73 protein-coding genes, 2 tRNA genes and 1 pseudogene are annotated in these 88,646 nt (G+C 69.4%); 46 read left to right on the forward strand and 30 right to left on the reverse strand.

The window, feature by feature from the left end:
* The coding region (locus tag D7Y11_RS02670) for a ComEC/Rec2 family competence protein (protein WP_148139191.1) at positions 1-1,547 on the reverse strand (1,547 nt) is incomplete at its 3' end.
* 189 nt (positions 1,548-1,736) lie between these two features.
* On the opposite strand from D7Y11_RS02670, the gene D7Y11_RS02675 reads away from it, so the two are divergent.
* Positions 1,737-2,231 carry a CarD family transcriptional regulator gene (locus tag D7Y11_RS02675; protein ID WP_120533482.1) on the forward strand — a complete coding sequence of 165 codons (495 nt, stop codon included), beginning with the start codon at positions 1,737-1,739 and terminating at the stop codon, positions 2,229-2,231.
* Positions 2,232-2,352: 121 nt separating this feature from the next.
* On the opposite strand, the gene D7Y11_RS02680 is transcribed toward D7Y11_RS02675, so the two are convergent.
* Complete coding sequence (locus tag D7Y11_RS02680) at positions 2,353-3,861, reverse strand: FHA domain-containing protein (protein ID WP_126932954.1); 1,509 nt, start codon at positions 3,859-3,861, stop codon at positions 2,353-2,355.
* A gap of 128 nt (positions 3,862-3,989) precedes the next feature.
* Between D7Y11_RS02680 and cysS the strand changes: the two genes are divergently transcribed.
* The 7 genes from cysS (at position 3,990) to D7Y11_RS02715 (ending at position 14,042) form a co-directional block, all read left to right on the forward strand.
* Positions 3,990-5,459 carry a cysteine--tRNA ligase gene (gene cysS, locus D7Y11_RS02685; protein ID WP_120580422.1) on the forward strand — a complete coding sequence of 490 codons (1,470 nt, stop codon included), beginning with the start codon at positions 3,990-3,992 and terminating at the stop codon, positions 5,457-5,459.
* 45 nt (positions 5,460-5,504) lie between these two features.
* A complete protein-coding gene (locus D7Y11_RS02690) occupies positions 5,505-7,190 on the forward strand; it encodes a M28 family metallopeptidase (protein ID WP_121751831.1) in 1,686 nt (561 codons plus the stop codon).
* 79 nt (positions 7,191-7,269) lie between these two features.
* Positions 7,270-9,435: an excinuclease ABC subunit UvrB gene (gene uvrB, locus D7Y11_RS02695; RefSeq protein ID WP_199745880.1), complete on the forward strand. Its 2,166-nt coding sequence runs from the start codon at positions 7,270-7,272 to the stop codon at positions 9,433-9,435.
* Between the two features lie 11 nt (positions 9,436-9,446).
* The gene (gene uvrC, locus D7Y11_RS02700) at positions 9,447-11,387 is read left to right on the forward strand and encodes an excinuclease ABC subunit UvrC (protein WP_121751829.1); all 1,941 of its coding nucleotides are present in this window, start codon (positions 9,447-9,449) and stop codon (positions 11,385-11,387) included.
* A 138-nt stretch (positions 11,388-11,525) separates the two neighbouring features.
* On the forward strand, positions 11,526-12,044 hold the full coding sequence (locus D7Y11_RS02705; protein WP_014398200.1) for a DUF507 family protein: 519 nt from the start codon (positions 11,526-11,528) through the stop codon (positions 12,042-12,044).
* A 61-nt stretch (positions 12,045-12,105) separates the two neighbouring features.
* Positions 12,106-13,527 (forward strand): hypothetical protein, encoded by a 1,422-nt coding sequence (locus D7Y11_RS02710; RefSeq protein WP_126932955.1) that lies wholly within the window; start codon positions 12,106-12,108, stop codon positions 13,525-13,527.
* 164 nt (positions 13,528-13,691) lie between these two features.
* Positions 13,692-14,042 carry a hypothetical protein gene (locus D7Y11_RS02715; protein WP_120574916.1) on the forward strand — a complete coding sequence of 117 codons (351 nt, stop codon included), beginning with the start codon at positions 13,692-13,694 and terminating at the stop codon, positions 14,040-14,042.
* 9 nt (positions 14,043-14,051) lie between these two features.
* Here D7Y11_RS02715 and D7Y11_RS02720 read toward each other — a convergent pair whose 3' ends face one another.
* The 6 genes from D7Y11_RS02720 to D7Y11_RS02745 all read right to left on the reverse strand — a co-directional run bounded on the left by D7Y11_RS02720 (position 14,052) and on the right by D7Y11_RS02745 (position 21,546).
* Positions 14,052-15,383: a di-heme oxidoredictase family protein gene (locus D7Y11_RS02720; protein ID WP_121751827.1), complete on the reverse strand. Its 1,332-nt coding sequence runs from the start codon at positions 15,381-15,383 to the stop codon at positions 14,052-14,054.
* Positions 15,384-15,403: 20 nt separating this feature from the next.
* Entirely contained in the window at positions 15,404-16,483 is a 1,080-nt protein-coding gene (locus D7Y11_RS02725) for an imelysin family protein (protein ID WP_121751826.1), read from the reverse strand.
* Between the two features lie 59 nt (positions 16,484-16,542).
* On the reverse strand, positions 16,543-17,877 hold the full coding sequence (locus D7Y11_RS02730; RefSeq protein WP_233607180.1) for a hypothetical protein: 1,335 nt from the start codon (positions 17,875-17,877) through the stop codon (positions 16,543-16,545).
* A 134-nt stretch (positions 17,878-18,011) separates the two neighbouring features.
* Positions 18,012-18,992 carry a DUF3108 domain-containing protein gene (locus tag D7Y11_RS02735; RefSeq protein WP_121751825.1) on the reverse strand — a complete coding sequence of 327 codons (981 nt, stop codon included), beginning with the start codon at positions 18,990-18,992 and terminating at the stop codon, positions 18,012-18,014.
* Positions 18,993-19,017: 25 nt separating this feature from the next.
* Entirely contained in the window at positions 19,018-20,703 is a 1,686-nt protein-coding gene (locus D7Y11_RS02740) for a DUF4091 domain-containing protein (protein ID WP_126932956.1), read from the reverse strand.
* A gap of 36 nt (positions 20,704-20,739) precedes the next feature.
* The gene (locus D7Y11_RS02745) at positions 20,740-21,546 is read right to left on the reverse strand and encodes a DUF3108 domain-containing protein (protein ID WP_126932957.1); all 807 of its coding nucleotides are present in this window, start codon (positions 21,544-21,546) and stop codon (positions 20,740-20,742) included.
* Positions 21,547-21,839: 293 nt separating this feature from the next.
* Here D7Y11_RS02745 and D7Y11_RS02750 point away from each other — a divergent pair, with 293 nt between their 5' ends.
* Positions 21,840-22,058 carry a hypothetical protein gene (locus tag D7Y11_RS02750; RefSeq protein WP_120574921.1) on the forward strand — a complete coding sequence of 73 codons (219 nt, stop codon included), beginning with the start codon at positions 21,840-21,842 and terminating at the stop codon, positions 22,056-22,058.
* Positions 22,059-22,065: 7 nt separating this feature from the next.
* Here D7Y11_RS02750 and D7Y11_RS02755 read toward each other — a convergent pair whose 3' ends face one another.
* Positions 22,066-22,734 carry a YggS family pyridoxal phosphate-dependent enzyme gene (locus D7Y11_RS02755; protein WP_126932958.1) on the reverse strand — a complete coding sequence of 223 codons (669 nt, stop codon included), beginning with the start codon at positions 22,732-22,734 and terminating at the stop codon, positions 22,066-22,068.
* Complete coding sequence (locus D7Y11_RS02760) at positions 22,731-23,324, reverse strand: nucleoside triphosphate pyrophosphatase (RefSeq protein WP_120574923.1); 594 nt, start codon at positions 23,322-23,324, stop codon at positions 22,731-22,733. Before D7Y11_RS02760 ends, D7Y11_RS02755 begins: the two co-directional genes overlap by 4 nt.
* Positions 23,325-23,388: 64 nt before the next feature.
* Here D7Y11_RS02760 and D7Y11_RS02765 point away from each other — a divergent pair, with 64 nt between their 5' ends.
* On the forward strand, positions 23,389-24,489 hold the full coding sequence (locus tag D7Y11_RS02765) for a sensor domain-containing diguanylate cyclase (RefSeq protein WP_121751821.1): 1,101 nt from the start codon (positions 23,389-23,391) through the stop codon (positions 24,487-24,489).
* Here D7Y11_RS02765 and D7Y11_RS02770 read toward each other — a convergent pair whose 3' ends face one another.
* On the reverse strand, positions 24,490-26,067 hold the full coding sequence (locus tag D7Y11_RS02770; RefSeq protein WP_121751820.1) for a SurA N-terminal domain-containing protein: 1,578 nt from the start codon (positions 26,065-26,067) through the stop codon (positions 24,490-24,492). It lies immediately after the preceding gene.
* 230 nt (positions 26,068-26,297) lie between these two features.
* On the opposite strand from D7Y11_RS02770, the gene mreC reads away from it, so the two are divergent.
* The 5 genes from mreC to D7Y11_RS02795 are packed head-to-tail and all read left to right on the forward strand — an operon-like array spanning position 26,298 to position 31,510.
* Positions 26,298-27,164, forward strand: coding sequence for a rod shape-determining protein MreC (mreC, locus tag D7Y11_RS02775; protein ID WP_120574926.1), 867 nt, complete (start codon positions 26,298-26,300; stop codon positions 27,162-27,164).
* A complete protein-coding gene (locus tag D7Y11_RS02780) occupies positions 27,161-27,661 on the forward strand; it encodes a hypothetical protein (RefSeq protein WP_120574927.1) in 501 nt (166 codons plus the stop codon). The genes mreC and D7Y11_RS02780 overlap by 4 nt, the downstream gene beginning before the upstream one ends.
* Positions 27,658-29,715 (forward strand): penicillin-binding protein 2, encoded by a 2,058-nt coding sequence (gene mrdA, locus D7Y11_RS02785; protein ID WP_126932959.1) that lies wholly within the window; start codon positions 27,658-27,660, stop codon positions 29,713-29,715. The genes D7Y11_RS02780 and mrdA overlap by 4 nt, the downstream gene beginning before the upstream one ends.
* Positions 29,716-29,722: 7 nt before the next feature.
* Positions 29,723-30,850 carry a rod shape-determining protein RodA gene (gene rodA / locus D7Y11_RS02790; protein ID WP_167548497.1) on the forward strand — a complete coding sequence of 376 codons (1,128 nt, stop codon included), beginning with the start codon at positions 29,723-29,725 and terminating at the stop codon, positions 30,848-30,850.
* 18 nt (positions 30,851-30,868) lie between these two features.
* On the forward strand, positions 30,869-31,510 hold the full coding sequence (locus D7Y11_RS02795; RefSeq protein ID WP_126932960.1) for a PilZ domain-containing protein: 642 nt from the start codon (positions 30,869-30,871) through the stop codon (positions 31,508-31,510).
* A 16-nt stretch (positions 31,511-31,526) separates the two neighbouring features.
* Here D7Y11_RS02795 and D7Y11_RS02800 read toward each other — a convergent pair whose 3' ends face one another.
* Positions 31,527-31,868 carry a hypothetical protein gene (locus D7Y11_RS02800; protein ID WP_120574931.1) on the reverse strand — a complete coding sequence of 114 codons (342 nt, stop codon included), beginning with the start codon at positions 31,866-31,868 and terminating at the stop codon, positions 31,527-31,529.
* Between the two features lie 438 nt (positions 31,869-32,306).
* A complete protein-coding gene (trxA, locus tag D7Y11_RS02805; protein WP_120574932.1) occupies positions 32,307-32,633 on the reverse strand; it encodes a thioredoxin in 327 nt (108 codons plus the stop codon).
* Positions 32,634-32,807: 174 nt separating this feature from the next.
* On the opposite strand from trxA, the gene D7Y11_RS02810 reads away from it, so the two are divergent.
* The 7 genes from D7Y11_RS02810 to D7Y11_RS02840 all read left to right on the forward strand — a co-directional run bounded on the left by D7Y11_RS02810 (position 32,808) and on the right by D7Y11_RS02840 (position 40,767).
* Positions 32,808-33,170, forward strand: a complete 363-nt coding sequence (locus D7Y11_RS02810; RefSeq protein WP_120574933.1) for a hypothetical protein — start codon at positions 32,808-32,810, stop codon at positions 33,168-33,170.
* Between the two features lie 55 nt (positions 33,171-33,225).
* Positions 33,226-34,038, forward strand: coding sequence for an inner membrane protein YpjD (locus D7Y11_RS02815; RefSeq protein WP_120574934.1), 813 nt, complete (start codon positions 33,226-33,228; stop codon positions 34,036-34,038).
* A gap of 2 nt (positions 34,039-34,040) precedes the next feature.
* The gene (gene hemA / locus D7Y11_RS02820; protein WP_120574935.1) at positions 34,041-35,381 is read left to right on the forward strand and encodes a glutamyl-tRNA reductase; all 1,341 of its coding nucleotides are present in this window, start codon (positions 34,041-34,043) and stop codon (positions 35,379-35,381) included.
* A 5-nt stretch (positions 35,382-35,386) separates the two neighbouring features.
* Complete coding sequence (gene hemC, locus D7Y11_RS02825; protein WP_126932971.1) at positions 35,387-36,328, forward strand: hydroxymethylbilane synthase; 942 nt, start codon at positions 35,387-35,389, stop codon at positions 36,326-36,328.
* A gap of 11 nt (positions 36,329-36,339) precedes the next feature.
* Positions 36,340-37,101, forward strand: a complete 762-nt coding sequence (locus D7Y11_RS02830) for a uroporphyrinogen-III synthase (protein ID WP_120574936.1) — start codon at positions 36,340-36,342, stop codon at positions 37,099-37,101.
* A 73-nt stretch (positions 37,102-37,174) separates the two neighbouring features.
* Entirely contained in the window at positions 37,175-38,932 is a 1,758-nt protein-coding gene (locus D7Y11_RS02835; protein ID WP_120574937.1) for an MYXO-CTERM sorting domain-containing protein, read from the forward strand.
* Positions 38,929-40,767: a GspE/PulE family protein gene (locus D7Y11_RS02840; RefSeq protein ID WP_121751818.1), complete on the forward strand. Its 1,839-nt coding sequence runs from the start codon at positions 38,929-38,931 to the stop codon at positions 40,765-40,767. Before D7Y11_RS02835 ends, D7Y11_RS02840 begins: the two co-directional genes overlap by 4 nt.
* A gap of 66 nt (positions 40,768-40,833) precedes the next feature.
* On the opposite strand, the gene D7Y11_RS02845 is transcribed toward D7Y11_RS02840, so the two are convergent.
* The 3 genes from D7Y11_RS02845 to D7Y11_RS02855 form a co-directional block, all read right to left on the reverse strand.
* Positions 40,834-42,366 carry a hypothetical protein gene (locus tag D7Y11_RS02845; protein ID WP_169820980.1) on the reverse strand — a complete coding sequence of 511 codons (1,533 nt, stop codon included), beginning with the start codon at positions 42,364-42,366 and terminating at the stop codon, positions 40,834-40,836.
* A gap of 101 nt (positions 42,367-42,467) precedes the next feature.
* On the reverse strand, positions 42,468-44,450 hold the full coding sequence (locus D7Y11_RS02850; RefSeq protein WP_120574940.1) for a hypothetical protein: 1,983 nt from the start codon (positions 44,448-44,450) through the stop codon (positions 42,468-42,470).
* A complete protein-coding gene (locus D7Y11_RS02855) occupies positions 44,450-46,744 on the reverse strand; it encodes a bifunctional UDP-sugar hydrolase/5'-nucleotidase (RefSeq protein WP_233604824.1) in 2,295 nt (764 codons plus the stop codon). The genes D7Y11_RS02850 and D7Y11_RS02855 overlap by 1 nt, the downstream gene beginning before the upstream one ends.
* Positions 46,745-46,976: 232 nt before the next feature.
* Between D7Y11_RS02855 and D7Y11_RS02860 the strand changes: the two genes are divergently transcribed.
* The 7 genes from D7Y11_RS02860 (at position 46,977) to D7Y11_RS02890 (ending at position 55,653) form a co-directional block, all read left to right on the forward strand.
* Positions 46,977-47,657: an NUDIX hydrolase gene (locus tag D7Y11_RS02860; protein ID WP_121751817.1), complete on the forward strand. Its 681-nt coding sequence runs from the start codon at positions 46,977-46,979 to the stop codon at positions 47,655-47,657.
* 83 nt (positions 47,658-47,740) lie between these two features.
* Positions 47,741-49,210 carry an MFS transporter gene (locus D7Y11_RS02865; protein ID WP_126932961.1) on the forward strand — a complete coding sequence of 490 codons (1,470 nt, stop codon included), beginning with the start codon at positions 47,741-47,743 and terminating at the stop codon, positions 49,208-49,210.
* A 101-nt stretch (positions 49,211-49,311) separates the two neighbouring features.
* On the forward strand, positions 49,312-50,895 hold the full coding sequence (locus tag D7Y11_RS02870) for a hypothetical protein (RefSeq protein ID WP_121751815.1): 1,584 nt from the start codon (positions 49,312-49,314) through the stop codon (positions 50,893-50,895).
* A gap of 45 nt (positions 50,896-50,940) precedes the next feature.
* A complete protein-coding gene (locus tag D7Y11_RS02875; protein WP_120574971.1) occupies positions 50,941-51,708 on the forward strand; it encodes a hypothetical protein in 768 nt (255 codons plus the stop codon).
* Between the two features lie 132 nt (positions 51,709-51,840).
* Positions 51,841-52,968, forward strand: a complete 1,128-nt coding sequence (pdhA, locus tag D7Y11_RS02880; protein WP_120574945.1) for a pyruvate dehydrogenase (acetyl-transferring) E1 component subunit alpha — start codon at positions 51,841-51,843, stop codon at positions 52,966-52,968.
* 54 nt (positions 52,969-53,022) lie between these two features.
* Positions 53,023-54,009, forward strand: a complete 987-nt coding sequence (locus D7Y11_RS02885) for a pyruvate dehydrogenase complex E1 component subunit beta (RefSeq protein WP_120574946.1) — start codon at positions 53,023-53,025, stop codon at positions 54,007-54,009.
* 6 nt (positions 54,010-54,015) lie between these two features.
* Entirely contained in the window at positions 54,016-55,653 is a 1,638-nt protein-coding gene (locus D7Y11_RS02890) for a pyruvate dehydrogenase complex dihydrolipoamide acetyltransferase (protein ID WP_120574947.1), read from the forward strand.
* A gap of 63 nt (positions 55,654-55,716) precedes the next feature.
* Here the strand turns inward: D7Y11_RS02890 and D7Y11_RS02895 are convergent, their stop codons facing one another.
* Positions 55,717-55,923, reverse strand: a complete 207-nt coding sequence (locus D7Y11_RS02895; protein WP_120574948.1) for a hypothetical protein — start codon at positions 55,921-55,923, stop codon at positions 55,717-55,719.
* Positions 55,924-56,118: 195 nt separating this feature from the next.
* On the opposite strand from D7Y11_RS02895, the gene D7Y11_RS02900 reads away from it, so the two are divergent.
* Together D7Y11_RS02900 and D7Y11_RS02905 are read left to right on the forward strand one after the other, a co-directional pair.
* On the forward strand, positions 56,119-56,379 hold the full coding sequence (locus tag D7Y11_RS02900) for a DUF2795 domain-containing protein (RefSeq protein ID WP_233596674.1): 261 nt from the start codon (positions 56,119-56,121) through the stop codon (positions 56,377-56,379).
* 136 nt (positions 56,380-56,515) lie between these two features.
* Complete coding sequence (locus D7Y11_RS02905) at positions 56,516-57,673, forward strand: sensor histidine kinase (RefSeq protein ID WP_120574972.1); 1,158 nt, start codon at positions 56,516-56,518, stop codon at positions 57,671-57,673.
* Here the strand turns inward: D7Y11_RS02905 and D7Y11_RS02910 are convergent.
* Positions 57,651-58,223 (reverse strand): hypothetical protein, encoded by a 573-nt coding sequence (locus D7Y11_RS02910; protein ID WP_233596675.1) that lies wholly within the window; start codon positions 58,221-58,223, stop codon positions 57,651-57,653. The two genes, D7Y11_RS02905 and D7Y11_RS02910, sit on opposite strands and share 23 nt — an antisense overlap.
* 72 nt (positions 58,224-58,295) lie before the next feature.
* On the opposite strand from D7Y11_RS02910, the gene D7Y11_RS02915 reads away from it, so the two are divergent.
* A complete protein-coding gene (locus D7Y11_RS02915; protein ID WP_167548480.1) occupies positions 58,296-59,264 on the forward strand; it encodes a response regulator in 969 nt (322 codons plus the stop codon).
* A 130-nt stretch (positions 59,265-59,394) separates the two neighbouring features.
* Here D7Y11_RS02915 and D7Y11_RS02920 read toward each other — a convergent pair.
* From D7Y11_RS02920 to gltX, 4 genes are all read right to left on the reverse strand, one after another.
* Positions 59,395-59,466 (reverse strand) — tRNA-Glu (locus tag D7Y11_RS02920).
* A gap of 80 nt (positions 59,467-59,546) precedes the next feature.
* Positions 59,547-59,617: transfer RNA gene (locus tag D7Y11_RS02925), tRNA-Gln, on the reverse strand.
* Between the two features lie 68 nt (positions 59,618-59,685).
* The gene (locus D7Y11_RS02930; RefSeq protein WP_120574952.1) at positions 59,686-60,096 is read right to left on the reverse strand and encodes a hypothetical protein; all 411 of its coding nucleotides are present in this window, start codon (positions 60,094-60,096) and stop codon (positions 59,686-59,688) included.
* 46 nt (positions 60,097-60,142) lie between these two features.
* A complete protein-coding gene (gene gltX / locus D7Y11_RS02935; RefSeq protein ID WP_126932962.1) occupies positions 60,143-61,594 on the reverse strand; it encodes a glutamate--tRNA ligase in 1,452 nt (483 codons plus the stop codon).
* Between the two features lie 88 nt (positions 61,595-61,682).
* On the opposite strand from gltX, the gene D7Y11_RS02940 reads away from it, so the two are divergent.
* The 4 genes from D7Y11_RS02940 to D7Y11_RS02955 are packed head-to-tail and all read left to right on the forward strand — an operon-like array spanning position 61,683 to position 64,854.
* Complete coding sequence (locus D7Y11_RS02940) at positions 61,683-62,264, forward strand: hypothetical protein (protein ID WP_126932963.1); 582 nt, start codon at positions 61,683-61,685, stop codon at positions 62,262-62,264.
* Positions 62,264-63,163 carry a myxosortase-dependent metalloprotease, MXAN_2677/MXAN_2678 family gene (locus tag D7Y11_RS02945; RefSeq protein WP_120574955.1) on the forward strand — a complete coding sequence of 300 codons (900 nt, stop codon included), beginning with the start codon at positions 62,264-62,266 and terminating at the stop codon, positions 63,161-63,163. The genes D7Y11_RS02940 and D7Y11_RS02945 overlap by 1 nt, the downstream gene beginning before the upstream one ends.
* Positions 63,160-64,125 carry a myxosortase-dependent metalloprotease, MXAN_2677/MXAN_2678 family gene (locus D7Y11_RS02950; protein WP_126932964.1) on the forward strand — a complete coding sequence of 322 codons (966 nt, stop codon included), beginning with the start codon at positions 63,160-63,162 and terminating at the stop codon, positions 64,123-64,125. Before D7Y11_RS02945 ends, D7Y11_RS02950 begins: the two co-directional genes overlap by 4 nt.
* A gap of 9 nt (positions 64,126-64,134) precedes the next feature.
* Positions 64,135-64,854, forward strand: a complete 720-nt coding sequence (locus D7Y11_RS02955; protein ID WP_120574957.1) for an HAD family phosphatase — start codon at positions 64,135-64,137, stop codon at positions 64,852-64,854.
* 28 nt (positions 64,855-64,882) lie between these two features.
* Here D7Y11_RS02955 and D7Y11_RS02960 read toward each other — a convergent pair whose 3' ends face one another.
* Positions 64,883-66,940, reverse strand: coding sequence for a TonB family protein (locus tag D7Y11_RS02960; protein ID WP_120574958.1), 2,058 nt, complete (start codon positions 66,938-66,940; stop codon positions 64,883-64,885).
* Between the two features lie 247 nt (positions 66,941-67,187).
* On the opposite strand from D7Y11_RS02960, the gene D7Y11_RS02965 reads away from it, so the two are divergent.
* From D7Y11_RS02965 to D7Y11_RS02990, 6 genes are read left to right on the forward strand one after another with little or no spacing between them, the layout of a single operon-like run.
* The gene (locus D7Y11_RS02965; RefSeq protein ID WP_121751810.1) at positions 67,188-67,751 is read left to right on the forward strand and encodes a chemotaxis protein CheW; all 564 of its coding nucleotides are present in this window, start codon (positions 67,188-67,190) and stop codon (positions 67,749-67,751) included.
* Positions 67,748-69,214, forward strand: a complete 1,467-nt coding sequence (locus D7Y11_RS02970; protein WP_120574960.1) for a CheR family methyltransferase — start codon at positions 67,748-67,750, stop codon at positions 69,212-69,214. Before D7Y11_RS02965 ends, D7Y11_RS02970 begins: the two co-directional genes overlap by 4 nt.
* Positions 69,215-69,274: 60 nt before the next feature.
* Positions 69,275-70,861, forward strand: coding sequence for a methyl-accepting chemotaxis protein (locus D7Y11_RS02975; RefSeq protein ID WP_120574973.1), 1,587 nt, complete (start codon positions 69,275-69,277; stop codon positions 70,859-70,861).
* Positions 70,858-71,271: a two-component system response regulator gene (locus tag D7Y11_RS02980; RefSeq protein ID WP_120566495.1), complete on the forward strand. Its 414-nt coding sequence runs from the start codon at positions 70,858-70,860 to the stop codon at positions 71,269-71,271. The genes D7Y11_RS02975 and D7Y11_RS02980 overlap by 4 nt, the downstream gene beginning before the upstream one ends.
* Positions 71,272-71,281: 10 nt before the next feature.
* A complete protein-coding gene (locus D7Y11_RS02985) occupies positions 71,282-71,863 on the forward strand; it encodes a chemotaxis protein CheW (RefSeq protein ID WP_120574961.1) in 582 nt (193 codons plus the stop codon).
* 16 nt (positions 71,864-71,879) lie between these two features.
* Positions 71,880-74,417, forward strand: a complete 2,538-nt coding sequence (locus D7Y11_RS02990) for a response regulator (RefSeq protein WP_126932965.1) — start codon at positions 71,880-71,882, stop codon at positions 74,415-74,417.
* Between the two features lie 93 nt (positions 74,418-74,510).
* Here D7Y11_RS02990 and D7Y11_RS02995 read toward each other — a convergent pair whose 3' ends face one another.
* The 3 genes from D7Y11_RS02995 to D7Y11_RS03005 form a co-directional block, all read right to left on the reverse strand.
* Positions 74,511-74,717: a hypothetical protein gene (locus tag D7Y11_RS02995; protein ID WP_120574963.1), complete on the reverse strand. Its 207-nt coding sequence runs from the start codon at positions 74,715-74,717 to the stop codon at positions 74,511-74,513.
* Complete coding sequence (locus D7Y11_RS03000) at positions 74,714-75,355, reverse strand: hypothetical protein (RefSeq protein WP_126932966.1); 642 nt, start codon at positions 75,353-75,355, stop codon at positions 74,714-74,716. The genes D7Y11_RS02995 and D7Y11_RS03000 overlap by 4 nt, the downstream gene beginning before the upstream one ends.
* 124 nt (positions 75,356-75,479) lie before the next feature.
* Positions 75,480-76,424 carry a histidine kinase dimerization/phospho-acceptor domain-containing protein gene (locus D7Y11_RS03005; protein WP_233607181.1) on the reverse strand — a complete coding sequence of 315 codons (945 nt, stop codon included), beginning with the start codon at positions 76,422-76,424 and terminating at the stop codon, positions 75,480-75,482.
* A 280-nt stretch (positions 76,425-76,704) separates the two neighbouring features.
* Here D7Y11_RS03005 and D7Y11_RS03010 point away from each other — a divergent pair, with 280 nt between their 5' ends.
* From D7Y11_RS03010 to D7Y11_RS03020, 3 genes are all read left to right on the forward strand, one after another.
* Complete coding sequence (locus D7Y11_RS03010) at positions 76,705-78,780, forward strand: alginate lyase family protein (RefSeq protein ID WP_172813900.1); 2,076 nt, start codon at positions 76,705-76,707, stop codon at positions 78,778-78,780.
* A 71-nt stretch (positions 78,781-78,851) separates the two neighbouring features.
* Positions 78,852-80,171: a nucleotide sugar dehydrogenase gene (locus tag D7Y11_RS03015; RefSeq protein WP_126932973.1), complete on the forward strand. Its 1,320-nt coding sequence runs from the start codon at positions 78,852-78,854 to the stop codon at positions 80,169-80,171.
* A 93-nt stretch (positions 80,172-80,264) separates the two neighbouring features.
* A complete protein-coding gene (locus D7Y11_RS03020) occupies positions 80,265-82,007 on the forward strand; it encodes a TldD/PmbA family protein (RefSeq protein WP_306770410.1) in 1,743 nt (580 codons plus the stop codon).
* On the opposite strand, the gene D7Y11_RS03025 is transcribed toward D7Y11_RS03020, so the two are convergent.
* Genes D7Y11_RS03025 through D7Y11_RS03035 form a run of 3 tightly spaced genes read right to left on the reverse strand, consistent with a single transcriptional unit; the run spans position 82,004 to position 87,053 of the window.
* The gene (locus D7Y11_RS03025; RefSeq protein ID WP_126932967.1) at positions 82,004-85,096 is read right to left on the reverse strand and encodes an alpha-amylase family glycosyl hydrolase; all 3,093 of its coding nucleotides are present in this window, start codon (positions 85,094-85,096) and stop codon (positions 82,004-82,006) included. The genes D7Y11_RS03020 and D7Y11_RS03025 overlap by 4 nt on opposite strands.
* Before the next feature lie 38 nt (positions 85,097-85,134).
* Entirely contained in the window at positions 85,135-86,106 is a 972-nt protein-coding gene (locus D7Y11_RS03030) for a hypothetical protein (protein ID WP_126932968.1), read from the reverse strand.
* A gap of 11 nt (positions 86,107-86,117) precedes the next feature.
* Complete coding sequence (locus tag D7Y11_RS03035) at positions 86,118-87,053, reverse strand: metalloenzyme (protein WP_126932969.1); 936 nt, start codon at positions 87,051-87,053, stop codon at positions 86,118-86,120.
* Positions 87,054-87,085: 32 nt separating this feature from the next.
* Here D7Y11_RS03035 and D7Y11_RS03040 point away from each other — a divergent pair, with 32 nt between their 5' ends.
* Positions 87,086-88,171 (forward strand): DUF4388 domain-containing protein, encoded by a 1,086-nt coding sequence (locus D7Y11_RS03040; protein WP_120574968.1) that lies wholly within the window; start codon positions 87,086-87,088, stop codon positions 88,169-88,171.
* 39 nt (positions 88,172-88,210) lie between these two features.
* On the opposite strand, the pseudogene D7Y11_RS03045 reads toward D7Y11_RS03040, so the two are convergent.
* A pseudogene (locus D7Y11_RS03045) lies at positions 88,211-88,646 on the reverse strand (GTP-binding protein); the annotation flags it as partial.

Raw genomic sequence — 88,646 nt, forward strand, 5'->3', positions numbered from 1 at the left:
CCCAGGGCCCAGGCGCCCAGCCCCACCGCGTACGCCCCGCCGAGCCACGGCCCCAGGCCCGGCACCTCCACCGCCGCGAAGGGCACGGCCGCGAAGACGCGTGTCAGCACGAGGAGGAGCTCCGACGCCCAGGCGCCTGCCCACAGCACCGGCGTCGCCACGACCGGCGCCACGACGAAGAGCGCCGCGCCGCCCGCCGCGAGCCCGGTGAGCACGCCACACAAGGGCAGGGCGACGATGTTGGACACGAGCCCCGCCAGGCTCACCCTTCCGAACGCCGCCGCCACCACGGGCAGACCCACGAGTGTTGCCGCGCCGCTCGCGCACAACGTCTGCGCCACGGTCTCCCGCGCCTGGGCGGCCCACCGTTTCATTCTCCGGGGCTCGGAAGGAGACGGCCGATCCAGGGGAAGGGCCTCGCGCAGCGCGGGCGACAGCAGCACCAGCCCCAGCACCGCGAGGAACGACAGCCGGAGCGACAGGTCCACGACGCTGGAAGGCGTCCAGGCCACGAGCACCAGCGCCGCCAGCGACAAGCCATTCAGCCCATCCGCGCGCCGCCACAGCGACAGGCCCAGCAGCACCGCCGTGGCCATCACCGCCGAGCGCACCGCGGGCGCCTGGTTCCCCGTGAAGAGCACGTAGGCCCAGACGAAGGGCACCGCGGCCGGAGCCGCCCAGCGCCGTGCCTCCAGCGTCCGCCAGCGTCCACCCAGCCGCACCATCCCCCGCCTGAGCAGCGCGAGCGTCATCAGCGCGAGCGCCGCCACGTGAAGCCCACTGACACTGAGCACATGCGCGAGCCCCGCCCGCGAGAACGCGTCCTCCCAGGAGGCATCCAGGTCCGCGCGCTGCCCGGCGGCCAGCGTGAGGAACAGCGCCGCCGCGTCCGCCGAGGGCGCCACCCCATGCACCACCGTCGTCAGCCGTCCGCGCACGTCCTCCAGCGCGAGCCGCCACGAGGGGGCAGGGGAGAGCGCCAGCACGCGCCCCGGAACGAAGCCGCCCGTGAAGGCCACGCCCTGCCGCCGCCGCGCCGACGAGAAGTCCCGCTCGCCCGGATTCGAAGGCGGCGCATCCGGCACGAGCCGCGCTTCCACCCGCACGCGCTGCCCGGGGTGCAATTCCAGACCCTCACCTCGTCCGGAAAGGCTGACGCGGAAGCGGGCGGCGGCCGGAGGCTCTGGAATCAGCCCCGCGCGGGCCACAGCGAGCCGCAGTCTCACGGCGCCATCGAAGCGCTCCACGCGCTCCAGCTCGCCTTCAAGGACCGCGCTGCCGCCTTCTTTCAGGGAGGGAGGGAGGTCGACCCGGGCCTCCAGGGCGGAAAGCCCCGCGCCTGTCAGGGCCAGCGCGCTGAGCACCGCCAGATGCGCTCCAGGCAAGGGGCCGAGCGCCACGCCCAACCCACCCAGGCAAAGCGCGCAGAGGAGAAATACCCCGGCGAAGCTCTCTGTTCCGGTTGCCCAGAGGGCGCCGAGCAAGAGGCTCAGCGCTGGAAAGAACAACGGACGCGTACCCAGGTCGCGCCACGAATAACGAACCAACACCCACCCCCACCCACCGCCCCGTCCGTCTCGCGGCGCTCACACCGAGCGACACCGCACACAAAACCGGACACCGTAGTGTGGCTGTCATCGGGTGGTCAAGGCGATTTCGTTGCCCGTGGATGTAGTTTGTGGTAGTAGTGGCGGGCGTGAAGGCCGGGGTCGAAGCTTTCTCCAAGGAGGCAGTTAGTGCAGACCAGCTTCAAGACTGGTGACAAGGCGGTTTATCCGGGCCAGGGCGTCGGTGAGGTGATGGGCATCGAGCACACCGAGGTCGCCGGGCAGCGCCAGTCGTTCTACGTGCTGCGCATCCTGGAGAACGGGATGCGGATCATGATCCCGATCAACAAGGTCGGATCGGTCGGCCTCCGGGAAATCATCAGCGAAGAGGACGTCAAGCAGGTCTATTCCATCCTCCGCGAGAAGGACATCTCCGTCGACTCCACCACGTGGAACCGCCGGTACCGCGAGTACATGGAGAAGATCAAGACGGGCTCCGTCTTCGAAATCGCCGAGGTGCTCCGCGACCTCTACCTGCTCAAGGGCGACAAGGACCTGTCGTTCGGCGAGCGCAAGATGCTCGATACGGCGCGCTCCCTGCTGATCAAGGAGCTGTCGCTGGCCAAGGACTGCACCGAGGAAGAGGTCGAGTCCGACCTGAAGAAGATCTTCAACCTCGCCTGAGTCCCCGCGTGACGCGAAGGCCCCAGTATCTGTCGCGTTCGCACCCCGCGCCCCGGGTTCCCTCGATGGAATCCGGGGCGTCGTGTTTCTGGGGCCCGGCACGCGCCAGGCCCCGTGAGCCTCAAGGCGCCTGGGTGGCCAGTGCCGCCAGCTGTGAGTGGGCCTCGGCGTTGTCCGCGTCGTACTCGAGCGCGGCGGTGAAGGCCGCGCGGGCGTCGGCGAAGCGCTGGGCCTGAACGGCTTCCTGGCCCATGCGCACGTACAGCCCAACGAGCTGGCGGCGGAGGGCGACCCCCTGACGGCTCCAGCCCTGGGACAGCTCCTTGTCCGCCCGCACGGCGGCGCTGAGCGCATCGAGCGCCCGGGGACGGTCCTTCTGCGCCAGGGCGGTCCGGGCCGTGGCTTCGGCGGTCTGGAAGCGGGTGAGCTGTTGCACCAGGGGCGTGAGGTTCGCGCGCTTCGCCTGGGCCAACGCCCCGGCGACGTCACCAGATTCATAGCGAGCGAGGATGTCCGCGCGCTGGCGCTCGTCCGGAGGCCCCGCCTGTTCGGTCGAGGGCAGGGATTTCCGTCCGGACGCGGCAGCGACCTGGCCCGCGCTCGAAGAGAGCGTATGGGGTTCGCCCGCCTTCGCGGCCCCCGAGCCCTTCGCGACCTCCTGGGCGCTCGGAGCGGCGTTCCTCGATGTCGCCCCGGTGCTCGGATGCAGGCCGCGCGCGATGTCCGAGGCACTCGGAGACACCTGGCCCGATTGAGCCCTTCGCGAGATGTCCGAAGCGCTGAGGTCCTTCGCCGCTCCCAGGCTCCCGTGATTGGAATCCTTCGCGGGCGCCGCCGCCTCGGTCTCCTGGGCCTCCTTGGCGGGCACTGCTGGAGGTCCAGGCTCCCTGGCGGGCGCGCCTTCCGCGGGATTCCGGTCCGCCGTACGCACGGCCACCACGCTGATCAACGCCGCGACCGCGGAGCCCACGACCGCCGCGGCCACCGCCACAGCGACCCCATTCCGCCGGCGCTTCGCCATGCGAGGCAGCAGCGGATCGAACGCCGTCCGGCTCACCGTCGGCCCGGCCCCTGAGCCGCGCAGCCGCAAGGTCGCGTTGCCCAGGCTCAGCTCGTCGCCAGGCTTGATCTCCACCTCGCCCTTGATGCGCAGGCGGTTGACGAAGGTGCCGTTCTGGCTGCCCAGGTCGCGCACCATGAAGACATTGCCCCGCCGGGTCAGCTGGGCATGGCGCCGGCTGATGGACGCATGCTGGAGCCGCAGGTCCGACGTGGAGGACCGCCCCAGCGTGATGGAGCCCTGGCGCAGGGGCACGAGCTGCCCGGCACCCGGCCCGCGCTCCACGTACACGAACGCGGGCGTCAGGCCCGGATCCGAGTACTCCTTCGCCCAGTCATACCGGGGAGACAGCTCGCGGTCCGACCGGGCGCGCTCGCCCGGGCCTCGCCGCTTCGCCTTCCGGGGGCCTGCCGGATACTGGGGCACGCGCTGCGGGCGAGGATCATCCGCCTGAAGGGGGGCCACCTCGTCGTCGTCGAACGGGAGCTCCTCCGACGGGTCATCCGACGACGCCTGCTGCCCCGGAGGGCGGGGAGGGCGCGGCGGACGCTTCGGATTCGGCGGAGCCATGCGGCGATTCTCCCTATCCGACGCTTCCAACGCCAAGTGCTGGCCTGTGTGGGACCCGGGATCCTAGAGTGTGTATCGCGTTGCGCAAGTGCCGCGCCCGCCCTGTTCCCAAAGGAGGACCCTCCACCGTGGCCCCCTCATCCATCCGGCTCTTCAACACGATGTCCATGCAGAAGGAGCCGCTGGAGCCGCTCGTGCCCGGCGAAGTGAAGGTCTACGTCTGTGGGCCTACGGTCTACAGCTACATCCATATCGGGAATGCACGCACCTTCACGTCGTTCGACGTGGTGGTCCGATACCTGCGCTACCGGGGCTTCAAGGTGACGTACGTGCGCAACTACACGGACGTCGACGACAAGATCATCAAGGCCGCGCACGAGACGGGCGAGGCGCCCGTGGACCTGGCCTCGCGCTTCGTGGAGGCCTTCCGCGAGGACGCCCGCGCGCTGCACCTGCGCGAACCGGACGTGTCCCCGCGCGTGAGCGAGACCATCCCGGAGATCGTCGCCATCATCCAGACGCTCGTGGACAAGGGCTACGCCTACGAGGCGAAGGGCGACGTGTACTTCGCCGTCGACAAGGACGAGGACTACGCGAAGCTGTCCAAGCGCCACCTGGACGACCTGTGCCAGGGCGAGCGCGTGCATCCCGGCGACCTCAAGCGCCAGCCGCTGGATTTCGCGCTGTGGAAGACGGCGAAGCCCGGTGAGCCGTCGTGGGACAGCCCCTGGGGCAAGGGCCGTCCGGGCTGGCACATCGAGTGCTCCGCGATGAGCGAGAAGTTCCTGGGCCGCACGTTCGACATCCACGGCGGGGCGTTGGACCTCATCTTCCCTCACCACGAGAACGAGATCGCCCAGAGCGAGTCCGCCACCGGCCAGACGATGGCGAAGTACTGGATGCACTGCGGCTTCCTGGACCTGGAAGGCGCGAAGATGTCCAAGTCGCTGGGCAACGTGGTGCGCCTGCGCGACGCGCTCGCCAAGGTGGACGCGGAGGCCCTGCGCTTCTTCTTCCTCTCCACGCACTACCGCCACCCGCTCAACTTCGGGGAGAAGGCGCTCCAGGACGCGGAAGGGCGCATGGAGTACTTCTACGAAACGCTGCGCAAGGTGGACGAGCGCGTGGCGGGCAAGGACTTCGGCAAGGGCCCGCTGCACGGCGACCCCGCGCGCTTCCTCACGGAGTTCGAGTCCGCCATGGACGACGACTTCAACACCGCGAGCGCGCTGGGCGCGCTGTCCGGGCTCTTCGGCTTCATGAACGAGCTCACCGACAAGCCGCCCGTGAAGGACAAGCCGCTGGTGGGCCGCACGCTCCAGGCGCTGCGCGAGCAGGTGCGCGAAACGTCCCGCGTCCTGGGCGTCTTCGAGGACGACCCGGGCGAGTGGCTCCTGCGCCGTCGCGACCGCGCGGTGCGTGAGCGCGGCATCGACGTGGCGGAGGTGGAGCGGCTGCTCTCCGAGCGGACCGCCGCGCGCGCCGCGAAGGACTTCGCGAAGGCGGACGAGGTGCGAGGCGCCCTCAAGACCCTGGGCGTGGACATCATGGACACGCCTGCCGGGACCTCCTGGAAGGTGGCGGCGCCCGCCTCCTGAAAACCCGCTGGGGGGCGCCCGTGCGGCCATGCTACGCACGGGCCCATGAGGCTCCTCCCCGCGCTGTTCGTCTCGCTGTGCTCCCTGGGCTCGGTGCCCGTCCTGGCGGCGGGCGCGCCCTCTGTCACGCCGCAGGAGAAGACGGCCGAACAGGCCATCACGGCGGACCTCCTGCGCGCGCACGTGCGCTTCCTCGCGAGCGACCTGCTGGAAGGCCGCGGCCCCGGCACGCGCGGCGACGCGCTGGCGCAGGAGTACATCGCCACGCAGTTCGAGGGCCTGGGCCTCAAGCCGGGCGCGGAGGACGGCAGCTACCTCCAGCGCTTCGACCTGATGGGCATCCACAGCCGCCCGGGCCCCATGACCTTCCAGGCGAAGGAGGGCCGCGTGGAGCTCCAGCCGCGCGAGGACTTCATCGCCGTGTCCGGCGTGCAGGCCCCGGAGGCGAAGCTGGACGCGTCCGAGCTGGTGTTCGTGGGCTACGGCATCGTCGCGCCGGAGTACCAGTGGGACGACTTCAAGGGCGCGGACCTGAAGGGCAAGACGCTGGTCATCCTCAACAATGATCCGGAGGACGACCCGCGCCTCTTCGGCGGCAAGGCGCGCCTCTGGTACGGCCGCTGGGACTACAAATACGAGCAGGCGGCGAAGACGGGCGCGGCGGGCGCCATCATCATCCACACCACGCCCAGCGCGGGCTATCCGTGGCAGGTGGTGCGCACGTCGTGGACCGGAGAGCAGTTCGAACTGCCCGCGGGCGACGGGCCCCGCCTCCAGGTGAAGGCCTGGACGACCGAGGACGCCACGAAGCAGGTGATGAAGCTCGCGGGGCAGGACCTGGACGCGCTGCGCGCCTCCGCGCAGAAGCGCGACTTCCGCCCGGTGCCGCTGGGCGTGACGCTGTCCCTGCGCCTGTCCAACGAGGTGCGCCGCCGGCCCACCGCGAACGTGCTGGGCCTGCTCCCTGGCAGCGACCCCACGCTGGCGAAGGAAGTGGTGCTCTACAGCGCGCACCATGATCACCTGGGCAAGAAGGACGACGGCAAGCCCGGTGAGGACGTCATCTACAACGGCGCCCTGGACAACGCGGCCGGCGTCGCCTCGATGCTGTCCGTGGCCCGCGCCTTCACCTCGCTGCCCACGCCGCCGCGCCGCTCCATCCTCTTCGCCGCGGTGGCCGCGGAGGAGTACGGCCTGCTGGGCTCCGCGTACCTCGCGGCGCATCCTCCCGTGCCCTCGGGCCGCATCGCCGCGAACATCAACGTGGACGGCGGCAACGTGCTGGGCCGCACGCGCGACATCACCGTCATCGGCCTGGGCAAGTCCTCCCTGGACACCTTCGTCACCGCGATGGCGAAGACGCAGGGCCGCACGGTGAAGGCGGATCAGCTCTCCGACCGCGGGTTCTTCTACCGCTCGGATCAATTCAACTTCGCGCGGCATGGCATCCCCGCCGCCTACTTCGGCAGCGGCATGGACTTCATTGGCCGGCCGGAGGGCTGGGGCAAGGCGCAGCGCGGCCAGTGGGAGGCGAAGCACTACCACCAGCCCTCCGACGAGGTCCGCCCGGAGTGGGACCTGTCCGGCGCCGTGGAGGACACCCGGCTGTTCTTCCTCGTGGGCGCCCAGGTGGCGAAGGCCCAGCGGATGCCCGTGTGGAACAAGGGGGACGAGTTCGAGGCCGCTCGCCTGAAGTCCCTGGAGGCACTGAAGGCCCCGGCCGTGAAGTAGGCGGGCGCCCCGTCCTTTGTCGGACGGACGTGCACGAAGGTTCAGTACACAAGCAGCGGGGATGTTAGATCTGTCCCCTATGCCGGAGTTCGAACTCGTCAGTGAGCACAAGCCAGAAGGCGACCAGCCCAGGGCCATCGGGGAGCTGACCGAGGGCCTGCTTCGCGGCGACCGCTACCAGACCCTCCTGGGCGTCACCGGCTCGGGAAAGACGTTCACGATGGCGAACCTCATCGCCAACGTGCAGCGGCCCGCGCTGGTCATCGCGCACAACAAGACGCTGGCGGCGCAGCTGTACGGCGAGTTCAAGTCGCTCTTCCCCAGCAACGCCGTCGAGTACTTCGTCTCGTACTACGACTACTACCAGCCCGAGGCCTACGTCCCGTCGACGGACACCTTCATCGAGAAGGACTCGTCCATCAACGACAACATCGAACGGATGCGCCACTCGGCGACGCACAGCCTGCGCACCCGCAGCGACGTCATCATCGTGGCCAGCGTGTCCTGCATCTACGGCCTGGGCGCCGCGCGCAGCTACGTGGACCTGGCCATCCGCGCCAGCGTGGGCGAGGACATGGGCCGCGACGGCTTCATGCGCAAGCTGGTGGAGGCCCAGTACGAGCGCAACGACCTGGACTTCCACCGCGGCACCTTCCGCGCCCGCGGCGACACCGTGGAGGTGTTCCCCGCCTACGAGGAAGAGCGCGCCGTGCGCGTCAGCTTCTTCGGCGACGAGGTGGAGCGCATCACCGAGTTCGACCCGCTGCGCGGCCAGACCCTGGGCCAGCTGGAGAAGATCGTCATCTTCCCCGCCAGCCACTACGTCGCGGGCCCCGAAGCGCGGCAGAACGCCATGCGCACCATCCGCGACGAGCTTGCCGAACAGCTCCAGAAGTTCAAGGCGGAGGGCAAGCTGCTGGAGGCGCAGCGGCTGGAGCAGCGCACCATGTTCGACCTGGAGATGATCGAACAGGTCGGCTACTGCAACGGCATCGAGAACTACTCGCGCCACTTCACCGGGCGCGCGCCGGGTGAGTCGGCCCCGTGCCTCATCGACTACTTCCCTCGCGACCTGCTGGTGCTCATCGACGAGAGCCACCAGACGGTGTCCCAGATTGGCGCCATGTACCGCGGCGACCGCGCCCGCAAGGAGACGCTGGTCAACTTCGGCTTCCGCATGCCCAGCGCGCTGGACAACCGGCCGCTGAAGTTCGTCGAGTTCGAGGAGATGGTCCCCCAGGCCGTCTTCGTCTCCGCGACCCCCGCCGAGTACGAGCTGCAGAAGTCCAAGGGCGTGGTGGTGGAGCAGATCATCCGCCCCACCGGCCTCACCGACCCGGAGGTGGAGACGCGCCCCGCCGGCAACCAGGTGGACGACCTGCTGGAAGAGGTCCGCGTGCGCGTGTCGCGCAAGGAGCGCGTGCTGGTGACGACGCTCACCAAGCGCATGGCGGAGGACCTCACCGAGTACTACAGCGACGTGGGCGTGAAGGTCCGCTACCTGCACTCGGACATCGACGCCATCCAGCGCATGGCCATCATCCGCGACCTGCGCCGGGGCGAGTTCGACGTGCTCGTGGGCATCAACCTGCTGCGTGAGGGCCTGGACATCCCGGAGGTGTCGCTCGTGGCCATCCTGGACGCCGACAAGGAAGGCTTCCTGCGCAGCCACGTGTCGCTCATCCAGACCATTGGCCGTGCGGCGCGCAACGTGAACGGGCGCGTCATCATGTATTCGGACCAGATGACCGACTCCATGAAGCGCGCCATGGAGGAGACCGCGCGCCGCCGCGACATCCAGCGCGCGTACAACCTGGAGCACGGCATCACGCCGCGGTCCGTGAAGAGCAACATCACCGACTTCACGGAGAACATCCCGGACTACGACGCGGGCGCGGGCGCGCTGCCCATGGCGGCCGAAGGCGAGAACGACCTGCTGGAGCCCAAGGAGATCCAGCGCCTCATCAAGGAGTTCAGCGCCGACATGCTCAAGGCCGCGGACGAGATGCAGTTCGAGAAGGCCGCCGAGTTCCGCGACCGCGTCCAGCTGCTCAAGGACATGGACCTGGGGCTCAAGCCCGCTTCTCGCTCGCTCTTGCGCGCGCCGCCCAAGGCGGTGGACCAGCCCGGCACCACGCCCAAGAAGGGGCGGGGACGCGGACGTCCGTCCTCGTCGGGTGGCAGTTCTTCTGGCGCGTCCGGGGCGTCCAAGCCCTCGGCCCGTTCGCGGTCACGCAAGAACTAGCGAGGCCCGCCATGGACATCCGGCTGCAGGAGAAGCTGGACGCGCTGCCCACCGAGCCCGGCGTGTACCTGATGAAGGACAAGCGCGGGACCATCATCTACGTGGGCAAGGCCATCAACCTGCGCAGCCGCGTGCGCAGCTACTTCAACCGCTCCGGCGACACCCGCGTCTTCGTGTCCCTGCTGGACACGATGCTGGGCGACCTGGAGACGGTGCTCGTCCACAACGAGAAGGAGGCACTGCTTCTTGAAAACGAGCTGATCAAGAAGCACAAGCCGCGCTTCAACGTCCTGCTCAAGGACGACAAGCAGTTCATCTCCCTGCGCCTGGACCGCAGCCAGTCGTTCCCCCGGCTGGAGGTGGTGCGCAAGTACGAAAAGGACGGCGCGCGCTACTTCGGGCCGTACTCCAGCGCGGGTGCCATCCGCGAAACGCTGCGCCTCATCAACCGCTTCTTCCGCCTGCGCACCTGCACGGACCACGTGCTCGCCAACCGCAAGCGGCCGTGCCTGCTGCATCAAATCGGACGGTGTCCGGCCCCATGCGTCTACCCGGTGCCCCCGGAGGACTACCGCAAGAGCGTGGACGAGGTGGCCATGTTCCTGGAGGGCAAGGCCGGGCAGCTCATCGAAGGGCTGCGCGCGCGGATGAAGCGCGCGTCCATGGAGCTGAAGTTCGAGGAGGCCGCGCGGGTGCGTGACCAGCTGCTCGCCATCGAGCGCAGCCTGGAGCGCCAGAAGGTGGCCACCACGGACTTCAAGGACCAGGACGTGTTCGCCCTGTTCCGCGAGGGCGACCGCATCCTGTTCTACGTGCTGCACGTGCGGCAGGGCCGGCTCAACGGCGGCCAGGCCTTCCCCTTCGGCAGCCAGGAGTTCCCGGACGACGAGCTGCTCGCCTCGTTCGTGAACCTCTACTACGACCAGGGCGGCTTCGTGCCGGAGGAGATCCTGCTGCCCCTGGAGCCCGGTGACGGCACCGACGGCCTGGAGGCCCTGCTCACGGAGCGCAAGGGCGAGCGCGTGCGCGTCTTCGTCCCCAAGCGCGGGGAGAAGCATGAGCTGGTGAACATGGCGGTGAAGAACGCGGAGCAGGCGTTCGTGGAGCGCAAGCGCACCAAGGACGAAACGGACACAGTCCTGTCCCGGCTCCAGTCCAAGCTGGGCCTGCGCAACTTCCCGCGTCGCATGGAGTGCTTCGACATCTCCCACTTCCAGAGTTCTTCCATCGTGGCCTCACAGGTGGCCGTGACGGACGGGGAGACGGACAAGTCGCGCTACCGCAAATACAAGATCAAATCGGTGGAGAAGCAGGACGACTTCGCCAGCATGTACGAGGTCATCACCCGCCGGCTCAAGCGCGGCCTGGAGGACAACGAACTGCCGGACCTGCTCGTCATCGACGGCGGCAAGGGTCAGCTCGCCAGCGCGCACGCGGCCATGAAGGACCTGGGTGTGGAGGGCGTGGACGTGGTGGGCCTGGCCAAGAGCCGCGATCAAGAAGTTTTTGACCGGGACGCGGAGAGCGCGAAGAGTCCCGAGCGCGTCTTCGTCCTGGGTCGCAAGGATCCCATCGTCCTGCCGCAGAATTCAGCGGAAATGTTCATGCTCACGCGCATGCGGGATGAGGCGCACCGCTTCGCCATCACCTTCCAGGGCAAATCCATGCGCAAGAGTTCCTTGCGTTCCGCGCTGGAGGACATCCCCGGCGTGGGGGAAGGCCGGCGGAAGATGTTGCTGCGCCACTTCGGTTCTCTCAAGCGGGTGGGCGAGGCCAGCATCGAGGAGCTGACCGAGGTCGTGGGCCCGGCGATGGCCGAGCGCGTCCACGCGGGTCTGCATGGCGACCCCGAGGACGACACCGAGGACCCGGTGCGCGAGGCGTCCCTGGATGACGCTTCCGAACCCGTGCACGAAAAAGCGGATGGAGGGTCGCCACCCGGTGCGGCATGATTAAGTTCCGCTTCGGACGCCGGGGGGACTGGCCGCTGGAACCCGCGACGTTCCTAGGGTTTTTCATTGCGACCATGCTCCGCGCTGATTTATAGCGGTTGAAGATCCGAGCACGTTTGAAGAGGACGAGGGACCGACATGAGGCTGTATCCGAAGGTGATCCCGATCATCTCGCGCGAGGCCATTCAGCAGCTCATGCAGGACGGGGACATCGAGGTGGAGCCGATGCGCGTGGCCGACGCCGAGATGGATCTCTCCGCCATCATGCGCGAGTACCTCGCCAACGAAGAGCGTGTGAACCAGGCGACGCGCGAGGCCCTGGAGCGTCGGGGATATGACTACTCCAAGTTCAACCAGGTGAAGCGCGAGATGGCGGACGTGCGCGGCTTCAAGATGGGGGACGAGGGCATCGAGTACGTCATCAACCAGATGATTGAGTTCCTCCTCATCAGCCGGAACGTCGAGGAGGTCTACTCCCCCGACAACGTGCTGCGTCAGAAGATGTTCCAGGGCATGAAGAAGCACCTGGACGTCGACGACGAGATCGACCGGGAGGCCCGCTCGCGGCTGAAGCACCTGCAGGAAGGCACGAGCGCCTTCGACATCGAGTACAACAAGACGGTCGAGCAGATCCGCCGCGCCCGCGGTCTGATTTAGTCCCGGGGCGTGCCACGGCCCGCTCCGCTGCCTACCTTCAAGTTCAAGGGAGGCAGCGTCGATGGCGGGTTCAATCACGAGCATCTTGCTGTCCGGTGTCCTGGCGGCGGCGCCAGGGAGCGACGGGTTCACGTTCGAGGGCCGGGAGGCCAGCGCGAGGACCGAGCGGCCGGACGGTTACTTCTTTGAAGGTCCCCTACCGTTCAACGACTTGACCGAGCGGGGCACGGGGCAGGCGTCGTTCTCCGTGCGGGATCGGGTCGGCATGCCGAACGCGACCTTCGGCGACAAGGCGCAGCTCTCCGCGAGCCTGCGCGTGGGTGGCACCGAGTACCGCGTGGAGCTGACGCAGACGGGCTTCCCGCCAGTGCAGGCGATGTCGCCGGTGCCCGCCGGGCCGCTCCCCCCACCGCCGCCGCACCTCATCGAGGGCGGGGTGCTGATGGGCACGCCCATCTACGGCGAAACAGGCATTGGCTGGCGTGCCACGACGCGCGCGCACGCGGCGATGGCCGTCTGGGGCATTGGCAGCGTGTGGCGCAACGGGACGCTGCTTACGGACTCGGCGCTGGTGCACGCGGCGGCGTTGGACGCGGGCACGTTCTCGGATGACGACACGACGCGGCTGTTGCGCGAAGCGCGGCCCGGGGACACGGAGCTGGTGGTGGTGGTGTGGAACCTGCCGCCGCAGGCGGAGCCGCGCGGGTTCATCCAGTTCCTGTTCGACAACGTGTCCATCGAAGTGGAGGGGACGCGGGTGCCGTCGCTGGCGGTGGTGCCCACGACAGGGGAGATGCCCTCGTCGCTCGCGACGCTGACGCCGGTGGCGCCCACGGCGTTCCCGGCGGCGGTGGCGCCCATGTCCGCGCCACGCTTCGCGCAGGGCACGGGCGGCAGCGGCACGGTGGGGACGACGGGTGTCGCGACCACTGCGGGGCCGGGGACCGGCGCGGTGATTCCGGAGGTGGGCGCGGCGGGGACGACGACGGTCATCCTGCCTTCGGCGCCCGCACTGCCTTCGGAGGCGCCTTCGACGTACAGCGGGTCGTTCGCGCCCTCGGCGCCCACCAATCCGCCCTCGGTGGTGTCGGGAGTCACGCCGGGCTCCGCGGCCCCGGTGGGGCAGGGGACGTTCGCCACGCCGCCGACGGTGGCGGGCGTGTCCGTGGGAGGCTTCACCGCGCCGCAGATGTCCGCGCCGGACTTCAACAACTTCGTGGGCACCAGCCAGGTGAGCCCGGGCATCCTCGCCACGGTTCCACCGCTGTCGCAGTCCTCCACCACGCCGGCGTCGCCCATCCTGGGCACGCCCGCGCCGCTCAACACCGGAACGCCCGGGCCGCTCCTGGGGACGCCCGCGCCGCTCAATTCCTCGCCGAGCATCGCGTTGCCGGCCACCCCGTCCCCGGCCAACGCCGCGCCCGCCACGGCTCCCGCGGCGGCCCCGGCACCGGCGGGTGGTGCCGCGGGGCCCGCGCCCTGAGGGAGTGTCGCGACGCCGCCGTGACCTGCCCGCCCGATGCGATTCAAACCTGTCCGACAGTCGGACAGGTTCGCGAGCCGCGCCTCTGACGGGGCCGCGTTTCGCACCGGCGGGCAGGGGGTGGGAAAATTGACCGGGCGCTACGGACCTGTAGCGTCCTGAGCATGCCCCCTCCCGTGGCAGCCCTCGCCACCCCCGCGATGTTGCGCCGTACCGACCCCGTTCGCGGGGCCGTGGAGCGCCTGGCCCGGACGCTGCCCGTGCGCGAGGACGCCACCGTCCTGCTGGACTTCGTGGAGGACGACCTCCGCGAGGGCCTGGATGCCCTGGGCGACGTGCAGGCGCACTTCTACGATCTGCTCCTGGCCCTCCACCGCGAGACGCTCACGCCGGTCGCCCTGATGAACGCGGGCGAGAACCTGCACGTGCTCCAGCGCCTGGAGGACCTGAACGAGGTGGTGACGCAGCTGCGCCGCCGCTTGTCGCAGGCCGCCGGGATGATCCGCAACGGCTGAAGCCGGGCGCTACATCGACTGGAGGAAGCGCACCAGCGCGTCCCGGTCGCTGGCGGACAGGTTGCGGAACCCCTCCCGCGCCCGCTCCGCCTCACCACCGTGCCACAGCACGGCCTCTTCCAACGTCCGGGCCCGCCCGTCGTGCAGGTAGCCCGAGTACGGAAGAATCGTCTGTGTCAGTCCCAGGCCCCACAGGGGCGCAGTGCGCCACTCGGTGCCGGTGGCGTCCCCATCCGGCCGCCCGTCCGCCAGGTCCGCGCCCATGTCGTGCAGCAGCAGGTCCGTGTACGGGTGGATGCGCTGATGCGACAGCTCCGCTACCGGGTGCTCCCCGGTCTCCAGCGTGTCGCGGTGGCACTTCACGCAGCCCAGGTCCTTGAACTTCGTCTCGCCGCGCTTCACCGCCGCGTTGTCCAGCGCCGTGCGCGCCGGCACCCCGAGCGACTGCGCGTAGAACACCGCTGAGTCCAGCGTCTTCATGGGCAGCTCGAAGCCGCCCCCCGCGTCCGGGAAGAGGGGATTCGTAATCCCCATGTCGTTGAAATAGGCCTCCGCTGACTGCTGCCGCAGGTTGGGGCTGTTCGCCTTCCACCCGAAGCGCCCCGGCACCAGCGCGAGCGCCTGCACGTCCCACACGGTGTTCAGCCGGCCGGAAATCCCGTCGCCGTTCGCATCCGTGGGGTCTTCCAGCGCCCGCAGCGTGGCCAAGTCCACCGCTTCCAGCAGTCCCAGTCCCACCACCGGCGGCGGCAGGCGCAGCGACGTGAGCATTCCCGCGGACGGGGACGAACCGTCCGGCATCACGATGGTGATGCGCGGCGAGCGCAGGCCATAGGCCGTCCCGTCCGCGTACTTCCCCGCGCGCTCCTCCCACGCGAGCGTCACGGTGGCCTCCGGCGACGCGCCGTAGACGGCCTGGTCTTGAATCTGGAGCCCCAGCCCGGGCACCGGCACCGAGCCGTTCGGGTGCTCTGGCGTGCCGTCCGGAAGGCTCACGCGCACCAGCAATTGCGTGCGCGTCGGTCCGCCCCCCATCACCGGCATGCCCCGCCCGTTGCGCAGGTGACAGCCATTGCAGGAGGCGTTGTTGTACGCGGGCCCCAACCCCGGGTTCACCGGGGCGGGGCCGGGCACGAAGACGGCCGCGAAGGCGGCGTCGCCCTCGCGGTGAAGCGCTTCATGCTCCGTGGTGAGGTTGGGGGCGGGCTGCGCGAACGCTCGCGACGTGCGGTCGTCGATGGTCGTGTCGCCCCCCGCGCGTGGCGAAGCCCCAGGGGCTTCGGCTTCCGTGCCGCAGCCCGCGAGCCACAGCAGCAGTCCGAGTCCCAGCGTCTGTCGCATTGCGTTCCCCCGCTCCCACATCAGGGAAGGATGATAGCCTTCACGTCCACCTGGAAGGTGTCGTGCAGCTTGCGGATGGCGGCCTGCGCACCCTCGATTTCATCCGCGGAGGCCGGGTCCTTGATGGACACCGGGAACGGCTCCGGCACCTTGCCCAGCGCCGCGATGGCCGCCGCGATCTCCGCCTTCACGCGCGTGTCCAGCGCCGCGTCGCGCTCCTTCACCACGTCCGACATGGACAGGCCCTTCTGCGCGGTCTCCGGGCGGTGGCCCAGGTAGACGTTCTCCACGCTGCGCATGTTGTTGGTGAAGTCAGACAGCGAGTTGAGCGCGAACTGGCTCTCCACCAGGTTCGCGTCCTTCGCGTCGTACGGGTCGGCGATCTTCCCGTTGGCCACCTCGTCCAGGATGACCAGGATGCCGCCCAGCATCTCCTGCGCGCCCGCCTCCACCGTGGGGTACGCCGTGTTGCCAGACCCACCCGCGGTGGCCAGCGTGTCGCGGTACGGCGCCTGGCCGTTCACGCCGGTCGCCCAGGACGCCGCCAGGTTGCCGGACACCGTCTTCAGCTCCGCCGTCAGCGCGAGCAGGTACTCGAACTGGCGCGCGTTGAACTCCTCCGGCTTCTTCACCTGGCCCTCGCCGAAGAGCAGGTACTCCGTCGTGTGGAAGCCCTTCTGCGTCTCCTGCAGGTTGCTCACGTACTGCTGGGACAGCGTGTCGTTGTTGCCGAGCACCGCGTCCAGGTCCGTGCGGTTCACCGGCCAGCTGTCCATCGCCGGGTCCCACCCGTTGCTGTCCACCGGCCCGAACAGGAAGGACTCGCTCTGCTCCCACGGCACGCGCGCGGCGAACCACGCGTCCTGTGCCCCCTTCAACGTCGTCGTGCTCGGGGCGTTCCTCAGCGCCTGCGCCGCCGCGTCCAGCTCAATCATGCGCGTGGCGAGCAGGTTGTACGTGGGCACCACCACGTTGTCGGCGAAGTTCACGACGAGCTGCTGATCCAACGACTCCAGGTTGGTGTCGTCGTCATCGCCACAGGCGCCCAGCAGGAGCGCTCCGCCCACGAGCAGGGAGAGTTTCAGGGAACGGGAGGACATGGGGTGTACCTTCAATGCCTTTCTTTGCGACAGCGTTTGAGACAGTCGGGGATGGCGGATCAGTAGACGAAGCCCGTCGACATCCGGAGCGCGTTCTCAGGCCGGAAGACGGAGCTGCCCATGCGCCGCTGGCTGAAGTCGAGCTTCAGCACGGCGAGCCCCGCGAGCGTGTAGCTGGTGCCCACCGTGTAGACGGTGCGCTCGAAGCGGGGGGTGTCGAACAGCTCGGCGCGGGGCTTGAACTGCGAATCCATGTAGTCGATGCGGACGTAGGGCTCCAACCGGTGGTTCCCGTCGAGCCCCAGCCAGGGCGCGATGTCGTAGCCCAGCTCGCCCCACGCGGAGAGCGCGTTGTCGGACACCGGCGTGCGCAGCACGTTGAGCAGGTTGGACAGACGCGCGTTGCGCGCGGACACCGCCGCGGCGTTGCCCAGGTGGCCGTACATCACCATCGCGTGCGCGCGCCACCGGTTGCGATTCACCGACAGGTGCACGTCCGCGATGAACAGGGGCGCGCTGATGTATCCGCACGGCGCCACCATGTTGGGGTTCGCGTCGTCGCACTGCTTCACCAGGTCCGGCTTGGGCCGGTTGCGCGTGGTGCCGCCGTAGTACGCGGACACGCCGAAGTTGAAGCCCTCGAAGCGCCGCACGTCCGCGCGCAGCACCCCCGCCAGGTCCGACGCGCGCACCAGCTCGAAGCGCTGCTGCAGGCCCGTGGCCACCCACGTATTCGAATTGAAGCCCGTGGAGTCCAGCCCGTTCACCACCTGCCCGGTGAGCCGCACGCCCCAGGGCGTGTCCCATCGCAGCTGCATCCCCATGTCGTTCCACGTGTTGGGGATGATGCGCGTCTCCGCCTCGGAGCGGATGGTGGCCAGGTAGGACGTGGGCAGGTAGTCCGCGAAGAGCGTGCCCACCGCGACGTAGAAGCGGCCCACGGACAGCTCCACGTCCCGGCCCAGCTTCTTCGTCAGGTACAGCTCCTCCACCAGCGCTTCACCGGCCTTCTCCACGTCGGTGTCGAACTCACCGAACTCCTCGTACTCCAGCTCCATCGCCGCGCCCGCGCCGCCGTGCTCGAACTCCACCTCGAACTCGGCCTCGAGCCCGTACTCCGGCAGCCCCGCTTCCAGCTCCAGCACCAGGCGCGTCGTGTCGAACACGAGCCGCGAGTCCTTCTGCGAGCCGTTCGCCCGGTTCTGGTTCTCGCCGTAGTTGAAGTACGCGAACTGGAGGTCCGCGTACGCGTTCACGGACAGGTCCAGCTTCGGCTTGCTGCCTACCGTCAGGACGCGGTCCTTCTCGTTCTCACCGACGCGGCCTTCGTCGGCGCGGGCCGCGGAAGGCATCAGGAACAGGGGGGCGCACAGCAAACTCAGGAGGGGGTTCAAGTGTTGGGGACGCATCGAGCGGCGAGCACCCTACGCTCGGCTTTTTGACTTTGCAAACCATTCTCAACTTCGAGGCAATGAAAAGCCCGCGCTCCCAGCGGGAGGCGGGCCTGGGGCGGGGTCTCAACCCCGCGTCACCACTTGAGATCTTCCTTGCCCTGCGCCTCCAGGGGTTTTTCACCGGGGCGCTTCACTCCGGTCAGCGTCAGACGCACCGCGCCCAGGTCGATGGCGCCCACGGCGGCCAGGGGGAGGCGGCGGTCGTCGTCGGAAATCCACACGTGGATGTCGCGCGTCTGCGACGGCCGGTCGATGCGCACGGCGGTGCCGGCCAGGTGCCAGGCGTCGAACTCGCCCAGGGGCAGCGACACGTGCTCGCGCTCCACCACGGTGGCCGTCATGCGCCACATGCGGCGGATGCCGTACACGTCGAAGCACACCGGCATGTCCTTCTTCAGGGGCAGCTGGCGGATGAGGTAGATGGCGCCCGCGACGTCCAGGCCGTCCTTGTCGTAGGCGTAGTCGAAGTGGCCCTTGGGGCGATCCCCAATCTGGTAGTCCACCTTGACGCTCTTGTCCTGCGCGCTGAAGTCCACGTTCACCTTGCGGCGCTGCTCGTTCTCCACGGCCTCCTCGGTGTAGCGCGAGGGGCGCAGCGTCTTGGGGTGCAGGTAGCTGGTCGCGCTGCCGCGCACGCGGCGCACCTTGGAGAACAGCGTGTTCGTCTGAGCCTCCACCAACACCGGCAGCGAGCCGTTGGCGGGGCGTTGCACGCGCATGGTGAGCTTGCCCGCCTTCGCGCCCATGGCGTCCATGTCGAACTCGAGCAGCTCCCCCGGCTTGAAGGCGAGCGGGGAGCGCAGCACGGGCAGGCCCTGCTCACACGGCTTCACCGCGACCACGGGCTCGTCCGGGGCCGGGGTGGAGGACGCGTCGCCGGTGTTCTCCGCAGTCGCCGCGGGCTTCGCCGGGTCGGAGGGGTCCGTCACCGTCGGGAGCCTGGAGGGACTCAGGATGTTGATGGGACGGGGCTGGGCCTCCTGGGCCTGTCCCGGGATGGCGCCAAGGGCGCTGAAGGCGAGGCAGGCCGCGACGAGGGTGCGCATGGGCTTCATTCTGCTTCCTCCCAGGGGGGAGTGACTACGGGGTTCCCCCGGAAGTCCGACGTCCGGAGCGCTTCGCTTGTTCAGCCGATTTCCGCTTCACGATGCGCTCGGTCACTTCCTTGCGCACCGCTTCCCATTCCGCCGGGTCCCGCGTGATTTCGTACCCGGACTTCGCCAGCCGCTTCGCCGCCGCCTTGGCGAAGGCTCCGTCGCCCAGGGAGGTGAGCAGGCGCAGGTATTCGTAGTCCTCCAGGCCGTCACGGATGTGTTTCAGCCGCAGGGAGACCACGGGTTGATGCTGCGTACCCCCCAGCTTCGCGGGCGTGCCCGGGTAGAAGAGGGTGCCGTCGCCGTTGCCGCCGAACTCGAAGAGGTCCGCCCAGACATCCTTCTTCGTGTTGTAGGCGAAGACGGTGTCGAAATAGAGCTCGCCGTCCACGCCGCTCTCGAAGGCCAGCGGGCCCATGGCGCGGTTGAGCGGGGCAGGGTGGTCCACCATGTACGAGGCCCAATCGCTGTACGCCTTGTCCAGCGCCCTGTCCGGCGGCGGGCCGCCCGTGCAACCATGGGCCATACAGCTCTGGTACCACCACACCTTCGCGCGCGAGCTCAGCTTCGTGCGAGCGGTCGAGGCGTTGGCCACGTTGTGGCACGTCTGCGGGCCTTCGCGCGGGTAGAAACAGTTGATGATGGGCGTGAGGATGTCCACGGAGCCCATGAGCGCGGGATTCAGCGACGTGGTGACGAGCACCGGGATGTCCCCCCCCGCGTCGCGCACGCGCTTGGACTGCGCCTTCACCAGCGGGAAGTCCGCGGGCTTGGGTTCGTCCTTGGCGTAGAAGAAGAGCTGCGCCTTCCAGCCCTTGTCCTCGAAGTGCTTCTGGAAGGCGCGGTAGTACGCGCTCTTCTCCGCGTCCGTGGAGGCCTTGCGGTTGTCACGCACGTCCGCGGTGGTGAAGCGCGCGCCGGAGGGCAGCACGCTTCCGTCCAGGAAGGGTCCCATCTCCGCGTCGTACGCGGTCCAGTCCAGCACCGCGCGGCCGTCCTGGAACTTCACCGGCGGCGGGTCCATGCCCATGCCGTGCGCGCTCACGCGGTGCTCCAGCAGCGCCTTGCCGTACTCGCGCAGGAGCGCCTTCGCCTCCGGAGACTCCGCCGGGATGCCGTGCCCCTTCGCGATGCTGTACAGCGAGATGCCGAAGCTGTTGGGCAGCGACGACGTCGCGGGCAGTTCGAAGGGCTGCACCTCCACGCGGAAGGGAACGGCCGGCAGCTCCTTTCCATCCACCGCCGCGCTCAGGCTCCCCGCATAGGTGCCAGGGGCCTGCTTCGCCGGAACGCAGACCTCCACGTAGACGACCGTCGGATGTCTGGGATTGGCGGGCGCCGACAGGGGCACCAGCGCGTCGGGCCACGGGCCCGTCTTGCCCTCGCCGTTGGAGGGCGTCTTCACGTCCAGGTAGGCCTCGCGCCACGCGTCCACGGTGAGCGGCGCGCCCGGCCCCTTGAGGGCCAGGGGCTTCATCGTCACGCGCGTCACGCCCTGGGGGAGCACCAGCTGCGTGCCCTCGCATTCACCCCGGGCCGCGCTGAGGCGGGCCTCCTTCGCGCCCTTCGGCGTCGCGTCCGGCCGCACCTTCACCAGCGGCGACACCACCTGCACTCCGCCCGGCGCGGCGGAAAGCGCCGCCGCCACTGCCCATGCCCAACCCACGCCCATGCCCCCTGCCTTCCCCTGGTTGGCGGACGACGCTTTTCAGTCGCCCGAGTTGTCCGCCCGGGCCACCGCCACCACGCGGCCCGGCTTGTAGTCCGTCAGCTCCGCCACGACGGTGCCCAGCGCGAAGTCCGCTTCGATTCGCACCGGCACGTGATGCGCATCCGCGCTGAGGTACGCCACCAGGTCGCGCTTGGATTCCAGCTTGCCGCCGAAGTCGGTGTGCACGCGCACGCGGAAGGTGTCTCGCGCTCCCGCGGGCGTCGTCACCGTCTCGCGGCCCTCCACCGTGGCGCTCATGGTGAACTGCTTGCTGCCGGTGAACACCGGGTAGGAGTAGGAGCGGCCCACCACCAGCTCCTGGCCGCGCAGCGCGAACGTCGCGCCCGCCACGTCCATGGTGCCCTCGGGCAGCGTGTGCTCGGACTCGCGCGGCGGGTCGCTCTCCTTCTGCTTGATGACCTTCGCGCCCGCTCCGTCCGCGGAAAGCTGGATGCGCTGGCGGCGGCGCTTGCGGTTCTCCTCCGAGTGCAGGTCGCTTCCCGTCACCCGCTGGCTGCCCGCGTCCCAGTACGACACGAAGCGGCTCTTGAGCGGGTAGACGCCCACCAGGTCGTCCGACTTCGCCATGGACACGATGGGCCACACGCTCTGGCCCCACTGCGTCATGGGCGCGCCCACCGTCACCGTCGCCGTGCCGGCCGTCAGCCCCAGGTAGCGCACCCGGTACTGGGCCTGCTCACCCGGGCCAAACGCCGCGCCGGTGGGCTCCTGGGCATGCGCCAGCGTGGACCCCAAGAGTCCCACCACCGCCGCCGTGAACCCCCACCTGGACAGACTGCGCATCGGGTGTGCTCCCTTGCTTGCAAGTTAGGTGGCCGGCCCGCCCAAGCCAACCGCGCCCCTCAACCGCCCCCGCCACCGGACATTTCCAGGACGGGCGGCCGTGGGACAGCATTCAAAGCCGTCCGGCCGCCCTCCGGACGCGCCTGGGAAAGACTGACAGGGGACGGAAATGGCGGCCCGCAGGGGTACACGCCCGCAAGGGTCGCTGACAAATGGCGGACAGTCCGGCGCGCCTGCCTGGATGCCTGGCAGGGTACCCCCGGACGCAACGCCCGGTGCTAGCGTCCGGGGCCATGGCCAACGACTTCCACTTCGACGACGACGACTTCGCCAAGGACTCGGGCTCCGGCGGCAGCCGCGTGTTGAAGGAGTTCGACTGTCCCGGCTGCAACGCCAACAACCCCGTGGACGAGACGTTCACCGACGGGGACGAGGTGCGCTGCAACTACTGCGGCTGCGAGTACAAGGCGCTCGTCAACCAGGAGGGGCGGGTGCGGTTCCGCGAGCTGTGAGCGGGCTTCAGGCGCGCTCGCCGAAGATGGCGGTGCCCACGCGCACGGCGGTGGCGCCCTCCAGGATGGCCTGCTCGAAGTCGTGCGTGGTGCCCATGGACAGGGCCGTCAGCGCATGCGTCGCCGCCAGCTCGCGCAGCCGGGCGAAGCCCTCGCGCATCCGCGCCACGTCGTCCGTGGGCGGCGGCAGCGCCATCAGCCCCACCACCTGGAGGTTCGGCAGCTCGCGCACCTGCGACAGGAAGCCGCCCAGCGCGTCCGGGGTGAGCCCGTGCTTGGTGTCCTCGCCGCCCAGGTTGAGCTCCACGTAGCAGGGCAGGGGAGGGGAGCCCGCGCGCCGCTTCGACAGCTCCGTGGCGACGTCCAGCCGCTCCAGCGCATGGAAGGCGTGCGCGACGCGGGCCACGTACTTCACCTTGTTCGTCTGCAGCGACCCGATGGCGTGCCAGCGCAGTCCGTCCAGGTCCTTGAGCTCCTCTGCCTTGTCCCGCAGCTCCTGGGCGTAGTTCTCCCCGAAGTCGCGCTGCCCCGCGGCGTACGCCTCGCGGATGAGCGCCGCGGGCTTGAGCTTGGACACGGCCACCAGCGTCACCGACGACTCCGGACGCCCCGCGCTCGCGCAGGCCTTCGCCACGCGCTCGCGCACCCGCGCCAGGTTGTCCGCCACGCTGCTCATCGCTGACCTTCCGTCCAGGGCAGCGGCATGCCCACGCGCTTCAGCAACGCCAGCGTCTCTCCCAGCGGCAGGCCCACGACGTTGGAGTGGCTGCCGTCAATTCCCTGCACCAGGAAACCGCCCTTGCCCTGGATGGCGTAGGCGCCCGCCTTGTCCAGCGGTTCGCCGGTGTCCGCGTACCAGGCAATCTCATCCGGCGAGAGCGTGCGAAAAGTCACCTGCGTGCGAACCACCTGGGCGTCCCGGGCACGGCCGGCCACCGCGATGCCGGTGAAGACCTCATGGATCCGGCCGGACAGCCGGGCGATCATCCGCCGCGCCTCCGCCGCGTCCCGGGGCTTGCCGAGCAGCTCCGACCCCAGGGCCACGGTGGTGTCCGCGGCCAGCACCCATGCGTCCGGGTGTCGGGTGGCGACCGTGCGAGCCTTCTCCACGGCCAGCCGGAGCACGTAGTCCGACGCAATTTCTCCGGCCATCGGCGTTTCATCGATATCCGCCGCCGCCACGGTGAAGCGAAGGCCCAACTGGGCCAATAAATCCTTGCGCCGGGGCGATGCGGAGGCGAGAACGAAGCGTTCGGTTGGATCCATGGGCGGGTGCGGGATGTTTCGCGCTCGCGGGCCTTAGCAGACTTGCGCTCCAGAGGGCACCTCGATGAACCCCGCGGACCTCCTGTCGGCCATGAAGCGGACAGTGGAGCAACTGGCCGCCTACAACGAGATGGCCAAGGCGCTGACCTCCACGTTGGAGCTGCGCGAAGTGCTCGCGCTGGTGATGCAGAAGGTCAGCGCACTGCTCAAACCGCGCAACTGGTCGCTCATCCTCCAGGACGAGCGCAGCGGAAAGCTCTACTTCGAAATCGCCGTGGGGGAGGGCGCCGAAGCGCTCAAGGGCCTCCAGCTCAATCCGGGGGAAGGCATCGCCGGGGCGGTGTTCTCCTCGGGCGTCGCGCGGCTCGTCCACGACGTGGCCGGCGACTCCAGCTTCGCGCCCCGCTTCGATGAGGCCTCCGCCTTCCACACCCGCTCGCTGCTCGCCGTGCCACTGGTGGCTCGCGAGCGCGTGCTGGGCGTGATTGAGCTGGTCAACGGCCCCACCGAGCCCGGCTTCACGCATGACGACCTCACCGCCCTGTCCGCCATCGCGGACTACGCGGCCATCGCCATCGAGAACGCGCGCAACTTCCGCCGCGTCCAGGAGCTCACCATCACGGACGAGCACACCGGCTGCTTCAACGCGCGGCACCTGCGCGCGCAGCTGGAGCAGGAGGTGAAGCGCTCGGCGCGCTTCCGCCACCCGCTGTCGCTCGTGTTCCTGGACCTGGACCACTTCAAGTCCATCAACGACCGGCACGGGCACCTGGTGGGCAGCGCCACGCTCAAGGAGGTGGGGGACCTGCTCATCAGCCTGGGCCGCCACAACCTGGACGCCGTCTTCCGCTACGGCGGCGACGAGTTCGCGGTGATGTTGATTGAGACGGACAAGGAAGGGGCCCAGGTCATCGCCCAGCGCATCTGCGAGGCGTTCCGCGGCCAGCGCTTCCTGCGCGCGCAGGGGCTGGACGTGGCGCTCACCGCGAGCGTCGGGGTGGCCTCCTTCCCGGAGCACGCCACCACTTCCACGGACCTCATCCGCGCGGCGGACTTCGCCATGTACGCGGCCAAGGGCCGGGGCCGGGACCGCATCGCGGTCTCCGAGGCCCCTTCGGCGGAGGGGACCCCGCTGGAGGTCCCCTACGCCCGCTCCGGCGGGTGACTACCCCGCGGCGCCCAACACCGAGTCGATGGCCTCGTTGTTGGTGACGACGTTGCCGCTCTTCTTCAGCGACTTGAGGAAGGACTCCGTCAGCTCGATCTGCTTGGCCTGACGGGCCTGGGTGCGCAGCTCCTCCTTGCGCTTGTCGAAGCCCGCGGTGTCCGGCTTCTCGCGCTCCACCACCTGCGCGACGATGTTCGCCTCGCCCACGGTGAAGACCTCGCCCAGCACCGCCGGACCGCTGGCCTCGAAGGTGGCCTTCACCAGGCCCGGCGCCGGACCCAGGTGCGGCACGGAGTCACCCTGAGCGGTGAAGCTGTCCGTCTCCACGGCCTCCGGCTTCGTCTCCGCCTCGAAGCGCAGCAGCGCGGGCTGCTGGCCGGCGGGGACCGGGAACTGCTCCTTCAGGGACTTGCCGGCCTTCGCCGCCGCCAGGGCCTTCTCGGCCTCCGCCTTCGCCAGCCCCTTCGCCTGCTCCTGCTTGTAGAGGCTGGTGGCGATCTCGCCCTTCACGTCGTCCAGCTTCTTGGCCTGGGCTTCCTTCTTCTCCTCCACCTTCACCAGGTGCACGCCCAGCGCGGACTCCACCGGCTGCGTCACTTCCCCGGCCTTCAGGGAGAACGCCGCGTCGGCCAGCGCCGGGTCCCACGTGGTGCGCTCCACCCAGCCCAGCTCGCCGCCCTTCAGCTTGGTGGCGTCGTCGTCGCTGCTCGCCTTGGCCAGCGTGGCGAAGTCCTTGCCGCCGTCCAGCTCCTTGCGCAGGCCTTCCGCCTTCGCCTTCGCCTGGGCCTTCTGCTCGGGCGTGGCGTCCGGGGCCACCTTCACCAGAATCTGGCGGGCGCGGATCCGCTCCGGCACGTTGTAGACGAAGCTGTTCGCCGCGTAATAGTCGGCGATCTCCTTCTCGTGCGTCTTCTGGAACTCCGCGAGCTTCGCGGGCGTGGGCGCGGGGACCTTGTCCGCGAACATCGTGGGCAGGAAGCGGGCGAACACCAGCTTCGCCTGGTTGCCTTCCTTCTCGTAGCGGGCGCGGACCTCGTCGTCCGACACCACGGCACCCGTGCGCACCACGTCCAGCATCTTCTGGGCGGCCATCTGCCGGCGCAGCTCCTGCTCGTACTCCTGGGGCGTGCGGCGGTAGAAGTCGCGCAGCACCTGCTGGTAGCGGGCGAAGTCGAACGCGCCTTCCTTGCTATGGAAGTCGGTGTTCTCGTGGATGAGCTTGCGAAGCTCCTCATCCGAGGGGCTGATGCCGTGGCGCTCCGCCGACTGGGCGAGCAGCTCCGCGTTCACCAGCCGGTCGAGCACCTGCTTGTCCAGGCCGAACTGGCGGGCCACCGACTCCGGGATGGGGTTGCCCTGCGAACGCAGGAAGTTCATCTGCCGCGACCAGGCCATGCTGAAGTCGCGTACAGGGATCTCCTTGCCATTCACCGTGGCCACCGCGCTGGCGGTGGGCGCCTGGCTGCCCTTGTCCGCGAACCCGTTGCTGCCAGGGCCGAACTGGAGCGTGAACACCACGGCGATGCCGATGATGAACAGGAGGGAGAAGACCTTCCGGGGATTCAAACCGTCCATTGTGGTCACTTCACGGTCGGAAGCGCCCGCGAATCACCTTGCGGAAGGTCTCGCGGCGCCGTGTTGTTGGTAGCCCGGCCGGTGGGGATGCATGAGTGTCAACACCCCCTCATCCGGGCCTTGACTGCCTAGGACAACAGACCGGAAAATGCAAGCGATTCAGCCAGCTTAGCCCGACCCTCTCCCCCTTCCATCCGCGTCCTTCGCCCACCCCGGGAAAGCCCCCGTCCGTGCTGTCTCTTCTCAAGCGGTACCGCCGCTTCCTCCTCGTAGCCGCCCTCCTCCTGTACCCCCTCGGCGCCTTCCTGCTGGGCGGGCGGCGCGGCCGCGACCCGAACTTCGTCGACCGGGGCGTCATCGCGCTCACGGCCCCCGTGCAGCAGGGGCTCACCGCCGGCATCGACGGCGCCGTGGCCGCGGTGCGCAACTACCTGGACCTGCGCGGCGTCCGTCAGGACAATGACGCGCTGCGGCTGGAGAACCTGCAGTTGCGGGCGACGGTGCAGGCCCTGGGCGAAGCCCGCTCGGAGAACGGGCGGCTGCGAAAGCTGCTGGCGTACGCGGAGGCCGTGCCCGGGCCGGAGATTCCGGCGCGGGTGGTGGGCGTCAATCCGGTGGCCAAGCTCCTGTCGGTGCGGATCAGCAGCGGGGAGAAGGACGGGGTGTTCCGGGGCATGTCGGTGGTGACGCCGGACGGGATTGTCGGGCAGGTCATCCGATCCACGGGCGGCTACGCGGACGTGGCGCTGGTGACGGATCCGCAGAGCCGGGTGGCGGTGCGCGTGCAGCGCTCGCGGGCCCGAGGCACGGCGGCGGGCGCGGGCAGCGGCCCCCTGACGCTGGAGAACATGCTGCGCACGGAGGACGTGGAGGACGGCGACCTCATCATCACCTCCGGCACGGACGGCATCTATCCTCCCGGGCTGGTGGTGGGGCGGGTGACGCAGCTGGAGAAGAAGGAGCACGGCATGTTCCAGGGCGCGGACATCACTCCCGCGGTGGACACCAGCCGGCTGGAGGAGGTGTTGGTGGTGGGCAGTCCGTACAGTGAGATGACCGCCACCGGCGGGGCCTCCACGGAGGGCACGCAGAAATGAAGTTCCTGGTGACCGTCATGCTGGCGCTGGTGCTGCTCACGCTGGAGTCCGTGTTCGTCCAACAGGCAGGGCTGGTGCTGGGCCGCGTGGACGTCACGGTGGTGCTGGTGGCCTTCCTCGCGCTCCGGGCGAGCCTCACCGAGGGGGCGTGCTCCGCCTTCGCGGTGGGCTACCTGCTGGACCTGATGAGCGGCCAGCCCACGGGCCTGTTCACGTTCCTCGCGGTGTTCACCTTCCTGGTGGGCCGCCTGGTGGCGTCGTTCGTGGACGTGCGAGGGCCCGTGGCCTTCGCGCTGTTCGCCATGGGCGCGGACCTGGGGCACGCCCTCTTGTCCACGTTCTTCACGTGGCTCACGCTGAAGGACGGCTCCACGGCGCCGCAGCTCTCCGGCATGCCGGTGCAGCTGGCGCTCACGGGCGTGGCGGCCCTGTTGCTCTTCCCGCTGTTCAAGCGGTTTGAAGTGGCGCAGGAGCGCCCGGCGGGGTTGCTCCGTTGACGCCTCCGACCATTGGCAACACCACTCCAGGCCGGGACCTGAAGCGCCGCTTCCTGTGGCTGGGCCTGGCCATGTCGCTGGGCATGGTGGCGCTGGCCATCCAGCTGTACCGGCTCCAGCTCATCCGCCATGAAGAGTACGCCGCCAAGAGCGTGGCGAACTTCGTGAAGGAGGTGCGCCTGCGCGCCGACCGCGGCGTCATCAAGGACGCGCGCGGCACCATCCTGGTGGACAGCCGTCCGTCGTTCGACGCCTTCGTCACTCCGGCTTTCTGCACGGACTGCTTCGAGCAGGTGATTCCCCGCCTGGGCGAGCTGCTCCAGTGGGACCCCGAGCAGCGCAAGAAGATTGAAGACCTGGTCCGCTCGAGCCGCCGCAACGCGCCCTTCCAGCCGGTGCCGGTGCGCGTGGACCTGACGCGCGACGAGTACGACCGGCTCAACGCCCGGCGCGACATCCTGGACGGCGTGGAGGTGGTGCCCGTGCCGCACCGCAACTACCGCGCGGACACGGTGCTGTCGCACGTGCTGGGCTACATGAACGAAATCACCCAGGAGGAGCTGGAGCGCCTCAACGGGGACGGCGCGAAGTACGCGCTGGGCGACTACATCGGCCGGCGCGGCCTGGAGCGCTACTTCGAGTCCAAGCTGCGCGGGCGGGACGGCGTGCGCAAGGAAGTGGTGAACGCGCGCGGCCAGACGATTGAAGAGCTCAACGACAAGCTGGGGGAGAACGCCGTCATTCCTCCCACGGCCGGCAGCAACGTGGTGCTCTCCATCGACATGCGCCTCCAGGAGGAGGCGGAGCGCGCGTTCCCGGGCGTGACGGGCGCGGTGGTGGCCATCGACGTGAACACCGGCTTCATCAAGGCGCTGGTGTCCCGCCCCGGCTTCGACCCCAATCTCCTGACGGGCCGCGTGACGCCGTCACAGATGGCCACGCTGGCGAGGGATCCGCTCCACCCGATGATCAACCGCGTGGCCGCGGAGCACTACAGCCCGGGCTCCACGTTCAAGGTCGTGACGCAGCTGGCGGCCTTCAAGTCCGGGGCGTTCCGGCCGGAGACGGTGGTGCACTGCTCCGGCGGCTACCGGCTGGGCGCGCGCGTGTGGCGCTGCCACAAGGACAGCGGCCACGGGCCCCTGGACGGCCGGGGCGCCATGAAGGCGTCGTGCGACGCGTGGTTCTACAAGGTGGCGGACACCATCGGCCTGGACCCCATCTCGGAGATGGGCAAGTCGCTGGGCCTGGGCCGCCCCACCGGCATCGGCGTGGTGGCGGAGGTGCCGGGCATCATGCCGTCCAGCGCGTACCACGACAAAGCCTCGCCGGGCGGCTACACCAAGGGCATGGCGCTCAACAGCGCCATCGGGCAGGGCGACGACAACGTGACGCCCCTGCAACTGGCGCTCGTCTACGCGGCCGTGGCCAACGGCGGGAAGCTCTACAAGCCGCAGATGGTGCAGCGGCTGGAGAACCTGGACGGGCAGGTGATGGAGGAGTTCAAGCCGGAGGTGGTGTCTCAGACGGACATCAACCCCGCGCACCTGAAGGCCATCGTGGAGGGCCTGGAGGCGGTGGCGCAGGAGCCCGGCGGCACCGCGTACCGCGCGAAGCTCAAGTCGGGCCTGCCCGCGGACTTCCTGGTGGCGGCCAAGACGGGCACCGCGCAGGTGGCGCGCATCGGCGCCGTGCGTCTGAAGACGCACCAGATGAGCTACTTCGAGCGCGACCACGCGTGGTTCGCCGGCTTCGCCCCCGCGAACAAGCCGGAGCTGGCCGTGGTGGTGCTCAACGAGCACGGCGGCCACGGCGGCGTGGACGCGGCGCCCACGGCGCTGGCCGTGATGAAGAAGTACTTCGAATTGAAGGCGCAGGACGCGACGTCACCGCCGCCCCGCGCCAACCAGCCCTACACGCCGTCGCTGCCGCCGGCGCCCAGCCTGGATGAAGCCTCGCTCACCCGCGCGGTGCCGCCGCCCAAGGTGAACCTGCCGGGAGAGCCCATCCAGCCGCCCTCGGAAACCGGAGACGACAGTGCAACTGCGGATTGAGCGCCGGATGATGCCCCACGTGCCGTGGGGGCTCGTCGTGTGCGTGCTGGGCGTGTGCGCGCTGGGCATCTGGAACCTGGCGTCCGCGTCCCGGCCCCCCATGGCGCCGGTGTGGACCAGCCAGGCGCTCTACCTGGGCGTGGGCCTGGGCGCGGTGCTGATGGTGTGCCTGGTGGACTACCGCTGGATCCAGCGGATGGCCTTCCCCATCTACGTGCTCAACATCCTGGCGCTGCTGGCGTTGCGGCTGGTGGGGCATACGGCCAAGGGCGCGGAGAGCTGGTTCGTCATTGGCCCGTTCCGCCTGCAGCCCGCCGAGTTCATGAAGATTGGCGTCGTGCTGATGCTGGCCAAGGTCTACCACGACGACTTCCAGCCCAATCAGCCGTCCTACGGGCTCGTACGGCTGTGGAAGCCGGTGCTGGTGGTGATGGTGCCCTTCACGCTGGTGCTGGTGCAGCCGGACCTGGGCACCGCGCTGATGATCTTCCTGTCCTCCGGCACCGTCATCCTCTTCGGCAAGGTGCGCTGGTACCTGGGCGCCACCATCGTGGCGGGCGTGCTGGTGGGCGGCCTCATCATCTGGAACGACTACGTCCGGGAGATGCCCGAGCCTCGCAGCACCGTCGTGCGCCACTACCTCAAGAAACACCAGAGCCAGCGCATCTCCGGGTGGTTGGACCCGGAAGCGGACCTGCGCGGCAGCGGCTATCACGCCGCGCAATCCAAGATTGCCGTGGGCTCCGGTGGCCTCACCGGCAAGGGCTGGCGTGAGGGAACCCAGACAGGTCTGCGCTTCCTGCCGGAACAGCACACGGATTTCATCTTCTCCGTGTGGGCCGAGGAGCACGGCTTCTTCTCTTGTCTCCTGTTGCTCGTGCTCTACGGCGGCATCTTCATTCTCGGGCTGGGCGTGGGATTCAGTGCACGAGACCGTTTTGGAGCGTTCGTCGCGGTGGGGGTGGTGGCCACACTTTTCTGGCAGGTGTTCGAAAACATCGGCATGGTCATTGGCCTGTTGCCGGTGACGGGCATCACGCTGCCCCTCATGAGCTACGGCGGCTCCTCGATGCTGTCGGTGATGTTGTGCATCGGGCTGCTGGTGAACATCAGCATGCGCCGTCACATGTTCTGACGGCCGCGGAGGCTTCCGATGGTGGTGCAGAGGAAGGGTGTGACGACGGCGAAGGCCGGCACGGCGGTCCGCGGGCCGGAGGACACGCAGGCACCCCGGCCGTTGGTTCCGCCGGTGGGCACTTCACGCAACGTGCCCCTGCCCGGCGCGGTGCCCCGCATCGAAATGAACCAGGGGGAGCCGGAGCACCGGCACTTCCCGCGCGCGCAGCTGGCCACGCACTTCGACCTCTGGATGGAGGACGACGCGGGCGGCCGGCGCTTCTCCGCCGGGCTCACGTCCGTGAACGTGAGCGTCAGCGGTGCCTTCCTCGCGAGCACCTTCTTCCTGCCCATGGGCTCGGTGGTGCGCGCGCGCTTCGCGCTGGAGGAGGGGGCCGCCCCCGTGGAGGCTCGCGCGGAGATTGTGCGGGAGGAGCGTGGCCCGGAGGAGGAGGGCCGCAGCGGGTTCGCCCTGCGCTTCCTGGACTTCTCAGGTCAGACGGAGGTGGCGCTCGCCCGGCTCTTCCTGGGCATGCGCCTGAGGGCCTTCACGGAGGACTACCTCAAGTCCCAGCGCGCCCGCTCCCTGCCCAATGAGCTGGAGCGGGTCATCGACGTGATGGCGGCCTGGGAGCTGCTCAAGGCCACCACGCCCGGAGACCCCTGGCGCGGCGAGTAGGGCCCCGGTACGGGGGTCAGGCGGGCTTGCCGGTGGCGATCTGCCTGCGGCGCTCGGCCTGGTAGTGCGCGGAACACAGGCCCTTGGAGCGCTGCTCGCGAGTGCAACCACTCACCGTGCAGCGGCGGTCCATGGGCACCGGCCCGCCCGCCACCGTCTTGGGGGGACGGCCGCGGCGGCGACCCGCCATCACCGCGCCATTGCCCGGCGACGCCGTGACGGCGCCCATGCTCGGCATTCCCGTGTTCAGCGCGCGCAGCATGCCGCGGCCGATGGCATCACCCAGGGCCTCCGCCCACGACGTCAGGGCAGGGGTCAGCGGTGCTTGCGAGGTCAATTCTTTGCGAAGGCGTGCCATGAAAACTCCTGTAGAAACTCGCCAATCAAGACAGGCGTGTACTCGCGACTTCTGTCTGTTGTGGCGAACTCTGTCAACAAGACATGTTGGGGTCGTGTTTGACTCGTAATGCAATTTCAATGTCTGTTGAACAAAACACGACGGGAGGATCGCCCAGCCGTCCCTGTCGGGCGTTTGTCTCAAGGGCAGAGAAATGTCTGCGTCAGGGGGCAACCTGCACCCGGTACGTGAAAGCCCTTAGCGTCGCGGTGAGTTGTCTTTCTACAGACATATCGAACCGCCAGGCATGTCACGCCGGGGTGTCTGGTTGGGAGCCCAGACGCAGCGTCCCCTCTCACCGGGCGCGGAGTCTGGCGGTGAGAGCCAGCGGCGCCGTGGGTGGGAGGGGACGAAGGAGACGGCCGCGAAGCGCGGGCCCGTCACCGGGAACACACGGACTTAGAGACTCTTCCGGATCGCGTCCTCGATGCGCGACTTCGGCACCGCGCCGACAATCTGCTCCACGACCTTGCCGCCCTTGAAGAGCAACAGGGTGGGGATGGAGCGGATGCCAAACTGCTGAGGCGTGTCCTGGTTCGCGTCGATGTCCATCTTCGCGAACGTCACCTGGCCCTTGTACTGGGCGGACAGCGCCTCCACGGAGGGCGCGATGGCGCGGCAGGGAGCGCACCAGGTGGCCCAGAAGTCCACGAGCACGGGTTGTTGAGAATCCAGGACCTGCTTCTGGAAGTCCGAATCACTGATGTTGATCACGTCGCCAGCCATGTCGTCACCTCGTGTCTACTGCTTGAGTAGGATACGTCCTGAGCTTCGCGTCCGGCGGGTGCCAGGGGGGCGGGAAGGCCGGGCCGCTTCCGGTGGAACGGATGCCGCATCTGGCCGGAGGTTGCACCCCATTTCCAGGCCCGCCGGACATGAGGGTGGTGTAGTCTGTGGGGCGTGACGAAGCTCTTCCTGTCCCAGGCCCAGCTCGAGGAGTGGGCGCTGGAGGACAAAGCAGACCTGCGCGAGGGCCGCCTGGTGGTCGCCGCCGAAGGCGGGAGCACCTGGCCGCTCACACCCGCTGTCCACGTGGTGCAGCTGGTGTCCGGGGAGGACACGCACCAACTGGTATCCCGGGTGAAGACCGAGGAGCAGCTCGGCCGGCTGGGCGCCGAGCAGATGGCCGACTCCATCCTGGTCGGGGACTCCGCGTACGAAGTCGTTCCGGGTTATGTCGCGGAGGTGGGGGCGCCCGCCCCCGAGCGCAAGCCCAATTCGGAGACCGACCTGCTGGCGGCCTTCATTCTCAATAAAATGTAAAACGGGCTGAGGCAGGACTGAATGCCTCCTCGGCCGGGGTTATGAGCCTGCCGCCATGAGCCATACGCTCGTCTCGCTCGCCTGCCACGCCTACGGCCTGGCCGCGCTCGTCTACCTCGCCTTCCTGGTCCGCCAGTCCCAGGTGCTCGCCGTCACCGGCCGGGTGCTGGTGGGGACCGGGCTGCTGATGCATTGCGTTGCGCTCATGGGCCTTCTGAGCGCGCAGGGGGGCCGGTTGGTGGGCCCCGCGCAGGGCATGTCCACCTTCGCCTTCCTGCTGCTGGCGCTCTTCCTGGCGCTGGATGTGCGCTACCGCAAGCCCGTCATTGGCGCGTTCCTCACGCCGCTGGCGGTGGCGGTGCTGCTCATCGGGATGCTGTTGCACGGCGGGTCCACGCCGCTGCCGGACGCGGTGCGCCAGCCGCTGTTGCCGGTGCATGTCACCATCGCGCTTCTGGGCATGACGGCCTTCGGCGTGGCGGCGGGGGTGGGCGTCATGTACCTGCTGATGGAGCGGGAGGTGAAGGCCAAGCACTTCGGGCTGCTCTTCTCCCGGCTGCCGTCCCTGGAGTTCCTGGACACGCTCAACCGGCGGCTCGTGGTGTGGGGGTTCATCGCGCTGTCGCTCACGCTGGCGACCGGCGCCCTGTTCACCACCACGCTGCGGGGGCTCGCCTGGGCGCTCGAAGCCAAGCACGTGGCGACGTTCGTCGCCTGGGGCGTGTTCGCCGCGCTCGTCAACGCGCGCATCTTCGCCGGCTGGCGTGGCCGGCGGGTGGCGCTGCTCACCATGGCCGGCTTCTGCCTGGTGCTGGTCTCCTTCCTGTCGTCCTACGACCTGTCCGCCGCTGGCCCGGGGATGCCGTAGCCATGGAAATCATCTGTATCGGCGTGTCACACCGCACCGCGCCCCTGGGTGTCCGCGAGCGGCTGGCATTGCCTGAAGCCCGGCAGTCGGAAGTGTTGCAGCGGCTGGCGCAATCGCCCGTGGAGGCGCTCTGGGTGTCCACGTGCAACCGCGTGGAGGTGTACCTGGCGGCCCCCAGCGCGGAGTTGGCGCGGGAGCGCGCGCGGGAGACGCTGCACTCGCTGGGCGGCGCGGAGGCGTTGGAGCACCTGTACGAGCACCAGGGCGAGGCGGCGCTCGTGCACCTGTTCCGCGTGGCGTCCAGCCTGGACTCCATGGTGCTGGGCGAGGCGCAGATTCTTGGGCAGGTGAAGGACGCCTTCGAGCGCGGTCAGGGCGCGGGCGCGGTGCGCGGTGAGTTGACACGTGCGTGCGCGGCGGCGTTCGGTTGCGCCAAGCGCGTGCGCACGGAGACGGCGGTGGGTCGCGCGGCGACGTCCATGGCGTCCGCGGCCGTGCAGCTGGCGAGCAAGGTGTTCGACGGGCTCAAGGACAAGACCGTGCTGGTGGTGGGCGCGGGAGAGATGGGTGAGCTGGCGGCGCGGCACCTGAAGAACGCGGGCGCCGGGAAGCTCATCGTGACCAACCGCACGCTCGCCCGCGCGGAGGCGCTGGTGGCGGAGGTGGGCGGTGTGGCGAAGCCCTACGAGGAGCTCTTCACGCTGCTCGGCGCCGCGGACGTGGTGGTGACGAGCACCGCGTCGCCGGTGCCCATCTTCACGCGCGAAAATGTCGGCGCGCTGGGCAAGGCGCGCAAGGGACGGCCGCTGTTCATGGTGGACCTGGCGGTGCCGCGAGACATCGACCCGGCGGTGGGGACGCTGGACTGGGTGCACGCGTACGACGTGGATGACATCCAGAAGTTCGTCGCGGACAACACCGCCGCGCGCGCGGAAGAGGCGCACAAGGCGGGCGGGCTGGTGGCGCAGGAGGTGGCGCGCTTCGCCCGGGAGCGCGCGCTGCGCGACGGCATGCCCGTGCTGGCGCGCCTGCGTCAGCGCGCGGAGGCCATTGCCCGCGCGGAGGTGGAGCGCACGCTGCTGGGCCTGGGCGACGGCCTCACCGACAAGCAGAAGAAGAGCATCGAGGCCATGGGGCGAGCCATCGTGAACAAGCTGTTGCATGAGCCCACCGCGCGCCTGCGCGCGGTGGGCCCGCAGGGTGAGGGCAACCGGTTGGCTGGCGCCGCCGCGGAGCTGTTCGGCCTCACGGAGGCGGAGGCCGCCGCCATCGCTCCGGAAGAATCCGCCGCACCTCCACAGGAGGCGCGCAACACCGTGGTGGCCACCGGGAGCCGGCGATGAAGGCGATGAAGACGGTGCGCATCGCGACGCGGGAGAGCCCGCTGGCGCTGTGGCAGGCGAATCACGTGGCCTCGCTCCTCACCGAGCGCAACCCCGGCCTGGAGGTCACCCTGGTGAAGATGATCACCGAGGGCGACCGCTTCCTGTCCGCGCCGCTGTCCGCGGTGGGCGGCAAGGGCCTGTTCGTGAAGGAGATTGAGCAGGCCCTGCTCGACGGCCGCGCGGACGTGGCGGTGCACAGCCTCAAGGACATGACGTCGGTGTTCCCGGAGGGGCTCATCCTGGCGGCGGTGCCGGCGCGCGAGGACCCGCGCGACGCATTCTGCAGCCCGGACGGGCACACGCTGGCGATGCTGCCCGCGGGCGCGAAGGTGGGCACGTCGTCGCTGCGGCGCAGCTGCATCCTGCGCGCGCGCCGGCCGGACCTGGAGATCGTCTCCCTGCGCGGCAACGTGCAGACGCGCCTGCAGAAGACGCGCGATTTGCAGCTCGCGGGCGCCATGCTGGCGGCGGCGGGGCTCAAGCGCCTGGGATTGGACCACCACATCACCCAGGTGGTGCCGGTGGCGGAGAGCCTGCCGGCGGTGGGGCAGGGCGTGTTGGCCATCCAGTGCCGCGAGGCGGACGCGGACGTGCGCGCGCTGCTCGCCCCCCTGGAAGACGCCCTCACGCGCAACGCCGTGCGGGCCGAGCGCGCCTTCCTGGCGAAGCTGGAGGGCGGCTGCACCGTGCCGCTCGCCGGCCACGCCACGGTGGAGGACGGCCAGGTGTACCTGCGCGGATTGGTGGGCCGGCCGGACGGTTCGCTGGTGGTGCGGGGCGAGGTGAAGGGGCCCGTACCGGAAGCGGAGCGGCTGGGCGAATCGCTCGCGGACGAGCTCCTTTCGCGCGGGGCGGGAGACATCCTGCGCGATTTCGGCCGCCGCGAAGGCGCGTCCCGCGCCTAGAGTGCCAGCCCGTGGACCGGCGACTGGATGGCATCCGAATCTTGGTGACGCGCCCCCGTGAGCGGGCAGAGGAGCTGTGCTTCCTCCTGGAGGACGAGGGCGCGGAGGTCCTCAGCCTGCCGCTGTTGGAGCTGCATCCGCCGGAGGACCCGCGCCCGCTCGCGTCCGCCGCGGAGCACGTGCAGCGCTACCACTGGGTGGTGTTCGCCAGCCCCTCCGCCGTGGAGTCCTTCCTGGAGGCCCTGCGGCTCGCCGGCACGTTGGACCGGCTGTCCCGCGTGAAGCTGGCCGCCGTGGGGCCGCGCACCGCGAGGGCCGTGGAGGGCTTTGGCCTGAAGGTGGAGGCAGAACCCCACGAGGGCACCGGCGCGGCGCTCTTCACCGCCCTGCGCGACGTGCTGGGGCCGGAGGACGACGTGCTCCTGCCCGCGGCGGAGGAGGGGCGGCGGGAGTTGGAGGACGGCCTGCGCGACCTGGGCGTGCGTGTCACGCGCGTGACGGCCTATCGCAGCGCGCCGGCCGCCGTCGACCCGGAGGCGCTCGCCCAGCTGGCAGCGTCCCCGCCCCAGGTGGTGCTCTTCGCCTCGCCGCGCACCGCGGAGGCCTTCGTGGAGGGGGTGGGCCGTGAGCCGCTGGCCTCCGCGAAGGTGGTGGCCATTGGCCCCACCACGGCGACCGCGCTGACGCAGCTGGGAATCCCCGTGGCCGCCGTGGCCGAGCGTCCCACGCCCGAAGCGCTGGTGGATGCCACCGTTCGCGCCGTTCACGGGTAGACTGCGCGCCCGGTGACGTCCGGGCGCCCAGTCGGAGCGCCCCGTGCGGACGTGACGTGACGAGGTGCGGGTGATGATGCGTGGGACGCAGCGGAGTGTCTTCCTCCTTGGACTGCTGGCGCTGGCCACGACGGCGCAGGCCCAGGGGGGCTACCAGTTCCTGGATCACTGGGTGCTCAACAACAGCCAGGACCCGTTCCCGTACTACGTGGACGCGCGCAACAACCAGCCGGCGGGCAATGACATCTCGCTGGTGGAAGACGCGGTGAAGAAGTCCTTCCAGGCCTGGCAGGACGTGGACTGCGCGTGGCCCGCCTTCACGTACAAGGGCCGCTCCACCATCGTCCCCATCCCGGACGTGAACGATCGGCTGGACGGCTTCAGCGTCGCCGCCATCTGGGTCACCGACCCGCTCAGCACCCAGTACAAGGACGTGCTCAACGAGACGAGCGTGTCCGTCGCGGTGCCTCTGAGCCACGGCGGCAACGTCTACCAGTGCGACATCTTCCTCAACGCCGTGCGCTACAAGTTCACCTCGTTCACCCCCACGCCCGCGGGCTTCATGGACATCCAGACGGCGGTGATGCGCGAGGTGGGCCACTGCCTGGGCCTGGGCAGCACGTATGAGTACCCGGACTCGGTGATGTACTTCGCGCAGGAGACGGGCGTGCAGCGGCGCACCCTGTCGTCCTATGACCGGGGCGCGTTCTGCCAGCGCTACCCGCAGACGGGAGCGGTGGGCTCGCCCTGTGACACCACCGCGTGCTCCGCGGGGCTCACCTGTGTCACGACCCAGTCCACCACCAGCGGCAACTCGATGAAGATCTGCTCCAAGGCGTGCCCGTCCGGTGCGCCCGGAGCCTGCCCGGACCCCTACCAGTGCCGCGCGTCCACGCTCATCGCCGGCTCGCAGTTCGCCTGTCTGCCGGAGGCGATTGGCACGGGCACCAAGGTGGGCAACCCCTGCGCCAGCGCCTCCTCGTGCGGCGCGGCGGATTCGCGCTGCCTCACGGACGCGGACAAGACCCCCGCCTTCCCGGCCTGGAAGGACGGCTACTGCACGGAGTCCTGCGTCGCCAACGCGGACTGCCCCACCGGCTCCACGTGCGCATCCGTGGGCTCCGTGGGCAAGCGCTGTCTGAAGAACTGCCGCCCGGGAAAGGGTGACTGTCGCGACGGCTATACCTGCAACACGCTGCCCAACGGCGGGGGCGACGTGTGCGTCGCCGACTGCTCCACCAACAACGACTGTGGCTCCAACTACGCCTGCCGCTCGTGCGACCACGCCTGCGTGCAGCAGCTGACGGGCACGCGCAGCGTTGGCGACCCGTGCCTCCAGGATTCGGAGTGCGGCTTCAACCAGCAGTGCCTGAAGCTCAACGGCAACCCGCAGGGCGTGTGCGCGGAGCCGTGCTCGGTGGCCGCCTGCACGTGCGGCCCCGGCAGCACCTGCCGCTCGGCGGGCACCGGCGAGGACCGCTTCTGCTTCCGCGACTGCGGCACGGGCACCTGCTCCTCGCCGCTCCAGTGCGTGCCGTTCCAGGAGGGGACCGCCTGCATCGCCCCCTGCCGCACCAACCAGGACTGCCCCAACGGCCTGTACTGCGGCAATGGCGGCCAGTGCTACGACCCGTACGTGAAGACGGACGGCGGCACCTGCACCCTGTGCAGTGACGGTGGCACGCCGCCGCCCCCTCCGTTGGACGGCGGCACGGGCGGAACGAACAACGACCCCGGCGGTTGCGGCTGCCAGAGCGGCCCCTCCTCCGCGGCATTCCTCGTGGGGCTCGGGGTGTTGCTCCTGGCCACCCGCAGAAGGAGGAACGTGTGACCCAGGCGCCTCCCCCCGGAAGCAGCGGCCCCTCGCGCGGCGCCACGGATTTCACTCTCGGCTTCGTCCTGGAGGCCCTGGTCGCCCAGCGCCTGCTGACACCACAGCAGGCGCAGGAGGTGCTGGCGCGAGAGCCCGCCGCGCGCGCCCGCGTCATCAAGGCGCAGGCCGGAACGGGCAAGGACGCGGCACGCTATGACGTGTCACCCGTGGAGCTGGTCGCGGCCTTCCAGATTCCGGCGCCGGGGGGGCGTGGCGTGCTGGACGAGGACCGCGTCACGGAGGCCGCCGCGCGCGCCGCGGGGCTGGCCTACCGGAAGTTGGATCCGCTGAAGATGGACATGGCGCTGGCCACCCGCACGGTGTCCCGGCCCTACGCGCAGAAGCACGTGCTGCTGCCCCTGGAGCGCACCGAACAGGGGCGGCTGCGCGTGGCGGTGGCCAACCCCTTCGACCGCGAGCTCTTCGAGTCCTTCCACCGGCTCACCGGCGAGCCGGTGGAGCCCGTGCTGTCCGCGAAGACGGACATCCTCCGCTCCATCGCGGACATCTACGGCTTCAAGAAGACGCTGGCCCAGGCCGCGGACGACTTCAGTGGCGCGAACGCGCAGATCGCCAACTTCGAGCAGCTGGTGTCGCTCAGCGGCACGCAGGAGCTGGAGGCGTCCGACCGGCCGGTGGTGCAGGCGGTGGACTACCTGCTGCGCTACGCGTTCGACAATCGCGCGTCGGACATCCACATCGAACCGAAGCGGGCCACCGCCGTGGTGCGCCTGCGCATCGACGGTGTGCTGCACCCCGTCTACACGCTGCCCGCGCAGGTGCACCCGCCCATCGTGTCGCGCGTGAAGATGCTGTCGCGCATCGACATCTCAGAGAAGCGCCGCCCCCAGGACGGCCGCATCAAGACGGAGCGCGACGGCCGCGAGGTGGAGCTCCGCGTCTCCACGCTGCCCACCGCGTTCGGCGAGAAGGTGGTCATCCGTATTTTCGACCCGGAGACGCTGGTGCAGGACATCGCCCAGCTGGGTTTCGATCCGGACGAGAAGGGCCACTTCGAGTCGTGGATTGATCAACCCCACGGCCTCATCCTGGTGACGGGCCCCACGGGCAGCGGCAAGACGACGACGCTCTACTCCGCGCTCAAGGCGGTGGCGGGGCCGGACGTCAACGTCACCACGATTGAAGACCCCATCGAAATGGTGTGGGACACCTTCAACCAGGTGCAGGTGCAGCCCAAGGTGGGCCTGGATTTCGCGGGGGCGCTGCGCCACATCCTGCGCCAGGACCCGGACGTCATCATGGTGGGCGAAATCCGCGACGCGGAGACGGCGGAGAACGCGATTCAAGCCGCGCTCACCGGCCACCTGGTGCTCTCCACGCTGCACACCAACGACGCGCTGGGCGCGGTGGCGCGCATGAAGGACCTGGGCGTGCCGGCCTTCCTCCTCGCTCAGAGCCTGCTGGGGGTCATGGCCCAGCGCCTGCTGCGCCGCGTCTGCGTGCACTGCGCGGAGGACGCGGTGCTCACGCCGGACGAACTGCTGGCACTCGATGCGCCGCTGCCGCTGTTGCCCGGCGGCGTGAAGCTGTCCAAGGGCGCGGGGTGCGTGCGCTGCCGCGGCACAGGCTTCTCCGGCCGCACCGGCGTCTTCGAAATCGTCTCCACGAACCGGGAGGTGCGTGAGCTCATCGCCCGCGAGGCGCCCTACGAGCACCTGGTACAGGCGGCGCGCCGCGGTGGCATGCGCACGCTGCGCGAGGCCGCCGTGCGCAAGCTGGCGCAGGGCCTCACCGCCTTCGACGAGGTGGTGCGGATGACGTCCGCCTTCTAGAAACACGAAGGGCCCGCCGTGATGCACGGCGGGCCCTGCGAAGCTGCCCGAAGAGGGCAGGGCGGCCTAGAAGCGCGCCTGCAGCAGCGTGTTGAAGCCCAGCGCGTGCGGCTTCTCGAAGTTCGGCTGCGCGATGCCCGTCACGTCGTCCTCGAACGTGGTCCGGTTGGTGTCGTACGTGTAGTAGACCTCACCCACGGCCGCGACCGTCTCCGACAGGTCCCACCGGAAGGTGGCCTTCGCGGACCAGATGAGCTCCGCCTCGCAGGCGCTGGTGCCACCGCAGGTGCTGGGCAGGATGCTCAGCTGGTTGGCGTCACGCACCACGACCGTGCGCGTCCCGGTGAGGCTGGGGGGCGGGTTGCTGCCGCCCACGAGCGGAACCGGGCTGCGGAAGGACGCCGGCTGCTGCGCGCCGATGATGAAGCCCGGCGTCAGGTGCAGCTTCTCGATGTTGTAGTCCACGCCCAGCGCGCCGAAGACTTCAGGCTTCAGGACCGTGCCCGTGGGGAAGTCCTGGAACGGGGGGAAGCCCGGCACGTCGAACTGGATGAAGGACAGGCTGCGCACCAGCGCCAGCGCGTTGAAGCGGAACCGGTTCAGCTTCGCGCGGCCCTGGAAGGCGAGCGCCACGGCCCCCTGGGGCTTGGTGGCGCCGAACTTGTCCGGGTCCTGCAGGGTCTGCGTGAGGTAGCTGCCCTCCAGCGACAAGGAGTACGACAGGCCACCCGGGTACGTCTCCGGCGCGAAGAAGCGCTGGTAGATTTCCGGGTCGTTCTTGTAGAGCCGGAAGTCCACGCTCGTGCCCACCGGCACGCCCACGTGGTAGACGACCTGCCCGGACACGCCGGCCGAGTTGACGCCCGCCTCGATGGACTGGTTCGCCAGACCCGGGACGATGCCCTTCTGGAAGTAGCCGCCGCCGGCCTCCACGCGCAGCGTCTCCAGGATGTCCCAGCCCGCGCCGGCCATCACGCCGTAGAGCGTTTCCTGCTCCAGGATGAGGTCGTTGAGCACCAGCGCCGTCTTGCCGCCCACGTACGCGTACCAGCGGTCGCGCGTCACCTGGAACTTGGCGCCCGGCACACCCGCCGCGGACGCGCGGTTGGTGAAGATGGAGCTGCCGCCCCAGGAGATGCGGTACGCATAGCCCAGACGGAAGCGGTCCGCGGACACCGGGAAGCCGGTGAGCGAGATGCCTTCCTTCTCACCCCAGCCCGGCGGCTGGTAGTTCAGGCGCACGTAGCTGGAGTTGTCGAGGATGTCGACACCGCCAGACGGGCGCTCCAGCACCAGCAGCGTGAGGGCCGCCTCCGTCGTGAGGCCCTCGAAGAACGCCGGCATGCGCTTGTAGAGCACGACGTTCGACAGCGACTCGAAGCCGGAGAACCGGGTGTTGAAGTTGTCGTAGAACTGCGTGTTCTGGTTGCCCGCGCCAAAGCGCGCGTTCGGGCTGTTGGGAGTGGTCTCTCCCGCGCCCGCCAGCACGTTGTCGTCCGCGAAGACGAACGACAAACGGGTGTCCACGAAGTCCCCGGCCCAAGCGGGCGCGGAAAGGGTTGTCAGGCCCGCCAGGGCCAGCGTCTGCAACGTTTTCAAATTCCCTCCAGGAAGCGGTCCGGGGGAGACCGCTCCTCCCAGCGCCCCGGCTTACCGCCGGGGCGCGCAATGCGACTGCTCAAATCAAAGGTGAATGGCGACTACGGGCACGGCTTGATGGGCTTCGGGCACTCCATCCCGGGCCCGGGGTAGCAGCACAGGTCGTCCTGGTCTCTCGGCAGGACGTTCCAGCGCGGACGCGCCGGACCCACGTGCTTCAGGTGACCCACGACGTCGAAGGTGGCCGCGCGCAGCTGCTTGCACTGGAGCGCCTTCGCCGCGTCGGCATCGTTCTCGTTGCAGTCCGGGTTGAGGTCCGGCACCGCGTCCTTGATCTGCAGGCTGATGCGCGAGCGCGTGTCCGGAGCGACCTTGCACGCGGCGTTGGCCGTGGCGGCGGCGTCGCGCACCAGCGCGACCGTCACCTCGGAGCCCTTCAGGGTGTACTCGAAGCGGGTGTTGGCCGCGATGAGCGTGTCCGTCTGGTCCGCCGTCACGCTCACCGGGCCGAAGCGCGCGTGCACCGGCTGGGTGCAGATGATGTTCATCCGGTAGCCCTGGGGCAGCGACTTGTCCGGCCGCACGGGCGTGGTGCCCACGTTGACGTTCATGATGCGGTTGGGGACGGACTCGTCCATGCCCATGGACGCGGGACCGGTGGCGTTCATCTCCACCACGAACTGACCGAAGCTCGTGTACGTCGTCTTCTCCGCGCAGATGGTGCCGGCGTACTCGCCAATGCCCAGCGTGCAGTCGATGACGCACTGGCGCTCCGGGAGATCCGGATCATCCGGCGGCTCCTCGAAGCAGTTCTGCCAGGTGCGCGACGCGCTGCTGCCCACCGGGCAGAACATGGGCATGTCGTTGTTGCCGTTGGCGTCGCAGTTGCGGAACACCTTGGGGAACTTCACCCGGCGCAGCTTCACCAGCGAAGACTCCAGGCTCTCCATCTTGTAGTTCTTGTAGCTGTAGCCGCACAGGATGTCGTCCAGGTACGGCGAACCGCTGTAGCCGCACAGCCGGCCGTTGATCTCCACGGGCGGCACCTGGGCCAGGTACTTGTTCCACTGGTCCTGCGGCAACAGGCGCACGTTCTCCCGCAGCGTCCAGGCGGGGAAGCTCATCTGCGTGGTGTTGGTGAACTCCGCCACCGTGCCGGACAGCGTCCAGAGCAGGTCGCCGGAGTCCAGCCCTTCCGGGAAGGAGTAGTTGTAGATGTAGATGCTGTTGAAGCGGCCCGGGTTGAAGCCATCCGGCTCCGCGGTCTGGACGTTCGCGCCCGTGACGCTCTTCTCCAGCACGCGGCAGGCCGTCATGTCCGTGACGTAGAAGCCGCTGGAGTCCGTGCCCGTCACCAGCAGCATCATCTGCTTGCCGTTGTTGGGGTCGGACGGGTCGCAGTTCTGCGTCAGCGGCTCGCCGGACTCCGGATTGCGGCCCACGCGCATGAACTGCTTGATGAAGACGCTCGTCTCCGAGCCGCCCTCGGGCAGGTTGATGGTGGCCAGGGAGGGCTCCTCGAACCGGATGCCGTGGGACAGGCCGGTCGCGAGGGTGCGCGTGGCCGGCTCCTGGGGCAGCTGGGAAAGGTCGCCCACGACGCCGCCGTCCGCGTAGACCAGCTCCAGGTCCTGGTCCTGCACCCAGACGTGCGTCTCGCCGTACAGGTGGGCCACGCGCACGGTGCCGGTGCCCTTGCCGTTGGTGAGCTGCGTCCAGCGCTGGCCGTACTCACCGGTGAGGTCGCCCGGGATGACCCGGAAGGACACCGGCCCGTTGAAGGTCGTCATCTCCCCACCGGTGCCGTCCAGCGCGGTGATGGACAGACCGATGTCCACGTCCGACCGGGGCAGGGTGTAGGGGCAGTCCGTGGTGCCACGCACCTCGGGCGGCACCGCGGCCTGGTCGTTGCCGTACTTCCCGGCGCAGGCGTTCACCACCGGCAGCAGCGTCGCGGCGGAACCCCCGGTGGTGATGCTCGTCACCTCCACGCGGAAGGACGTGAGTCCGGTGGGCTCCTCGGACTCCTTCGTGTAGCAGCCGGCCGCCAGGGCCAGCGTGGACAGCAGGAAGAGTCGCTTCATTACTTCACCCTCCGCCCGATGCGGCCATCCTCGATGGCGCTCGCGATGGGCATGGCTGTGGGCTTCTCACAGAATGAACGCAGCTGGCTCGTCACGTTGCCGCACGTGGGGTTGTTCCCCGTCAGCAGGTCCCGGCAGGTGCAGCGGCCGGTGTAGGGGCCTTGCGGCAGCGCGCACTGCTCCAGGGCCGCCTGCTTCGTCGTGTCCGCCAGGCCGCACCGGGCCATGGCCGCCGGCTGCTCCTGGGCGTTGTCGGTCACCTTGAGCAGGTCCCGGCACGAGCAGCTGCCCACGGTCTTGTCGAGCCCTTCCTCGAAGGCCTTGGACACCTTGCAGGAGTTCAGCGTCTTCTCGTCCACCGTCCACTTGCCGCCGACCAGCGAGCCGCAGCGCGTGCCGTTGCTGGACGTCTCCCGGCCGTTGAGCAGGTCGTCGCAGTTGCAGAAGCCCTGCATGTAGCCGATGAGCGAGTCGCGCAGGCTGATGCCCGTCTCGATGCGCGTGGTGTTGCGCTTGAGCACCGTGAAGCCGGAGCCGCCCTTGGCGATGTAGTCGTTCACCGCGACCTTGTACGTGCCGTTGGTGTCCAGCGGCCGGCCGTTGATCTCGATGTTGATGCCCGGGTGCGCCCAGCAGCGCGAACCCGCGGTGTCCTCCAGGCACTGCCAGGGCGCGTGGCCCTCGCGGTTCTCCTGGGGGCAGGCGGTGGCCACCGTGGCCGGGGTGCACGCGACGCGCAGGTCGTTGAGCTGCACCTGGGCACAGTCCATGGTGAAGCGGGCGCCGGAGACCTGCGCCTGGCTCACGCACCCGCGCTCCGCGGAGCGCTCGGTGACGAAGTCGAACATCTCCTGCATCTCCGCGCCGGACAGGTACATGATGTTGATGGTGTTCTCGAAGGGGAACACGTTGAACATCGCCTCCTGCGTCACCACGCCCGCGTAGAGGTTGTCGCGGATGCCCAGGGAGTTGGTGAGCGCCATCTCCGCCTCCACGCGGTTGCGCTTGCGCATGGAGTCCGCGGCGATGTTGCCCAGCGGCGAGTCACCGCCGTTGGAGTTGTTGCGCCGCTGCACGTCCAGGGGGGCGTAGGAGAAGATGGAGGTGAGCTGCAGCTTCACGTCCATGCCCAGCAGGTACGGGATGAGCAGGTCCGTCACCTGCGCGTCCTCCTGACGGCCGCACTCGGCGATGGCCTCGCGCACGCCCGGCGCGTTGATGAACTCGCCCGGGTCCCAGAAGATGTTGTCGTCGAAGCGGTACTTGCGCATCGCCTCGTTGCACCAGAGCGCGTCCACCGGGAACGCGTGGTAGTCCTGGCTGACGACCTCGGCGCCCTCGCCCTCGCCCAGCTGGTTGGGCATCTTCACGACCAGCTCCAGGCGGCCCACGTACTTGGCGAACGCGCCCGAGTGCGACAGCACGACCTTGCGGCCGGCGGGGTCCGTCACCAGCTGCGGCGGGTTGAGCACCACGTGCAGGTGGCCGCCCAGGATGACGTCCATGCCGGTGACGCCCGCGATGTGCACGCGCACCACCGACTTGTCGTTGCCTTCCGGCCCGAACCACTCCAGCACCTTCCACGCGTCGTGCGAGCGGTTGATGAAGGGCTTGGCGCGGCCGTACTCATAGTAGCCCTCGTAGCCCTGGATGAGATCCTGGTCCTCGGTGAGGCCCAGGTGGCTGACGATGACAATCAGGTCCGTCACCGGGCGCAGCAGCTCCACGTAGGCGCGCGCGGCCTCGTTCTGCTCCAGCGGCGTCACCTGGAGGCTGTTGCCGCCCTCCACGATGGAGTTGAGCGAGGAGATGTTCGCCATGCCGATGACGCCCACCCGCAGGCCCTTCACCGTCCGGATGCTGTAGGGGGCGGTCACCATGGAGGCGCCGTTGGTGCCGGTCGTCTTCGGGTCGTCCCAGTAGTAGTTGGCGGCCAGCAGCGGGAAGTTGGCGAAATTGCGCGCCTTCTGGACGAAGTTGAGGGCGCCCGCGTCGAACTCGTGGTTGCCCACCACGGCGGCGTCCAGACGGGTCTCGGAGAGGAAGCGGAACTCCGCCTCGCCCGTGTTCACGTTGAAGATGGGCGCGCCCTGGAAGCAGTCTCCAGAGTCCAGGTGCAGGACGCGGTCGCCCTTCGCGCGCTCGCGCTTGAGGATGGACCCGATGCGCGTGGCACCGCCAAAGGGACCGGCCTCCGGGATGAGCTCCAGGTCCTGGTCCGTCTTCAGCGGCGTGAAGTCGTACGGGACGAGCCGCGAGTGGATGTCAGAGGTATGGAGGAGGGTAAGCCGCACCTCCTGACCTTCGAGGTGGTAATCCTGGCCTTCCAGCACAGGCATGCACGAGGCGAGGGCCAGGGCGCAGGCGCAGAAGAGGCCGAGCAGTGCGCGACACATTCGTGGCGGATCCGTGATTCGTAGAGAGTGACGACTTGAGGACGGCGCAACCTACGGGATCAAGGGTGCACGGGCAAGCAACGCCACCGTGGCACCTCCACCTACCAGGACACCAGGAGAGCAGGCAGACATGCGTCCCAGCAGTTCCAATGTAACTGACATCGAGATCATCGAGGATTTCTCCGCCACGGCGCGTTGTGACGAGGGTTTCCTCCGAGTGCGTCGGCTGCGCTGCCGCAACCGGCGTGCGGATGGCTCGTCGTCTCCGGTGTACCGGGTGGATGTGGTGGACCGGCCCCGGTTGGACGCGGTGTCGGTGCTCATCTACCGCCGTGCGTCGGATGGAAACGTGGAAGTCCTGACGCGGATGAACCTGCGCCCCGCGGCGTACTTCCGCCGCGAGCAGACCGCGTCCATGACCGTGCCTGACACGGTGAGCCATCTGCGCGTGGAGGAAATCGTCGCGGGGCTGCTGGAGCCTGCTGACAAAGGTGAGGAGGGGCTTCGCCGCCGCGCGGCGGAAGAAGTGAAGGAGGAGGCGGGCTACACGGTGCGACCGGAGGACATCCAGCTGTTGGGCGGCGCGTTCTTCCTCGCGCCGGGCATCCTGTCGGAGAAGGTCTTCCCGGCCGCGGTGGACGTCACCGGCGTGGCGCAGGGCGAGGTGGAGGGGGACGGCTCTCCATTGGAGGAGGGCATCCACCTTCAGTGGCGGTCGTTGAACGCGGTGCTGGACGCGTGCCGTCGGGGTGACATCGCGGACGCGAAGACGGAGGTGTCCCTCACGCGACTGCTCGCCCGGCTTTCCTGACGCCGCTTGCTGTTTCCGGGGGGAGGACGGACGGGGTAGGGTGTTGCCCCGTTCCGCTTCCTCCTGCAGGCGAGGTTCGTCGCATGTCGTCGCTGCCCCCGTGGCTGGCCCAGCTGCTCCCCATCGTCATCCTGCTCGGGGCCATTGGCCTGGTGCTCTCACGGCTGCCGAAGGTGGAGCTGGGGCATACCGATGCGTTCCGCCGCCGCCGCTTCTTCAACTGGTTCCCGCTGGGCCTGACGTACGCGTTCCTCTATATGGGGCGCTACAACGTCAACGTGGCGACCAGCGCCATGGGCGCGCAGACGTCCAACGCGGACTTCGCCACCATCTTCTTCTGGGGGACGCTGACCTACGGCGCGGCCTTCCTCCTCAATGGCCCGCTGACGGACAAGCTGGGCGGCCGCTTCACCATCCTGCTGTCCGCGGGCGGCAGCGCGGTGGCGAACATCGCCATGGGCGGGCTGGTGTACGCGGTGCTGAAGAACGGCTGGGCCCCGCCGGGCGGCGTGGTGGCGTGGCTCGCGTTCCTCTACAGCGTGAACATGTACTTCCAGAGCTTCGGCGCGGTCTCCATCGTCAAGGTGAACGCGTCGTGGTTCCACGTGCGCGAGCGCGGCCAGCTGGGCGGCGTGTTCGGCATCCTCATCTCGCTGGGCCTGTACTTCGCGTTCGACTGGTGCCGCTTCATCGCGGACGCGGCGCCGGTGTGGTGGGTGTTCTTCGTGCCCGCGACGCTACTCCTGGGCTTCCTGGTGCTGGACTTCTTCGTCATCCGCGACACGCCGTCGCAGACGGGCCACCCGGACTTCGACACGGCGGACGCTTCCAGCGGGGAGACGGGCCCGGCGCTCACCGTGCCGCAGATGTTCGGCAAGCTGTTGAGCAACCGCGTCATCCTCATCATCCTGGGCGTGGAGTTCTGCAGCGGCTTCCTGCGCAACGCGGTGATGCAGTGGTTCCCCAAGTACGCCAAGGCCATTGGGGAGTCCGGCGGCTTCGTGGCCTCCAACTGGGGCATGCTGTCGTGCGTCGCCGGCATCCTGGGCGGCATGTTCGCGGGCGTCATCAGCGACCGCATCTTCGACTCGCGCCGGGGCCCCGTGTCCGCGGTGCTCTACGCGGGCCTGCTCCTGGGCGCTGTCGGCGCGGTGTTCCTCCTGGGGACGCCGGGCGCCGGCTGGTCCGTGGTGTTCATGTCCCTGTGCGTCATCGGCGTGCACGGCATGCTGTCCGGCACGGCCACCATGGACTTCGGCGGCAAGAAGAACGCGGGCATCGTGGTGGGCATCATCGACGGCGCGGTGTACGCGGGCACGGCCATCCACGCGCTCGTCTACGGGGCCATCCTGCCCACTGGCGACGCCATGAAGGCCCCCGCCAACTGGAAGCCCTGGCCCCTGGCCATGCTGCCGCTGGCCGTCGTGGGCCTGGTGCTGGCGACGCGGGTGTGGAACGCGAAGCCCCAGCCCAAGGCGGCGCCCCTGCCGGTGGGCGACGTCGTCCCGGGCGCCGTGCCGGGTGCGTCTTCTCGTACGGGCACCAACGGTTGAGGCTCCAGCGGAAGGGCGTCCGGTGTGCCCCCCCGGACGCTCTACTGCCCCGAAGTGAGGGTGACTCCCGTGTGACAGCCCTGTGACATAGACTGGAGTCTGTGTCCCAGGTACCTGAAGCGCTCCACAGCCGATTCGACGTCCACGATCGCAAGCAGTTCGAGATCAAGCTCGAGTACCAGCCCACGGGCGCGGATGAGACGCGCTACCTGGTGGAGGCCTACCTCTTCCTGCCGTCGAGTCTGAACATCGACGCGGAGACGTACCCTCGCGCGGACTTCTACGCGGACATCCACAACTACGTGCGCTTCAAGACGCCGGTGATGGGGCTGGGGGAGCTCCTGTCCTCGGAGGGCTCGCCGCTGGTGAAGCTGGAGGCGTGGCAGCGCATTGGCCTGGCTCCGGAGTCGGACGTCGTCTACCAGGCGAAGCTCTTCTCGTGCGTGCTGCGCGGCGCGCTGCGCAGGTTCGCCACCACGGTGGAGACGCGCTGTGACGCCAAGACGGGCGAGGCGGGAAGGGTGGACCTGGAGACGGTGGTGCGGCAGGCGGGGGAGTCCGTGCCCGTGGTGCTGGAGCGCTTCCGTGCGTGGCTGCGCGCCACCGGTGAGGCGAAGCTCCAGGAGAAGACGCGCGCGTCGCTGCGGCTGGTGGACGAGTACGTGAGCCTGCTGGTGGAGCAGTTCTTCCGCCGCGCGGTGGCGGACATGGACGCGCTGCCGCGCACGGGGCCGTGGCTGCCCTTGCGCAAGGGGCTGATGGAGGCGGTGCTGCGCGAGGAGTCCTATCGCAAGGAGCACCGGCTGCGCTCCGTGTTGAGCCCCACCGGGGACAACGAGGAGTACATGCAGCGGCTGGGCTTCCTGAAGAAGTTCTGCATGAACGTGCTCTTCCTGTCCTCGCGCCGTCGCCAGCGGCGGCAGGGCTGGGAGGAGGTGCTGTTCGCCATCGCGGCGGGCGTGGCCATGGCCTTCGCCACGTCGGTGGCGCTCTGGGCGCAGGTCCGCTTCACGCAGGTGAGCCTCAACTTCTTCCTGGTGGCCGTGGTCGGCTACATGATGAAGGACCGCATCAAGGAAGGGCTGCGGCGCATGTTCAGCCGCGTGGCCGCCACGCACCTGTACGACCGCACCACGGACCTGGTGGACCCCGTCACGGCGCGCGCCATTGGCATCTGCGAGGAGCGCGTGGACTACGGCGCGGCGGTGAAGGTGCCGCAGGCGGTGTCGTCGCTGCGGCTGCAGGATGACTTCCTCACCGTGTCCCAGGGCGAGCTGTCGGAAGCCGTGATCCGCTACCAGAAGCGCATCGTGCTGGACGCGCGCCTGCTGCCCCGCTCCGAGCGCGGCCTCACGGGCGTCACGGACATCCTCCGGCTGAACGTGGGGCGCTTCCTGCGCGACATGGACGAGCCGGAGTTCGCGCTGGAGTACGTGGACCTGGAGGACTTCTCCGTGGGCCACATCCGCGGCGCGAAGCGCTACCCGGTGGACCTGGTCTTCCGCTTCACGGTGATGGAGGACGGCGTGCGTCATGAATCCGCGCAGCTGGTCCGCCTGGTGTTGGATCGCAACGGCATCCAGCGCATGCAGAACTTCGCCCGGGCCCCAGAGGCTCGGGTGGAGGCCTCGGAGCCCGCGGGGTCGCTGCCCATCCGGCCGGCCGCGTTGCGCCAGGGCGCGTGATTTGATGGCCAGCCTCGCGCCGGGGGCATGTATCTTCCGGCGTCCATGGCATTTGAAGATCTCAAGCAGCGCGTGCGGCCGGACTGGCGCGACACGCTCCAAAGCATCCTGGAGAAGGCCCGCTCGCTCGGTCCGCAGGCCGTCCTGGCGTTCGACCTGGACTCCACCCTCTTCGACAACCGGCCCCGCCAGGCGCGCATCCTTCGCGAGTACGGTGACGCGCGGTCCCTGAGCCTGCTCTCCGTGTGCGAGCCGCGCCACTGGGACACCGGCTGGGACATGCGCGCCGCCATGCGCGCGTGCGGCATGGAGGACGCGGAGGTGGAGCAGCGCTATGCGGACGCGCGCGCCTTCTGGCAGGAGCGCTTCTTCACCAGCGCCTACTGCGTCTCCGACGAGGCGATTGACGGCGCGGCCGCCTTCACGCAGGCGGTGGCCGCCACGGGCGCGCAGGTCGTCTACCTGACGGGCCGCCATGAAGCGATGCGTGAAGGCACCGTGTCATGCCTCGCGCGCTGCGGAATGGTGACGCCCCCCGGCGCGGACGGGCGCGTGCACCTGGTCATGAAGCCCACGCTCGCGGAGAACGACGACGCCTTCAAGCGCGAGGCGCACGCGCGCCTGGGCCGCATGGGCACCGTGGTGGCGGCGTTCGACAATGAACCCACGCACGCCAATGACTACCGTCACCGCTTCCCGGAGGCGACGGTCATCCACCTGGCCACGGACCACTCGGGACGGGTCGTGGAATTGAAGGATGGCATCGTGTCGGTGCCGCATTTCTCCATGGAGGATGTGACGCACCGCGCCTGAAAGAAAGGCACGGTGGACGACGGTTTCTGAAAGGCTTTGGAAGTCCCTTGGCCGCGCGCTAAGAGGCGCACGGCGTTCGCCGCCCTTCCCCCTCGGGTCTTCAAGGGGCGGCCCAGACGGAGGCATGCCGCGGTGGCCAGCGCGTACTCGAAGAACCTGTTGTTGACGATGTACCGGAAGATGTACCTCCTGCGCCGCTTCGAGGAGCGGGCCGGCCAGCAGTACACACTGGGGAAGATCGCCGGCTTCTGCCACCTCTACATCGGCCAGGAGGCCGTGGCGGTGGGCTGCAACGAGGCCATCCGCCCGGATGACTACATGCTGTCCGCCTACCGCGACCACGGCCAGCCGCTGGCGCGTGGCAGCGACGCCGGGATGGTCATGGCGGAGCTGTTCGGCCGGGGCTCCGGCTACAGCAAGGGCAAGGGCGGCTCGATGCACATCTTCGACATCGAGCACCACTTCTACGGAGGCTACGGCATCGTCGGCGGGCAGATTCCGCTCGCGGCGGGCATGGCCTTCGCCAGCCGTTACCGCAACGAAGACCGCGTCACGGTGTGCTTCTTCGGCGACGCGGCCGCCAACCAGGGCGCGTTCCACGAAACCTTCAACATGGCGCAGAAGTGGAAGCTGCCGGTCATCTACATCTGCGAGAACAACCGCTACGGCATGGGCACGGCCATCGCGCGCACGTCCGCGGTGCCGGAGATCCACAAGCGCGCCTCCGCGTACGGCATGCGCGGTGAAGCGGTGGACGGCATGGACGTCCTCAAGATGTACGAGGCGGTGAAGGACGCCGCCGAGTACTGCCGCGCGGGCAAGGGCCCCGTGCTGATGGAGGCGAACACCTACCGCTTCCGCGGCCACTCGATGGCGGACCCGGCGAACTACCGCACCAAGCAGGAGGTGGAGGAAGAGCGCAAGGGCGACCCCATCCCGAAGCTGCGCGAGTTCGCGATGAAGCAGGGCTTCAACCTCACCGACGCGGACTTCGAGGCCATCGAGGAAGAGGAGAAGCGCGCGGTGGACGCGGCGGTGAAGTTCGCCGACGAGTCGCCCGAGCCCAGCGTGGACGAGCTGTGGCGCGACACCATCGTGGAGGAGGGCGAGCAGGACGTGCGCCCGCGCGAGCGCGTGCTGGGCGTGAAGGTCACCAACTGGCCGAGCTACCCGACGGGCCAGGAGCTGAAGGTGACCTGGGACCTGGAGCCCCGCGCCGAGGCCGAGCAGGCGGACAAGAAGGCGGGCCTGATCCGCTAGCGCTCACGTTCCCTCAAGCCACTACCCTTTCGAGATTCGAGTTCGGAGCCGACGATGCCCGAGTTGATGTATCGCGAAGCGTTGAACCAGGCGCTCGCCGAAGAGATGGAGCGCGACGCCAATGTGTTCCTCATTGGCGAGGAAGTGGGCCGCTACAACGGCGCTTTCAAGGTGTCCCAGGGCCTGCTGGACAAGTTCGGGAGCGCGCGCATCATCGACGCGCCCATCAGTGAGCTGGGCTTCACGGGTCTCTCCGTGGGCGCGGCGGCGGTGGGTCTGCGCCCGGTGGTGGAGATGATGACCTGGAACTTCGCCATCCTGGCGATGGACCAGATCGTCAACAACGCGGCCAAGCTGCGCCACATGAGCGGCGGCCAGCTGCGCTGCCCCATCGTGTTCCGCGGCCCGGGTGGCGCGGGCGGCCGGCTCTCCAGCCAGCACAGCCAGTCGCTGGAGGCCAACTACGCGCACTTCCCCGGCCTGAAGGTGATTGCCCCGGCGACCCCGGCGGACGCCAAGGGCATGCTCAAGAGCGCCATCCGGGACGAGAACCCGGTGGTCATGTTCGAGGGCGAGCGCCTCTACGCCATCAAGGGCGAGGTGCCGGAGGGCGAGCACATCGTCCCCCTGGGCAAGGCGGACGTGAAGCGTGAGGGCACGGACGTCACGCTGATCACCTGGAGCCGGATGTACTACTTCTGCATGGAGGCCGCGGAGGCCCTGGCGAAGGAAGGCATCAGCGTGGAGGTGCTGGATCTGCGCACCCTGCGGCCCCTGGACGAGGAGGCCATCCTCGCGAGCGTGCGCAAGACGAACCGCGTGGTCATCTGCGAGGAGGGCTGGGCGCTGGCCGGTATTGGCGCGTCCGTGGTGGACCTCATCCAGTCCCAGGCGTTCGACGACCTGGACGCGCCCGTCGCGCGCGTCACCGGGTTGGATGTGAACATGTCCTATGCGGCGAACCTGGAGAACGCGACCCAGCCGGACGCGCCCAAGATCATCGCTGCCATCAAGAAGGTCCTGTACCGCGAGGGAGCCTGAACGCGTATGGCGACGCCCATCCAGATGCCCAGCCTTTCCCCGACGATGAAGGAGGGGAAGATCGTCAAATGGCTGAAGAAGGTGGGAGACAAGATCTCCTCCGGAGACGCCATCGCCGAGGTTGAGACGGACAAGTCCAACCTCGAGGTGGAAGCCTTCGACGACGGTTACCTCATCCAAATCGCCGTGCCCGAGGGCGAGGTCGCCGCGGTGGGTTCGCCCATCGGCTTCCTCGGCGCCAAGGGTGAGAAGGCCACCAGTGGTGCGCCTTCGGCTCCGGCGCCCCAGAAGGCGGAGGCCCCCAAGGCCGCCGCTCCCGCCGCTGCGAAGCCTCCCGAGCAGGCCCCGGCTCCCGCCGCCAGCGGCGCGGGCGAGGGGATTGCCATCCTGATGCCCTCCCTCTCCCCGACGATGACGGAGGGGAAGATCGTCAAGTGGCTGAAGAAGGAGGGGGACAAGGTCTCCTCCGGGGACGCCATCGCCGAGGTGGAGACGGATAAGTCCAACCTCGAGGTGGAGGCGTACGACGACGGCACGCTCGCGCGCATCACCGTGCGCGATGGCGACATGGCCAAGGTCGGCGCGCCCATCGCGTTCCTCACGCCCAAGGGCGCCAAGGCCGGGGCCTCCGCTCCGGCGGCCGCGCCCCAGGCTCCGAAGGCCCCCGCCGCCGCGGCTCCGTCCGCGCCCGCCGGAGGACAGGTCGTTCCGCTGCGCCGCGAGCCCCAGGCTCCGGCAGCCGGTGGTGGCGCTGGCGGCCGGCTGCGCGCCAGCCCCCTGGCGAAGCGCATGGCCCAGGATCGCGGGCTGGACATCAGCCAGGTGCGCGGCACGGGCCCGCTGGGCCGCGTGGTGAAGCGCGACGTGGAGCAGGCGCTGGGCCAGGGCCTGGCGAAGGCTCCCGCGCAGGCGCCGGCGGCGAAGAAGGCCGGAGCGCAGCCGGAGGTTCGCGCCTTCGGTACGCGTCCGGAGCCGCAGGCGGTGCCCATGTCCTCCATGCGCAAGGTCATTGGCCAGCGCATGTCGGAAGTGAAGCCCGGCGTGCCGCACTTCTACCTCACGGTGGAAGTGGAGATGGACGCCGCGGTGAAGATCCGCGAGGAGGCCAAGGCACTGGACCTCAAGGTGTCCGTCAACGACATCATCGTGAAGGCGGCGGCCATCGCGCTGCGCCGTTCACCGAAGATGAACGTGTCGCTCCAGGGCGACCAGGTGCTGCACTTCGGCACCGTGGACGTGGGCATCGCCGTCGCCATCGAGGATGGGCTCATCACCCCCATCATCCGCGACGCGGACCTCAAGGGCCTGCAGGCCATCTCCGCCGAGTCCCGCGACATGGCGGAGCGCGCCCGCAAGCGCTCGCTGAAGCCCGCCGAGTACACGGGCGGCTCGCTCACGGTGAGCAACCTGGGCATGTACGGCATCGACCAGTTCATCGCCGTCATCAACCCGCCCCAGTCCGCCATCATCGCGGTGGGCGCCGTGGCGGAGAAGGCCGTGGTGCGCGACGGCCAGCTGGCGGTGCGCAAGATGATGACGGTGACGCTGTCGGGTGACCACCGCGTCATCGACGGGGCCACCGGCGCGGAGTACCTCCGCGAGCTGAAGGGGCTGCTGGAGCACCCGTCGCGGCTGTTGTTCTAGCGGTCGAGCGGTCCGCCGCCTCCGCCCCCGTGTGACACGCACGGGGGCGGGGCTTGGCCTGGACTACTCCCGCGTCGGCTCGTCCGACTCGACGTCCTTCTCCAACTTGCGCTGGGCCTCCGTGACGTCCGCCTGTTCCGCGCGGCGCGTGCCCGTCTCCAGGTCTTCCTCGTGCTCGCGGCTGCGGCCCTGGATGCCAGGCCACGGCTCTGGACGCGTGGCTTCCACGTGCTTCACCGGCTTCACGTCCTCGTTCTTCTTGTTCGCCATGGTGCGTCACTCCTCCCTGAAGTCAGGGGTGTGGGTAGGACTTCCGTGGCGGTACGGTGGGATGCCCACGCTGGCGTGGCCACCCGGTGGGATGGAGGGGCAGAGCGCCTGGCTGCCTGACTCCCTTCGGACGGCGAAAAAAGGTCGGCAGGCGGCGCGGTTCGCTGCTTAACTTCTTACTCAATGAACGACGACATGACTCGCGAGCGCCTGGGACTTGGACTGCGGGAGGTGGAGCCTTCACCGGCCCCCCTGACTCCGGCGGTGTCCCTGGCGCACTCGCTGCAACAGGCGCTGCGCGGCGCGGTGTATCCGCTCAGCGCGGAGCAGTTGGTCTGGGTGGCGCGGGAGAACGAGGCGCCGTCCCACGTGGTGTCGCTGCTGGGCACGCTGCCGCGGGGCCGTTTTCCGTCGGTGGACACGGTGGCCCTCGCGCTCGGGAACGCCTCCGTCTGAGGCGGAGTGCTTTCGCGCGACGTTCTCTTTCGGCCTGGGTACAAGGTACCCCCAGGCGCGCTGACGGACGTGCGCGTTATCTTCGGCGCGACCAGCCTGTCTTCCGGATGAGGAAGCCATGGTCTGGAGGAGCTCCATGAACGCCTCGGACCTGCCCGCCGTGCTGTACGTGGACGACGACGCCCTCAACCTGAGGGTGTTCGACGCCAACTTCGGGCAGCGGTTTCGCATCTTCCGGTGCTCGTCTCCCAACGAGGCCCTGGCGCTGCTGGAGCAGCGACGCCTGGAGATTGGCGTGGTGCTGTCCGACCAGCGCATGCCGGGGATGACGGGCGTGGAGTTGTTGGAGCGCGCTCGCACCATCGCGCCTGACGCCAAGCGCATGCTGGTGACGGCGTACGCGGACATGCAGGCCGTCATCGACGCGGTGAACCGCGGCCAGGTGACGCGCTACTTCGTCAAGCCGTGGGACCGCGCGGAGCTGCTGGCGGCGCTCGAGGACGCGCTCAAGATTGCCCGGTTGGAGCTGCGCATCCGCGAAGTGGAAGGCCGGATGATGAAGTCCGAGCGTCTGGCCACGCTGGGACAGGTGACGGCGGGCATCGCGCACGAGCTGATGGGCCCGGTGGGCTACCTCACGCAGAACGTGTCGTCGCTCCAGCGCGACATGGAGCGGGTGGTGCAGTACGTGTCGCGGCACCTGGCCACGGATCCGGACGCGGAGGTGTCCTCCACCATCGAGGACCTGCCGTCGCTCATCAAGGACCTGTCCGAGGGTGCCAGCCACCTGCGCGGCGTGGCGCTGGGCCTGCGCGCGCAGGCGCGTGGCGAGGACATGGAGGCCACCGCGGACGTGGCGGAGGTCGTCTCCTTCGCGGTGAAGCTGGCGCGAGCGGAGGTGCGGGACCGGGCGCGGCTCAGCAGCAACGGCGAGCCCCTCCGCATCGTCTTCGGGCCGGTGAAGCTGTGCCAGGTGCTGCTCAACCTCATCGTCAACGCGGCGCAGGCCATGGAGGGCACGGGCCGTCCGGGCCGCATCGACGTGCGGTGGGATGCGCGCGACGAGGAGGTGGTGCTGACCGTGTCGGACAACGGCTGCGGCATCCCCGTGGCGCTTCAGGAGAAGGTGTTCCAGCCGATGTTCACCACGAAGCCCGTGGGCATCGGCACGGGGCTGGGCCTGTCCATCTGCCGCGAGCTGGTGATGCAGTTTGGCGGTCAGCTGCGCCTGTCGTCCACGCCGGGCGAGGGCACCGAAATCGAGCTCATCTTCAAGCGAGCCCTGCTCCCTTGAGCCCGAAGGCGTTGTGCAGGAGCCGCCACACCCGGTAGAGGGTGTCGCTCTCCTGCGCCCGCACGTCCCGCACCAGCAGTGCGCGTCTGGGCGCTGTTTCCGGGCCGTACTCCACCACCAGTGAGTATCCGCCCTTCGGAGGCTGGACGATGTGCACCGCGCGCACGTCGTCGAAGGGGAACACCTCCGTGCGCGCCGCGCCCGGGGCCCACGCGAGCGTCTCCAGCCGCAGCGACTCCGTCTTGAAGTGCAGCACGAAGCGCCGCCGTTGAAGCCGCGCCTCCGTCACCAGCGCGCCGCCCACCATGGCTCCCGCCAGCACGAGCAGCAGGGCCGCGGCGCCCGGCGTCCGGGCCGAGTCCAGGACGAGCAGCAGCAACCCCACCCCCGTGCACACGGCGGCCAGGGCCACGAGGAGCGTGGGCAAGAGCCGCAGCGTCCAGGCTGGCGGTAGGGATTCCCCCACCAGGCGGCCCCCGTCGTAGAAAAGCCGGACGTCGCCCAGCCGCGGCGGCACCCGGTTCTCCCGCAGCGCGTCTTCGAAGCTCACCGGGAGAGCATAGTGGTCGCGACTGTTTCCCACCCTCGAAGTTGGACGAGAGCTGTGCGATCCTCCCAATTCATGGATCTCCCGTTCGAGACCGGTGAAGGTGAAGGGGAAGGGCGGGGGACGCTCGCCTCGAAGGTGCTGCTGGTGGATGACGAGCCAGTGGTGCTGGATATCTGCGTGCGCCTGTTGGGGCGGGAGGCGGACCTCATCGTCTCCCCCGTGGGCAGCGCGGAGGAGGCGCTCGTCCTCTTGAAGGACCAGCGCTTCGACGTGCTGGTGACGGACAAGAACCTGCCCGGCATGGGTGGGGTGGAGCTCATCGCGGAGGCGCGGCGGATGCAGCCCGCGCTGGAGGCGGTGATGATCACCGCCTACGCCAGCTCCGAGTCCGTCATCGCCGCGTTCGCCGCCGGTGCCAGCGACTACATCGTGAAGCCCTTCGATGATTTGCGCGTGCTGCGCGCCAAGGTGCGCGCAGCGTTGGAGCGCCGCTCGGAGCGCGTGCGCACGCGTGACGGTGCCCGGGAGATGGCCCGGCAGGCCGCCGCGCTGCTGGACGCCGGGCGGGATGCTCCAGAGCCCGCGCATGAGGCGCTGGAGACGGAGCTGCGCAACTACGAGCAGGCAGTGCGCCTGGGCCACACCGGCAACGTCGCGGTGGTGGGCAGCGCCGAGGCCGTGAAGGTGCTGCGGGACGCGTCCTTCGAGGTGGTGGAGCTGCCGCCGTACTCGCCCCAGCTGGAGAGCGCGGACGTGGTGGTGGTGGAGACCGGGGATCCGCAGTGGCACACGCTGGCGGAGCGGCTTCAGGGGCGCTCGCCGGACGTGGTGCTCCTGGCTGGCGCGGACGCGGACCTGAGCGACCTGCTGGAGGCCATCACCCTGCGCATGGACCTGGTGGGCTACGGCCAGTCCAACGCCACCCGCGTCCTGCCAGAGAAGGTGCGGATGCTGCTGATGCGCCGGGGCATCCAGCGCGCCCAGCAGCGGCTCACCGCCGCGTTGGACACCTTCCGCCAGAGCATTGCGACCCCGAACTGAAGAGGAGCAGCGCCCGCGTCCAGGTGTCTGGACGCGGCAGCACCGGAGGCTGGCCGGAAGGGCAGGGCGGAGTGCGGTAGCCCGCAAAGCGAAACGCCCACCTTCGTTTCCGAAGGTGGGCGTTTCTGAGTGACCCTGCCGGGATTCGAACCCGAGTTTGAGCCGTGAGAGGGCTCCGTCCTAACCGCTAGACGACAGGGCCGGCTTGCTTCCCTACAACCGCTGTGTTTCTGCTGCTGCTTCCTACATTCTCCGTTCTGACCAGTCAACCGGAGATTTCAGCTGGGGAACTAGGATTCGAACCTAGATAAGCAGAGTCAGAGTCTGCTGTCCTGCCGTTAGACGATTCCCCAAGGAGCTGCGTGCTGCGGCGCTGCTTGTTGCGGGCGCTTCTACTACCGACTTCTGCTGCTGACTTCAACTACTTCGTTTTCCTGACCGGCTTGCCTTCAGTCTTCTTCGCCGGCTTCGCCGCCCCCTGCAGCGGGACGACATAGATGCGAACCTCTTCGTTCGCTTCGTAAATGTTCAGCCCCTCGAAGTTCTTCCCCGAGGGGTTGGAGATGTGCACGGCCTTGACGCCCGGCTGGTTGACGATCGACCGCCTCGGGTAGCTCGAGGTCGGGTAGACGTTCTTGTAGTAGTCGAGCGTCGCTTCGAAGTCTCGCGAAGCCCGGTACCTGTTCTCGCCCACCTTCTGGGCACCATCCGGAATCTGTGCGCCGTTCACCAGCTCGGCGCCGGAAGCCGTTGCCCAGAGGGCCAGCAGCACCGCCCCGAGCGGGCGCGCCTTATAGAAATGGGGTCGCAGGCTGTCAAGCGGTCGCGTCATCGCCGGCCAAGATAGGGCCCGGCGATGCCCGCGTCCACCGTCAATCTCACGTCCCGCGAGTCAGCGCCGCGTCGATGCGCCGCAGGGCTTCGTCGCGCCCCACGAGCAGCAGCGTCTCACCGATGCCGGGGCTGGTGGTGTTGCCGGTGATGGCCACGCGGATGGGCTGGGCCACCTTGCCCATGCCCACCTGGGCCGCCTCGCTCACCGTCTTCACCACGCCGTCCAGCGGCTCCACCGTCCAGGCGGGCAGGGCGGCCAGCTGCTCCCGGGCCTGGCGCAGCAGATTGAGCGAGTCCCCGCTCAGGTGCTTGGCGGCGGCCTTCTCATCCAGGGTGACTCCGCTCTTGAAGTAGATGGACGCGGTGTTCGCCATCTCGTTCAGGGTGCGCGAGCGCTCGCGCAGCGCGAGCACCAGCGGCTCCAGGCGCGCGTCGCCCTTCGCCTGGAAGCCGCGGGCCTCCAGGAAGGGGACCAGCCGCTCCGCGACCACGGCCGGGGGCAGCAGCTTGAACCACTGCTGGTTGAGCCACTGGAGCTTCTCCGGGTTCCACACGCCGGAGGTGCTGCCCACGCCGTCGAAGTCGAACCACTCCACCATCTGCTCGCGGGTGATGACCTCGTCGTTGCCGTGGCTCCAGCCCAGGCGGATGACGAAGTTGAGCAGGGCCTCCTGCATGATGCCCGTGCGCTTGTGCAGCATCACGTCCGCTTCCGGATGCTTGCGCTTGGAGAGCTTCTCGCGGTCCGGCCCCAGGATGAGCGGCAGGTGCGCGAAGTCCGGCGGCGTCCAGCCCAGCGCCTTGTAGAGCATCAACTGCGGGAAGGTGGAGTTGACGTGCTCCTGGCCGCGCGACACCAGGGTGATGTCCATCAGGTGGTCGTCGATGACGCAGCCGTAGTTGTAGAGCGGGATGCCGTCCGCGCGCATCATCACCCAGTCATCCAGGTCCGAGTGCGCCTTGGTGATGGTGCCCAGCACCTTGTCGTCGAAGGACACGGTGCCCTCGCCCGCGGGCATGCGGAAGCGGAGGACGGCGTCCTCCTGCTTCTTGCCGGGGGGCGGGCCCTTCAGGTCGTGGCAGGTGCCCTCGTAGCGGTAGCTGCCCTGACCCTTCGCCTTCTCCACCGCCTCGCGGCGCTGGGAGATCTCCTCGCGGGTGCAGTAGCACCGGAAGGCCTTCCCTTCCGCGAGGAGCTGGTCCGCGTGCTTGCGGTACGTGTCCAGGCGCTGGGTCTGGAAATAGGGACCGTACTTCGGGTCCTCCTTGCCGGGGCCCTCATCCCAGTCCAGTCCCAGCCAGTTGAGGCCATCCAGGATGGCCTTGACGGACTCGGGCGTGGAGCGCTCCTGGTCCGTATCTTCCATGCGCAGGATGAAGGTTCCGCCGTAGCGCTTCGCGTAGAGGTAGTTGAAGAGCGCGGTACGGGCGCCTCCGATGTGGAGGTATCCAGTAGGTGACGGAGCGAAGCGGACGCGGGGTTTTGACGGAGCCATGGGCAGGCGCGCGATAGCAGGACGGGTGCACGAGGGTCAACGCAAGCCGCCCGCTTGGGGTTAGGCTGCGCGGCCAAGGAGACTATCCATGCCGATTCGACACGCGGTTCGCACGGTGGTGCTGGCCACCCTGCTCGGAGGGCTGCCGGTGGGGGCCACCACGATGCTGCGGGCGGACCTGCCGCAGATGGCGCAGACGTCGGACGCGGTGGTGCAGGGCGTCGTCCGCCGCGTGCAGAGCCGCTGGAGCGGGGACAAGCGCCGCATCGTCACCGACGTGGAGATTCAAGTGACGGAGGCCCTCAAGGGGCAGCCCGGCGGCACGGTGGTCGTCACCCAGCCGGGAGGCCGGGTGGGGGACATTGGCCAGGTGGTGGGTGGCCTGGCGTCCTTCTCCGAGGGCGAGGAGGTCGTCGTCTTCCTGGAGAAGCGCGGCGCGGCCGCGTTCCAGCTGGCGGGCATGGCGCAGGGCAAATACCAGGTGCAGCGCACCGGCCCGGGCACGATGGCGGTGCCGGCGTCCACCGGGGACGCGGTGTTGATTGATCCGAAGACGCGCCAGGAGACGGCGTCCAACGCGAAGACGGTGACGCTGGAGGAGCTGAAGGCGTCCGTGCGCGCGGCGGTCCAGGCGCAGCAGGCGGCGCCCTCGAAGAAGGGGGCGAAGTGATGGGCGCGCTCGCGTCGTGGGTGGTGCTGGCGGCGGTGATGGGACAGAGCTCCGCGCCGTACGTGCGCAGCCGCGTGTCCCCCGGGGATGAGAACACGCAGTGCCTGTATTGGACGCAGACTCGCGTCACCTATCAGCAGAGCACCGTGGGCAACCCGAAGGCGACGAACCACACGGAGTTCGACGCCATCACCCGCTCGTTCCAGAGCTGGCAGGACATCTTCGCCAGCTGCGGCAACCTGACGCTGGCGGAGGGTGCGCGCGTGAACTCCCGGACGGTGGGCTACAACCGCTCCGGCGACAACATCAACCTCATCCTCTTCCGGGGCCGCGCCTGTCGCGAGGTCGTGGACTCCAACGACGCCTGCTTCACCCAGGACACGTGCGCGAACACGTACGACTGCTGGGATGACAGCGACGGCACCATCGCCATCACGCTCACCACGTACGACGAGCGCACGGGCATCGTCTACGACTCGGACATCTCCTTCAACGCCGCGCGCTTCAACTTCACCACCGGCAACGCCGGGCCGTGCGGCATCGTGGCCACGCCGGACTGCGTGGACACGGACGTGCAGAACACGGCCACCCATGAGGTGGGCCACTTCGTGGGCCTGGACCACACGCTGGCGACGGGCTCCACGATGAACCCCAGCGCCCCTCCGGGCGAGACGTCCAAGCGCAACATCGACCCCGGTTCGCGCAGCTTCGTGTGCGCCGCGTACCCCAAGGGCAGCGCGAGCCAGCCCTGCTTCCCGGTGACCAACTCCAACGGCAACGGGAGTGGAGATGGCGACGGGGACGGCGATGGCTGCACCGCGGCGGCTGGCGGACTGGCGGTGCTGCCGCTGCTGGCCGCGGCCTCGCTGCTGGCGCGCCGCCGGCGGGGTGGACGGTGAGTTGTCGCCTGCTGCTCCTGGGAGTGCTTCTGTGCGCGGGAGCGGCGGGCGCGCAGCAGGACTTCAAGCGCACGCTCGTGCCGGGCCGGCCGTTGTGTCTGGTCTGGCCGGGGCGTGACTACGTCTACCACCTGGACGCGGCCGGCAGCACGCGCACGCTCGGGGACACGGAGGTCGTCGCCATCGAGGCGGCCTTCGACGCGTGGCGGGCGCTGTCCTCGACGTGCAGCGACTTCCGTTTCATCCGGGGCGAGGATTGGTCGCGCCCCGTCGAGATCGGCTACGACGAGGAGCACCGCTTCGACAACTACAACGTCGTCACCTTCCGCGAGCGCAACTGCCAGGACGTCGCCCCTCCGGACGATGCGTGCTGGGCGGAGGAGACGTGCGGCAACGTCTACCAGTGCTGGGCGCACGGGGGCGCCACCATCGGGCTCACCACTTCGTCGTTCAGCTTCAAGGACGGCTCGGTGGTGGACTCGGACATCGAGCTCAACGCGGCGGAGACCGACTACGGTCCCAGCTTCCTCTTCACCACCGTGAATGGGCCGCCGTGCTCGGGCCCACCGTCCACCGACTGCGTCGCCACGGACGTGCAGAACACGATGACGCATGAGATTGGCCACGTCGTCGGGCTGGACCACGTCTACTCCGCGGGCTCCACCATGGAGGCCACCGCCTCCCAGGGCGAGACGTCCAAGCGAGTCATCGACGCGGGCTCCGCGTCCGGCTTCTGCTCGGCCTATCCGCGCGGCCTGCCTCCCACGCAGTGCCGCATCCCGGAGGACCCGGGCTTGAAGCTCGTGGCGGACGGGAAGGGCACCGGCTGCGGCGCTTCCGCGGGAGGACCAGGTGTGGCCGTCGTGCTGCTTTGGGGCGTGGCGCTGATGCGCAGGGGCAGGCGGTCAGCGGCCCCTCGGGCTGGCCTCCCCGGCGCTGCCCCGGGCGGACCTCGCGGTTAGACTCTGACCGTGGCCGTCGCCTTCTTCGACCTGGACAGGACGCTGCTCGCCGCCAACTCCGCGTCGCTCTGGGTGCGCCGCGAGCTGGCGTTGGGGCACATCTCCCGCTGGGAGGCCCTGCGCGCCAGCCTGCTGCTCGCGCGTTACCACCTGGGCTTCGTGGCCATGCAGGACGTGCTCCTGCGCGCCACGGCGCTGCTCTCGGGCTCCGACGCCAGGGCCCTGGAGGCGCGCTCCGCGGACTTCTACGCGGAGGCCGTGCGCGGGCAGTACCGGCCCGGGGCCCTGCTCGCGCTGGAGGCCCACCGCGAGGCCGGAGACCGACTGGTACTGCTGACCTCGTCCTCGGGCTACCTGTCCGACCTGGTGGCGCGCGAGCTGCGCCTGGACGGCGTGCTGTGCAACCGCTTCGAGGTGGACGCGGCGGGACTGCACACCGGGCGTCCGCTGGGGGCCGTGTGTTTCGGCGAGGGCAAGCGGTTCTACGCGGAGGCCACCGCGAAGGAGGCGGGGGTGCCGCTGTCCGCGTGCGCCTTCTACACGGACTCGTACTCGGACCTGCCGGTGCTGGAGGTGGTGGGGCGCCCGGTGGTGGTGAACCCGGACCACCGGCTGCGCCGTGAGGCGCGGAGGCGGGGCTGGCCGGTGGTGGACTGGGGCGTGCCTTCTGGAGGCGCCACCCCGTCCGTCCCTCCGTCGCCGCCGCTCGTTCCCTCCACCGGCCCTTGAAGGACGCGGTGGAGGCGCGTTGCTTCTTTCAGCGGCGCGGGGACACGAGCCGCATGGTGAACGTGTAGTCCACGTTCGCCGGGCGGCCCTGGTACTGGATGGGCTTGTAGACGCGCGACTGGAGCGAGTCGAGCACCGCCTTGTCCATGTGCTGCACCATCTTCAGGATGCGGCAGTTCTCCACGCGCCCCTTGTTGGTGATGGTGCAGCGCACCGCCACGAGCCCCTCCGCCTTGATGGCGAGCGCCTCGCGCGTGTAGGCGATGTCCCGGCCCTCCTCCAGCAGCGTCGGCCGCTCCATGGCGTCGTTGAAGGGGATGACGGCGTTCGGGTTGACGGGCGCGAGCGCGCCAGTCGTGAGCGACGGCACCGCGAGGCTGCCCGCCGCGCTGACCGGTGCCGCGGCGGACACGCCCACCGCGCCCGGCGCCTTGTCCGTCGTCGTGGCGGGGACGGCCGCGGGGGTGGCCGGGTTCGCCGTCATCATCACCGGCGCCGCGAGTCCACCCGGCGTCGCCGGGGCCACGTTCTCGAAGTCCTCGGGGGTGGAAGCGGTGGCCAGGTCCACGCGGCTCGGGCGCTCACCGCCGCCCCGGCGCTTGGTCAGCTTCTGGGACAGCACCACCTCACCGGAGCCGCCGGTGATGATGGTCTCCGTCTGGTAGCCCTCCAGCGCGAAGGTCAGCTCCGCGGTGATGCTGCCCTCGCTGCCCAGCGGCAGCTCCAACATGAAGGGCGTCACGCCCTTTTCCTTGCCCTTGTAATAGACGCGCGCGCCGGACGGCTGGCTCATCAGCCGGAAGCGCACCTTGCCCGGCGCGGGCGCCGTCGTGGGGGCTTCCGCCACCGGGGCCGGTGCGGCGGGGGCCGTGGCCTGGGTCACCGGCTGCGCGGGCTGCTCATCCGGGCTGCCGCCGCGCAGGAAGAACAGCGTGATGCCCACCAGGCCCGCGACCATCACGCCACCCAGCGCGCCCATCATGAGCGTGCGCTGGCGGGCGCGCTGCACGTCCGCCGGCACCTCCACGCTGATGTCCACCGCGAGCCCACCGTCCGCGGGCTCCGCGTTGCCCACGTTGGCGAACAGCGGGGACGCGTAGGGGCCCGTCGTCGGCGGCGAGGGGTAGGGGCCCGTCGTCGAGGCGCCGCCCAGCCGGCGGAACACGCCGCTGTTGCCGCCCGCGGCCATGTGCGCCTCGCGCAGGCCCTCCAGCACTTCGTCCATCGTCTGGAAGCGCCGCGCCGGATCCTTCTCCATGCAGCGGCGCACCACCATCTCGATTTCCGGCGGCACCGCGAGATCCGGGCGCACGGCCTGGAAGGTGGGGGGCGGTTCCTTGTAGTGGGCGAAGATGAGCTCGATGTGGTCGCGCGCGATGAAGGGCGGCCGGCCCATCAGCATCTGGAACAGCATGATGCCCAGCGAGTACACGTCGCTGCGCGCGTCCGCCACGTTGCGCGCCTGCTCCGGCGCCATGTACTGCGGCGAGCCCAGGAACGTACCGTTCTGGGTGATTTCGGGGCTGACCGGTCCCTCCTGCGGCCCCACGGACTTCACGAGGCCGAAGTCCAGGACCTTCACCAGGTCCTGATCCGCCTCATTGAGGATCATGATGTTCGCGGGCTTGAGGTCGCGGTGGATGATGCCCAGGGCGTGCGCCTCGCGCAGCGAGCGGCACACCTGCTGCGCCACCGATACCGCGCGCGCCCAGGGCAGGGGACCGGCTTGACCCAGCACCTGCTGGAGCGTGCGGCCCTCCAGGTACTCCATCGCGATGTAGTAGATGCCGTCGTCCGTCTGCCCGTAGTCGATGACGGTGACGGTGTTCGGGTGCCGCAGCTTCGACGTCAGCGACGCCTCGCGCAGGAAGCGCTTCTGGAAGCCGGGGTCGCGGCTACTAGGGAAGGTGGGGTTGAGCACCTTGAGCGCGACCACGCGCTCCAAGGGGGCCTGGAGGGCGCGGTATACCTTGCCCATTCCACCGACGCCCAGGGGCTCCAGAATGCTGAAGCGGCCGTTCAACGTCCGGCCGATGAGCGGATCCGTTCCCGGGGCCTCAGGGCTCGGGGAATCGCTCTTGATCATTCGTGTCCCCTAGAAGCTGCGTGCAACATGGTTTCTCCGGCAAAAGCAGCAGCTCCGTATCCAAGCACAACTCGCCGGTGCGGCGCACGCCAAGGGGGTCCGGAATCCACCACGTCGGGGCAAGCGCGACCCCGGTCGTAGGGGGGGATGTGAGTCGCGACCTTCGGGTAAGCCCGCATTGCTTTGGGTGGGGCTCCCGGATTACGGTTTTTCTTCCTGCCTGCCATCCGGCGGGCCGAGTTCTTCGATGGCCGAAACCCCCAGAGTCCCCGTCCCTCCACAGGCGCGCCGGCTCTCCGTGCAACAGCGCCTGAGCGCGCTGGAGGCGGAGCAGAACCAGCTGCGTCAGGAGCTCGTCACCTTGCAGGGCGAGGTCCGCCTGCCGGGCCTCTACCTGACCGTGGAGGCAGGCAACACGACCGCGCTCGTGCCCGCCAGGCAGGTGCAGGAGGTGGTGCGGCTGGTGGCGCTGGATCCGCTGCCCGGCGCGCCGGTGCACGTGTCCGGTTCATTCGTCTACCGCGGCAGCCCGGCGGTGGTGGTGGACGTGGCGCGCCTGATGGGCGTCAAGCGCACGCCGGATCTGGACTCGCTGCTGGTGGTGGTGGACGCGGGCCGCATGGTGGCGCTGCTGGTGGACCGGGTGAAGGACCTGGTGGAGACGCCGGTGCTGGTGGACGGCTCGCAGAGCGGCGAGGAGAAGCTGCCGTGGGACGGCACCGGGCTGATGGCGGGCTTGTGCCGCACGCCGGAGGGCCTGCGCCCGCTCCTGCGCACGAGCGCGCTGCTGAACGGGACGGAGGGCCTGTGAGCGACGGGCTTCTCGACGACGCCACGCTCGCGAAGGTCGAGGAGGTGCTCCAGGGCGCCTGCGGCCTGACGCTCGCGAGCAGCCTGCGTCGCTCGTTGGAGCCCGCGCTGTCCCGCGCGGCGCTGTCGCGCAACCTGTCCGAGACGGCCTTCCTGCGCCAGTTGCTCATTCGCGAGCCGACGGCGGTGGAGGCGTTCATCGAGCACGCCGTCATCGGCGAGACCTACTTCTTCCGCCACCCGGAGCACCTGCGCGCGCTGGCCTCCCGGGCGCGCCTGCACCAGGGCGGCCCGTTCAACGTCTGGAGCGCGGGCTGTGCGAGCGGCGAGGAGCCCTACAGCATCGCCATGGCGCTGATGGACGCGGGGCTGGGCAACGGCGGGCGCTTCCGCGTGCTGGCGACGGACGTGTCCGGCCGGGCCCTGCAGCGCGCGAAGGCCGGTGTGTACAGCCCGTGGTCGCTGCGGCGCATCGAGCCGGACCTGGAGAAGCGCTTCCTCGTTCCGCACCCGGGCTCGTCGGGAAATGACACGCAGCACTCCGTCACTCCGGAGGTCGTGCGCACGGTGGACTTCCGCCGCCACAACCTGGCCACGGACGCGGTGCCGTCCCTGGGCTTCCACGCCATCTTCTGCCGCAACGTCCTCATCTACTTCACGCCGGAGCTGGTGCGCGCGGTGCTGAGCCGGCTGGTGAGCGCGCTCGCGCCGGGCGGGCTGCTCTTCGTGTCGCCCGCGGAGGTGCCGCTCACCAACGGGATGGGGCTGGAGACGCTGGACGTGGACGGCACCCCCGTCCTGCGCATGCCCCTGGAGCAGCTGTGGACCGCGGGCGAGTCCGCCACCGTGTCCCCTCCGCGTCGCGACGCGCCCTCGGCCTTCACCGCCGCCTCGCTCCGCCGGGAGACGCCGGTGCCGGGCAGCTTGCGGATTTCGTCCCGCCGCCCCACGCCGTCCGCTCCCATGGCGGTCTACTCTGCGCGGCCGTCCAGCCCGGCTCCGGTGGCGGACGCCCCGCGTGCCCAGGCGTCCACGCCGGCGGCTCGCGCGGCCCAGGACGCGGGACTGCTGACGCGGGCGCTGGAGGCGGCGCACGCGGGCCACTTCGAGGAGGCGGAGGCGCTGGCGCGCGAGGCGGCGCGGGCGCTGTCTCCGGAGGCGTACCTGCTCCTGGCGATGGTGGCCGAATCGCGCAACGACCTGGACGCGGCGGTGGAAGCGGTGCGCAAGGCGCTGTATCTGGAGCCGCAGCTGGCGCTGGGACATGCGACGCTGGTGGCGCTCTACAGCCGCCTGGATCGGCGCGAGGACGCGGAGCGCGCGAGGCAGAACGCGCTGCGCGCGCTGGATGGATTGGATGACGAGCACCCGCTGCGAGGCGTGGAGACGACGATGACGGCGGGGGGCTTGCGGCAGGCGCTGGCTCCCCGGCCTTCGCAGATGGGCTGGCAGGGCGCGCGCTGAAGTCGTGGGGCGCGCCGGTACACGTGAGGTGGGGACAACGTGGAAGCGAAAGGTTTGAAGATGGCGTCGCCTCAAGGGGCGGATTCGACCAGGCTCAGCCTGCGGACGAAGATCCTCGGGGGCACGGGCATCTTCGGCGTCGTGCTGGTCGGCATCCTGACCTTCGCGTTCTGGATGCAGATGAGCGACGGCCTGCTGGATGAGCTGACCAAGCGCTCGCGCGCGGTGGGCATCGGCATGGCGTTCGCCGTGGGTGCGTCCGCCGCGGCGAACGACGCGATGATGCTCCAACTGGGCACCGACGCGGCTCTCAAGAGCGTGCCGGACATCGCGTACATCGTCATCCGCGACGCGAGCGGCAAGGTGCTGGCGCGCTCCGCGGACGAGCACTTCGCGACCGCCGCCGCCGTGGAGCCCGCGGACGGCGACGCGGTGGTGGACCGCCTGCTGACGGCGGGCACGCTGCCCGTGGTGGAGACGACGGCGCCCATCCTCTTCGGCCCGCCGGGCGGCGCGCTCAAGCGCGTGGGCACCGTGCAGCTGGCGCTGGACCGCGAGGCGCTGGCGGACTCGCTGTCCTCCAGCACCTGGCGCACCGCGGGCCTGGGCCTGCTGGTGCTGGTGCTGGGCCTGCTGGCGGCGGCCGGCATGGCCAGCCTGTTCATCCAGCCGCTGGAGCGGCTGGCCCGCGCGGCGGTGGGCATCGCGGCGGGGGACCTGCGCCAGCAGATCGACACCACCGGCACGGACGAGATTGGCGAACTGGCGGGCAGCTTCGCCACCATGGCGGACGCGCTGGTGCACCTGCTGCACGACCTGCGCGGCGCGGCCACGGACCTGGAGCACGAGGCCGCGGGCGTGCTGGCCACCTCCACGCAGCAGTCCGCGATGGCGCACCAGCAGGCGTCCGCCATCAACGAGACGAGCACCACGGTGGCGGAGATCGCCCAGACCTCCAAGCAGGCCACGTCCTACGCGGACGCGGTCATCGCCCAGACGCAGAAGTCGGAGTCGCTCAGCGCTCAGGGACAGAAGGTCGTCACGGAGAGCGTGGAGGGCATGGAGAAGCTGGGCGAACAGGTGAAGGCCATTGCCCTGGCCATCACCGACCTGAACGAGCGCACGCTGCAGATCAGCGACATCATCGGACAGGTGAAGGACGTGGCGGAGCAGTCCAACCTGCTGGCCCTCAACGCCTCCATCGAGGCGGCGAAGGCGGGCGAGCACGGACGCGGCTTCGCGGTGGTGGCCACGGAGATGCGCACGCTGGCGGAGCAGTCCCGCATGGCGGCCGAGCAGGTGCGCGTGCTCCTGGGTGAAGTGCAGAAGGGCACCCGCCTGGCGGTGACCACGACGGACGAGGGCAGCCGGCGCGCCCAGGCGGCGATGGAGCTTGCGCGCGGCGCGGGCTCCACCATCCTGGGCCTGTCGGAGGTCATCCGCGAGTCGTCCGGGGCGGCGCGGCAGATCGCGGGCAACACGCGGCAGCAGACCATTGGCGTGGAGCAGATCGCCACGGCGATGGGCGAGCTGACGTCCGCCATGAGTGATTCGGTGGAGGGCACCCGGCGCATCGAGCAGGTGGCCGGCAATCTCTCCATCTTGTCGAAGCGCTTCTCTGAACTTGTAGGCAGGTACCAGCTATGAACAGCAACGTGACGGGTGGGGCACGCAAGGCAGCGAAGGTGCTGATCGTGGAGGACACGAAGACCATCACCAACCTCCTGCAGGTCTACCTGATGGGGTGGGGGCTGGACTTCGTGGACGCGCCCAACGGCGCGGTGGGACTGAAGCGGGCGCGCGAGCAGAAGCCGGACCTCATCATCTCCGACGTGCAGATGCCGGAGATGGACGGCTTCGCGCTGTGCGCGGCCATCCGGGGCGACCCGAAGCTGCACGACACGCCCTTCATGCTGCTCACGTCGCTGAAGGACGACGCGAGCCGCCAGAAGGGGAAGCTCGTCGGCGCGAGCGCGTTCCTCAACAAGCCGGTGTCCGTGGACGACCTGCGCTCCAAGGTGCGGGACATCCTCAAGCTGCCGGCCACGAAGTACTGACCGCCCGCCCATGTCTACTGACGACCGCAAGCTGCTGCCCATCGACTTCGACGAGCTGAAGGCCTCGCTCGACGCGGCCCAGATGCTGCTGGAAGGCGCCACCGTCGTGAGCGCCCACAGGCGGCGCGAGGTGCTGCACCAGCGCGCGGTGGCGCTGGCGAACTCGCGCCACGAGACGCGCCAGGAGGTCGTCACGGTGCTCGCCTTCCAGGTGGGCGGCGAGCGCTACGCGGTGAAGATCGACTACGTGGACCACGTGCTGGAGTCGCGCGGGATGTGCTCGCTTCCCGGGGCGCCGCGCCACGTGCTGGGGGCGCTCCTGTCGCGCTCGCGCATCGTGCCGGTGCTGGACCTGCGGCAGTTGCTGGGGCTGGAGGGCGGGGGCATGTCCGACCTGAGCAAGGTCGTGGTGGTGGAAGTGGACGACGAGGCGTTCGGGCTGGCGGCGGAGGTCGTGGACGGACGGCTGGAGTTGCCGCGCGCGGAGCTGTCCCAGCCGCCGCCGGGGCCGTTCCTGTTCCTGACGCCGGACCGGCTCACGGTGCTGGACCTCACACAGCTGGGCAACCCGGCGGCCGCAAGGCGCGGCTAGAGGGGACTGGGGTTTCATGGATCCGCAGTTGCTGCGCAGCATCTGGCCGGTGTTCGCCGCGGAGACGCGCGAACAGATTCAGGCCATCGGGTCGAAGGTGCTGGGGCTGGAGCAGCCGGCCAGCGCCCGCGACGCGGACCTGATGCCGTCGCTGAAGCGCGTGGTGCACAGCCTCAAGGGCTCCGCGGCGAGCCTGGGGCTGGACGACATCGAACGCATCGTCCACGCCATCGAGGACGGGCTGTCCCACGTCGACGTGGATCAGCCCATCTCCCGGGGCGCCGTGGAGGCGATGCTCCGGGGCCTCTCCGCCATCGAGAACGCCCTCAACCGGGGCGACGCGGGTGAACAGCCCGTGGTGGACGGCGTGGGCTCGCTGCTCAAGGCCCTGGGCCACGAAGAGCCGGCCGCCCCCGGGTCCGACGACGCCGCCATCAGCGGCCCGTTGGGCGAGGACGGGCTGAAGGCGCTGGTGGCGCTGGAGACGGCGCTGAGCACGCTGGTGTCCCCCAAGGTGGAGGACCGGGCGGGCGCGGTGCGTTCAGCGGTGGACCAGGCGCACGCCCTGCGGCAGATCGCGGAGGCCGTCCAGGCGGATGCGGTGGCCACGCTGGCGGAGGCCGCGGCGCTGGGCTTCACGCGCATGGAGGAGGGCGGGGACGCGGCGGGACTGGCGGCGGCGGAAGTGGCGGGTGCGCTGGTGGACCTGCGCATGGCGCTGAGCGTGGCGGAGGAGGTTGTCGCGGTCCGCGAGCCCGAGCCTGTGAATCTGACTCCGGCCCCTGCGGCGAAGCCCGCGGCGCGTGCGAGCACTCCGGCTCCTGAGGGCCGCGCCGGGACGGTGGACCGCGCGGTGCGCGTGTCCGTGAAGACGCTGGACTCGCTGGCGCTCCAGGTGGAGCACCTGGTGTCCGGGCGGTCGCAGCAGGGCCGGCGCACGGAGGGCTTCCGGTCGCTGACGGATCAGGCGCACGAGGTGCTGCTGCACCTGGAGCGCGCCGCGTCGCAGCTGGCCATGTCCGGTGGCGGGTCCGCGCTGGAGCCGCTGCGCACGGGCGTGGGCCTGATGCGCACGATGCAGAAGCGCCTGCTGGAGCATGCGAAGGAGGCGCACCGCGACGGTGAGCAGCAGTCGCTCATCGGTCAGGTCATCCGCGACGACCTGCGCGACCTGCGCATGGTGCCGGCCTCGCAGGTGCTGGAGCCCCTGCGGCGCACGGTGCGCGAGACGGCTTCGCGGTTGGGCAAGGAGGTGGCGCTGGAGCTGGGTGGCACCGACGTGCGGCTCGACCGGCGCATCGTGGACGCGCTGAAGGATCCGCTGGTGCACCTGGTGCGCAACGCCATCGACCACGGGCTGGAGATGCCCGCGGAGCGCAAGGCGGCGGGCAAGCAGGAGACGGGCCGGTTGGTGGTGCGGGTGGAGGCGCGGGGCACGCGCATTGGCGTCATCGTGGAGGATGACGGCGCGGGCCTGGACCCGGTGCGCGTGCGCGCGACGGCGGTGCGCCGGGGCCTGATGAACCAGGAGGCGGCGGACAAGCTGTCGGACGCGCAGGCCGCGCGGCTCATCTTCCAGCCGGGCTTCTCCACGCGAGATGAAGTGACCTCCACGTCGGGTCGTGGGGTGGGCCTGGACGTGGTGCTGGCCACCGCGCAGCGGCTGCAGGGCAGCGCGGACGTGGAGTACACGCCCGGCAAGGGCACGCGCTTCATCGTGGACCTGCCGTTGACGCTGGCGGCGGCGCTGGGCCTGCTGGTGCGCACCGGCACCACCATCACCGCGATTCCCTCCGACACCGTGAAGCGCGTGCTGCGGCTGGACGCGGACGACGTGGGCACGGTGGCCGGACGCGTGGTGGCGCGGCTGGATGGCGAGCAGCTCACGTTCCTGTCACTCTCGGAGGCCATCGGCCTGCCGCGCATGCCGCTCGCGCTGGAGTCGGGCCGGCGGCAGACCGCGGTGCTGCTGTCGCTCGGTGAAGAGCGCGTGCTGTACGCCATCGACGAGGTGGTGGGGCAGCAGGAGCTGGTGGTCCGCGCGCTGGGCAAGCACCTGCGGGACGTCACGCACCTGGCGGGCGCGGCGGTGCTGGACGACGGCCGCGTGGTTCCGGTGCTCAACGCGCCGGAGCTGCTGCGCGCAGCCAAGCCGGACACGCGCACCTCCGGTGGTGAGTCCAAACTCCCGCGCATCCTGGTGTGCGACGACTCGCTCACCACGCGCTTCGCCATGAAGTCGCTGCTGGAGATCGCCGGCTACCCGGTGGTGACGGCGTCGGACGGCGAGGAGGCGTGGCAGGTGCTGGAGCGCGTTCACTGCCACCTGGTGGTCAGCGACTGGCAGATGCCCCGGCTGGACGGCGTGGGACTGGCCCGCCGCATCAAGGGCCACCCCATGTTCCGGCGCACGCCCATCATCCTGGTCACGTCGCTGGACAGCAACGAGGACCGCGCGGCCGGTCTGGAGGCGGGCGCGGACGGCTACCTGGTCAAACGCGAGGTGGAGCGCGGCAAGCTCCTGGAGCTCGTGCGCCAGCTGCTGCCGGGCTGAAGCAGGGCAGGGCAGCCTGGAAACGACGACGCCCCGTCCTTCGCCTGGAGCGAGGGACAGGGCGTCTGTTCTTTTCAGCCGCGAGGCGCTTCTTCAGCGCGGGCGGACCCACGCCTTGGGCCAGTCGTCGAACTCGGTGACCTCCTGGTCGTCGACGAGCAGCGTGTACATGGACTCCTCGGGGAAGTCGCCGATGCGCAGGCGCAGTTCCTTGCCCTCCGCCTTGGTGCGCAGCGGGTGGAGCGGGTCCGACGTCTTCACCCACTCCAGCTTCTGCTTCATCAGTTGATCAGCGTTCATAGCTTTGCCTGTGGCTTGGCGTAGATGTTGTCCACGGCCTGGTTGGTACGCTGCGAGCTGTTGATGATCTTGTCGTACGCCTGCGCCTCGCTCAAGCCGCTCTTCTTGGCCTCACCGACGAGCTGGTCGAAAGAGGGGCCGTCCAGACGGCCGTACTTGAAGAAGTCGCGCGCCTTGAGCATCGCGGATTCAAACGTGCCCATGAACTCACGCGCGCCCACGCGGGCCTCGTGGCGGATGGCGTGCGCGGCCTTCGCGCGGTCCGCCAGCGACGCACCCTGCGCCTGGAGCTTCGCGTCGTTCGCAGGGATGCCGGCGATCTGCTGCTTGTACCAGGCGCGGATCTCGGTGTTCGTCGTGGGCTTCTTGGCGCCGCTCGCCTGCGTGTTGTTCACGCTCGCCGCCCCTTCGGGGTTGCGCGGGCGGGTGCGCGACGGGCTGCCGGTGGACACGTCACTCGGCGGCCGGTTGGCCGTCGGGGGCGCTGAGTTCGACCGGGCGGGCTTCGTCGGCGTCGAGGACGGCGACGTCGTCGTGGTGGGCTTCGCATCCACGGAGTTGCTGCGACGCGGCTGCGGCGTCGACAGCGCCGAGTCGGACTTCGTGGAGAGCACGCTCGAGCTTCGGTTGAGCTTCATGGGGGAGGCCTTCGGGGTCAGGAAGGAAAACCGCTTTCCCTTTTATCGCAGTTGCGAGTAGGCGAGTTGCGACCTCCGCCTACCTTTCGCGCACTGGCCCGACGTCTCCCTCCTTCTCATACTCTCAGCAGTGGGCAGGTACGGGGAAGGCGTCATCCCCCGGCAGCACCAGGGTGATTTCCAGGCGGGGCTCCACGGCCACGGCCATCGTGCCTCCCAGCCGCTCCGTGAGCTGCTGGAGCATGGCCTGCGTCCGCGCCGTCAGGGCCGCGCCAGGGCAGGCCTGGACGCGCAGCAGCCACTGGGAGGACTCCTGGGTCGGGCCCAGGTGGACGTCCACCGCTACGGCGCCAACGGTGCCCCTGGCGAGGGTGCGGGCGAGCAGCTCCCAGTCCGCCCGGGCGCCTCTCACCGGTACGGTCCGTTCCGCGGGCAGCGTCAGCGTGGGGGCGGCGCGGCCTCGCGTGGGCGCGAAGGCGCGCGTCAGCACGGGGCGCAGGTCATCCAGGCCCGGCACGGGTGGTGCCAGGCGCCGGTCGATGAGCTCCTTCTGATCCGCGGCGACCTTGGCGATGCGCTCCAGGTAGCGCTGCGCCTGCGGGCCCAGCGGTCCGCCGGTGCCCTTGAGCATCATGTCCACGTAGCCCTTGATGACCATGAGCGGTGTACGCAGGTCATGCGCCGCGCGCGAGCGCCGCTTGTCCTGCACCGCCACGGTGCGCTCCAGGCGCCGCTTCGCTTCCAGCAGCCGGGCCTGTCGTGCGCCCTGGGCCGCCTCGCGCGAATGCGCCGCGAGCAGCGCCGGGGCGAACGTGCTGAAGCGCGCCACCACGCTCCGCTGCGACGTCGTCAGTGGCGCGGGCCATATCTCCATGACAGAGGACCGCTTCGATGCATCCGCGCGACGGGCGGGGACGTTCCCCACCTTCATCACGCAAACGCGTCCTTCATAGAGGGCCGCGCCGGTCGCACCGGTCAGCCGCAAGGACGCCTTGAGGAGAGCCTCCAGGCCCGCGCGCGTTCCTTTGCGCAGCGCCTGCTCGGCCACCGCCGTCAGCGTCGTTTCCATCCTGGCATCGAGGTCGTCCTCGATGCGCCGCCCCATCCAAGCCCCAGCCCGCACGCGCCAAGGAATGGTCATGCCCGTCAAGAGGCGCAATGGCTCCACCGGGGAGCACTTCCGTTCCGCACCAGGCAGCAATCCTTTACCCACGCTGATCACGCCGGGCGGACATTTTTACCGCCGTTCGGGCAGCCCCCTCGAGCCAAACCCTTGCTCTTGCTGGGAAAAGGTTTTGGCCAGCCGCTTGCTATCACCAGCCCACGTCAGGCTGGGCGGGAAGGGGCGGATGGGTACTCTCGATTACTACGCGACGATGGCTCGGATGGCGCCTGGGGCGCTCGCGAAGAGCGCGGTCCGCCGGGTCCAGAAGGTCGCACGGCAGGCGCTGTACCGCCGCCGGGAGCAGGTGGACGAGGCGCAGCTGCTGGAGTCCTTCGGCGCCACCCGCGCCGAGGACCTGGTGACGCTCGCGCTGGATCACCGCACGTCGCGCGCCTGGTGCGAACTGTCGCAGCGCGAGTCCGCTCGCGCCGCCATCCAGAAGCTTCCGGGCGCGAAGGTGCGCACGCTCGAGCGCGCCGAACAGGCGCTCCGTCAGGAGTGGGACGTCTTCGGCATGAAGGTGGCCTTCGGCGAAGGCAAGCCGGTGGACTGGTCCCTGGAGCCGGTGAGCGGCCGGCAGTACCCGGTGGATCCCGTGGAGCGCATGCCGCTGCACGTGACGGGCATGGATCCGAAGTACCCGTGGGTGATGGCCCGGCTGGACAGCGCGCTGGCCCTGGCCCAGGGCGCGTGGGTGGCGGACACCGAAGCGGAGCGCTCGCGCTTCGCCACGGCCTTCGTCGCGCAGACGCTGGACTTCCTGCAGGCGAACCCCGTGGGCATGGGCGTCCATTGGACGTGCCCCATGGAGATTGGCTTGCGCGCGGCCAACATCGCGCAGGCGCTGGTGATGTTCGCGGACGCGCCGGAAGTGCGCCGTCCGGAGTTCCTGGTGCCCGTGCTGGGCGCGCTCGCGGAGCACTGCGCTTGGGTGGAAGCCCACCTGGAGGACACCAGCGCGGTGCCCAACAACCACCTCGTCTCCAACTACGTGGGGTTGGCGGTGGTGGGGCTGCTCTTTCCGGAGCTGCCCGGCGCGCCCCGTCAGGTGGCGCTCGCGGCGAACGGCCTGCGCACTCAAATGGAGGCGCAGGTCCACCCCGAAGGCACGTCCTTCGAGGGCTCCATTCCCTACCACCGCCTGTCGGTGGAGCTGTTCACGCTGGCCTTCCTCGTCGCTCGCGGCGCGGGCGTGTCGATGGGCCCCGCGTACGAAGCGCGTCTGCGATTGATGTTCGTCGCGGCCCGCGCGTGGTCGTCGGAAGCCGGCCTGGCTCCACAGATTGGCGACAACGACAGCGGCCGCGTGTTCCCGTTCCAGGAGCGCGAGGACGGGGATCACAGCTACCTCGCGGGGCTGGGCGCGGCGCTCTTCAACGATGCGGGGCTGGGCGGCGGCGTGTTCCCGGACGAGGCGGCGTGGCTCCTGGGCGACGCGGGCCTGGTGCGTTTCAACGCGCTGCCCGTGGCTCCGGCGCCCGCGTCGGTAAGCTTTTCGGAAGGTGGCTTTCACATCTTGCGCGGCGAAGGGGTCGTGCTCACCGTCTCGGCCGGAAAGCAGGGGCAGCGGGGCGTCGGAGGACACAGCCACAACGACAAGCTTTCCTTCGAGCTTCACCTCGCCGGCCGCCCCGTCATCGTCGATTCAGGCACGGGTTCGTACACGCGGGATCCGGCTCTGCGCAACGCGATGCGGAGCACCGCGGCGCACAACACGCTTCAGGTGGATGGGGCGGAGCAGGCCCCGTTGGATCCGGCGCGGCTGTTCGCGCTGCCGGAGGATGCCCGGGCTCGCGTCGTGGCCTTCCAGCCCGGCGCGAAGCATGACCGGTTGGTGGTGCGCCACGACGGCTACCGCCACCTGCCGGCCCCGGTAGGGATTGAGAGGACTTTCTTCCTCGACCGGCACGTGCGCGCGCTGGCCGTGGGGGACCGGCTCGTCGGAACGGGCCGTCATGAGGTGGTCGGACGTTTGCACCTGCCAGATGCGCAGGCGCGGTGGTGCCAGCCCGCGGCGGAAGTGGTGGCGCGGGCGGGGCGCGTGCAGGAGGGCCCGGAGGCCTTCGATGCGCGGGCCCTGGAGATTGGACCGGCGGATGCACCCGCGGGTTGGGTGCTCTTCGGGCGGGGGTTGGAGACCCTGCTCGTGCCGTCTCGCTACTCGCCCGCGTATGGGCGCGTGGTGCCGGCGGTGTCGGTGGAGTTCCGGAGGCAGCTGACGCCTCCGGCATGGTTGGGGTGGGTGTTCGTCTTCAGGTGATTGGTGTGGGTCGGGACGTGTGAGCCGGCGAGGCCGCACGTCAACTGCTGGGAGTAACGACAATGCGCGTGATGGTTGGCAACCCGTTGCTGGGTCGGATTCAGAATCGGGAAGCGAAGGTGGGCGTGGTGGGTCTCGGGTACGTCGGTCTTCCGCTGGGCATGGCCTTCGCGGAAGCAGGCTTCCCGGTCACGGGGCTGGACGTCGACCAGCGCAAGATCGACAAGATCGCCAAGGGTGAGAGCTACATCAAGCACATCCCCAGCGCGCCGCTGGCGGAGCTCACCAACGCTGGCAAGCTCAAGGCGACCAACGACTTCGCGAAGTCCCGCGAGCTCGACTGCGTCATCATCTGCGTCCCCACGCCGCTGACCGCGTCGCGTGAGCCGGACATGACCTTCATCATCCAGACGGGTGAGGCCCTGGCGCCGTACGTGCGCCCCGGCCAGCTCTTCATCCTGGAGTCCACCACCTACCCGGGCACCACCGAGGAGATCCTCAAGCCCCTGCTGGAGAAGAACGGTCTCAAGGCGGGCGTGGACTTCTTCCTGGCCTTCAGCCCCGAGCGCGAGGACCCGGGCAACAAGGGCTTCAACACCAAGACGATTCCGAAGGTCGTGGGCGGCTACTCGCCCGCGTGCCTGGAGGTGGCGGTCGCCCTCTACGGCAGCGCCCTGAAGGAAGTGGTGCCGGTGACCTCCACGCGCGTCGCGGAGCTCTCCAAGCTGCTGGAGAACATCTACCGCTGCGTGAACATCGCCATGGTCAACGAGATGAAGATGCTCTGCGACCGCATGAACGTGGACGTGTGGGAGGTCATCCAGGCCGCCAGCACCAAGCCCTTCGGCTTCCAGCCGTTCTACCCGGGCCCCGGCCTGGGCGGGCACTGCATCCCCATCGACCCGTTCTACCTGACGTGGAAGGCGCGCGAGTTCGAGTTCCACACCAAGTTCATCGAGCTGGCCGGTGAGGTGAACTGGCAGATGCCCTACTACGTGGTGCAGCGCACGATGGAGGCGCTCAACCAGAACAAGAAGGTGCTCAACGGCGCGAAGGTCCTCTGCATCGGCGCGGCGTACAAGAAGGACATCGACGACCACCGCGAGTCCCCGTCGCTGCGCGTGATGACGCTCCTCAAGGAGAAGGGCGCGGAGATCGCCTACCACGACCCGTTCGTGAAGGAGCTGCACAAGGGCCACGGCTTCAACATGGAGATGAAGTCCGTCCCGCTCGACCCGGAGACGCTCAACCAGTACGACGCGGTGATGATCCTCACGGACCACTCGCACATCGACTACAACGAGCTGGTCCAGCGCTCGAACATCGTCGTCGACACGCGCAACGCGACCAAGGCCGTCACGCAGGGCCGCGAGAAGATCGTCAAGGCGTAAACGAACAGGGCATGCGGGCAGGAGGGTCCTCGCTTCACGCCAGGGTGCGTGAGGGGAGGGCCCTCGCCGCGTTTCTGGCTACAGTGCGTGGCCGTGCCCGGCTCCTCCCGTCCCCTGTTCCCGATGCTCATGGCCGCGTCGCTGCTGATGGGCGCGGCGCCCGCTCCCGACCCTCGCGCTCCGTTGCTGGACGCGATGAGCGCGGAGCTTCAGCGCAACCAGCAGCAGCTCAAGGTGAACGGCCATGAAGCGCCGTACTTCCTGAGCTACGGCGTGAAGGACTACGAGTCGCGGTTGATCATCGCGCGCTACGGAGCGCTGTTCCAGGACGACGACTACCGCGAGCGCAAGCTGGGCGTGGACGTGCGCGTGGGCAGCTACGACTACGACAGCTCGGTGGCGGACTCGCTCGACTTCGGCTTCAGCACCAGCAAGGGCTCCAGCTTCACCGCGCGCAAGGACGGGCCGCAGGACGACTCGCCGCTCGCGCTGCGCACGGCGCTGTGGCTCGTCACGGACGAGAAGTACAAGGCCGCCCTCTTCCAGTACCTGAAGAAGAAGGGTGAGGACGTCTACTCGGTGGAGGACCCCAAGCGCCCCGCGTCCTTCTCCAAGGAGACGCCCGCCACCTACGTGCAGCCGCCGGTGGCGTTCCCTTTTGATCGCCAGAAGTGGCGCAAGCTGGCGCGCGAAGTGTCCGCGCGCTTCAACGCGCACCCGGAGCTGTTCGATTCAGAAGTGCGCATCACCGCGGACAAGGTCACGCGGTTGTTTACGTCGTCGGAAGGCACGCGCCTCATCACGGAGGAGACGCTGTACGCGTTCCACGTCTCCGCGGTGACGCGCGCGCCGGACGGGCAGTTGCTCGACAACTCGCGCAGCTTCTACCTGCCCACGGAAGCGGGGATGCCTGACGAGGCCACGGTCCACGCGGCGGCTCGGAAGGTCATCGACGAGCTGCTCGCGCTGCGGCAGGCACCGGCCATCACCCCGTACGCGGGCCCGGCCATCCTGGCGCCGGAGGCCGCGGGCGTGCTCTTCCACGAGACGCTCGGCCACCGGCTGGAAGCGGACCGGCAGGACGGCGACACCGACGGCAAGACGTTCAAGGGACAGGAGGGGAAGCAGATCCTCCCGGCCTTCCTGTCGCTGCGGGATGATCCGTCCCGGCGCGAGGTGAACGGCGAGCCGCTCAACGGCTACTACCTCTACGACGAGGAGGGCGTGAAGGGGCAGCCGGTGAGCCTGGTGGAGAAGGGCGTGCTCAAGGGCTACCTGATGAGCCGTCACCCGGTGGAGGGCTTCCCCAAGTCCAACGGCCACGGGCGCGGCCAGGGCACGCTCCAGCCGGTGGCGCGCATGGCGAATCTGTTGGTGGACAGCACGAAGCAGGTGAGCGACGCGGAGCTGAAGAAGCTGCTCGTCGCGGAGGCGAAGCGGCAGGGCAAGCCGTACGGGCTCATCATCCGAGACATCACCGGCGGCAACACCAACACGTCCAGCTACGGCTACCAGGCCTTCAAGGGCGTGCCGCGCATGGTGTACCGCGTGGACGTGAAGACCGGCGAGGAGACGCTGGTGCGCGGGGTCGAAATCGTGGGCACGCCGCTGTCGTCCGTGAACCGCATCCTCGCCACGGGGCAGAAGCTGGGCGTGTTCAACGGCTTCTGCGGCGCGGAGAGCGGCAACGTGCCCGTGTCCACCGTGGCGCCCGCGGTGCTGCTCCAGGAGCTGGAGCTGCAGCGCACCATGGAGGGCAAGGACCGGCCGCCGCTGTTGCCCAGCCCGGCCGCCCCGCAGAAGGGGACGGCCGGACCGGAGGCGAAGAAGGACTAACCGACCTTCTTCAGCACCACGTAGCCGGCGGCGGGGATGTTCACCGGGGTGTTCCCGCCGTTCAGCGTGGCGCCGTAGTTGCCGAAGTTGCCGCCGCCGTACACGGAGGCGTCGCTGTTCAGCACTTCCTTCCACTGGCCCGGGGGCAGCGGCAGCGAGTAGCCCTCCAGGTTCTTCTGGTTGAGGCTGCCCACCACGAGGAACTCCTCGTTGCCCGACTTGCGCGTGAAGGCCATCACGCTGTCGTCGTTGTGGGTGTAGACGCGCTTCACCTCCGCCGCCGCGCTGAAGGCGTCGCTGCTGTTCCGCAGGCCGATGGAGTCCTTGTAGAAGCTGAAGGACTGCCGGCGGGTGACGTCCAGCATCGCGTCCTTGCGCTCGGAGGCGGGCAGGGCGGCCACTTCCGAGAACAGCTTCTTGTCGTCCGCGGAGAAGGCCTTGTACGCGCTGTCCTTCGCGCGCGCGTCCGGGGACAGCTCGAAGAGGCGCTCGTAGGTGGCCTTGGTGGTGTCGTTGAACGTCACCTTGCCGAAGTCCACGCCCTGGCCCACGTCCTGCCAGCTCCAGTCGCTGTCCCAGGTGGACGGGTTGCCCCACTTGAAGTCGTTCTGGGCGCCGAACTCGTCACCCTGGAAGAACATGGGGATGCCCGGGCCGGCCATGCCGATGCCGGCGGCGAAGCGGGCGGCGCCGCGCGACCAGTTGTCCGGGAAGTCGGTGGCCTCCGCGCCCTCCGCGGTGTTCATGGTGCGCTCCGCGTTCCCCACCTCGTCGTGGTTGCTGATGATGGACAGCGCGTGCTTCCAGCCGTCCAGGCCGCGCGGGTTCGTCATCAGGTTCACGAACGCGTCCACGTCCGTCTTCATCCCGCGCGAGGCGGCCTGGATCAGGCCCGGCTTGCTGTTGTCGCGCACCAGCCGGTGCTGGAACTCCGTGTACCACTGGGCGTCGAAGCCGCCGCCCGTGCCGTCCGACTTCGCCGGACGCGAGATGTCCGGCTCGTAGTCGAACTGCTCCGCCACGGTCCACGCGTCCGGGTTGATGAAGTGCACCTGGCGGTTGATCTCCCGGAGCATCTCCCAGCCGTCCTTGCCGCCCGTGCCCTTGATGGGCTCCGTGAAGTCGAAGCGCAGGCCGTCGAACTTCAGCTCGGCGATCTGCTGCACGGCATGGTCCACGAACAGCTGCTTCACCTGCGGCGTGTTGTACGCGGGCACGGCGCCCCACGGGGTGTCGCGCTGCTCGAACTGGCCGGGCTCCTTGGACCAGTTGAAGTAGGGGTTGCTGGGGCCGCCCACGTTCCACAGGCCGTTGTGGTCGCCGAAGACGTGGTTGTAGACGACGTCCGACACCACGTTCAGGCCCTTGCCGTGGGCCGCGTCGATGAAGCGCTTGAGGGCCTCATCGCCCTCCACCCACTGGCCCGTCTCGTCCTCGAAGCCGAAGGAGCTCTCCGTGGCCAGGCTGTTGACGCCCAGGTAGCCCCAGTTGCGCGCGCCTTCCACTTCGTTGGTGGGCAGCAGCTCCAGCGTGGTGACGCCCAGCTCCTTGAAGTAATCCAGCTTCTTGATCAGGTCCTCCATGGTGGAGCGGTTGGCGTTGCCCGCCTCGCCCAGGAAGCTGCCCGGGTGGAGCTGGTACACCACCCACTTCGACGGATCCTTCTCACGCGGGACGTCGTCGTTCTTGAACTGGAACGTCGTGGGGTCGGTGAGGATGGAGCCGCGGAAGGACACGCCGCTGCCCGTGGTGATGAGGTCGCTCCACGGGTCGTTCTCCGCTGACGCCAGGCGCTCCGTGTCGGAGAGCTTGCCGTCGTTGTTCACGTCGTCGCGCAGGTGGAGCTTGCCCTGCGCGTCCTTGTCGAACACCTGGAACTCGTAGCGCAGGCCGGCCAGCTTCTCCGGATCATTGACGAGCGCGGTCCACGCGCCGGCCTGGTTGGTCATCTTGATGCGGCCGTCGTCGGTGACGTTGCGCGACCAGAAGTCGTTGAGCTTCCCGCCGTGCAGCTTGTCGATGAGCGTGTCGTCGAACTTGCCCAGGCGCTCCTGGAGCTGCTGCTTGTTGAGCGGGTTGCCGTCGCCGTCCTTGAGGATCAGGAACGCGCTGTCCGCGTCCTCCGCGCTGTCGATGTCGAAGCGCATCAGGCCGGTGGCGCCGGTGAAGTAGCGGTCCACCTCCTTGCCGCGCGTGGGGTCCAGGTAGAGCCGGTCCAGGCCGCGCTGCTCGCCCATCATCCGGCGCGCGTAGGGGTCCGGCCGGTCGCTGACAGCGCCCGTGGAGTCCACCACCTCGTAGACGTAGGCCTTGCCCTCCATCTGGGCCCACGCGCCCTTGGCCTGCGTGGTCCAGTTGCCGCCCTCGTCGCGCGTCATGGGGATGCGCTGCTCGCGGCCCTGCTTGTCCGTCACCTTCACCTGCACGGCCCGCGCGTCCGGCGCCCAGAACTTGAAGTTCACGTCCTGGCCGGACTTCTGCGCGCCCATCGTGTGGTACGTCGTGGGCGAGTACGACGCGGTGGACTTGGACAGGTCCAACTTGAGGTTGCCCTCGCCCATCACCGCCCACTGGTCCTTGCCGGACGGGCCGTCCACGCTGACGCCCCACTCCCAGTTGCGAGCCAGGCCGTCGTCCGCCACCTTCACCGTGGCCTCGTACTTGCCGTTGCCCAGCGACTTCATGGGGATGCCGCCAGAGGACCACTGCGCGTTGTAGCGGCCGTCCGTGTCCCAGCTGCCCTTGAGCTTCGGGTTGGTGAGCTCCGCGTGAGGGCCCGCGTCGTACGTGAACGTGATGGTGCGCGTGGTGGGGTTCGCCACCGTCGCGCCGTTCTTCACCGCGGACGTGGGCGCGGCGCCCAACAGCGCGCTCGCGTTGGCGGAGCGGGCCAGGTTGCCGGTGCCGGCCACCGGAGCGCGAGCGCCCGTCGCCGGAGCGGACTCGAAGCCGGACTGGTTGCGCTTCGCGGCGGCGGCCTTCGCGGCGGCGGCCCTCTGCCGCTCGGCCAGCGTGGCGGCATCCGTGGTGGTGTTACCCGTGGTGGGGGACGAGGTGGGTTTCGGGCGGTTGATTTTCGAATCGGTCACGGGGGAGACCTCCGGCGGCCCACGCATAGCGGGCTTGCTCAACTTGTCGGGCTTGGGGCCACCGGAGTTGTGTCCGGGGGCGCGGAAGTGGGCGAATGTGGGGTAGATGGTGCTGGGGGCTTGGGATTCCCAGGAATTCCGCGCCCTTCCGGGCGTGGAAGGACCAGGGGTGGGGTCAGCCGGCCCCCCTTGAAGCCCCTCAGGTACACGTAGCGGCGGAAGTCGCGGAGGAAGGCGTCCACGGGCAGCCCGATGGCCTCCAGGAAGCCTCCGGTGAAGTCCTGGCCCCTGCGCATGGCGGCGAGGACGCCCCGGATGCGCGCCTCTCCGTAGCGCTCCATGAGGAAGGTGAAGGCGTGGTGGGCGGCGCCGTAGACGGTGGCGTTCTCGGTCTCGTAGAGCGACTCGGCGCGGGCGAGCGGATCCGCCTGGGGGTACTGGTGGAGGAAGCGGGACAGGTCCTCCAGGCTGGGGACGCGGTAGCCCTGGCCGGCGGTGTACGAGGCCATGCCCTCGCTGAACCAGATGGGGATGCCCTTCTTCGTCCAGTCCGACATGGAGGCGGACGCCTGCCACATGAGGCTGTGGGTGAGCTCGTGCAGGAGCAGCTCGTCCACCTGCTTCTGGGTGGCGCCGGCGCGCGTCCAGGTGCGGGGGCTCTGGACCTCCACCTGCTCGTAGCGGGCCCAGGCTCGCAGGAAGTCGTAGCCGGAGCGGCGTGCGGCGCGCTCCAGGGCGGCGTGGTTCGGGTGGATGACCAGGGTGACGGGCTCCTGGAAGGTGCCCCAGCGGGCCAGGCCTGGCGCGGCGTTCTCCACGGCGCGGCGGACCATGTCCGCGGCCTGGGTGTCCTTCGCGGAGTGCTCGAAGAGGAACTCACCGCCGGGCAGCGCCAGCGTGGCGGTGGGGCTGTCGGCCTTCTTCGGCGCGGCGGCGCACGCGGAAAGGAGGACCGTTACCGCGAGCAGGGCGGGCAACAGGCTCCATCGTCCGGTACCGCCCACCCGCATCCTGCGTCCCTCTAGTTGGCCCCGAGCCAGCGGATCACCGAGCGGCCCACGTCCGCGACGGTGGAGAACGACGCTACCTCCGGGGCGGAGGGGCCGAAGTAGAGCATGGGCACGGCGTGCACGGTGTGTCCTCGAACCGACAGGTCCTCCACGTTGCCGTGGTCACTGCACACCAACACGCGCGCGTCGTGCGGGCGGGTGGCCGCCACGGCGCGCAGGAAGGCGTCGAAGGTGTCGAGCGCCAGGCGGGCGGCCGTGAAGTCCTGGGCGTGGCCGGCCTCGTCGGCGAGGTAGTGCTCGAAGAAGGTGAAGTCCGCCTGTCCGGCGATGCGCCAGAAGAGGGCCGCGGCTTCTCCGGGCGTGCGGTGGGGCACGTCCAATCCGTATGCGCGCGCGGCGACGCCAGTGATGTCGTGGGTGAGGCCGTCGCCGGCCCGCGCGTCGTCCAGCGTGCGCAGCGGTTCGTCTCCCGCGGCGAAGGCGAGCTTGGCGGCGGAGGGGCGCACCTTGCGCGCGGCGCGCTCCGACAGGGTGAACTCCGGTGGGGACGTGGACGGGCGCCGGGGAACGCCGAGCGCGTCCAGGTATGGCGCGGGGTACGCGTTGGCGAAGGTGGCGGTGCGGCCCGCGGCCTTGAGGCGCCGCACGATGGAGCGCTCCGCGAGCAAATCCCGCAGGGCGGTGTTGGGGTAGCCCAGCACGTGGCCGCCCACGAGGACGGGGGCGGGGTCTCCGGTGAGGATGGCCGTCTGGTTGGAGGCGGACTGGGGCCGGCCGGGCACGCCGAAGGTGGGGTCCACCGGAAGGCCTACGCCGCCATGGGGCAGGGCGGGGGCGGGGGCGTCCTGGAACCAGGCCAGGAGGTGGTCTCGGTCCGCGAGCGGGTTCACGGCCGGGTCTTTCCGTCCGATGCCCACCCCGTCGATGAACAGGACCGCGACGCGCACGGCCTGGGACTGTATCCTCGAATCCGACACGCATGGCCATCCACGGCGACCTCTTCAGCTACCCGCTCCCCGAGTTCCTTCAATGGCTGGACAGCTCCCGCAAGACGGGGACGCTCCAGCTGTCGTGGGAGGCAGGCGAGCGCAAGTTGTTCCTCTTGTCCGGCCAGGTGGGCGCCACCGCGAGCGAAGGCCTGCGCGGACGGGTGGCCCGCCTGCTGTCGCTGCCGAAGCTGGCGGCGGGCACGCGCGTGCTGGCGGCGTTCGACGAGCTGGCGCGCACGCCGGACGTGGACGCGGCCTTCGACGCGCACGGTGTGCAAGCGCGGTGGGTGCGCGACCTGGGCCGCGAGGAGTTGTTCGCGGCGATGACGGACCTGACCATCGCGGGGCAGGGCACCTTCCACTGGACGGAGGACGCGGACCGCACCGGTGAGGACTGGGTGCCGTCCGACATGAGCATCCGCGAGCTGCTCTTCGAGTCCCTGCGCTGGGTGGACGAGCAGGGGGACGTGGACAAGGCGCTGCCCATCGACGCGCTGAGCGTGAAGGCGCTGTCGCCGCCCAGCCCCAGCCAGCCGCTGATGCACCGGATCATCCTGGCGCTGACGACGACGCCGCAGAACCTGGGGCGGCTGCGGCTGTCCATGGGCGTGTCGCGCTCGTCGGTGACGCGCCGGGTGCACGAGCTGCTGCGCGCGAAGCTGGTGGAGGTGGATGGCGCGCCACAGGTGGAAGCGGATCCGGTGGCGGAGATGCTGGAGAAGGGCGCGGTGCTGATGCGCGAGGGCCAGTACGACGCGGCCGGCATCGTGTGCGCGTCCCTGCTGGCCAGCGACCCCGCGGACCGGCGCGTGCGCGAGTTCGCGCGCCTGGTGCAGCGCGAGCACGTGGCAGCGCTCTACGCGGACCTGCCGCCGCTGGTGGTGCCGCAGCTCATCCAGGCCCCCCATGCGATGGTGATGCTCAAGCCGGAGGAGCGGCAGATCGCCGGGCTCGTCAGCGGGACGTGGGACGTGTCCACGCTGGTGCTGGCCAGCCCCGCGCGAGAGCTGGAGACGCTCAAGACGCTGGCGAAGCTGCACCGCATGGGGCTGTTGCAGCTCACGCTCCCGCGCTGAGCCCTTGGGGCACGGCCCGGGAGCCGTGCCCCATGCGAATCACCCGGCGGTCGGAAGCCCCACGGCGTTGAGTCGCACGAAGACCTGCATGAGGACGTAGAGCGCGAACGCCGCGTCATCCACGCGCAGCTGCGGCAGCGTGGACAGCCCCTGCAGGCGCAGCAGGTCCGAACCATCCACGTGCAGCAGGAAGGCCTGCTGGGCCAGGGAGCCTTCACCGGCGAACGCCATGGCGCGGCGGACGGCGTCGGTGCAGGCGGTGACGCAGGTGGTGTAGTCCCCGGCGGTGAAGGCGGCCTCCGCGGCCCGGGCGTGGTCGAAGAGGTCCCCCGGCGCCAGCGCGCTCGTGGGCCCCAGGAGCTTGCTGCCCGTGTTCGGCGCCACGGCCACGGCGGGCATGGCGGCGGGCTCCACGCGAGGCGGAGCGGGCGTCGTCAGCGTGCGGGGCACGGGCGTGGCCGGGATGTTGGCGGCC

Source organism: Corallococcus sp. AB018, assembly GCF_003986945.1.
Classification (GTDB): Bacteria; Myxococcota; Myxococcia; order Myxococcales; family Myxococcaceae; genus Corallococcus; species Corallococcus exiguus.

Excerpts from the sequence above, each read along its gene's own strand:
- D7Y11_RS02940 (WP_126932963.1), top strand. The coding sequence starts at position 61,683 with ATGCCGATTCGACACGCGGTTCGCACGGTGGTGCTGGCCACCCTGCTC.
- D7Y11_RS03040 (WP_120574968.1), top strand. The coding sequence starts at position 87,086 with ATGGCCATCCACGGCGACCTCTTCAGCTACCCGCTCCCCGAGTTCCTT.
- D7Y11_RS02850 (WP_120574940.1), bottom strand. The coding sequence starts at position 44,450 with ATGAAGCGACTCTTCCTGCTGTCCACGCTGGCCCTGGCGGCCGGCTGC.
- D7Y11_RS02795 (WP_126932960.1), top strand. The coding sequence starts at position 30,869 with ATGGTGGTGCAGAGGAAGGGTGTGACGACGGCGAAGGCCGGCACGGCG.
- D7Y11_RS03010 (WP_172813900.1), top strand. The coding sequence starts at position 76,705 with ATGGGTACTCTCGATTACTACGCGACGATGGCTCGGATGGCGCCTGGG.
- D7Y11_RS02965 (WP_121751810.1), top strand. The coding sequence starts at position 67,188 with ATGGCCGAAACCCCCAGAGTCCCCGTCCCTCCACAGGCGCGCCGGCTC.
- D7Y11_RS02725 (WP_121751826.1), bottom strand. The coding sequence starts at position 16,483 with ATGTCCTCCCGTTCCCTGAAACTCTCCCTGCTCGTGGGCGGAGCGCTC.
- D7Y11_RS02765 (WP_121751821.1), top strand. The coding sequence starts at position 23,389 with ATGAACCCCGCGGACCTCCTGTCGGCCATGAAGCGGACAGTGGAGCAA.
- D7Y11_RS02865 (WP_126932961.1), top strand. The coding sequence starts at position 47,741 with ATGTCGTCGCTGCCCCCGTGGCTGGCCCAGCTGCTCCCCATCGTCATC.
- D7Y11_RS02895 (WP_120574948.1), bottom strand. The coding sequence starts at position 55,923 with ATGGCGAACAAGAAGAACGAGGACGTGAAGCCGGTGAAGCACGTGGAA.
- D7Y11_RS02800 (WP_120574931.1), bottom strand. The coding sequence starts at position 31,868 with ATGGCACGCCTTCGCAAAGAATTGACCTCGCAAGCACCGCTGACCCCT.
- D7Y11_RS02930 (WP_120574952.1), bottom strand. The coding sequence starts at position 60,096 with ATGACGCGACCGCTTGACAGCCTGCGACCCCATTTCTATAAGGCGCGC.
- hemC (WP_126932971.1), top strand. The coding sequence starts at position 35,387 with ATGAAGACGGTGCGCATCGCGACGCGGGAGAGCCCGCTGGCGCTGTGG.
- gltX (WP_126932962.1), bottom strand. The coding sequence starts at position 61,594 with ATGGCTCCGTCAAAACCCCGCGTCCGCTTCGCTCCGTCACCTACTGGA.
- D7Y11_RS02905 (WP_120574972.1), top strand. The coding sequence starts at position 56,516 with ATGAACGCCTCGGACCTGCCCGCCGTGCTGTACGTGGACGACGACGCC.
- D7Y11_RS02995 (WP_120574963.1), bottom strand. The coding sequence starts at position 74,717 with ATGAACGCTGATCAACTGATGAAGCAGAAGCTGGAGTGGGTGAAGACG.
- D7Y11_RS02750 (WP_120574921.1), top strand. The coding sequence starts at position 21,840 with ATGGCCAACGACTTCCACTTCGACGACGACGACTTCGCCAAGGACTCG.
- D7Y11_RS02690 (WP_121751831.1), top strand. The coding sequence starts at position 5,505 with ATGAGGCTCCTCCCCGCGCTGTTCGTCTCGCTGTGCTCCCTGGGCTCG.
- D7Y11_RS02990 (WP_126932965.1), top strand. The coding sequence starts at position 71,880 with ATGGATCCGCAGTTGCTGCGCAGCATCTGGCCGGTGTTCGCCGCGGAG.
- D7Y11_RS02780 (WP_120574927.1), top strand. The coding sequence starts at position 27,161 with ATGAAGTTCCTGGTGACCGTCATGCTGGCGCTGGTGCTGCTCACGCTG.
- D7Y11_RS02915 (WP_167548480.1), top strand. The coding sequence starts at position 58,296 with ATGGATCTCCCGTTCGAGACCGGTGAAGGTGAAGGGGAAGGGCGGGGG.
- D7Y11_RS02960 (WP_120574958.1), bottom strand. The coding sequence starts at position 66,940 with ATGATCAAGAGCGATTCCCCGAGCCCTGAGGCCCCGGGAACGGATCCG.
- D7Y11_RS02740 (WP_126932956.1), bottom strand. The coding sequence starts at position 20,703 with ATGGGCGTGGGTTGGGCATGGGCAGTGGCGGCGGCGCTTTCCGCCGCG.
- D7Y11_RS02945 (WP_120574955.1), top strand. The coding sequence starts at position 62,264 with ATGGGCGCGCTCGCGTCGTGGGTGGTGCTGGCGGCGGTGATGGGACAG.
- hemA (WP_120574935.1), top strand. The coding sequence starts at position 34,041 with ATGGAAATCATCTGTATCGGCGTGTCACACCGCACCGCGCCCCTGGGT.
- D7Y11_RS02890 (WP_120574947.1), top strand. The coding sequence starts at position 54,016 with ATGGCGACGCCCATCCAGATGCCCAGCCTTTCCCCGACGATGAAGGAG.
- D7Y11_RS02715 (WP_120574916.1), top strand. The coding sequence starts at position 13,692 with ATGCCCCCTCCCGTGGCAGCCCTCGCCACCCCCGCGATGTTGCGCCGT.
- uvrC (WP_121751829.1), top strand. The coding sequence starts at position 9,447 with ATGGACATCCGGCTGCAGGAGAAGCTGGACGCGCTGCCCACCGAGCCC.
- D7Y11_RS02770 (WP_121751820.1), bottom strand. The coding sequence starts at position 26,067 with ATGGACGGTTTGAATCCCCGGAAGGTCTTCTCCCTCCTGTTCATCATC.
- D7Y11_RS03030 (WP_126932968.1), bottom strand. The coding sequence starts at position 86,106 with ATGCGGGTGGGCGGTACCGGACGATGGAGCCTGTTGCCCGCCCTGCTC.
- D7Y11_RS02980 (WP_120566495.1), top strand. The coding sequence starts at position 70,858 with ATGAACAGCAACGTGACGGGTGGGGCACGCAAGGCAGCGAAGGTGCTG.
- D7Y11_RS02860 (WP_121751817.1), top strand. The coding sequence starts at position 46,977 with ATGCGTCCCAGCAGTTCCAATGTAACTGACATCGAGATCATCGAGGAT.
- D7Y11_RS02720 (WP_121751827.1), bottom strand. The coding sequence starts at position 15,383 with ATGCGACAGACGCTGGGACTCGGACTGCTGCTGTGGCTCGCGGGCTGC.
- D7Y11_RS02985 (WP_120574961.1), top strand. The coding sequence starts at position 71,282 with ATGTCTACTGACGACCGCAAGCTGCTGCCCATCGACTTCGACGAGCTG.
- D7Y11_RS02815 (WP_120574934.1), top strand. The coding sequence starts at position 33,226 with ATGAGCCATACGCTCGTCTCGCTCGCCTGCCACGCCTACGGCCTGGCC.
- uvrB (WP_199745880.1), top strand. The coding sequence starts at position 7,270 with ATGCCGGAGTTCGAACTCGTCAGTGAGCACAAGCCAGAAGGCGACCAG.
- D7Y11_RS03000 (WP_126932966.1), bottom strand. The coding sequence starts at position 75,355 with ATGAAGCTCAACCGAAGCTCGAGCGTGCTCTCCACGAAGTCCGACTCG.
- D7Y11_RS02745 (WP_126932957.1), bottom strand. The coding sequence starts at position 21,546 with ATGCGCAGTCTGTCCAGGTGGGGGTTCACGGCGGCGGTGGTGGGACTC.
- rodA (WP_167548497.1), top strand. The coding sequence starts at position 29,723 with ATGATGCCCCACGTGCCGTGGGGGCTCGTCGTGTGCGTGCTGGGCGTG.
- D7Y11_RS02755 (WP_126932958.1), bottom strand. The coding sequence starts at position 22,734 with ATGAGCAGCGTGGCGGACAACCTGGCGCGGGTGCGCGAGCGCGTGGCG.
- D7Y11_RS03005 (WP_233607181.1), bottom strand. The coding sequence starts at position 76,424 with ATGGAAACGACGCTGACGGCGGTGGCCGAGCAGGCGCTGCGCAAAGGA.
- D7Y11_RS02900 (WP_233596674.1), top strand. The coding sequence starts at position 56,119 with ATGACTCGCGAGCGCCTGGGACTTGGACTGCGGGAGGTGGAGCCTTCA.
- trxA (WP_120574932.1), bottom strand. The coding sequence starts at position 32,633 with ATGGCTGGCGACGTGATCAACATCAGTGATTCGGACTTCCAGAAGCAG.
- D7Y11_RS02875 (WP_120574971.1), top strand. The coding sequence starts at position 50,941 with ATGGCATTTGAAGATCTCAAGCAGCGCGTGCGGCCGGACTGGCGCGAC.
- D7Y11_RS02760 (WP_120574923.1), bottom strand. The coding sequence starts at position 23,324 with ATGGATCCAACCGAACGCTTCGTTCTCGCCTCCGCATCGCCCCGGCGC.
- D7Y11_RS02710 (WP_126932955.1), top strand. The coding sequence starts at position 12,106 with ATGGCGGGTTCAATCACGAGCATCTTGCTGTCCGGTGTCCTGGCGGCG.
- D7Y11_RS02705 (WP_014398200.1), top strand. The coding sequence starts at position 11,526 with ATGAGGCTGTATCCGAAGGTGATCCCGATCATCTCGCGCGAGGCCATT.
- D7Y11_RS02975 (WP_120574973.1), top strand. The coding sequence starts at position 69,275 with ATGGCGTCGCCTCAAGGGGCGGATTCGACCAGGCTCAGCCTGCGGACG.
- D7Y11_RS02680 (WP_126932954.1), bottom strand. The coding sequence starts at position 3,861 with ATGGCTCCGCCGAATCCGAAGCGTCCGCCGCGCCCTCCCCGCCCTCCG.
- D7Y11_RS02885 (WP_120574946.1), top strand. The coding sequence starts at position 53,023 with ATGCCCGAGTTGATGTATCGCGAAGCGTTGAACCAGGCGCTCGCCGAA.
- D7Y11_RS02835 (WP_120574937.1), top strand. The coding sequence starts at position 37,175 with ATGATGCGTGGGACGCAGCGGAGTGTCTTCCTCCTTGGACTGCTGGCG.
- D7Y11_RS02735 (WP_121751825.1), bottom strand. The coding sequence starts at position 18,992 with ATGAAGCCCATGCGCACCCTCGTCGCGGCCTGCCTCGCCTTCAGCGCC.
- D7Y11_RS03015 (WP_126932973.1), top strand. The coding sequence starts at position 78,852 with ATGGTTGGCAACCCGTTGCTGGGTCGGATTCAGAATCGGGAAGCGAAG.